The 99,876-nt window shown below is 65.0% G+C and carries 98 protein-coding genes, 1 tRNA gene and 2 pseudogenes; 56 read left to right on the top strand and 45 right to left on the bottom strand.

The window, feature by feature from the left end; all coding sequences use genetic code 11:
* Positions 1-701 (top strand): hypothetical protein (locus ACFSCT_RS16850; protein ID WP_379144722.1); only part of this gene is annotated, 701 nt, incomplete at its 5' end.
* A complete protein-coding gene (locus tag ACFSCT_RS16845) occupies positions 698-1,033 on the top strand; it encodes a ubiquitination-like system serine protease family protein (RefSeq protein WP_379144720.1) in 336 nt (111 codons plus the stop codon). The genes ACFSCT_RS16850 and ACFSCT_RS16845, both read left to right, overlap by 4 nt.
* A gap of 175 nt (positions 1,034-1,208) precedes the next feature.
* On the opposite strand, the gene ACFSCT_RS16840 is transcribed toward ACFSCT_RS16845, so the two are convergent.
* From ACFSCT_RS16840 to ACFSCT_RS16830, 3 genes are all read right to left on the bottom strand, one after another.
* Positions 1,209-1,562: a hypothetical protein gene (locus tag ACFSCT_RS16840; RefSeq protein ID WP_379144719.1), complete on the bottom strand. Its 354-nt coding sequence runs from the start codon at positions 1,560-1,562 to the stop codon at positions 1,209-1,211.
* Between the two features lie 104 nt (positions 1,563-1,666).
* Positions 1,667-1,861, bottom strand: a complete 195-nt coding sequence (locus ACFSCT_RS16835; protein WP_379144716.1) for a hypothetical protein — start codon at positions 1,859-1,861, stop codon at positions 1,667-1,669.
* Between the two features lie 26 nt (positions 1,862-1,887).
* Positions 1,888-2,730: a hypothetical protein gene (locus tag ACFSCT_RS16830; RefSeq protein WP_379144714.1), complete on the bottom strand. Its 843-nt coding sequence runs from the start codon at positions 2,728-2,730 to the stop codon at positions 1,888-1,890.
* 82 nt (positions 2,731-2,812) lie between these two features.
* Between ACFSCT_RS16830 and ACFSCT_RS16825 the strand changes: the two genes are divergently transcribed.
* The 3 genes from ACFSCT_RS16825 to istB all read left to right on the top strand — a co-directional run bounded on the left by ACFSCT_RS16825 (position 2,813) and on the right by istB (position 5,816).
* A complete protein-coding gene (locus tag ACFSCT_RS16825) occupies positions 2,813-3,070 on the top strand; it encodes a helix-turn-helix domain-containing protein (RefSeq protein ID WP_379144712.1) in 258 nt (85 codons plus the stop codon).
* Between the two features lie 450 nt (positions 3,071-3,520).
* Positions 3,521-5,101 (top strand): IS21 family transposase, encoded by a 1,581-nt coding sequence (gene istA / locus ACFSCT_RS16820; protein ID WP_379144710.1) that lies wholly within the window; start codon positions 3,521-3,523, stop codon positions 5,099-5,101.
* On the top strand, positions 5,094-5,816 hold the full coding sequence (gene istB, locus ACFSCT_RS16815) for an IS21-like element helper ATPase IstB (protein WP_379144708.1): 723 nt from the start codon (positions 5,094-5,096) through the stop codon (positions 5,814-5,816). The genes istA and istB overlap by 8 nt, the downstream gene beginning before the upstream one ends.
* Positions 5,817-6,022: 206 nt before the next feature.
* Here istB and ACFSCT_RS16810 read toward each other — a convergent pair whose 3' ends face one another.
* From ACFSCT_RS16810 to ACFSCT_RS16780, 7 genes and pseudogenes are all read right to left on the bottom strand, one after another.
* The gene (locus tag ACFSCT_RS16810) at positions 6,023-6,781 is read right to left on the bottom strand and encodes a hypothetical protein (RefSeq protein ID WP_379144707.1); all 759 of its coding nucleotides are present in this window, start codon (positions 6,779-6,781) and stop codon (positions 6,023-6,025) included.
* Between the two features lie 369 nt (positions 6,782-7,150).
* Positions 7,151-7,759, bottom strand: coding sequence for a 3'-5' exonuclease family protein (locus tag ACFSCT_RS16805; RefSeq protein ID WP_379144704.1), 609 nt, complete (start codon positions 7,757-7,759; stop codon positions 7,151-7,153).
* 104 nt (positions 7,760-7,863) lie between these two features.
* On the bottom strand, positions 7,864-8,544 hold the full coding sequence (locus tag ACFSCT_RS16800) for an aspartate/glutamate racemase family protein (protein WP_379144701.1): 681 nt from the start codon (positions 8,542-8,544) through the stop codon (positions 7,864-7,866).
* Position 8,545: 1 nt separating this feature from the next.
* Complete coding sequence (locus tag ACFSCT_RS16795) at positions 8,546-9,559, bottom strand: hypothetical protein (RefSeq protein ID WP_379144699.1); 1,014 nt, start codon at positions 9,557-9,559, stop codon at positions 8,546-8,548.
* Positions 9,556-10,884, bottom strand: a complete 1,329-nt coding sequence (locus tag ACFSCT_RS16790) for a TRAP transporter large permease (RefSeq protein ID WP_379144736.1) — start codon at positions 10,882-10,884, stop codon at positions 9,556-9,558. The genes ACFSCT_RS16795 and ACFSCT_RS16790 overlap by 4 nt, the downstream gene beginning before the upstream one ends.
* A gap of 141 nt (positions 10,885-11,025) precedes the next feature.
* Positions 11,026-11,466, bottom strand: a pseudogene (locus ACFSCT_RS16785) (TRAP transporter small permease); the annotation flags it as partial.
* Between the two features lie 142 nt (positions 11,467-11,608).
* Entirely contained in the window at positions 11,609-12,577 is a 969-nt protein-coding gene (locus ACFSCT_RS16780) for a TRAP transporter substrate-binding protein (RefSeq protein ID WP_379144697.1), read from the bottom strand.
* A gap of 263 nt (positions 12,578-12,840) precedes the next feature.
* On the opposite strand from ACFSCT_RS16780, the gene ACFSCT_RS16775 reads away from it, so the two are divergent.
* Together ACFSCT_RS16775 and ACFSCT_RS16770 are read left to right on the top strand one after the other, a co-directional pair.
* A complete protein-coding gene (locus tag ACFSCT_RS16775; RefSeq protein WP_379144695.1) occupies positions 12,841-14,481 on the top strand; it encodes an argininosuccinate lyase in 1,641 nt (546 codons plus the stop codon).
* A 115-nt stretch (positions 14,482-14,596) separates the two neighbouring features.
* Positions 14,597-15,067 (top strand): DUF1203 domain-containing protein, encoded by a 471-nt coding sequence (locus ACFSCT_RS16770; protein ID WP_379144693.1) that lies wholly within the window; start codon positions 14,597-14,599, stop codon positions 15,065-15,067.
* Positions 15,068-15,176: 109 nt separating this feature from the next.
* Here ACFSCT_RS16770 and ACFSCT_RS16765 read toward each other — a convergent pair whose 3' ends face one another.
* The 6 genes from ACFSCT_RS16765 to ACFSCT_RS16740 form a co-directional block, all read right to left on the bottom strand.
* A complete protein-coding gene (locus ACFSCT_RS16765; protein ID WP_379144691.1) occupies positions 15,177-16,139 on the bottom strand; it encodes a tripartite tricarboxylate transporter substrate binding protein in 963 nt (320 codons plus the stop codon).
* Between the two features lie 104 nt (positions 16,140-16,243).
* A complete protein-coding gene (locus ACFSCT_RS16760) occupies positions 16,244-17,164 on the bottom strand; it encodes a dihydrodipicolinate synthase family protein (RefSeq protein ID WP_379144688.1) in 921 nt (306 codons plus the stop codon).
* A gap of 83 nt (positions 17,165-17,247) precedes the next feature.
* Complete coding sequence (locus ACFSCT_RS16755; RefSeq protein ID WP_379144685.1) at positions 17,248-18,225, bottom strand: tripartite tricarboxylate transporter substrate binding protein; 978 nt, start codon at positions 18,223-18,225, stop codon at positions 17,248-17,250.
* 152 nt (positions 18,226-18,377) lie between these two features.
* Complete coding sequence (locus ACFSCT_RS16750) at positions 18,378-19,856, bottom strand: tripartite tricarboxylate transporter permease (protein WP_379144683.1); 1,479 nt, start codon at positions 19,854-19,856, stop codon at positions 18,378-18,380.
* Positions 19,856-20,341 (bottom strand): tripartite tricarboxylate transporter TctB family protein, encoded by a 486-nt coding sequence (locus tag ACFSCT_RS16745; RefSeq protein WP_379144680.1) that lies wholly within the window; start codon positions 20,339-20,341, stop codon positions 19,856-19,858. The genes ACFSCT_RS16750 and ACFSCT_RS16745 overlap by 1 nt, the downstream gene beginning before the upstream one ends.
* Positions 20,342-20,525: 184 nt before the next feature.
* Entirely contained in the window at positions 20,526-21,341 is an 816-nt protein-coding gene (locus ACFSCT_RS16740) for an IclR family transcriptional regulator (protein WP_379144677.1), read from the bottom strand.
* 190 nt (positions 21,342-21,531) lie between these two features.
* Here ACFSCT_RS16740 and ACFSCT_RS16735 point away from each other — a divergent pair, with 190 nt between their 5' ends.
* From ACFSCT_RS16735 to ACFSCT_RS16680, 12 genes are all read left to right on the top strand, one after another.
* Positions 21,532-23,262, top strand: coding sequence for a dihydroxyacetone kinase family protein (locus tag ACFSCT_RS16735; protein WP_379144675.1), 1,731 nt, complete (start codon positions 21,532-21,534; stop codon positions 23,260-23,262).
* Positions 23,263-23,652: 390 nt separating this feature from the next.
* Positions 23,653-24,936 carry an urea ABC transporter substrate-binding protein gene (gene urtA / locus ACFSCT_RS16730; protein ID WP_379144673.1) on the top strand — a complete coding sequence of 428 codons (1,284 nt, stop codon included), beginning with the start codon at positions 23,653-23,655 and terminating at the stop codon, positions 24,934-24,936.
* 63 nt (positions 24,937-24,999) lie between these two features.
* Positions 25,000-26,901 carry an urea ABC transporter permease subunit UrtB gene (urtB, locus tag ACFSCT_RS16725; protein WP_379144671.1) on the top strand — a complete coding sequence of 634 codons (1,902 nt, stop codon included), beginning with the start codon at positions 25,000-25,002 and terminating at the stop codon, positions 26,899-26,901.
* 3 nt (positions 26,902-26,904) lie between these two features.
* Positions 26,905-28,128, top strand: coding sequence for an urea ABC transporter permease subunit UrtC (gene urtC, locus ACFSCT_RS16720; RefSeq protein WP_379144669.1), 1,224 nt, complete (start codon positions 26,905-26,907; stop codon positions 28,126-28,128).
* Complete coding sequence (gene urtD, locus ACFSCT_RS16715; RefSeq protein ID WP_379144667.1) at positions 28,125-28,865, top strand: urea ABC transporter ATP-binding protein UrtD; 741 nt, start codon at positions 28,125-28,127, stop codon at positions 28,863-28,865. The genes urtC and urtD overlap by 4 nt, the downstream gene beginning before the upstream one ends.
* 1 nt (position 28,866) lies before the next feature.
* Positions 28,867-29,565, top strand: a complete 699-nt coding sequence (urtE, locus tag ACFSCT_RS16710) for an urea ABC transporter ATP-binding subunit UrtE (protein ID WP_379144665.1) — start codon at positions 28,867-28,869, stop codon at positions 29,563-29,565.
* Positions 29,566-29,653: 88 nt separating this feature from the next.
* Positions 29,654-31,522: a TRAP transporter large permease gene (locus ACFSCT_RS16705; protein WP_379144663.1), complete on the top strand. Its 1,869-nt coding sequence runs from the start codon at positions 29,654-29,656 to the stop codon at positions 31,520-31,522.
* A 14-nt stretch (positions 31,523-31,536) separates the two neighbouring features.
* On the top strand, positions 31,537-32,559 hold the full coding sequence (locus tag ACFSCT_RS16700; protein WP_379144662.1) for a TRAP transporter substrate-binding protein: 1,023 nt from the start codon (positions 31,537-31,539) through the stop codon (positions 32,557-32,559).
* A 74-nt stretch (positions 32,560-32,633) separates the two neighbouring features.
* Positions 32,634-33,803: an acetyl-CoA acetyltransferase gene (locus ACFSCT_RS16695; RefSeq protein ID WP_379144660.1), complete on the top strand. Its 1,170-nt coding sequence runs from the start codon at positions 32,634-32,636 to the stop codon at positions 33,801-33,803.
* Positions 33,800-35,407, top strand: coding sequence for an acyl-CoA synthetase (locus tag ACFSCT_RS16690; protein ID WP_379144658.1), 1,608 nt, complete (start codon positions 33,800-33,802; stop codon positions 35,405-35,407). The genes ACFSCT_RS16695 and ACFSCT_RS16690 overlap by 4 nt, the downstream gene beginning before the upstream one ends.
* 23 nt (positions 35,408-35,430) lie before the next feature.
* Entirely contained in the window at positions 35,431-36,270 is an 840-nt protein-coding gene (locus ACFSCT_RS16685) for a PCC domain-containing protein (RefSeq protein ID WP_379144657.1), read from the top strand.
* The gene (locus tag ACFSCT_RS16680) at positions 36,267-37,091 is read left to right on the top strand and encodes an SDR family NAD(P)-dependent oxidoreductase (protein ID WP_379144655.1); all 825 of its coding nucleotides are present in this window, start codon (positions 36,267-36,269) and stop codon (positions 37,089-37,091) included. The genes ACFSCT_RS16685 and ACFSCT_RS16680 overlap by 4 nt, the downstream gene beginning before the upstream one ends.
* Before the next feature lie 369 nt (positions 37,092-37,460).
* Here the strand turns inward: ACFSCT_RS16680 and ACFSCT_RS16675 are convergent, their stop codons facing one another.
* A complete protein-coding gene (locus ACFSCT_RS16675) occupies positions 37,461-38,162 on the bottom strand; it encodes a GntR family transcriptional regulator (protein ID WP_379144652.1) in 702 nt (233 codons plus the stop codon).
* A 104-nt stretch (positions 38,163-38,266) separates the two neighbouring features.
* On the opposite strand from ACFSCT_RS16675, the gene hutI reads away from it, so the two are divergent.
* The 8 genes from hutI to ACFSCT_RS16635 all read left to right on the top strand — a co-directional run bounded on the left by hutI (position 38,267) and on the right by ACFSCT_RS16635 (position 46,390).
* Positions 38,267-39,469 carry an imidazolonepropionase gene (gene hutI / locus ACFSCT_RS16670; protein ID WP_379144651.1) on the top strand — a complete coding sequence of 401 codons (1,203 nt, stop codon included), beginning with the start codon at positions 38,267-38,269 and terminating at the stop codon, positions 39,467-39,469.
* Positions 39,462-40,979 carry a histidine ammonia-lyase gene (gene hutH / locus ACFSCT_RS16665; protein WP_379144649.1) on the top strand — a complete coding sequence of 506 codons (1,518 nt, stop codon included), beginning with the start codon at positions 39,462-39,464 and terminating at the stop codon, positions 40,977-40,979. Before hutI ends, hutH begins: the two co-directional genes overlap by 8 nt.
* An 11-nt stretch (positions 40,980-40,990) precedes the next feature.
* Positions 40,991-42,697 (top strand): urocanate hydratase, encoded by a 1,707-nt coding sequence (gene hutU / locus ACFSCT_RS16660; RefSeq protein ID WP_379144647.1) that lies wholly within the window; start codon positions 40,991-40,993, stop codon positions 42,695-42,697.
* Positions 42,694-43,293: a HutD/Ves family protein gene (locus ACFSCT_RS16655; protein ID WP_379144645.1), complete on the top strand. Its 600-nt coding sequence runs from the start codon at positions 42,694-42,696 to the stop codon at positions 43,291-43,293. The genes hutU and ACFSCT_RS16655 overlap by 4 nt, the downstream gene beginning before the upstream one ends.
* Before the next feature lie 133 nt (positions 43,294-43,426).
* Positions 43,427-44,245, top strand: a complete 819-nt coding sequence (locus ACFSCT_RS16650) for a transporter substrate-binding domain-containing protein (protein ID WP_379144643.1) — start codon at positions 43,427-43,429, stop codon at positions 44,243-44,245.
* A 57-nt stretch (positions 44,246-44,302) separates the two neighbouring features.
* Positions 44,303-44,950, top strand: coding sequence for an amino acid ABC transporter permease (locus ACFSCT_RS16645; RefSeq protein WP_379144642.1), 648 nt, complete (start codon positions 44,303-44,305; stop codon positions 44,948-44,950).
* A complete protein-coding gene (locus tag ACFSCT_RS16640) occupies positions 44,950-45,612 on the top strand; it encodes an amino acid ABC transporter permease (protein WP_379144640.1) in 663 nt (220 codons plus the stop codon). Before ACFSCT_RS16645 ends, ACFSCT_RS16640 begins: the two co-directional genes overlap by 1 nt.
* A gap of 4 nt (positions 45,613-45,616) precedes the next feature.
* A complete protein-coding gene (locus tag ACFSCT_RS16635) occupies positions 45,617-46,390 on the top strand; it encodes an amino acid ABC transporter ATP-binding protein (RefSeq protein WP_379144638.1) in 774 nt (257 codons plus the stop codon).
* A gap of 48 nt (positions 46,391-46,438) precedes the next feature.
* Here ACFSCT_RS16635 and ACFSCT_RS16630 read toward each other — a convergent pair whose 3' ends face one another.
* Together ACFSCT_RS16630 and ACFSCT_RS16625 are read right to left on the bottom strand one after the other, a co-directional pair.
* Positions 46,439-47,698 (bottom strand): glycerate kinase type-2 family protein, encoded by a 1,260-nt coding sequence (locus ACFSCT_RS16630; protein WP_379144635.1) that lies wholly within the window; start codon positions 47,696-47,698, stop codon positions 46,439-46,441.
* Between the two features lie 59 nt (positions 47,699-47,757).
* Complete coding sequence (locus ACFSCT_RS16625; RefSeq protein ID WP_379144633.1) at positions 47,758-48,633, bottom strand: hypothetical protein; 876 nt, start codon at positions 48,631-48,633, stop codon at positions 47,758-47,760.
* A gap of 153 nt (positions 48,634-48,786) precedes the next feature.
* Here ACFSCT_RS16625 and ACFSCT_RS16620 point away from each other — a divergent pair.
* From ACFSCT_RS16620 to ACFSCT_RS16610, 3 genes are all read left to right on the top strand, one after another.
* A tRNA-Thr gene (locus ACFSCT_RS16620) sits at positions 48,787-48,861 on the top strand.
* Positions 48,862-49,038: 177 nt separating this feature from the next.
* Positions 49,039-49,413, top strand: a complete 375-nt coding sequence (locus tag ACFSCT_RS16615; RefSeq protein WP_379144632.1) for an NADH:ubiquinone oxidoreductase subunit NDUFA12 — start codon at positions 49,039-49,041, stop codon at positions 49,411-49,413.
* The gene (locus ACFSCT_RS16610; RefSeq protein WP_379144630.1) at positions 49,410-49,934 is read left to right on the top strand and encodes a DUF2155 domain-containing protein; all 525 of its coding nucleotides are present in this window, start codon (positions 49,410-49,412) and stop codon (positions 49,932-49,934) included. The genes ACFSCT_RS16615 and ACFSCT_RS16610 overlap by 4 nt, the downstream gene beginning before the upstream one ends.
* Here the strand turns inward: ACFSCT_RS16610 and aat are convergent.
* Genes aat through accB form a run of 3 tightly spaced genes read right to left on the bottom strand, consistent with a single transcriptional unit; the run spans position 49,898 to position 52,404 of the window.
* Positions 49,898-50,566: a leucyl/phenylalanyl-tRNA--protein transferase gene (aat, locus tag ACFSCT_RS16605; protein WP_379144629.1), complete on the bottom strand. Its 669-nt coding sequence runs from the start codon at positions 50,564-50,566 to the stop codon at positions 49,898-49,900. The genes ACFSCT_RS16610 and aat overlap by 37 nt on opposite strands.
* On the bottom strand, positions 50,542-51,888 hold the full coding sequence (gene accC, locus ACFSCT_RS16600; RefSeq protein ID WP_379144627.1) for an acetyl-CoA carboxylase biotin carboxylase subunit: 1,347 nt from the start codon (positions 51,886-51,888) through the stop codon (positions 50,542-50,544). The genes aat and accC overlap by 25 nt, the downstream gene beginning before the upstream one ends.
* 6 nt (positions 51,889-51,894) lie before the next feature.
* Complete coding sequence (accB, locus tag ACFSCT_RS16595; protein WP_379144625.1) at positions 51,895-52,404, bottom strand: acetyl-CoA carboxylase biotin carboxyl carrier protein; 510 nt, start codon at positions 52,402-52,404, stop codon at positions 51,895-51,897.
* Positions 52,405-52,586: 182 nt separating this feature from the next.
* Here accB and ACFSCT_RS16590 point away from each other — a divergent pair, with 182 nt between their 5' ends.
* A complete protein-coding gene (locus ACFSCT_RS16590) occupies positions 52,587-53,081 on the top strand; it encodes a hypothetical protein (RefSeq protein ID WP_379144623.1) in 495 nt (164 codons plus the stop codon).
* A 104-nt stretch (positions 53,082-53,185) separates the two neighbouring features.
* Here the strand turns inward: ACFSCT_RS16590 and ACFSCT_RS16585 are convergent, their stop codons facing one another.
* From ACFSCT_RS16585 to hisA, 3 genes are all read right to left on the bottom strand, one after another.
* Positions 53,186-53,503 (bottom strand): phosphoribosyl-ATP diphosphatase, encoded by a 318-nt coding sequence (locus ACFSCT_RS16585; protein WP_379144621.1) that lies wholly within the window; start codon positions 53,501-53,503, stop codon positions 53,186-53,188.
* Positions 53,500-54,261, bottom strand: coding sequence for an imidazole glycerol phosphate synthase subunit HisF (gene hisF / locus ACFSCT_RS16580; RefSeq protein WP_379144619.1), 762 nt, complete (start codon positions 54,259-54,261; stop codon positions 53,500-53,502). The genes ACFSCT_RS16585 and hisF overlap by 4 nt, the downstream gene beginning before the upstream one ends.
* A 116-nt stretch (positions 54,262-54,377) precedes the next feature.
* Positions 54,378-55,094, bottom strand: coding sequence for a 1-(5-phosphoribosyl)-5-[(5-phosphoribosylamino)methylideneamino]imidazole-4-carboxamide isomerase (gene hisA / locus ACFSCT_RS16575; protein WP_379144617.1), 717 nt, complete (start codon positions 55,092-55,094; stop codon positions 54,378-54,380).
* A gap of 170 nt (positions 55,095-55,264) precedes the next feature.
* On the opposite strand from hisA, the gene ACFSCT_RS16570 reads away from it, so the two are divergent.
* Complete coding sequence (locus ACFSCT_RS16570) at positions 55,265-55,651, top strand: DUF2147 domain-containing protein (protein ID WP_379144614.1); 387 nt, start codon at positions 55,265-55,267, stop codon at positions 55,649-55,651.
* 167 nt (positions 55,652-55,818) lie between these two features.
* The gene (locus ACFSCT_RS16565) at positions 55,819-57,177 is read left to right on the top strand and encodes a glycosyltransferase family 61 protein (protein ID WP_379144613.1); all 1,359 of its coding nucleotides are present in this window, start codon (positions 55,819-55,821) and stop codon (positions 57,175-57,177) included.
* Between the two features lie 43 nt (positions 57,178-57,220).
* On the opposite strand, the gene hisH is transcribed toward ACFSCT_RS16565, so the two are convergent.
* Both hisH and hisB read right to left on the bottom strand, forming a co-directional pair.
* Positions 57,221-57,862: an imidazole glycerol phosphate synthase subunit HisH gene (hisH, locus tag ACFSCT_RS16560; protein ID WP_379144611.1), complete on the bottom strand. Its 642-nt coding sequence runs from the start codon at positions 57,860-57,862 to the stop codon at positions 57,221-57,223.
* Entirely contained in the window at positions 57,859-58,446 is a 588-nt protein-coding gene (gene hisB, locus ACFSCT_RS16555) for an imidazoleglycerol-phosphate dehydratase HisB (protein WP_379144610.1), read from the bottom strand. Before hisB ends, hisH begins: the two co-directional genes overlap by 4 nt.
* Positions 58,447-58,683: 237 nt before the next feature.
* Here hisB and ACFSCT_RS16550 point away from each other — a divergent pair, with 237 nt between their 5' ends.
* The 4 genes from ACFSCT_RS16550 (at position 58,684) to ACFSCT_RS16535 (ending at position 62,004) form a co-directional block, all read left to right on the top strand.
* On the top strand, positions 58,684-60,348 hold the full coding sequence (locus tag ACFSCT_RS16550; protein ID WP_379144608.1) for a BCCT family transporter: 1,665 nt from the start codon (positions 58,684-58,686) through the stop codon (positions 60,346-60,348).
* A gap of 102 nt (positions 60,349-60,450) precedes the next feature.
* Positions 60,451-61,197: a hypothetical protein gene (locus ACFSCT_RS16545; protein WP_379144607.1), complete on the top strand. Its 747-nt coding sequence runs from the start codon at positions 60,451-60,453 to the stop codon at positions 61,195-61,197.
* Positions 61,198-61,199: 2 nt separating this feature from the next.
* The gene (locus ACFSCT_RS16540) at positions 61,200-61,565 is read left to right on the top strand and encodes a cell division protein ZapA (RefSeq protein WP_379144605.1); all 366 of its coding nucleotides are present in this window, start codon (positions 61,200-61,202) and stop codon (positions 61,563-61,565) included.
* A complete protein-coding gene (locus ACFSCT_RS16535; protein ID WP_379144603.1) occupies positions 61,558-62,004 on the top strand; it encodes a GFA family protein in 447 nt (148 codons plus the stop codon). The genes ACFSCT_RS16540 and ACFSCT_RS16535 overlap by 8 nt, the downstream gene beginning before the upstream one ends.
* Before the next feature lie 159 nt (positions 62,005-62,163).
* On the opposite strand, the pseudogene purF reads toward ACFSCT_RS16535, so the two are convergent.
* The 5 genes and pseudogenes from purF to ACFSCT_RS16510 form a co-directional block, all read right to left on the bottom strand.
* Positions 62,164-63,621: pseudogene (purF, locus tag ACFSCT_RS16530) on the bottom strand (amidophosphoribosyltransferase); the annotation flags it as partial.
* Positions 63,622-63,714: 93 nt separating this feature from the next.
* Positions 63,715-64,392 carry a CvpA family protein gene (locus ACFSCT_RS16525; RefSeq protein WP_379144601.1) on the bottom strand — a complete coding sequence of 226 codons (678 nt, stop codon included), beginning with the start codon at positions 64,390-64,392 and terminating at the stop codon, positions 63,715-63,717.
* Between the two features lie 43 nt (positions 64,393-64,435).
* Positions 64,436-65,800: a DNA repair protein RadA gene (radA, locus tag ACFSCT_RS16520; RefSeq protein WP_379144600.1), complete on the bottom strand. Its 1,365-nt coding sequence runs from the start codon at positions 65,798-65,800 to the stop codon at positions 64,436-64,438.
* A gap of 17 nt (positions 65,801-65,817) precedes the next feature.
* Positions 65,818-67,017, bottom strand: a complete 1,200-nt coding sequence (locus ACFSCT_RS16515; RefSeq protein ID WP_379144597.1) for a UbiH/UbiF family hydroxylase — start codon at positions 67,015-67,017, stop codon at positions 65,818-65,820.
* A complete protein-coding gene (locus tag ACFSCT_RS16510) occupies positions 67,014-67,673 on the bottom strand; it encodes a pyrimidine 5'-nucleotidase (RefSeq protein ID WP_379144595.1) in 660 nt (219 codons plus the stop codon). Before ACFSCT_RS16510 ends, ACFSCT_RS16515 begins: the two co-directional genes overlap by 4 nt.
* Positions 67,674-67,739: 66 nt before the next feature.
* On the opposite strand from ACFSCT_RS16510, the gene ACFSCT_RS16505 reads away from it, so the two are divergent.
* Positions 67,740-68,387, top strand: coding sequence for a GntR family transcriptional regulator (locus ACFSCT_RS16505; protein ID WP_379144592.1), 648 nt, complete (start codon positions 67,740-67,742; stop codon positions 68,385-68,387).
* An 86-nt stretch (positions 68,388-68,473) separates the two neighbouring features.
* Complete coding sequence (locus ACFSCT_RS16500; protein ID WP_379144589.1) at positions 68,474-69,232, top strand: SDR family NAD(P)-dependent oxidoreductase; 759 nt, start codon at positions 68,474-68,476, stop codon at positions 69,230-69,232.
* A gap of 142 nt (positions 69,233-69,374) precedes the next feature.
* On the opposite strand, the gene ACFSCT_RS16495 is transcribed toward ACFSCT_RS16500, so the two are convergent.
* Positions 69,375-70,586, bottom strand: coding sequence for an NADP-dependent isocitrate dehydrogenase (locus ACFSCT_RS16495; protein ID WP_379144587.1), 1,212 nt, complete (start codon positions 70,584-70,586; stop codon positions 69,375-69,377).
* A 314-nt stretch (positions 70,587-70,900) separates the two neighbouring features.
* On the opposite strand from ACFSCT_RS16495, the gene ACFSCT_RS16490 reads away from it, so the two are divergent.
* A complete protein-coding gene (locus ACFSCT_RS16490) occupies positions 70,901-72,070 on the top strand; it encodes a Hint domain-containing protein (RefSeq protein WP_379144586.1) in 1,170 nt (389 codons plus the stop codon).
* A gap of 152 nt (positions 72,071-72,222) precedes the next feature.
* Here the strand turns inward: ACFSCT_RS16490 and ACFSCT_RS16485 are convergent, their stop codons facing one another.
* Positions 72,223-72,882: an alpha/beta hydrolase gene (locus tag ACFSCT_RS16485; protein ID WP_379144583.1), complete on the bottom strand. Its 660-nt coding sequence runs from the start codon at positions 72,880-72,882 to the stop codon at positions 72,223-72,225.
* Positions 72,883-73,080: 198 nt separating this feature from the next.
* On the opposite strand from ACFSCT_RS16485, the gene iscR reads away from it, so the two are divergent.
* Positions 73,081-73,539 carry a Fe-S cluster assembly transcriptional regulator IscR gene (iscR, locus tag ACFSCT_RS16480; RefSeq protein ID WP_379144581.1) on the top strand — a complete coding sequence of 153 codons (459 nt, stop codon included), beginning with the start codon at positions 73,081-73,083 and terminating at the stop codon, positions 73,537-73,539.
* Positions 73,540-73,550: 11 nt separating this feature from the next.
* On the opposite strand, the gene ACFSCT_RS16475 is transcribed toward iscR, so the two are convergent.
* A complete protein-coding gene (locus ACFSCT_RS16475) occupies positions 73,551-74,612 on the bottom strand; it encodes a quinone-dependent dihydroorotate dehydrogenase (protein ID WP_379144580.1) in 1,062 nt (353 codons plus the stop codon).
* On the bottom strand, positions 74,609-74,944 hold the full coding sequence (locus ACFSCT_RS16470) for a DUF952 domain-containing protein (RefSeq protein WP_379144578.1): 336 nt from the start codon (positions 74,942-74,944) through the stop codon (positions 74,609-74,611). Before ACFSCT_RS16470 ends, ACFSCT_RS16475 begins: the two co-directional genes overlap by 4 nt.
* A gap of 171 nt (positions 74,945-75,115) precedes the next feature.
* Between ACFSCT_RS16470 and ACFSCT_RS16465 the strand changes: the two genes are divergently transcribed.
* Positions 75,116-76,717, top strand: coding sequence for a bifunctional metallophosphatase/5'-nucleotidase (locus ACFSCT_RS16465; protein WP_379144733.1), 1,602 nt, complete (start codon positions 75,116-75,118; stop codon positions 76,715-76,717).
* Positions 76,718-76,768: 51 nt separating this feature from the next.
* Here the strand turns inward: ACFSCT_RS16465 and ACFSCT_RS16460 are convergent, their stop codons facing one another.
* Entirely contained in the window at positions 76,769-77,887 is a 1,119-nt protein-coding gene (locus ACFSCT_RS16460; RefSeq protein WP_379144576.1) for a Hint domain-containing protein, read from the bottom strand.
* Positions 77,888-78,122: 235 nt separating this feature from the next.
* Here ACFSCT_RS16460 and ACFSCT_RS16455 point away from each other — a divergent pair, with 235 nt between their 5' ends.
* Positions 78,123-78,863 (top strand): YebC/PmpR family DNA-binding transcriptional regulator, encoded by a 741-nt coding sequence (locus tag ACFSCT_RS16455; RefSeq protein ID WP_379144573.1) that lies wholly within the window; start codon positions 78,123-78,125, stop codon positions 78,861-78,863.
* A gap of 25 nt (positions 78,864-78,888) precedes the next feature.
* Here the strand turns inward: ACFSCT_RS16455 and ACFSCT_RS16450 are convergent, their stop codons facing one another.
* Positions 78,889-79,770 carry a LysR family transcriptional regulator ArgP gene (locus ACFSCT_RS16450; protein ID WP_379144570.1) on the bottom strand — a complete coding sequence of 294 codons (882 nt, stop codon included), beginning with the start codon at positions 79,768-79,770 and terminating at the stop codon, positions 78,889-78,891.
* A gap of 91 nt (positions 79,771-79,861) precedes the next feature.
* On the opposite strand from ACFSCT_RS16450, the gene ACFSCT_RS16445 reads away from it, so the two are divergent.
* Entirely contained in the window at positions 79,862-80,458 is a 597-nt protein-coding gene (locus ACFSCT_RS16445) for a LysE/ArgO family amino acid transporter (RefSeq protein WP_379144568.1), read from the top strand.
* Here ACFSCT_RS16445 and aroQ read toward each other — a convergent pair.
* Positions 80,455-80,889 carry a type II 3-dehydroquinate dehydratase gene (gene aroQ / locus ACFSCT_RS16440; protein WP_379144566.1) on the bottom strand — a complete coding sequence of 145 codons (435 nt, stop codon included), beginning with the start codon at positions 80,887-80,889 and terminating at the stop codon, positions 80,455-80,457. The genes ACFSCT_RS16445 and aroQ overlap by 4 nt on opposite strands.
* A 153-nt stretch (positions 80,890-81,042) precedes the next feature.
* Here aroQ and ACFSCT_RS16435 point away from each other — a divergent pair, with 153 nt between their 5' ends.
* Together ACFSCT_RS16435 and ACFSCT_RS16430 are read left to right on the top strand one after the other, a co-directional pair.
* The gene (locus tag ACFSCT_RS16435) at positions 81,043-81,867 is read left to right on the top strand and encodes a hypothetical protein (RefSeq protein ID WP_379144563.1); all 825 of its coding nucleotides are present in this window, start codon (positions 81,043-81,045) and stop codon (positions 81,865-81,867) included.
* A 181-nt stretch (positions 81,868-82,048) separates the two neighbouring features.
* Positions 82,049-82,951, top strand: a complete 903-nt coding sequence (locus ACFSCT_RS16430; protein WP_379144732.1) for a DMT family transporter — start codon at positions 82,049-82,051, stop codon at positions 82,949-82,951.
* 8 nt (positions 82,952-82,959) lie between these two features.
* On the opposite strand, the gene choV is transcribed toward ACFSCT_RS16430, so the two are convergent.
* From choV to choX, 3 genes are all read right to left on the bottom strand, one after another.
* Positions 82,960-83,988 carry a choline ABC transporter ATP-binding protein gene (choV, locus tag ACFSCT_RS16425; RefSeq protein ID WP_379144562.1) on the bottom strand — a complete coding sequence of 343 codons (1,029 nt, stop codon included), beginning with the start codon at positions 83,986-83,988 and terminating at the stop codon, positions 82,960-82,962.
* The gene (gene choW / locus ACFSCT_RS16420; RefSeq protein WP_379144560.1) at positions 83,985-84,833 is read right to left on the bottom strand and encodes a choline ABC transporter permease subunit; all 849 of its coding nucleotides are present in this window, start codon (positions 84,831-84,833) and stop codon (positions 83,985-83,987) included. The genes choV and choW overlap by 4 nt, the downstream gene beginning before the upstream one ends.
* A gap of 82 nt (positions 84,834-84,915) precedes the next feature.
* The gene (gene choX / locus ACFSCT_RS16415) at positions 84,916-85,884 is read right to left on the bottom strand and encodes a choline ABC transporter substrate-binding protein (protein ID WP_379144559.1); all 969 of its coding nucleotides are present in this window, start codon (positions 85,882-85,884) and stop codon (positions 84,916-84,918) included.
* Positions 85,885-85,961: 77 nt separating this feature from the next.
* Between choX and betI the strand changes: the two genes are divergently transcribed.
* The 4 genes from betI to ACFSCT_RS16395 all read left to right on the top strand — a co-directional run bounded on the left by betI (position 85,962) and on the right by ACFSCT_RS16395 (position 90,726).
* Positions 85,962-86,537, top strand: coding sequence for a choline-binding transcriptional repressor BetI (betI, locus tag ACFSCT_RS16410; RefSeq protein ID WP_379144557.1), 576 nt, complete (start codon positions 85,962-85,964; stop codon positions 86,535-86,537).
* Positions 86,534-87,973 (top strand): betaine-aldehyde dehydrogenase, encoded by a 1,440-nt coding sequence (gene betB / locus ACFSCT_RS16405; RefSeq protein ID WP_379144555.1) that lies wholly within the window; start codon positions 86,534-86,536, stop codon positions 87,971-87,973. The genes betI and betB overlap by 4 nt, the downstream gene beginning before the upstream one ends.
* Positions 87,974-88,009: 36 nt before the next feature.
* Positions 88,010-89,677, top strand: coding sequence for a choline dehydrogenase (gene betA / locus ACFSCT_RS16400; RefSeq protein WP_379144553.1), 1,668 nt, complete (start codon positions 88,010-88,012; stop codon positions 89,675-89,677).
* A 65-nt stretch (positions 89,678-89,742) separates the two neighbouring features.
* Positions 89,743-90,726 carry a glycosyltransferase family 8 protein gene (locus ACFSCT_RS16395; RefSeq protein ID WP_379144551.1) on the top strand — a complete coding sequence of 328 codons (984 nt, stop codon included), beginning with the start codon at positions 89,743-89,745 and terminating at the stop codon, positions 90,724-90,726.
* Here ACFSCT_RS16395 and ACFSCT_RS16390 read toward each other — a convergent pair.
* Positions 90,705-91,256 carry a CAP domain-containing protein gene (locus ACFSCT_RS16390; protein WP_379144549.1) on the bottom strand — a complete coding sequence of 184 codons (552 nt, stop codon included), beginning with the start codon at positions 91,254-91,256 and terminating at the stop codon, positions 90,705-90,707. The genes ACFSCT_RS16395 and ACFSCT_RS16390 overlap by 22 nt on opposite strands.
* Positions 91,257-91,413: 157 nt before the next feature.
* Between ACFSCT_RS16390 and ACFSCT_RS16385 the strand changes: the two genes are divergently transcribed.
* Both ACFSCT_RS16385 and ACFSCT_RS16380 read left to right on the top strand, forming a co-directional pair.
* Positions 91,414-92,229, top strand: coding sequence for a TIGR00282 family metallophosphoesterase (locus ACFSCT_RS16385; protein WP_379144547.1), 816 nt, complete (start codon positions 91,414-91,416; stop codon positions 92,227-92,229).
* 51 nt (positions 92,230-92,280) lie between these two features.
* Positions 92,281-94,059: an SLC13 family permease gene (locus tag ACFSCT_RS16380; protein ID WP_379144545.1), complete on the top strand. Its 1,779-nt coding sequence runs from the start codon at positions 92,281-92,283 to the stop codon at positions 94,057-94,059.
* A gap of 513 nt (positions 94,060-94,572) precedes the next feature.
* Here ACFSCT_RS16380 and ACFSCT_RS16375 read toward each other — a convergent pair.
* The gene (locus ACFSCT_RS16375; RefSeq protein ID WP_379144543.1) at positions 94,573-96,231 is read right to left on the bottom strand and encodes a serine hydrolase; all 1,659 of its coding nucleotides are present in this window, start codon (positions 96,229-96,231) and stop codon (positions 94,573-94,575) included.
* A 371-nt stretch (positions 96,232-96,602) separates the two neighbouring features.
* Here ACFSCT_RS16375 and clpS point away from each other — a divergent pair, with 371 nt between their 5' ends.
* Positions 96,603-96,935, top strand: coding sequence for an ATP-dependent Clp protease adapter ClpS (clpS, locus tag ACFSCT_RS16370; RefSeq protein WP_379144730.1), 333 nt, complete (start codon positions 96,603-96,605; stop codon positions 96,933-96,935).
* Positions 96,936-96,937: 2 nt separating this feature from the next.
* Positions 96,938-97,957 (top strand): class I SAM-dependent methyltransferase, encoded by a 1,020-nt coding sequence (locus ACFSCT_RS16365; protein WP_379144541.1) that lies wholly within the window; start codon positions 96,938-96,940, stop codon positions 97,955-97,957.
* 71 nt (positions 97,958-98,028) lie between these two features.
* On the opposite strand, the gene ACFSCT_RS16360 is transcribed toward ACFSCT_RS16365, so the two are convergent.
* Positions 98,029-98,451, bottom strand: coding sequence for a hypothetical protein (locus ACFSCT_RS16360; protein WP_379144539.1), 423 nt, complete (start codon positions 98,449-98,451; stop codon positions 98,029-98,031).
* A 75-nt stretch (positions 98,452-98,526) separates the two neighbouring features.
* On the opposite strand from ACFSCT_RS16360, the gene hemF reads away from it, so the two are divergent.
* Together hemF and ACFSCT_RS16350 are read left to right on the top strand one after the other, a co-directional pair.
* Complete coding sequence (gene hemF / locus ACFSCT_RS16355; RefSeq protein WP_379144537.1) at positions 98,527-99,387, top strand: oxygen-dependent coproporphyrinogen oxidase; 861 nt, start codon at positions 98,527-98,529, stop codon at positions 99,385-99,387.
* Positions 99,388-99,487: 100 nt separating this feature from the next.
* The gene (locus tag ACFSCT_RS16350; protein WP_379144534.1) at positions 99,488-99,832 is read left to right on the top strand and encodes a hypothetical protein; all 345 of its coding nucleotides are present in this window, start codon (positions 99,488-99,490) and stop codon (positions 99,830-99,832) included.
* The last annotated feature ends 44 nt before the right edge of the window (positions 99,833-99,876 follow it).

Genomic DNA, 99,876 nt, shown 5'->3' with positions numbered 1-99,876 from the left:
ACGCCACCCAGGCTGATGCCGCGGAATGCCGGCTCAAGGTTGAAATGTTCGCTTCTGCGGTCGCCAGTCATCGCGGCGAAGGTGTCGCGACTGCCATACCGGCATCCATCACTAGCCGGGAGGCGGTGCTGTCGGCCAGCCAGGCTGATGTACTGTTTTGTTGCGTTGATACGCTTGAGGCTCGCCAGATGGCGGACTTCATCGCTCAAGCATTCCTGCTTCCACTCTTCGACATGGGTGTGGTGATCCCGCTCCGCAAAGCTGCACGAGGAATGGCGATCGCAGATCTATGCGGTCGGGTGGATTATGTTCAGCCAGGTGGTTCCACGCTGCTGGATCGTGAAGTGTATTCACCCGCCAGCTTGCGCGCGGAGTATCTACGCCGTACGGCTCCAGGCGCCCACCAGCACGAAATCGAAGCGGGATATATCAAGGGCATGATTGAAGAGGCCCCCTCAGTGATCACGCTCAATATGCGGGTCGCGACGGCAGCGATGAATGAGTTCATTGCGCGGGCTTACCCTTTCCGTCTAGACCCCAATGGGAATTATGCCCGCACGGAGTTCAGCTTGGCTGCGGGTGAAGAAGAGTTCACTGCGGAAGAAGCATTTCCTAGATCTAATCTTGGCCTCTTCGCGCGCGGCAATCTGGAACCGCTGCTTGGCCTTCCAATACTTAAGCCGCGGAGGGCGGATTTATGATGGACATTCGGAAGTGGTGGCGCGACGTTTGGGCACGGTTCGGACCTGCGCGGCGACTGATCGTGATTGAAGGGGACAGTCTGCCTCAATCCATGCCGCGTCGTGATCTCGTGCTGGCACGCGAAGACGGTGAGGACTGGTGTGTCGGCATGCGCTGCCCCTGTGGTTGCGGAGACATCATCGAACTCCTAGTCATCGCCGAGGCAAAGCCTCGCTGGGACGTTAGAGCTGATCGAGAGAACAGGCCGACATTGTCTCCTTCCGTGTGGCGCAATACTGGATGCCGGTCACACTTTTGGGTGCGGCGGGGTCGGGTTCAGTGGTGCGATTAGCCACGCAAGAGCTCGCTCCTATTCGACTGCTGGCGCGGCGAACGGCAACTGCTTCCCAAACGCGGAGCTTCGCGCGGTCGAACGACCGCTTCCGGGAACGCCGCCCCGCATCATTCGCACATGGCGAATGTCTGCAAAGGGCCGGCTTCGACGACAGAATCGCGCGAGCCGACCGCTAACTTCGTGGCAGACGTAGCCACGCCTCGGCAGCAATCTTGTGCTTTTCCACGAGAACCGCCAAATTCAGCCCCTCCAGATAGGAGCTTTCGAAAACCAGTTCAGCTCCCCCGGCGCATTGGTCTGTCGCCATTCGAGCGCAGGCAACCTGTACAAAGCGATGCCGGATCGCGCGGCCTTGGTCGATCCGTCCAATTTCAAGATAGCCGGAGAGTTCCAGTTCAAGCGCCTCGAATGCCAGTAGCCCGACACCGGGGACGCGCCGCGTGAATGTTGTTGGGGCCGCCAATTGAAGATCACAAAGCCGATTTGCGGCATCCACATCCACGCAGCCATGGAGATGGAGGTTCATCAGGGCTACGCCGAGGTCAGGGGTGAGGATATCTGTGAAGGTGTTGTGTCCTGCTTAATGGGTTGGATTCGCCGCTGCCGCGATTAGACGGCTGCACATAGATATCACAGACACAGAATCTTGTTTCTCGCGATGCCGTAATCCGCCAGCGCGTACAGCACAACATCGAGCGGCAGCACCTCCAGTTCTTGCGCTTTGCGCATGATTTCCAGCTGAATGCTCATCGGGATCCGCAGTTCCATCACGGAATCGAAATCGTCCGCAGGGTTCTCCCGCAGATAGTCCAGCCAAGTGGTCATGCTCTCCATCCTGTTGCTAATGTCGGTCATAGCTTCATGTCCGAAGGTTCGGCGGCCGCGTTCAGCTTCTCGTCGATCTGCGCGTTTGCGGCGTCGTGGTCCTGGACCACCAGATTATAGTCGATCAGCTTGAACCACATGGTAATCGTGTCGCCGTTCGCTTCATGCCGAGCGGTGAAGATTGCGCGGCATTTCCGATCACCGGCCAACTGGTCATTGAGGCGGTACTCATACCGACCTGCGTTCGGCAGACCACGATTACATGCGCTGTAAGCAGAAGGATCGTAGGGCTCAGGCAGCGGAATCGGCGCATAGTCGAGATCAAGCGCCCACATCCCTGACGGATTGGGCAAGGATGTCGGGATTTCCGAGGGTGGCCCGTATAGTCCCTCCAGCTGCGCCCGCAGTGCGGCAGCGTCCGGCCCGTCGCTGGCTGGGACGCGAACTTCGCGACGGATCGCCGTAACGATCGAGCCGGTCGCCGGTGTGGAAACGTCGATCTGGATGCTGTCATAGGGTTCGGCGCTTTGATTGCGTAGGAAGAAATCGACGCCGGGCGTTTCATAGCCGACGCGCAGTTCGGTTCGGAACGCCTTGCCATTTGGGTTCGTCACCTGAAGCGTGCCGCCCACCGGCAGCAGCTGTTCGCCCAGATGCTGCTCGGCGATACTCCGCGCCTCCTCGATCGGCATGCCGGGCTTCATGCCGAGAATCGCGAAGTCATAGGGTGCGGGCGCTACAGATGCGGCCAAGTTTAGCGTGTCGTAACCATCTGGTTGCGGCAGTGATTGGGCAAAAGAGTTGTCGACGGACACTATGGTGAAAAGTAGGGCGTGCAAACAGGCGGGCACTTGGGGCATGCGGATCATGTCTCCCTCACTATGACTATGGTAATAAAAATATGACTATAGTCATTAGATACATCGCGCAAGCTTCTCCATTAACTCTTGGATGGAGCGCAGCAATCCCGACCTCTTGAAAGCCTTCGCAACCGTCCTTCGTCGGCGACGTAGGGAGGCAGGTTTGTCGCAGGAGGAATTTGCTTTTCGATGTGATCTGTCGACGAGCTACATATCGCTGCTCGAGACTCAGAATCGGCAGCCTACGCTGACAGCGCTGCACACCATATCAACCCAGTTGGAAACCTCGGCATCGGAGCTGCTGGCCGAAGTGGAGCAACTGCTCCACTCCAGAAAGTCACGATCATAGCCCCTTGCCAACTACTCTGAGCCGGGAAGCCTGCTCCAGTTTACAGTTTGTTTTTAGATTGACGCGGCGGTATCCCGCCGATTAATTTGCTTAGCAGTTCGATAGGCTGCCTCGATTCGGCGGCCCTGTTGTTTTGCCTCTCGTCTTGACGAATCGGGGCTCATTTTTCATGCTCAATCGTTGATAGTCGGCCGCAGAAGCTTGTTTCTGGGGACTGATATCGTTTGGGCGGTTTCACCTCTGCCGTGAGCTACGGCTCGGAGGAGGTGCCCCACAAAGCAACGGAGGAAGTATGATCCAGAAACACTGAAGCCGCAGGCTTCCCTACGGCTTCGGAGATAAATCTCATGTGACAATTTGATCCTCTCCGAAGTCGGTTGCTCTGTCAAGGCAGAACATGTTTCTGCCTACGGTTGAGTTTTGCTCGAAACAAATTTCAAGGAGAGTGGGATGTTTACCCCTACGCAACGTCTTGTGCGCCTGATCGCACAGGGGCGGCTAAGTAATGCCGTCATCAGTACCCAGACCGGGTTCGCTGTGAACACGGTCAAAAACTGGCGCACCGGTATGGATGATCTAGGATTGGGCCTTCCAGAGCTAGATGGCCTTGGCGACCGCGAACTTCAGGAGATGGTGACGCCGGGAAGATTCATTCGAAAGCGCAAGTTCGAGGCACCCGATTTCGAGCGCGCCATTCGAGAGAAGACCAGACGGAAGGTCAACTATATTCTCAGCTATGAAGAATACTGCAATAGCGTTGCGCCGACCGGCGTCCCGATGTCTCGGACGACGTACTACCGTCTGAAAGGAGAGGCAGAGGCCGCAAAAGACATCGAACTGCGGTTCATTTACGCCCCCGGCGAGATGGATCAGTTTGACTATATCGGCATCAAGCTGAAAAGGTTGCCGAAGCTGGTCGGCCCGGACGGTAAACCGCAGCGGTACGAGGTAGCATGCGGCGTTTCAGCCTATAGCCGCAAGATTTATGTCGAAGCGACGCCGGATCAAACGCAATCTGAGTTCTTCGCCACCACCACACGGATGTTCCATTTCTACGGCGGCGTCCCGGTTTTGCAGACGACGGACAACTTTCCTTCGGTCATCCAGAAGCCGCGCCGAGGATCAAAGGACGAGGTTCCGACAGCGGCCTATCAGGCATTTGCGGATCACTACGAGTTCGGGATCATCGCGACGCGTGTGCGTAGGCCGAGAGACAAGGGGCTTGTCGAAGGGGCGGTTCGGATTGTCCAAGAATATATCATGGCCCGACTCAGGGATCGGATATTCTTTTCGCTGGCCGAGCTGAATGCTGCGATTGCAGCACTGCTTGCCGAATTGAACGCCCGCCCCATGAAGGATCACGGCAACCTATCGCGCAATGATCTCTTCGAAGAAGACCGGAAAGGCTTGGTCTCGCTGCCCGCCACAGACTATGAGCATGGGAAATGGCTGCTGCGTGTTCGCGCTGGCAGGGACTATCAGGTTCCCCTACTCGGATCGCGCTATTCGGTCCCGTCTCAATATGCGGGCGATCACTTCGATGCGAAGGTCACACGGACACCGGTGCATCTGCACCGACAGGGCAAGCTGGTACTCACTCATCTCAAGGCTACTTGCCCAGGGCAGATGATAGTCGATCCGGCGGATATACCGGAGAGCCATAAGGCCGCTATCGGCAATCGCCTTATCGGCGCAAAGGCGCGAGTGAAGATCATCGGTCCGCAAGCAGAGGAAATTATCGAACGGCACTACCGCAAATCGCGTCGCCCGAAACAGACGCTTGAGGCTGCCGACAGACTGCTGTTTCTTGCGAAGAGCTACGGCAACGAGCGCGTAGGTGCTGCATGCGCCAAGGCTGTATCATTTGGTATTTCCAGCGTCGTGAAGATCGAAAGCATGCTTCAGGCGGGCGTAGAGAAATTCACACCTGCTGTTCCGACCGCGCCGCCGTCGAAGCGCCCGTCCGGCAATGTCCGAGGCCGAGCATACTTTGAGGAAGAACTGCGCAAGGGAGGTCGCCCCGATGTCTGAGGCACAACTGTTTGAAATTCTGACCGAGATGCGTCTCAGTGGAGCGCGAGAAGAACTGGAACATCAACTCGCCAATACTGGCTACACTGACATGCCCTTCGTGGACCGAATGCTGCGCATGTTCCAAGCCGAGGCGGATCGTCGACAGCGAAACCGCATTGAGCGGCTGACGCAGGCTTCCCAGTTCAAATATGCCAACGCGAACCCAGAGGCTATCGATTATTCCAAGGACCGTAAGCTCGACAAAGCCCATATTCTGGATCTCGTCAAATGCGAGTGGATTTCCCGAGGTCAGAACGTGGTTATCACTGGGGCCAGCGGCACCGGAAAGACATGGCTCGCCTGTGCATTGGGAAATTCTGCTGTCAGGCACGAGAAGTCGACTCGATACGTGCGGACATCGCGCCTCGCCGAGGAGCTGAACTACGCGCGGCTGGACGGCAGCCTAACGAAATTGCGTACCAAACTTGCGCGACTGGATTTGTTGATTCTTGATGACTTCGCCTTGTTACCAATGGGACCGCAGGAGAAAGCCGATCTCTTCGAGGTGATTGAAGACCGTGACGAGCGGGCATCGACCATGCTGATATCGCAACGCCCAATTGCAGACTGGTACGAGTTCGTCGGGGAGGATCTCTTGGCTGACGCTTTCCTTGATCGGGTCAGGAACCGGACACACCGCATCCAGCTGGAGGGCAAATCCAAACGTGGCTGATCAGGCCCTGATCGCGCAGTCCCGATGAGACCGTGCGATCAAACTTGACGGGACCGGGCTGTCAGAGCTTCGGGATTATGCACCCCACGATGCCGGTCAACGCGAGGTCGATCGAGATAGAGCAGGTAAATAAGGCATTACATACTGCGAGGATAACGGTGTTTACAGAGAGCCCGGAAGCGAAGCGCGCGATGGCCGTCATGGTATCACCCGTTTCCTACGAGATTTCTGCGTTCGAGCATCGCCAGCAGATTCTTCTGGTCCTTCACCCCCAGGCGCTTCCGCGCAACGGCCATTTCCTTTCCGGCGCCGCCTGTCTGGTCACAACGGGTTATCGCTTCGTCGAAAATCGCAGGAACATTTTGGGAATCCTTGCCGTATACCCGCTCAACACAACCATAAACATCAGCACTCGCCCTGGCTGCTACAAGGTTGAGAATCTGTCTCATCTTCGCTTGCGATGTGTTGCAGGCTTTTGCAATGGCTCGCAGCGTTGCCAAGGTATAAAACTCCCCAAGGTCCGGAAGCATCCCCTTGTTCTTGATTGGTGTCGCAGTCCGAAAGGGAAGAAGCAGAATGGCGAAATCGACCCTCCCGTTTTCGCGGATCATTTCAGCTATCTTCCGAGCACGGTCCTTTCTTCCGTTCGTGGAGAGACAACCTTTGCGGATCGTCTTGTCCGTCACGACTTCGCAGATTAACTCTGCGGGTCCCTTGTTTTCCCACCGGCCGGCTATAAACAATCGCTTAATGGCCTTCTCAGCAAGACGCGACGCCAAAGAAGCCTCGAATTGTCTCACCATCCTAAGTAAGGACGTTTCCAATTTTGAGCCATCGACCTCCAAGGGCTCTGGCTTTGAAATGCAGCGAACGAGTTGCGAGTTGATACTTGCTATCCTCTGAAATGTATTTCCGAGCACTTCTGTATTGTACTCAATCTGTTGAAATTCTTGCTGAGCGTTCAAATCAGGAATCCTTTTGTGGCGTTATAACGCTCGCACCTGCAGTCCGTACGGGTGGACAAAGAACCGGCATATCCGGCCAAAATTGACCTGGATCTGAAATGGAGTCTCATCACGGAATTCTTTGCGTGCGCCAGGCAGATCGTCACGCTATGAGGGCCAATTCGGGTTGACATTTGGGGTGGAAATGTCCGACAGCCGTGACCATCAGGCAAAGGAAAATCCTATCCCATGAGTCAAAACGCTGGAATCTAACACGTTCTATCGTCTGTCAGATATTTCTGGCTTTCCGTCAGATTACTGACCCAATTTGCCTTTATTGCGCCATCGCCCTGCCTCCCCCACGCGCCAGCCGTGGACCTAGGGGAACGCTCATGCGAAATCCCGTCGGGTCAGCGCCCCCTGTCTCAGCAGATGCTGGATGACGTAAGATACCGACAGCGCGTCGTCCAATGCGTCATCCCCGCGCAATGGCGGATGATTCAGCCTATAGTATTCGGCAAGCCGGTTGCTTGGGGTTTTCTTCATGTCCTCATACGGCATGCCGGCCTTCAGCAGCAGCGTGCAGGCATTGCCGAAGCGGGTTGCCGGTATCGGCGGCGACAGGCCCTCGACGAAGCAACTGATCGCGATCAGGTTGAATTCGTCCTTGCCCCATGACCAAAGTTTTTCTTCCGCGGCGAAGCTTCTGAGGTTCTCAAGCGCATCGGCCAAGGGAACCCCGTCGCGGTCGATATCCTCCTCGGAAACACCGGTCAGGCGGGTGAAGAAAGGGTCCAGCGCGCGGCGAGCGCCATCGCGGGCCCGGGGGATCACGAAGCTGCGGTGGGTGTCCAGAATGGGAAAGTCGCCGGTCAGCCCCATCTTGACCGCTCCGATCTGGGCGACGACCGGATCCGGGTCATGGGGGCCGCACCAGAATCGGGACTGCGCGCCCTCGGCGGTCAGGAATTCGCAGTCGAAGATCAAGGTGAAGGTCAAACCGGCGGTCCTCCGTATATCTCGCGAGCCTAGGCGGTGGCCGGATGTCGGTCAAATCCGCGACGGGCGCCGCCTGCCCAAGCTTGGCGGCCCGTAAAGCGGCGTTAAGGCGCCAGCATCCGCGCCCCGTCCAGAATGCTGAACACCGGGCGGCCTATCGCGCGGCGCAGCGCATCGGCATAGGGCGGCAGGTTGCCGCATTCCAGCAAGACGGCGCCGATGTCGGGCGCCTCGGCGATCAGCTTTTGGCCGGCGGCGACGACCAGCGCCTCGATCTCGGCCGGGTCGATGCTTTGCGCCTGCTTCTCTTTGGCGGCGAGGAACAGGCCCGCGAAGGCGGCTTCACGCTCCAGCCCCGCGATCCGCACCTCGGAGGCCATCAGCCCGGCGGCGGTCAGCGCTTGCGGGCCAAGGCTGGCGGCCGAGGCGGTCAGGATGCCCAAGGGGCGGTTGCCGGTCAGCCCGCGGATCACCGGGCCAAGGCTGAGAGCCGAGAGCAGCACCGGGATCCGAACCGCCCCCGCGATCCGATCCTGCGCCGAGACGAGAAACCCGCAGGTCGAGGTGATCAGCGCCGCGCCCTCGGCCTCGAAGGTTTGCGCGGCGGTGACGAAACGGGCGACGAGGGCGGGGTCGGGCAGGCCGTCCCGCACGATTTGCGGGCTCCCGGCGCCGTCGATTACCCGCAGCCGCGCCGGCAGGTGATAGCTGGCGGGGTTGCCCGCATCGCCGAGAATGCGGGGAAAGCGCGTGTCGAGGCCAAGGATGCCGATAAACCCGCCCAACTCACGCCGGCCTATCTGGACCCGGCCTGTCTGAACCGGACCCGTCTGCGCTTTGCCCATCCACCGCCGCCGCCCTCACCATCGGTCCGTCGAAGGCGCGCAAGATCATCGGCGAGGCATATATCGGGATCTGCGCCACGGCGACGAACAGGCTGACGGTGGGATCGGGCGGAAAGACCGCCAGCACGAATGAGATATTGCGGTTCCCGAACACCAGCCCCAGCGCGCGGGCGCGCGGCCGGTCAAAGAACCGCCCGGCAAGCCAGCGCATGGCCAGATTGGCGCCAAGGTTCAGCGCCAGCGCCAGCACCGCCAGCCCGATCGCTAGATCGGGCCGGGCCAGGACCGCGCCCAGAACGCCCTCCAGTGCCGGGAACAGAAATCCCAGCATGGCAAGGGCGGCGGCGCCATCCATCGCCTTGCCCTCGGCCGCGATGCGGTTGGCGCCGATCACCGCGCGCAGGACCGCGCCGATCACCACCCCGCCGATCAGCATGGCCGCGACCTTCAGCGCCAGCCGCGTCAGGTCCAGCGGCAGATCCAGCCCCGATACCAGCAGCGCGGCCGGCATCAGGACCGGGGCCAGAAAGGTGCCGATCAGCATCCAGAACAGCGTCAGCCGCGCGTCATAGCCAAGGATCAGCGCCAGATTGGGCGCCGAGGTCAGCGGCGGCGAGGCCATGAAGGCGACGGCCATCAGGATCAGCACCGGCCCCAGCCCCAGCACCGCGCCGGCCAGATGCACGCCGGCGGCGGCGACCACCTGAAACAGCACCAGCCCCCCGGTCAGCGCCAGAATGAAGCGGCGGTTCGCCAGATCGGCAAGGATCGAGGCCAGATCAAGCCGGCACAGCGCCAGACCGATCAGCAGGCTGATCAATACCGGCAGAAGCGGTTGCAGCACCCCATGCGGCAGCGGCAGGAACGGCACGATGATCAGCCCCGCCAGAAGAACGGCGCGGGCGTGAATACCGGTCAGTTCCAGCAGGTATTTCGGATATGCAAGCGCGCTCACCGCGGGGCCTGTGCCATCGCTTTCGGCAACCATGTGGCAAGCCCGGGATAAAGGACCAGAATCCCCACCATCAGCACCATGATCAGGAACATCGGCAGCGCGGTCCGGGCGATATAGCTCATGTCGTGTCGGGTCATGCCTTGCAGCACGAACAGGTTGAACCCGACCGGCGGGGTGATCTGCGCCATCTCGACCACCACGACGATGAAGATGCCGAACCAGATCATGTCGATGCCCGCGCCCCGTACCATCGGCTCGATGATCGCCATGGTCAGGACCACGGCCGAAATGCCGTCCAGAAACATGCCGATGATGATGTAAAACACCGTCAGCGCCGCGATCAGGGCGATGGGCGACAGGTTATAGGACGCGATCAACTCGGCCAGCGTGCGCGGCACCCCGGTGAAGCCCATGGACAGGGTCAGAAAGCTTGCCCCCATCAGGATCAGCGCGATCATCGCAGAGGTGCGGGTCGCGCCCAGCAGGCTGTCGACAAAGCTGCGCCATGTCAGTGAACCCTGCAACAACGCCAGCACCAGCGCGCCCAGAACGCCGAACGCAGCCGCCTCGGTCGCGGTGGCGATGCCGGTGTACATGGAGCCGATCACAAGGATGATCAGCGCAAATACCGGCAGCAGCAGTGCCGAATTTCGCAGCGCGCCGATAAAGCCGATACGCGGCTCGGGCTTTGGCGCCTCCTGCGGGCGCAGCCATGACCAGATCGCGATATACAGCATGAACAGCGCCGCCAGAACCAGCCCCGGCAGGACCCCGGCCATGAAAAGCTGGGTGATGCTTTCCTTGACGCTGACACCATAGACGATCAGCGTCAGCGAGGGCGGGATCATCAGCCCCAGCGTGGCCGCGCCCGCCAGCGTGCCGATGATCATGAATTCGGGATAGCCGCGTTTGCGCAACTCGGGGATCGACATCTTGCCGACCGTGGTCAGCGTGGCGGCCGACGACCCGGAAACCGCGGCAAAGACCGTGCAGCCGACGACATTGGTATGCAAAAGGCCGCCCGGCAGGCGCGACAGCCACGGCGCCAGCCCCTTGAACATGTCCTCGGACAGTTTGGTGCGATACAGGATCTCGCCCATCCAGATGAACAGGGGCAGCGAGGTCAGCGTCCAGCTTGACGCGCCGGTCCAGATGGTGATCGACATCGAACTGCCCGGATTGCGCGAGGTGAAGCCGATCATCCCCATATAGGCGACGCCCATCAGTGCCAGCCCGACCCACAGGCCGGACCCCAGCAGGAAGAACATCACGAACAGAAAGACGCCGATCTTCAGCCCCGTCGCGCTGCGGTCGAAGCCGGTCATCAGGTGGATCGCCGCATAGACAAGCAGCGCGCTTCCGGCCAGCACCAACAGCCGCGCGCGCCGGCTGGCCAGCATGTCGCGGATCAGCGGCTTGCGCGGCGGGTCGACGCCCAGATCGCTGGTCAGCATGATCCGCAGCAGGTTGTCGATCATCGCGATCGCAAGCACCGTGGCGCCGACCGCCATGCTCAACTGCGGTATCCACAGCGGGGTGGCGTCCTGACCCTGCGATACGTCGCCGAAGCGATAGCTTAGGATCGGGGTGCGGATCGCGTTCCACGCGAAGAAGGTCGCGATCGCCGTGCCCACGGCATAGCACCAGATCTCGACCCCCCGGCGCCAGTTGCCGCTGCGTTCGACCAACAGCCCGACGCGGATGTGTTCGTTATGCACGAAGGTATAGGCGAGCCCAAGGAAAGACGCCGTGGCCATTGCATAGCCGGCATAGGTTGCCCCCCCGGGCAGAAGGACCCCCATCCAGCGGCTGACCATCTGCGCCACCACCAGCACAAGGATGTAAAGCAAGGCCAGCGCGGCAAGATAGCCGGTTCCGGTATAAAGCGCGTTGACCGCCCGTCGCATCACTGTCGATATCCCTGTTTCGGTGGCGTTCTTGCGGCCGGCGCGCGCCCCGGGGGGCGCGCCGGCTTTGTCATTGGCCCCGGAAGGGTCACCGGAACGAAGGGTCCGGTTTCCGTTCCGGGGATGGCGGGGCAGGGGCCGGTTACTGCGCCCGATAGGCGTCGATGATCGCCTTGCCGTCGTCCCCGGTGCTGTCCAGCCATTCGGTTGTCATCTGTTCGCCGATCTTGGCGAGGTCGGCCGAAAGCTGCTCGGAAGGTTCGGAGATGGTCATGCCGTTCTTGCCCAGTTCCTGCACGAAACCGTCGCTTAGCTCGGCGGCCTTGGCGGCGCCGCGGGTCTGGGCGGCTTCGGCGGATTTGGTCACGCAATCGCGCACTTCGGCCGGCAAGGCCTCCAGCGCGGCGGTGTTGGCGAATACGGTATTGCGCGGCAGCCACGCCTTCACGTCGTAGAAATGGGACATATCCTCCCACGCCTTTTCATCAACGCCGGTCGAGCCGGACGAGATCATCGCCGCCACCACGCCGGTCGCCAGCGCCTGCTTCAACTCGGCCGCCTCGACCTGCGTCGGGACCATCCCGGCAAGCTCGGCCACGCGGGCGGTGCTGGCGTTATAGGCGCGGAACTTGACGCCTTTCATATCCGCCACGCTGTTGATTTCCTTGCCGAAATACATGCCCTGCGGCGGCCACGGCACGGAATACAGAAGCGTCAGACCCTGATCGGCCAGCACTTTGGCCAGCACCGGCGCGGCGGCGGCGCGCAGTTTCTCGGACGCCTCGAACGAACTGGCAAGGAACGGCACGGAATCATAGGCGAACACGGCGTTCTCATTGGCGTGGGCGGACAGCAGACGCTCACCGATCTGCGCGTCGCCGGTCTGGACCGAACGCTTGATCTCATCGCCCTTGAACAGCGATCCGTTGGCGTGGACGGTGATTTCCAGCGCGCCATTCGTGCAGGTCTTGACGTCTTCGGCGAACTGCATGGCGTTCTCGGTGTGGTAGTTGCTGGCCGGATAGGCCACCGGCATGTCCCAGCTTTCGGCTTGCGCCGCCGCAGCGGCCATGACGCCGGCCGCAGCCAGAACGGCGATTTGGGGTTTCATCGGTTCTCTCTCCCTGTTGTGTTCGGCGAATAGTGTTTTCACCTCCTGTCGCGGAGGCCACAAGGTTTTTTATTATTCTTTATTCATCCGGGTTCCAGCCGCATGTTGCACCTGCCGGCAACGCCCGCCCTTTGGTCCCCGTTCCCGGGCCCCGTTCTCGGGCGACCGGTTTCGGCTGGACCGGATGCAAACCACCGCTTTAACCTTCGGCTTGCGGCTGCGCTTTGGGGGTGGTCGCGCATTTTCAGGGAGGGATTATTGATATGTATGGATGGATCAAGCCGCGAAACCGGCGCGCTTACCTGACCGCCGCGGCCATTGCCGCGGCAATTCCGCTTTTCGGCGGGGCGCTTTACGCCCAGGACGCCGCCACCGGCGAAAAAACACCGCCCCGCGACGAATTCTTCTGGCTGGGCGAGATCAACAAGGCATCGGCCGTGATCAACAGCCAGGAAGGTTTGCTTGACCCGGCACTGGCCCCCGCGATCGCCGCCGCGCTTGAAAAAGTCATCGAAGCCGGCAATCAGCCGGGCGGCAAGCGCCCCGGAACGGTCATCACCTTCGAGCCGCTGATGATCGAACAGGGCGGGACCGAGGTCACGCTGTTGCATGCCGGCCGCTCCAGCCAGGACATGCACGCCACGTTCCGCGCCGCGATGCTGCGCGAAAAGCTGCTGGATCTGGCCGATCAGTTGCATACCACCTCGACCACGCTGGTCGATCAGGCCGAAAAGAACGCCGAGGTGATCGTTCCGAACTATACCAACGGCGTGGCCGCGCAGCCGAACAGCTATGGTCACTATCTGCTCGGCTATGCCGCGGGTTTCGAACGTGATGCCCAGCGTATCCGCGAAGCCTATGCCCGCATCGACCGCTCGGCCATGGGCACGACTGTGCTGAACGGGTCAAGCTGGCCGTTGAACCGCGACCGCATGGCCGATTATCTCGGCTTTGCCGGCACGGTCGAGAACGCCTATGACGCCTCGCAGATCTCGTCGATGGATGCGCCGGTCGAGGTCGGCAGCATCGTGGCGGGCATCGCCCTGCGTGTCGGGAACTACGTCGAGGACGTGATGACCCAATACGCCCAGACCGTGCCGTGGATCCTGCTGGAGGAGGGGGGCGAGAACACCTATGTCTCAAGCGCGATGCCGCAAAAGCGCAACCCTGGCCTGCTGAACAACACCCGCAGCGACGCCTCGCGCGCGGTGATGTTGTCACTGGGTCCGATCATGCAGACCCATAACATCACGCCGGGGATGAGCGACCCGAAGGATGCCGGTGACAATGCCGAGATGGTCGATGCCGGCATCAAGGCGCTGGACCGGCTGGACCGGGTCCTTAAGGCGCTGGTCATCAACCCGGAACGCGCGCTTCAGGAACTGAACAGCGACTGGACCGCCTCGCAGGAATTGGCCGATGTGCTGATGCGCAAATACCAGATCCCGTTCCGCGAAGGTCATCATTTCGCCTCGCAGATGGTGACCTATGCCCGCCAGAACGGAATCAAGCCGCTGGACTTTCCCTATGCCGAGGCGCAGCGCATCTATGCCGAAACCGTCGCCGGCACCGCCCATGACGCGCCCCTGCCGATGTCCGAGGCCGAATTCCGCGCCACGCTCGACCCGGTCGCGATCGTGAAGAACCGCGCCACGGCGGGCGGCCCGCAACCGGCCGAGATGACCAAGATGATCGCCAGCGCACGCGAACGTCTGGCCCGGCAAGAGGTATGGATCAAGGAACGGCGCGATCATATCGACGCGTCGCTGAAAAAGCTGGACGACGATTTCGCCAAGCTGCTGCCCGCTTCGGATACGGGCGCGCCGGCAGACGCGCAGACGGGCGCGCAGACGGGGGCGCCCGCGACCGATGCCGCACCGGGCGCACCCGCACCCGCGCAGTAAATCAGGAACCCCGTTTGTCGGTCTTGCCGGGCAGGGCCGACATTCGAGGGCAAAAAACGGATAGCCCCAGCGCCCCCGGATCGCAAAATGACCGCCTGATTTCAGCAGGTCGCGGATGACGAAAATAAGGTTTCTGCCGCTTCCCGGCGAAAAGGTGGCGGCGCTGCGGGCCGGTGGCCGCGATGCCTATGATTGCCTGCCAGAACGCGCGGTTTCGGATGGCGAAGGTAATGCCTGCCGCCACTGTCTGGGTCTTATCCCCAAGGGCGCAGCGATGCTGATCCTCGCCTATTGGTCGTTCGACACGGCACAACCCTATGCCGAGACCGGTCCCATCTTTCTATGCGCCGATCCGTGCCGGCCCTGGTCGGGTACGGGTATGCCTTCGATGCTGGAAAGCTCGAGCTATCTGCTGCGGGGTTATACGGCGGATCAGCGCATTCGCTATGGCACCGGAAAAATCGTCGCCCGGGATGAAATCGCCGGCTATGCGACGGAACTGCTGTCGCGGGATGAGATCAGCTTCGTCGATGTGCGATCGGCGCGGAACAATTGCTTTCAAACCCGGATCGTCCGGGCAAGCTGATCATCCACCGTCCGCAGATGGCCGGGATGCAGAACCGTGACGATTGCACCAAGGGCCAAACAGGACGGGGGCGCGATTGGCGGTCCCCGCCCTTGATGGCAGCGCCCGGTTACTTGCCGTAACCAAGCGCGGTCATGATCCGCTTGGTGTCGGCCTCGTGCTGGTCCATCAGCGCCTTCAACTGGGTGGCATCCAGCCAGCGACGGCCGAAATTTCCCTGCTGCATACCTTCGACAAAGCGCGGCGATTCGACCGCCTTGCGCATCGCATCCTCCCATACCTTGACCATCTCGGGCGACATTCCGGCCGGGCCGCCAAGCGCGCGCCATGTGCCACCGTCCAACGGCTTGCCGACCACCGCACCGGCAAGCGGCACATCCTCGAACCCGGCGACGGGGTTGGGGCTAAGGACCGCCAGTGGGCGCACCGCGTCGGCCGCGATCATCGCGGCGGCCTCGGGCAGGGAAGCGGTCTGAAAATCGACGCCGCCCGAGGCGAGTTCGGTCAACCCGCTGGCGGCGCCCTGACCCGGGACCCAGATTAGTTTCGACACGTCGACACCATAGTCCAGCAGCATGCCCGCCACCGGAATGTCCCAGACGCTACCACAGGCACCGCTGCAATGGATCTTGTATTTCGACGGATCGGCCTTCATCGCATCCAGCGCCGATTTCAGATCGGCGAAGGGTGAATCCTTGGCCACCAGAATGGCCGCGGAATCGCCGTTGAATACCCCGATGGGCGAGAAATCAGTTCCTTTGAAATCGGCCTGTCCGGTCATCGCATAGCCGGCATAGGGAAACAGAAGCCCGACCGTGTACCCGTCCGGCGCGGCGTTCTTCAGCGAGGTAAGGCCGACGACCCCGCCGCCCTGGCCCTGGTTGATGACGGTGATCGGCTGGCCCAATTCCGTTTCCAGTTCGCGCGCCAGCAGCCGCGTGGTCGTGTCGCCGCCACCGCCGGCGCCCGCCGGGACGATGATGGTCAACGGCCGGTTGAACGGGCTTTCCGCCCATGCCGCCGGCGTCACCAGAATGGCGGCGACCGCCGCTGCAACGATTGCCCTGAACATCGCTGTTTTCCCCTCCCATGCCGTTGGTAACCCGCGACCGGTCGCCCGGTCCCGGCGCGAAAACGGCGGCGGAGCGTTGCGCGTCCGCCGCCGCATTGCCGGTCCTAGCTAGCTTTTTGCAGCGTCGAGTGCTCGGTCTCGTCGAATTTCAGCACTTCGGCCAGTTGCCCGTCGATCGCCTTCGCCTGTTCGGCGCTGGTGGCGGGCATCGGCATGCGCGGAATCCCGGTTGGCACGCCCTGTTTCGCCAGCACGTATTTCACATTGGCCGGTAGGTTGTCGGCCGCGATGGTGTTCCAGAACCGCAGCAGCGCCTGATGGATCTGTTGCGCCTTCTTGTGATCGCCCGACTGCACCGCATTCCAAAGCGTCACGCAGACGCCGGGGACGGCGGCGGGGTTGGCGGCAATGGTGCCATGTGCGCCCATCGCGAAGGATGCGTAGAGCAGCGCGTCGACGGCGGTGAACACCAGCTTGCCTTCGGGGATCGATATCATCAGATCGGCCATCAGCTTCAGGTCGCCCGCCGATTGCTTGACGCCGATGATGCCCGGCAGGCCCTCCATCAGCCGCACCAGCAGCTTGGGCGACAGATAGTTCCACGGCACCACGTTGTAGATGATGACCGGAAGACCGACCTCGCGGGTCAGACGCTCGAAATGCGCATAGGTGGCGTCGTCATCGGGCTTGAACACATAATGGACCGGGGTCACCTGCAACGCGGCGACGTCGTATTTCGACACCGCATTGGCCATTTCGATCGCCTTGCGGGTCGAGTTGGCGATGATGCCGGCGATGACCGGGATCCGGCCGTCGACCTCTTCGCAGGCGATTTCGATGGCGCGGGCCAGTTCCTCGGTTGAAAGCGTATGGCCTTCGCCGGTCGAGCCGCCCAGACAGATGCCATGGACGCCCTTGCGCAGCATGAAGCGGACATTCTCGCGCAGCGCCTGTTCGCCAAGGGTTTCGTCATCCTTGAACGGGGTGACCAGTGGCGGAATGATGCCTTTGAGTTCGTGTTTCATGTCGGATCCTTGTGGGTAGGGTGAAAGCGGGGGAGGAAGGGGCGGAACGGGCGCCGGCCGATGCCGTCGCCCGTCCTGCCGGATCAGGGGTTCAGGGCGTTGATCACCCGCTCGGTCTGGGCTTCATGCTCACGCATGAACTTGCCCAGATCGGCGGCGTTCATCCAGACCGCGCCAAAGCCGCGATCGGCCATGCCTTTCTGGAAGGCTTCGGAATCGAAGGCGGTCTTGATGGCGGTTTCCATCTGGGTGACCAAGGCGGGATCAATACCGGCGGGGCCGGCGATGCCGCGCCACGTGCCGCCGGTGACGGTCTTGCCGGTCGCCTCGGTCACGGTTTCGACGTCGGGATAGCGCTTCAGCCGTTCGGTCGAAAAGACGGCGAGATTCCTGACCATGCCGGCATCGCGCAGCGCGTCGGTTTCCGGCAGCGAGCAAAGGACGACGTCCATGCCGCCTGAGGTCAGTTCCTGCAAACCGGCGGCCGAGCCCTGCGCCGGGATCAGGTTCAGCTTGGCCACGTCCACGCCTTCCTCAAGCAGCAGCGAGACGAAGGGAATATCCCAGCTTGCGTTGCAGCCGCCGCCACAGGAAATCCGCAGGCTGGCCGGGTCGGCCTTCAGCTTCGCCACGATGTCGGCCAGCGACTTCAATTCCGAATCCGCCGCGACCGAAACGCTTGCCGGGTCCATGTTGACCAGCGCCACCGGGGTGAAGCTGTCCGAGGTGAAATCGGCCTGACCCAGCATCCGGTACTGGGCAAAAGGCGACATCTGGCCGACCGTTGTGCCGTCGGGCGCGGCGTTGACATAGGTCGTCATCCCGACGACGCCCGCACCCTGCGCCTGATTGACCACGGTGACCGGCTGGCCCGCGTTCGCCTCCAACTCACGCGCCAGAAGGCGCATGGTATAATCGCTGCCGCCGCCCGCCCCGGCGATGACGATCAGCGTCGTCGGCTTTGACGGCCATGCGGCGTCCTGCGCATCGGCCGGCGCCCCGATGGCGAGCAGGGCCAGCAGGGCCGACGCGGCAACCGGCCTGAACTTGGTCGTGAACATGGATGGCCTCTCCCGTTTTCTGAATTTGTCGCGGTAATCTATGCGATTCGTATCGCTGTTCCTCGATGCAGACCGTTATACAGTCATACAGATGTGTCAACCAAATTACGGGATATTACAAAATTATTAAACTACTAATCCGAATAGTGGAATTAAATCGCTTGCCGTCGCGTCGAGACCACACGCATACCCAGAACCAGCAGCCAGACCAGTATCGTGGCATAGCCCAGCCAAGCGCCGACCTGCCGGTCGAAAAACACCGAAAGGTCGCCCTGCGCCTTGAGCATCGTGGTCATGAAGTTCTGCTCGATCATCGGACCAAGGATCAGCCCGAGGATCGCCGGGGCAAGCGGGATGCCGTTCGCCTCCAGCAGATAGCCCAGCACCCCGAAAACCGCGATCAGCCCAACCGCGAACAAGGTGTTTTCGACCGAAAACGCGCCCAGAATGCAGAACAGCAGGATCACCGGCGACACGTAGCTGGCCGGCAGCCGCAGCACCGCGCCGAAGGCGTGGATCATCAGGATGCCCAGCGGGATCATCAGGATATTGGCGACGAAGAAGATGCCGAATATCGTATATATCGCCTCGGGGTTGTTCAGAAACAGCGTCGGGCCGGGGTTGATGCCCTTGATGAACATCACCGAAATGACGATGGCGGTGATGGCGTCGCCGGGAATGCCGAAAACGGTCGCCGGGATATAGGCGCCGCCGAGGCTGGCGTTATTGGCGGTGCTGGCGGCAGTGATACGCTCGATCGCGCCATCCTCGGTCCGCGCCCGCCCGCGCCGGGTGGCGCGGCTCGACACGGCATAGGAAATCCACGCCGCGATATCGGATCCGGCACCAGGCAGTGCGCCCACCAGCGTGCCGATCAGCCCACCGCGCAGCGCGCCCAGCTTGTGGATCGAAAGGTTGCGCAGGCTGGGCCACAGGATAGGGCCGACCTTGGGCAGGGCGGGGCGGGCGCCGACCGGAACCGAGGCGCCGCGCATCAATTCGGCGATGGCGAAAAAGCCGATCAGCACCGGGATAAGCCCAAAACCGCTCAGCAGGTTGACCGAGCCGAAGGTCAGCCGCGGAATACCGCTGACCGGATCCATGCCGACGGTGGCAAGCGACAGGCCCAGAAACAGCGACACCAGCCCCTTAGTCAGCGAGTCGCCCGACACCAGCGTGGCGCAGCTAAGCCCAAGAAGACCAAGCCAGAAATATTCGACCGAACTGAAGGTCAGCGCGATCTTGGCCAGCGAAGGCGCGGCAAGCGACAGCACCGTCGCGCTGAACAGCCCGCCGAAAGCCGAGGCGATGACGCCGGCGCCCAGTGACACCGCCGCCTTGCCGTTCAACACCAGCCCATGCGCATCATCGACATAGGCGGCCGAGGCGGGCGTGCCGGGCATGCGCAGCAGCGCCCCCGGAATGTCACCGGCGAAAATCGCCATGGCCGAGGCGGTGACGATGGCGCCGACCGCCGGCATCGGATCCATGAATATGACGAAAGGCACCAGCAACGCGCTGGCCATCAGCGCGGTCAGCCCGGGGATGGCGCCGATCACCAGCCCGTAGAAGGCCGCGATCAGGATCGTCAGCAGCAGATAGGGATCGGCCAGACCCGCAAGAATATGCATCACCATATCAGCCACCCCGAGATTGGCGCGAGCGGTCCCCAAGGCAGCGGCACGTGAAGGATCGACGCGAACAGCATCGTGGCACCCGCCGCGACGGCCAGGGCCACGGCGACGCTGCGCGGAATGCCATTGCCCGCCAGTGCGAAAAGCACGCTCAGCAGGATGGTTCCGGTCAGAAAGAACCCCAGAAAGGGCGAGATGAGCAGATAGGCGATGCAGGCCGCCGGGACGATGATGACGCTAAGCGCAAGGCTCCGCTGACCGATCCAGTCTGGCATCTGCACCCAGGGTTGGGGCGTGCGCGCCAGCAATGCCGACACCGCCATCGCCGCCCCGGACAGCGCCATGCCGACCCCCATCAGCCGCGGAAACAGGCCCGGCCCATAGGTCAGATGGCGGGGCGTCGGCAGGGAAAAGGAATAGGCCGCAAGGGCCAGACCCAGCGCGACGAATATCAGCCCCAGCAGAGCGTCATGGAGTTTCATGGCGCGCTCTCGGGCCCGGCATGGCGAGGCACACGGCAACGGGCATCGCAACCGGCATCGGGGCACGACGGGGCGGGGGTGGCGGATTCGGATGAACTGATTCGCTTCATGACGTCCTCCCGTTATTAGGAATAGGAAGGACGTGTTGTTTCGTCAAACCGAAATGCGGAATAACGGCGAAAAATTATCCGCGGCGCTTGCCGGCGTCATAGCCCAGTTCGGTCGAAATGCTGTTGGCCGTCTGGATGACCGTCGGCGCAAGCCCCGTCAGCCGGGCAAGGGGCATGCGCTGCGTCGGACCCGACACGCTGATCGAGGCGAAAACCCGCCCGCGCGAGTCGCGGATCGGCGCGCCGACACATTGAATGCCGATCTCGTTTTCCTCGCGGTCGGTGGCATAGCCAAGCTCGCGGATCTGGCGCATTGCCTCCAGCAATTCTTCGATCGTGGTGATGGTGTTGACGGTGCGCTGCTCCAGCCCTTCCTCGGCCACGATCCTGCGGATCAGATCCTCGTCCTGAAAGGCCAGAAATGCCTTGCCGACGCCGGTGCAGTGGATCGGCGCAGCCTCGATCGTGGTCAGCGTGGTGTTGCGGATATCGCCCATTTCCTCGCGTTCGATACAGGCCATCTGGCTGCCGTCAAACATATGAAGATGAACGATTTCTCCGGTTACCTGATGCAGGTTCTGGACATGATGGCGGGCGTGGCGGTTCAGGTCCAGATTGGCCAGCACGACCGATCCGTAATGGAACATGCGCAAGCCCAGCCGGTAGTCGCCGCGCCGTCCGTCCTGATCAATCATGCCGATTTCGCGCAGCGAGGCGACGATGCGATGCACGGTGGTGCGGGGCATTCCGGTGCGCGCGACGATATCGGTCAGCGACAGGCTGCCCTGCGTCCGGCTGAAGCAGTCAAGCACGCGGGCCATCTTGAAGAACGATTTCGCGCCGGCATCGCCGCCTTCGTCCTCGCGTTCGGGCGTCAGATTTCTGTTCATGGCTTGGTCCGCATTGGTTTCGGGCCATCTTCCACAAAACGGAATACAAGGCAATCCGCCAGTCACGAATTTCGCGGTTTCGGTGGCGCGAAACCAGTTCGAGATTGACGCGCCGATTCGGAAAGTAGAAATATCCGCCGCGACCGGACCAAATTAGTCCGATTATCGGAATTGCATCAGGAGGAATGCCGTGAAGAAGCTTATCAACGATCCCCGGTTCGTGGTGCGGGACCTGATCGACGGGCTGGTCGCCACCGACCCGACGATCGCGCGCCTTGATGGCCAGGCGGTGATCCTGCGCGCCGACATTCCCGAGGATCCGGCGCAACGCCCGGTCGCGCTGATTTCCGGTGGCGGCAGCGGGCACGAACCGGCGCATGCGGGCTATGTCGGCAAGGGGATGCTGACGGCGGCGGTGGCGGGCGATGTCTTCACCTCGCCCAGCGTCGACGCGGTGCTTGCGGCGGTGACCGCCAGCGCCGGGCCGGCGGGCGCGGTGCTGATCGTCAAGAACTATACCGGCGACCGGCTGAACTTCTCGCTGGCGGCCGAGATGGCCCGCGCCGGGGGTATCCCGTGCGAGGTGGTCTTTGTCGCCGATGACGCGGCGCTGCGCGATCTGGTCGAACCGGGGCGGAGGCGCGGCATCGCCGGCACGGTGCTGGTCCACAAGATCGCCGGTGCGGCCGCCGAGGCCGGTCGCGATCTGGCCTCGGTCGCGGCGGTGGCGCGGGATGCGGCGGCCGATCTCGTATCGATGGGCGTCGGGCTCGGCCCCTGCACGGTGCCGACGGCGGGCACTCCCGGGTTCGAGCTTGGCCCGGACGAGATCGAATTCGGGCTGGGCATCCACGGCGAAAAAGGGGTCGAACGGGGCGCCTTGCTGCCGGCCGGCCAGATCGTCGAGCGGATACTCGACACCCTTGCGGCCGAGCTTGGCGACCGGCTTGCCGGCCCGGTCGCGCTGATGGTGAACGGACTTGGCGGCACCCCGCCGATGGAGCTTGCGATCGTCGCGGGCCATGCGCTGGCCGGATTGCGCCGCCGGGGCGCGCAGCCCGAACTGGTTTATGTCGGCAATTTCATGACCGCGCTGGAAATGCCCGGATGCTCGCTGACGGTGCTGCCGCTTCGCGGTGAACGGGCGGCGCTGTTGCGTGCGCCGACCGGGGTGCGGATCTGGCCGGCTTCGGCCGAGGTCGGGACGGGCAGGGTGGCGGCATATAACGCCCCGCAAACCCCGCTGCCGGCGACGGAACCGGGACCGCTGACCCCGGCGCTGAAGGCGGCGGTGGTCCGCGCGGCCGATGCGCTGGTCGCGGCCGAGACCTATCTGACCGATCTGGACAGCCGCGCCGGCGACGGTGATCTGGGCGCCAGCATGTTCCGCGCCGCCGAGGCCATGCGTGCCTTGCCCGAGGGCGCCTTTAACGATCCGCAGATCCTTCTGGCCAGTCTGGCCGATGCGCTGCGCCGCGCCATCGCCGGCAGTTCGGGGCCGTTCTATGCGACCGCGCTGATGCGCGCCGCCCAGCAGCTTGCCGCCCCGCAAATCGACGACCGCCAGCCAGCCGAAGCCGGTGCGGTGGATGACGCGGTGGATGACGCGGCTTGGGATCGCGCCTTTGCCGCCGGCGTGGGCGCGGTCGGCGATATCGGCGGCGCGAAGCCCGGCGACCGGACCATGGTCGATGCGCTTGCCCCGGCGCTGGCGGCATGGAACGCGGCCCGCGACGGCGGCGCGACGGCGCGGGCGGCGCTTGTCGCGGCGGCGGATGCGGCGGAAAAGGGCGCCGAGGCCACGGCGGGCATGGTGCCGCGCCTTGGTCGCGCCAGCTATCTTGGCGCCCGCGCGGTGGGCGCACCGGATGGCGGGGCGGCGGCGGTGGCGATCTGGCTGCGGGCGCTGGCCGGGAAATAGGCCCGCGCCGGCCGGAAAACCCCCAGGGACTCCGGCAGAAACTTGGGCCGCCCGGTTCATGCAGGTCGGGCGGTTCGGCTTTTCGCGGTCAGTCGCGAACTGCCCGGCGCAAAGGCACATCCGCGCGGATCTGTGCACCGGCGCGCCAATTGTGAAATCCCGCCGCTTGCGCCGCCGCCTTTCCTTGTTCCGCCGGCGATTACGCGGTTTGCCGCAAGTGCGAAGGGTCCGAAGGCGACCCCAAGCGCGGCGGCCGCCCGGATCGCAGACGGGATCGCAGACGCGATCGCAGACCGGGGCCCCGCAGGGATGCAACAAGCTTGCCGCCCGGGCCCAAGGCCGCGTCCCGTCGGACGCTTCCGGTTCCCGCGCGGCCCGAAAGGGGATGATATGCAGGGATTCAGATCGGCACTTCTTGGCGGCGTGCTGGGTATGCTTCTGGCCGGGGGCGCGTGGGCGCAAGGTGACACCATCAAGATCGGCGTTCTGCACTCGCTGTCGGGCACGATGGCGATTTCGGAAACCACGCTGAAGGACACCGTGCTGATGATGGTCGAACAGCAGAACGCCAAGGGCGGGCTTCTGGGCAAAAAGATCGAGGCGGTGGTGGTCGATCCGGCCTCGGACTGGCCCCTGTTCGCGGAAAAGGCGCGCGAGTTGATCTCGGATCAGGGGGTGGATGCGATCTTCGGCTGCTGGACCAGCGTCAGCCGCAAGTCGGTGCTGCCGGTGGTCGAGGAATTGAACGGCCTCTTGTTCTATCCGGTGCAATACGAGGGCGAGGAATCGTCGGAAAACGTGATCTATACCGGCGCCGCGCCGAACCAGCAGGCGATCCCGGCGGTGGACTACATGCGCGACGAGCTGGGCGTGGAAAAATGGGCGCTTCTGGGCACCGATTACGTCTATCCGCGCACCACCAACACCATTCTGGAAGCCTATCTGAAGGATAACGGCGTCGCGCAGGACGATATTTTCGTCAATTACACCCCCTTCGGGCATTCGGACTGGTCGAAGATCGTGGCCGATGTGGTCGCGCTCGGGAAGGACGGCAAGAAGGTCGGCGTGGTCTCGACCATCAATGGCGACGCCAATGTCGGCTTCTACAAGGAACTGGCGGCGGCGGGCGTCAGCGCCGATGACATCCCGGTCATGGCGTTTTCGGTGGGTGAGGAGGAGCTTTCGGGTCTGGATACCACGAACCTCACCGGTCATCTGGCGGCGTGGAATTACTTTGAAAGCGCCGACACCCCCGAAAACAAGGCCTTCATCGAGGAATGGAAGAAATTCACCGGCGATCCTAAGCGGGTGACCAACGACCCGATGGAGGCCACGATGATCGGCTTCAACGCCTGGGTGAAAGCGGTCGAAAAGGCCGGGACGACCGATACCGACGCGGTGCTTGATGCCATCGTCGGGGTCGAGGTGGCGAACCTGACCGGCACCATGGCGAAAGTCCTGCCGAACCACCACCTGACCAAGCCGGTGCTGATCGGCGAGATCCGCGAGGACGGGCAGTTCGATATCGTCAGCCAGACCGAGCCGGTGGCCGGTGACGCATGGACCGATTTCCTGCCGGAATCGAAGCTGCTGGAAGCCGACTGGCCGGGAAAGAAATGCGGCATGTGGAACACCCAGACGAACAACTGCGTGCAGGTGCAGTCGAATTACTAAGCCTTCCGGGGCGCGCGGCTTTTGCGCCGTCGCCCCGGCCTGACCCTTCCCGAAAGGCTTGCCATGCGCAGACTTCTTTTCTGCCTTCTGATGTTTTGTGCCGTGCCCGCATGGGCGCAGGATCTGGAAGCGGTGCTCGACGCCAACCGGGCGCAGATCGAAAAGCCCTCGCGCCAGACGATCGGCCCGGTCATCGCGGAAATCGCCGCCAGCGGCGCAGGCGCGGTCGCGTTTCTGGAGGCATGGGGGGATCGTCGCCTCGGCGTGACCGATGATGGCCGCTTCGTGATCATCGAGGGCGACGCGGCCACGGATGCCGTCACCGGCGTCCCGCTGGCGGGTGAGGCGAAGGCGCTGAAACCCAATTCCGGCGTGCGCGGGCTGATCGCGGCGGCACTGGTGCCGGCGCAACTGGCCGATCCCGATGCCGGGCGACGGCGTGCGGCGCTGGATGCGCTGGCGCGGGACGCCACGGCCGAACATCTGCCGGCCTTGCGCGCGGCATTGGATGACCCGGACCCGCGCCTTGCCGCCCGCAAGCAGCGGCTGGAGCGTCTGCTGACCATCCGCTTCGATCCCGACCCGGCAGCGCGCGTTGCCGCCATCGAGGGCTTCGCCGGCGATAGCGGCAGCGATGTGCAGGCGGTCTTGAACCCGATCCTGACCACGACCCGATTTGCCGGTCCGGCCTTACCTGAAGGCGCGAATGTCGCCCGGCAATTGAGCATCGGGACCGATCTGCCCGAAGCCGCGGCCTATCGCCTGCTGGTCGATGCGGGTCTGGCGGCCCCCCGGCTCAGCGATGCCGAACAGAAAGCCGCGCTCTCGGCCCATCTTCAGGACGGGCAGGTCGGCAATATCCCCGTGGTCAACCTCGACAGCCCGGATGCCCGTGACCGCGCCTATCGCGCGCTGGCGGCTGCCGGCGCGGTCCGTCCCGCCGCGAGCGCCGATCAGGTCGAGGCGGCGTTGGCGGCGAACATCTTTGCCGATATTTACACCGAGCCGTCGCCCGAGGTGACGGATGCCGCCCGCGCGGCGCTGAGCGGCCTTGTCCTGCGCGAACGCGCCCTGCAGGGCGTCGATCTGGCGCTGGATGCGCTGTCCTTGGCCTCGATCTATTTCCTTGCCGCCATCGGGCTGGCGATCACCTTCGGGGTGATGGGGGTCATCAACATGGCCCATGGCGAGTTCATCATGATGGGCGCCTATACCGGCTATGTCGTGCAGGGCTTCATCGCCAACCGCACATTGTCGCTGGTGGTGGCGCTGCCCATGGCCTTCCTTGTCACCGCGCTGGCGGGGGTGGTGCTGTATCGGCTGGTCATTCGCCATCTGGCGAAACGCCCGCTTGAAACCCTGCTGGCCACCTTCGGCGTCTCCATCGCGCTGCAGCAACTGGCCAAGAACATCTTCGGCACGCAGGCCCGCCCGCTGACCGCGCCGGACTGGCTAGGCGGGTCCATCGGCTGGGGCGAGATCGTGCAGATTTCCACCATCCGCGTCGCCATCTTCGTGCTGGCGCTGTTGTTTCTGTGCCTGTTCCTGTTCATCACCAAGCGCACCCGGTTGGGGCTGAACATGCGCGCGGTCACGCAGAACCCCGGCATGGCGGCGTCGATGGGCATCAACCCGGACCGGGTGGCGATGCTGACCTTTGGCCTTGGGTCGGGCATCGCGGGCATTGCGGGCGTGGCCATCGGGCTGTTCGCGCAGGTCACCTCGGAACTGGGGCAGGGCTATATCGTGCAAAGCTTCATGACCGTGGTCGTGGGCGGGGTCGGCAATATCTGGGGCACGCTGGCCGGGGCGGCGCTGATCGGCGGGCTGCAGAAGGGGATCGAGGTGCTGAACCCGGCCAATACGCTGGCCGCGCAGACCTGGATGATCCTGTTCATCATCATCTTCATCCAGTTCCGGCCGCGCGGGATTTTCCCGACCCGTGGCCGCTTCGTCGAGGGCTGAGCCATGCTGATCCGCAAATATCCCTCGGTCCTGATCTTTCTGGCGGTGCTGGCGGTCTTCACCCTTGCCATCACGCTGATGTCGCAGGCTTACGGGACCGGGGCGGTGCCGACCTCGACCGTCAAGCTGCTGGGCAAGACCCTGTGTCTGGCGCTCGCCGCGCTGGCGATGGATCTGGTCTGGGGCTATGCCGGCATCCTGTCCCTGGGGCACATGGCGTTTTTCGCCCTCGGCGGCTACATGATCGGCATGTGGCTAATGTATGCGCGCACGGCCGAGATCGTCACCGCGACGCTCGCCAACGCGCCCATCCCCGCCACGCCCGAAGAGATCCGGCAGGGCATCGCCAGCCAGATCTTCGGCGTCGTCGGTTCCAGCGACCTGCCCCTGACATGGAGTTTCGCCGGCAGCCTGCCCATCCAGCTTCTGCTGGTTGTCGCGGTGCCGGGCATCTTCGCCTTTCTGTTCGGCTGGCTGGCCTTCCGCTCGCGGGTCAACGGGGTCTATCTGTCGATCCTGACCCAGGCGATGACGCTGGCGCTGGCTTTGTGGCTGTTCCAGAACGACAGCGGCTTTCGCGGCAATAACGGCCTGTCGGGGCTGCAGAACATCCCCGGTCTGACGGATGTGCCGCAATCCACCCTCTCGATCTGGTTCCTCTGGGCCTCGGCCGCCGCCCTTGGGCTTTGCTATCTGCTGGCAAGCTGGCTGGTCAGCGGCAAGTTCGGCAGCGTGATCCGCGCCATCCGCGATGACGAGGCCCGCGTCCGCTTCCTCGGCTATTCGGTCGAGGGCTACAAGCTGTTCGTCTTTACCGCAAGCGCGATGATCTGCGCCATCGCCGGCGCGCTGTATTACCCCCAGGCCGGGATCATCAATCCGGCGGAGCTGGCGCCGATCGCGTCCATCTACCTCGCCGTCTGGGTCGCCATCGGCGGGCGCGGGCGGCTGTATGGCGCGGTGATCGGCGCGGTGTTCGTGTCGCTGCTGTCAAGCTGGTTCACCGGCGGCAAGGCCCCCAACCTGAACCTTGGCGTCTATACCATCCACTGGGTCGACTGGTGGCAGGTGCTGCTGGGGGTGGCCTTCGTGCTGGTGACGCTGTTCGCGCCGAAGGGGCTGTCCTCGATCATCGACGCAATTGCTGGCCTGCGGGCACCAAAGCGGCACGGCGCCGATCTTGGCCCCGATCTGGGCGCCCTGCGCGAACGGGAGGCCGAGGCATGAGCGCGCTTCTGGAAGTCTCGGGCATCTCGAAAAGCTTCGACGGGTTCAGGGCGATCAACAACCTGTCCTTTTCCATCGGCGCGGCGGAATTGCGCGCCATCATCGGTCCGAACGGGGCCGGCAAGACCACCTTCATGGACATCGTGACCGGCAAGACCCGCCCGGATGAGGGGCAGGTCCGCTGGGGCGAATTCTCGCGCTCGCTGCTGCGCCTGTCCGAGGCGCAGATCGCCCGCGAAGGCATCGGGCGAAAGTTCCAGCGCCCGACCGTGTTCGAGGATCAGAGCGTCGCGGACAACCTGACCATGGCGCTGAAAGCCCCGCGCGGGCCGTTCGCGGTGCTGTTCTGGCGTCCGGGCAAAGCCTCGGACGCGCGTGTCGCGGAACTGGCCGCAGAGGTCGGGCTTGCCGGACAGCTTTTGCGCAAGGCGGGCGAGCTGTCGCACGGCCAGAAGCAATGGCTGGAAATCGGCATGCTGTTGGCGCAAGGGCCGCGCCTGCTGCTGGTCGACGAACCCGCCGCCGGCATGACGCTGGCCGAACGCGAACAGACCACCACGCTTTTGCGCCGGCTGGCGGAAACCCGCGCCGTGGTGGTGGTCGAGCATGACATGGAATTCGTCCGCCGTCTGAACTGCAAGGTGACGGTGCTGCATCAGGGTGCGGTGCTGGCCGAGGGGTCGCTGGACCACGTATCCGCCAATCCCGACGTGATCGAAGTCTATCTGGGGCGCTGAGATGATCGAGGCTGAAAACGTCACCCTGTCCTATGGCAGCAGCCGGATCCTGCACGGGGTCTCGCTGCGCGCCGAACCGGGGCGCGTGACCTGCGTGATGGGCAATAACGGGGTCGGCAAGACCTCGCTGATGAACCTGCTGGCCGGGCGGCATCCGCGCGCGGGCGGCGAATTGCGGCTGATGGGCGCGCGCCTTGGCCGGGTGACGGCGCAAGAGATGGCGCGGCGCGGGGTCGGCTATGTCCCGCAGGGCCGGGCGATCTTTCCGCTGCTGACGGTGCGCGAGAATCTGGAAACCGGCTTTGGCTGCCTTCCCGCAGCGCAGCGCCGCGTGCCGGACGATATCTATGACAGCTTTCCGGTGCTGGCCGAGATGGCCCATCGGCGCGGCGGCGATCTGTCGGGCGGCCAGCAACAGCAGCTCGCCATCGCCCGCGCGCTGGTGATCCGCCCCAGGGTGCTGTTGATGGATGAACCGACCGAGGGCATCCAGCCCAATATCATTGCCCAGATCGGCCGGGTGATCGCGGGGCTGCGCGACCGGGGCGACATGGCCATCGTGCTGGTCGAGCAGTATTTCGATTTCGCCTGGAACCTCGGCGACAGCTTCACCCTGCTGGAACGCGGATCCGTGGTCCGGCAGGGGCCGCGCGGCGCGCTTGAACGGGACGACCTGCACCGTCAGCTTGCCAGCCTTTAGGGCCACCTATCTTTTCGGCGGTCGGTCCTTGCAGATGCCATGACAGCGCGTTTATCGTGGCCCCCGGAGACAACGGGGGATATTGTGCATGTCGGCGAGCGTCGAGGAAGAGCTTGCTCTGGGCGGCATCGAAACCATGGCCGCGCCGAAGCGGGCCGAGCCCTGGATGCGCCCGGTCGAACTGCTCGCCGCGCTTTTGCTGGCCGTGATGATGCTGACGGTTCTGGCCAATGTGTTCTTCCGCTATGTGCTGACCAAGCCGTTGATCTGGGGGGACGAGGTCGCCTCGATCAGTTTCATCTGGATGGCGATGCTGGGCGCGGCGCTGGCGGTGGACCGCCACGAACACTTGCGCCTGACGCTGGTCGTGCAGAAACTTTCCCCGGCATGGCGGGAACGGGCCGAGGTTCTGGGCAACATGGTGGTGGCGCTGTTCCTGCTGATCCTGCTGCCGGTGGCCTATTCCTATGCCTATGAGGAATCTTATGTGACCTCGCCGGCGCTGGGTCTGCCGATGACGGTGCGCGCCGCGGCGCTGCCGGTCGGGATCGGGCTGATGGCGCTTTTGGCGGTGATCGCGACGGTGCGGGGACACAGCCTTAAGCTGGTGCTGGGCTGCGCGGTTCTGGTGGCGGCCGTCGCGGGGCTGCTGTGGCTGGGCAAGCCGTGGTTCGCGTCCATCGGCAACTGGAACCTGCCGATCTTTCTGGGCCTGATGGTGGGCCTTCTGTTGTGCATGGGCGTGCCCATCGCCTTTTGTTTCGGGCTTGGCACGCTGACCTATCTGACGCTGGCCACGCGGTCCCCGATCTTCGTGATGATCGGCCGGATCGACGAAGGCATGTCCTCGCTGGTGCTGCTGTCGGTGCCGGTATTCGTCCTGCTTGGCTGCATTCTGGATGCGACCGGCATGGGCCGCGCGATCGTGAACTTCCTCGGGTCGATGCTGGGCCATGTGAAGGCGGGGATGAGCTATGTGCTGCTGGGCTCGATGTTCCTCGTCTCGGGGATTTCGGGGTCCAAGGTGTCGGATATGGCGACGGTCGCGCCGGCGCTGTTTCCCGAAATGCGCCGCCGGGGCCATTCCAATGCCGAAATGACCGCGCTGCTGGCGACCGGGGCCGCGATGTCGGACACGGTGCCGCCCTCGATCGTGCTGATCGTGCTGGGATCGGCGGCGGGCGTGTCGATCGCCGGGCTGTTCACCGCCGGTTTCGTGATCGCGCTGGTCCTGCTGGTGGTGCTGGCCATTCTGGCCCGCTGGGTCGCCCGCAAAGAGGACATGACCGGCGTGCGCCGCCTGACGATGCGCGAGGTCGGCCGCGCCGGCATCGTGGCGCTTCCGGCGCTGATCCTGCCGTTCATGATCCGCGGTCTGGTCGGCGAAGGTGTCGCCACCGCGACCGAGGTGTCGGCCATCGCGGTGGTTTACGCCTTCATCATCGGCGTGGTCCTGTATGGCGGGATTCCGCTCGGAAAGATCGTGCCGATGCTGGTCGAGACCGCGGCCATGGCCGGGGCGATCCTGCTGATCCTCGGCACCGCCTCTGCGATGGCATGGGCGCTGACCCAATCGGGTTTCGCGCGCGACCTGATGACGGTGATTTCCGGGCTGCCGGGCGGCTGGGGTACGTTCATGGCGGTGTCGGTGCTGATTTTCCTGATCCTCGGCTGCGTGCTCGAGGGGTTGCCGGCGATCGTCCTGCTGGCCCCGATCATGTTCCCGATGGCCCGGCAGCTTGGCATCAACGACATCCATTATTCGATGGTCGTCGTCACCGCGATGAACATCGGGCTGATGGCGCCGCCGATCGGCATCGGCTTCTACATCGCCTGCAAGATCTCGGGCGCGTCGCCCGATGCGGTGATGGGCCGGATCTGGCCCTATCTGGCCGCGCTGCTTGTCGGTCTGGCGGTCATCGCCGCCGTGCCGTTCATTTCGACCGCATTGCTCTAAGGAGGAAAGAGCCCATGACCGTTACCCGTCGCACCATCCTTATGGGGGCCGCCGCAGGCGTGCTTGCCACGCCGTTCATCCGCCCGGGATCGGCCCGCGCGCAGGGCGCCGAATTCGCCTATAAGCTGGCCAACAACCAGCCGATGACCCACCCGACCAACGTTCGCGCCGCCGAGGCGGTGGCGAAGATCAAAGAGGAAACCGACGGCCGCGTCGATATTCAGGTATTCCCCTCGAACCAGTTGGGTGCCGATACCGATGTGCTGGGCCAGCTTCGTTCCGGCGGGGTGGAATTCTTCCTGCTGTCGCCGATCATCCTGTCGACGCTGATCCCCAACGCCTCGATCAACGGCATCGGCTTCGCCTTCCCCGATTACGACACCGTGTGGAAAGCCATGGACGGCGATCTGGGCGCCTATGAACGGGCCGAGATCGAAAAGGGCGGTCTGGTGGTGATGGAAAAGATCTGGGACAACGGTTTCCGCCAGACCACATCCTCGACCAAGCCCATCGTCACCCCCGAGGATCTGGCCGGCTTCAAGATCCGGGTGCCGGTATCGCCGCTGTGGACCTCGATGTTCACCGCCTTCGGCTCGGCCCCGACCTCGATCAACTTCGCCGAGGTCTATTCGGCGCTGCAGACCGGCGTCGTCGACGGGCAGGAAAACCCGCTTGCCATCATCCAGGTCGCCAAGATGTGGGAGGTGCAGAAATACGTCTCGATGACCAATCACATGTGGGACGGGTTCTGGATGCTGGGCAACCGCCGCGCATGGGAGGCCGTGCCCGAGGACCTGCGCGAGATCATCGCGAAGAACTTCAACGCCTCGGGCGAACAGCAGCGCGCCGATGTGATGGAGATGAACGCGAACCTGCGGGGCGAGCTGGAAAAGGCCGGGCTGGTGTTCAACGACGTCGATCCCGCGCCCTTCATCGCCAAGCTGCGCGACGCCGGTTTCTACGCCGAATGGAAAAAGACCTATGGCGATGAGGCATGGGCCATTCTGGAAAAATCCATCGGCCATACGCTGGCGTAAACACGTCACTATATGTGCAGGACGGGCGTCCCGGGCATCGGCCGGGGCGCCGCCATCACAGAAAGGGCACAATCATGACCGATCCCCGCATCGTCGGCTGGGCGCATACGAAATTCGGCAAGTCCGAGGCGCCCGACACCATGACCCTGATGGCCGAGGTGGCAAAGCCCGCGCTGGACCACGCCGGGCTTTCACCCGACCAGCTTGACGGCATCTTCGTCGGCGTGTTCAACGCCGGCTTCTCGCGTCAGGATTTTCAGGGCGCGCTGGTCGCCATGGGCACGCCCGAACTGGCCGGCGTGCCGTTCCTTCGCACCGAGAACGCCTGCGCCACCGGTTCGGCCGCGATCTATGCGGCGGCGGATTTCATCGCCTCGGGACGCGGGCGCACGGCGCTGGTGATAGGGGCGGAAAAGATGACCGCGACCCCGGTGGCCGAGGTCGGCGACATCCTTCTTGCCGCCAGCTTCGTCCCCGAAGAGGCCGGGGTCGAGGGCGGTTTCGCCGGGGTTTTCGGGCAATTGGCCAATACCTATTTTCAGCGTTACGGCGACCGCTCGGAAGAACTCGCCATGATCGCCGCCAAGAACCACGAAAACGGCACCCGCAATCCCTATGCCCATATGCAGAAGGATTTCGGCTTTGATTTCTGCAACACCCCCTCGGACAAGAACCCGCGCGTGGCGGGGCCGTTGCGGCGCACCGATTGCTCGCTGATCTCGGACGGGGCGGCGGCGCTGGTGCTGGCCGACGCGGAAACCGCCGAGGGTCTGGCGCGCGCGATCAGCTTCCGCGCCCGTTCGCAGGCGGGCGACGTGCTGGCCCTGTCGCGGCGCGATCCCATCGCCTTCGACGGCGCGCGGCGGGCGTGGGCCGGGGCGCTGGATCAGGCCGGGGTCGACATCATGGACCTTGATCTGGTCGAAACCCACGACTGTTTCACCATCGCCGAGATGATCGAATACGAGGCGATGGGGCTGGCCAAGCCCGGCGAGGGCTGGAAGGTGATCCGCGACGGCGTGACCCGGATGGACGGCGCGCTGCCGGTCAACCCCTCGGGCGGGCTGAAGTCGCGCGGCCACCCGATCGGCGCGACCGGGATCAGCCAGCACGTCATGGCCTGCATGCAACTGATGGGCGAGGCGGGCGAGATGCAGGTCCCCGATGCGCGTCTCGCGGGCGTGTTCAACATGGGCGGCGCGGCCGTCGCCAATTACTGCTCGATCCTCGAGAGGGTGAAATGACCGATCCGGTCGGGGGGCAGGCGCCGGTTTCGACCCGGGTGATGAACCTTGCCACCTTCCTGGCCCAGGCCGCGCGCCGCGACCCCGACGGGGTGGCGCTGGTCATGGGCGACCGGCAATGGACATGGGCCGAGTTCGACGCCCGCACCGACGCGCTGGCGGTGGCGCTGGTGCAGGATTACGGGCTGAACAAAGGCGACCGGGTGATGTGCCAGTCGCTCAACTGCCCCGCGATGATGCAGGCCATGTTCGCGGTCTGGCGCGCCGGGGGGGTATGGGTGCCGTGCAATTTCCGCCAGACCCCGGCCGAGGTCGTCTATCAGACCAAGGCCGCCGGCGCGCGCATCATGCTGTGCCACCACAGCTTTCCCGATCACGCCGCCGCCTGCGTGGCCGAATGCCCGGATCTGGCGCATGTGCTGTCCTTCGGCGAATCCGCTTTCGCGCCCTCGGTCGAGGCGGCAACCGCGGCCCGGATGGGCCGGCGCGCGCCCGCCGCGGTGGTCGACCGCGACGATCCCTGCTGGTTCTTCTTCACCTCGGGCACCACCGGCAAACCCAAGGCGTCGGTGCTGATGCACGGCCAGATGGCCTTCGTGGTGACCAACCATCTGGCTGACCTGATGCCCGGGCTGACCGGCGCCGACGCCTCGCTGGTGGTGGCGCCGCTGTCGCACGGGGCGGGGGTGCATCAGTTGACGCAGGTGGCGCGGGGGGTGAAAACGATCCTGATGCCGTCCGAGCGGTTCGACGTGGCGAAGGCGTGGGATCTGGTCCGCGAATGGCGGGTGTCGACCATGTTCACGGTGCCGACCATTCTGAAGCTGATGACCGAGGATCCAAGCATGGCGACGGCCGACACCTCGTCGCTGCGCTATGTGATCTATGCCGGCGCGCCGATGTACCGCGAGGATCAGAAGCACGCGCTGAACCGGCTTGGGCCGGTTCTGGTCCAGTATTTCGGTCTGGGCGAGGTGACCGGCAACATCACCGTGCTGCCGACCCATCTGCACGACCCCGAGGACCGGGAAAACGCCCGCACCGGCACCTGCGGCTTTCCGCGCACCGGGATCGAGATCCAGATACAGGATAACGACGGCAATGAGGTCGCGCCGCTTGAAACCGGCGAGATCTGCGTCATCGGCCCGGCGGTCTTTGCCGGCTATTACCAGAACCCCAAGGCCAACGCGGAATCGTTTCGCAACGGCTGGTTCCGCACCGGCGATCTGGGCCATGTCGATGATGCGGGTTTTCTGTATATCACCGGACGCCAGTCCGACATGTTCATCTCGGGCGGATCGAACATCTACCCGCGCGAGATCGAGGAAAAGATCCTGACCCATCCCGCCATCACCGAGGTCGCGGTCGTCGGCATGCCGGACAGCATCTGGGGTGAGGTCGGCTGGGCGGTCTGCGTCGCGCGCCCGGGCGCGCCTGTCACCGAAGCCGATCTGGCGGCTTATCTGGACGGCAGGCTGTCGCGCTACAAGATGCCGAAGCGGTTCCTGTTCTGGGATGCGCTGCCGAAATCGGCCTATGGCAAGATCACCAAAAAGCTGATCCGCGAAGAGCTTGACCGCCTCGACACCGTCGGGGCGCCGTGATGGCCAAGGCGAAGGTTCGGCGCATGGTCCACCCCGGACCCCGCGCGGCGGTGCGGGTGCAGGCGCTGCGGACCGCGCTGGTGCCGCTGTCGGGGGTCCTGCGCGCGGGCGAAAGCGTCATGCAGGGCGTGGCGCGGATCTTTGCGGATGCGGGCTGCCCCGGCGGAATCGTCTGGCTGGACGGCGTGACCTGCGATCCGATGCGCTATGTCCTGCCCGCCTATGCAACCGATGACCGGCATGCCGCATGGTATTCCGAAACCCACGCCCCCGACGGGCCGGCGCGGATTCTGCGGGCCACCGCCTCGGTCGGGCAACGGGACGGGGATGGCTTTCTGCATTGTCACGGCACCTGGCGGCTGGCGGACGGGTTGGTCGCGATGGGCCATCTGCTGCCCTTCGATTCGATCGTGGCGCGCGACAGCCCTGTCCGGGGTCTCGGGACCCGCGACGCGTGGTTCGAGGGCCTGCCCGACGCCGAGACGAATTTCACCCTGTTTCAGCCGCGGGGCGGTGATCCGGCCGGGGCGGGTCTGGTGGTCCGGCTTCTGCCGGGCGAGGATGTGGTGACGGCGATCCAAAGGCTTTGCGCCGCCCATGACATCGCCGATGCGCGCGTCCACGGGCTGGGCAGCATCGACCACATCGGCTTTGCCGAAGGCCATAGCATGGACTGTCTGGCCACCGAACTGCGTCTTGACGACGCGCGGATAAAGGCGGGCAGGGCGATCCTGCCCATCGAGGTGGTGGACGTCGACGGCAACATCGCCCGCGGCACGTTGACCGCCGGCGACAACCCGGTCGGCGTCACCATGGAAATCGTCATCGAACCGCTTAACGAAGAACCGAAGGAAACCTCATGACCGAAACCGCCACCAAGACGGCAATCGTCACCGGCGCCGCGCGCGGCATCGGGCTTGCCACCACCGACATATTTCTGGAACGCGGCTGGCGGGTGGTCATGGTCGATCGCGACGGCGATGAACTGGCGGCGGCCTCGGGGCAGTTGCAGAACGTCCTGCCCGTCGTCGCCGACATATCCAAGCCCGAACAGGTCGACCGGATGATCGCCGAGACGATGGCGCGCTATGGCCGCATCGACGCGCTGGTGAACAACGCCGGCGTGGCGCTGTTCAGCCGCGCCGCCAGAACCAATTTCGCCCAATGGCGCGAGGTGATGGAGACGAACCTTGACGGTGTGTTCCTGTGCACGCAGGCGGCGACCCCGGCGCTGGCGGTGCAGGGCGGGGCGATCGTGAACATCGCCTCGATCTCGGGGCTCAGGGCCTCGACCCTGCGGGTGGCCTATGGCACTTCGAAGGCGGCGGTGATCCACATGACCAAGCAATTCGCGGCCGAACTGGGCGAGCTGAAGATCCGGGTCAATTGCGTGGCCCCCGGCCCGGTCCGCACCAAGCTGGCGATGGCGGTGCACGCGCCCGAGATCATTGCGGCCTATTACGACGCGATCCCGCTGAACCGTTATGGCGAGGCGCGCGAGATCGCCGAGGCGATCGTATTCCTGTGCTCGGACAATGCCAGCTTCATCACCGGCCAGACGCTTGCCGTGGATGGCGGCTTCGACGCGGCCGGGGTGGGCCTGCCGGCGCTGCGGCGCGAGGATGCGGATCAGGCGCAGGACGCCGCCCCGACCCAGCCGCCCTTGCCGGGTGGCGGCGACTGAAGCGGCGGCTGGGTTTTTAACCCATCAGTCGGATTCACTTTTGGGGTTTTGCGCGCTTTCCTTCCCTCATCAGGGGCGGGCATGGCGTGTTGTGATCTGGCCGGTTTCGAAGCGGCCCTGTTACAGCCGCTTCTGCCTGGCAGGTCGCGCGGCGTGGCGCAGGGATAACCCAACACGCCCGACCGGAAGGTGCGGCGATCAGCGGATCCGGCGCTCTGCCGTCCGCTCAACCGGGTCGCGCCCTTCATAGAAAAAATCGAACACTTCCGAAAAAGCGCCACGCGCTGCGAATGGACGGCTTGAACCTGTCGCGCTGCCGTGCGCCCCGCATGCGCTTGGCGTGCGGGTCGGATTTCACGAATCCGCTTCCTAGAACGCGGTGCGCATCCGGTATCCCGGCGCATGGGCCACCCGCACGTCGGTGATCGGCACGTCGCCGTTCCAAGTCGTGCGGTGCAGGACCAGCAATGACGTGCCCGCATCGACGCGCAGGATGCGGGCGTCGCGGGGCGAGGCGCTTTCGGACCCCACTTCCAGCAAGCCACGACTATAGGGGAAATAGCGCACCAGCCATTCGTTCACGCTGATCCCGGTGAAATCGGCCTCGGCCAGACCCGCGGCACCACCGGGATTGACCCAGCGATCCTCGAAGGCGAAGGGCAGGTCATCGGCCAGATGCAGGGTTTGCAGGCGAACCATCCGCGCATCGCCCGCGCCCATCCGGTCCAGAACCTCGCGCGGGGGTATGGCCTCGATCCGTTCCAGCACCACATGGTGATAATCCTGACCGTTCGCCTCGACCTGCTCACGCACCACCGGGATCGACAGCGTGGCGCGGACCGCTGGGTTGATCGCCACCCGCGTGCCGGCCTTGCGCCGCCGTTCGATCAGCCCCTGATCGGCCAGCAATTGCATCGCCTTGTTCACCGTCGCACGCGAGGCGCCGAACTCGACCGCAAGCTCGGCCTCATGCGGGATCTGATCGCCGGGGCGCCAGATGCGGTCGACGATCCGCCGGTGCACGGAATCGGCGATGGCGCGGGCCTTTGGCTGGGTGCGGACTCCGGTCATTGGCGGTTCATCCTGTCGGTCCGGCGATAAGTCTAAACATATTGACTCGATAATAAGTCTAAACATAATATCAGCAACCAGAGCACGTGCCAAGGATTGGAATCATGCGGCTGCTGACGGGGGGAAAGCTGGCGACCATGGACGCGCAGGGCGCGGATTATGGGCTTGTCGGCGATGGCGCAGTGGTGATCGACGGCGACCGGATCCGGTGGGCCGGCCCGGCCAAGGACCTGCCGCGGGACTATCGGGACGCACCCGCGACCGACCTTGGCGGACGGCTGGTGACGCCGGGGCTGATCGACTGCCACACGCATCTGGTCCATGGCGGCGACCGCGCGCGCGAGTTCGAGATGCGGCTTGAAGGCGCGAGCTATGAAGAGATCGCGCGGGCAGGGGGCGGCATCCTGTCCTCGGTCACCGCGACCCGCGACGGCTCGGACACGGCTCTGCTGGAAACCGCGCTGGCGCGCGCCGATCATCTGCTGGCCGAGGGTGTGACGACGCTGGAAATCAAGTCGGGCTACGGGCTGACTGTCGAGGCCGAACTGAAAATGCTGCGCGTCGCCCGCCGGATCGCCGACGCACGCCCGGTAAGCGTGGTCACAAGCTGGCTGGCCGCCCATGCCCTGCCGCCGGAATACCGCGACAACCGCGCCGGTTACCTGCGCGAGGTGGTCATCGCCGGGCTGGACCGCGCCCATGCCGAGGGGCTGGTCGATGCGGTCGACGGCTTTTGCGAGGGCATCGCCTTTCAGCCCGACGAAATCGCGCTGGTGTTCGACCGCGCGACGGCGCTGGGTCTGCCGGTCAAGCTGCATGCCGAACAACTGTCCGATCTTGGCGGCGCCAAGCTGGTGGCGGGCTATGGCGGCTTGTCGGCCGATCATCTGGAATGGCTGGGGCAGGACGGGGTCGCGGCGATGGCGGCGGCGGGAACCGTCGCGGTGCTGCTGCCCGGCGCCTTCTATACGCTGCGCGAAACCAGATATCCGCCGGTTGAGGCCCTGCGGGACGCCGGCGTGCCGATCGCACTGGCGACGGATGCGAACCCGGGCACCTCGCCGCTGACCTCGATCCTGCTGACCATGAACATGGGCTGCACCCTGTTCCGCCTGACCCCGGCCGAGGCGCTGGCCGGCGTCACCCGCAATGCGGCCCGGGCGCTTGGTCTGGCCGACCGGGGCCGGATCGCGGCCGGTCTGCGCGCCGATCTGGCGGTCTGGGATGTCGAACACCCGGCCGAACTGTCCTATCGGATCGGCTTCAACCCCTTGTATTCACGTATCTTTGGTGGCGAACTTGTCTGACACGATTACCCTTGTCCCGGGCCATGCGACGCTGGATCAACTTGAACGGATCTGGCGCGAGGGGCTGGCCGCGCGGCTTGACGACGCGGCCCGTCCCGCAATCGCCACCAGCGCCGACCGCGTGGCCCGCGCCGCCGCCGATGCGATCCCGGTCTATGGCGTCAACACCGGCTTCGGCAAGCTTGCCAGCATCAAGGTCGCGCCCGAGGATACTGCGACCCTGCAACGCAACCTGATCCTGTCGCATTGCTGCGGGGTCGGCGACTGGCTGGACGTGCCGGCGACGCGGCTGATGATGGCGCTGAAGCTGCTGAGCCTTGGGCGCGGGGCCTCGGGCGTCCGGCCCGAGACGGTCGAGTTGATCGAGGCGATGCTGGCCAAGGGCGTGACCCCGATGGTGCCGGAACAGGGCAGCGTCGGCGCCTCGGGCGATCTGGCGCCGCTGGCGCATATGGCGGCGGCGATGATCGGCGCCGGTGCGGCCGAATATCAGGGCGAGGTGCTGCCGGCGGCCGAGGCGCTGGCCCGCGCCGGGCTGACCCCGGTGGTGCTGGGCGCGAAGGAAGGCCTCGCGCTGATCAACGGCACCCAGTTTTCCACCGCGCTGGCGCTGATCGGGCTGTTTCAGGCGCGGCGCGGCTGCGAAAGCAGCATGGTCACGGCGGCGCTTTCGACCGATGCGATCATGGGCTCGACCGCGCCCTTGCGCCCCGAGATCCACGAATTGCGCCGCCATCCCGGCCAGATCGAAGTGGCGAGGATCATGCGCGAACTGCTGGAGGGCAGCGTGATCCGCGAAAGCCACCGCGACGGCGACAGCCGGGTGCAGGACCCCTATTGCATCCGTTGCCAGCCGCAGGTGGCGGGCGCGGCGCTTGATCTTCTGGATCAGGCCGCCCGCACCCTGCAGACCGAGGCGAACGCGGTCACCGACAACCCGCTTGTGCTTGAGGACGCGATCGTCTCGGGCGGGAATTTCCATGCCGAGCCGGTGGCCTTCGCCGCCGATATCATCGCCCTCGCCATCTCGGAGATCGGGGCGATCGCGCAGCGCCGGGTGGCGCTGATGGTCGACCCCACGCTGTCCCATGACCTGCCGCCGTTCCTGACGCCGAAGCCGGGGCTGAACAGCGGCTTCATGATCGCCGAGGTGACCACCGCCGCCTTGATGAGCGAAAACAAGCATATGGCGAACCCGTGTTCGACCGATTCCACCCCGACCAGCGCCAATCAGGAAGATCACGTCAGCATGGCCGCCCATGGCGCCCGCCGCCTGACCCCGATGGCCCGGAACCTGAACGTGATCCTTGGGGTCGAGGCGATCTGTGCCGCGCAGGGGATTGATTTCCGCGCCCCGCTGGTCACCTCGCCGGCGCTTCAGCGGGTGATGGCGACGATCCGGGCCGAGGTGCCGAAGCTTGACGACGACCGTTTCATGGCCCCCGATCTGGCCCGCGCCGCCGCATTGATCGCGGATGGCACGCTGATCCGCGCCGCAGATTTGACATGACAGGTGACCCGATGACCGAAGCCACGACCGCCGGCGCAAGCGCCGATCCCCGCCACAACACCCGCGACGTCTATCCGCCGACCGGCACCGAGATCAGCGCCAAAAGCTGGCTGACCGAGGCGCCGTTGCGGATGCTGATGAACAACCTGCACCCGGATGTGGCCGAGAACCCGCATGAACTGGTCGTCTATGGCGGCATCGGCCGCGCCGCCCGCACCTGGGAGGATTTCGACCGCATCTGCGCCAGCCTGCGCGATCTGGACGAGGATCAGACGCTGCTGGTGCAATCGGGCAAGCCGGTCGGCGTGTTCCGCACCCACAAGGACGCGCCCCGGGTGCTGATCGCGAACTCGAATCTGGTGCCGCATTGGGCGACCTGGGACCATTTCAACGAATTGGACAAGAAGGGTCTGGCCATGTATGGCCAGATGACCGCCGGTTCGTGGATTTACATTGGAACTCAGGGCATTGTGCAGGGAACCTATGAAACTTTCGCCGAGGCCGGGCGCCAGCATTACGACGGCGATCTGAAAGGCCGCTGGATCCTGACCGGCGGTCTTGGCGGCATGGGCGGCGCGCAGCCCTTGGCGGCGGTGATGGCCGGGGCCTGCTGTCTGGCCGTCGAATGCGACGAGACCCGGGCCGATTTCCGCATCCGCACCCGCTATGTCGACGAAAAGACCCATTCGCTGGACGAGGCGCTGGCGATGATCGACCGCTGGACCAAGGCGGGCGAGGCGAAATCCGTGGCGCTGATCGGCAATGCCGCCGAGATCTTCCCCGAACTCGTCCGCCGGATGAAGGCGGGCGGCCCGCGCCCCGACATCGTGACCGATCAGACCAGCGCCCATGACCCGATCCACGGCTATCTGCCGGTGGGCTGGAGCGTGGCGGAATGGCGCGCGCGGCAGGAAACCGACCCGAAGGCGGTCGAGCAGGCGGCGCGGGCCAGCATGCGCGACCACGTTGCCGCCATGGTCGATTTCTGGAACGCGGGCGTGCCGACGCTGGATTACGGCAACAACATCCGCCAGGTCGCGCTGGAAGAAGGGCTGGAGAACGCCTTTGCCTTCCCCGGCTTCGTCCCGGCTTATATCCGGCCGCTGTTCTGCCGCGGCATCGGTCCGTTCCGCTGGGCGGCGCTGTCGGGCGACCCCGAGGATATCTACAAGACCGACGCCAAGATGAAGGAATTGTTCCCCGACAACGCCCATCTGCATAACTGGCTGGACATGGCGCGCGATCGCATCGCCTTTCAGGGCCTGCCGGCGCGGATCATGTGGATCGGCCTGGGCGACCGTCACCGCGCGGGCCTTGCCATCAACGAGATGGTGCGGAACGGCGAATTGAAGGCGCCGGTGGTGATCGGGCGCGACCATCTGGATTCGGGCTCGGTCGCCTCGCCCAACCGCGAGACCGAGGCGATGAAGGACGGCTCGGACGCCGTTTCCGACTGGCCGCTGCTGAACGCGCTTCTGAACACCGCCTCGGGGGCGACCTGGGTCAGCCTGCATCACGGCGGCGGCGTCGGCATGGGGTTCAGCCAGCATTCCGGCATGGTGATCTGCTGCGACGGATCGGAGGACGCCGACCGCCGGATCGAACGGGTGTTGTGGAACGACCCGGCGACCGGCGTCATGCGCCATGCCGATGCCGGCTATGACATCGCGCTGGATTGCGCGCGCGCGCATGACCTGAACCTGCCGGCCATCCTGTGAAGCTGATCCGCAGCCATCAGGCGCGATCCATGCCGTGGAAAAACGGCGGCGGCGTCACGCATGAGTTCGCCACCTTCCCCGAGGGGGCGGGACTTGCCGATTTCGGCTGGCGAATCAGCATGGCCGAGGTGGCGGCGGACGGCCCGTTCTCGGCTTTTCCGGGGATCGACCGGACGCTGGCGTTGATGGCGGGGCAGGGGATCGCATTGACCGTCGACGGCGCGGAAACCACCGTCGATGCGGGGCATCCGATGCTGTCCTTCGACGGCGGGGCCGCGAGTTTTGGCCGGCTGCTGGACGGGCCGATGCTGGACCTGAACATCATGACCCGGCGCGGTCACTGGCTGCACGCGCTGCGCCTGCTGGAAACGCGCGGCGCCCCGGTCGAGGTCACCGGTTTTGCGGTCATCTGCCGCAGCGGCCGAATCGCCGTCAGGGCCGTGGACGGCGTGTGGGAGCTTGGCCCCCGGGATTGCCTGATCGCGGGCGAGGCGCCCGACGCCCCCGACACCCTGACCGTGGACGGCACGGGCACCGCCTATGTTCTTGATCTCGAGAAAGTCGAAGGAGCCGGGACGCCCGAAAACAGACGTTGACCTTGTCCCCCGTTCCCGCTGACCCTGTCGCGGCATTTCTTCCGGCGGCTGGCCGCGACCGCCCACCGAAGCACTGAAACCCGAAATACTGAAAACTGAAGCCCTGAAAACTGGCACCAACAAGGAGAAGAGAATGAGCTTTCACACCACCCTCCGCGCCGCGCTGTTCGGCATTTCGGCGCTGGCGCTTGGCGTCACCGCCGCAAGCGCCGACCAGCTGGCCGACGTCAAGGCCGCCGGCAAGCTGGAGCTGGCGACCGACATGCATTATGCGCCCTTCGACATGCTGAACAACGGCACCTATGAGGGCGTGACCAAGGACCTGTTCGACGAGGTCGCCAAGGATCTGGGCGTTACGCCGAACTACATGGACGTGCCCTGGACCGCCGAGCTGCCCGGGCTTGAGGCCGGCAAGTTCGACATGGTCATCGCCCCGGTGACGATCACGCCCGAGCGGTTGCAGCGTTACACCTTTACCCTGCCGATCGCCGATGCGACCGTCGGTCTGGTCAAGGCCGCCTCGAACGACGCGATCCAGAAGCCCGAGGATCTGGCCGGCAAGAATGTCGGCGTCCAGCAGGGCACCGCGCAGGAAAAGCAGCTTCAGGCCTATGGCGACAAGATCGGCGGGATCGAGATCAAGGGCTATGGCACCGCCGACGAAGCCTATGCCGACCTTGCCGCCGGCCGTCTGGACGCGGTCGCGGGGTCGTCGCCGAACCTTGCCTATCTGGTCAAGAACCGTGGCGACGTCTTTGCCCCGGTCCAGCCCGCCTTTGGCGCGCCGACCTATTTCGCCTGGGTCCTGCGCAAGGACGATGCCAGCAAATCGCTGGCCGATGCGGTCAACCAGTCGATCCTGAAAATGCATGAAGACGGCCGTCTGAAGGCGATTCAGGAAAAATGGTTCGGGGCCGCCACGGATCTGCCCACCGAAGTGCCGCAGAACTGATCCCATGCGCGCGGGCCGGACAAACCGGCCCGCGCTTTTCCTTTGAACGGGCAGGCAATGTTTTCCACCGCAACATTCATGGCGGATCTGTCGACGCTGGCTTGGGCGGCGCGTTTCACGCTGCTGGTCTCGGTCCTCGGCATCGCGCTGGGGCTGGTCATCGGGGCGCTGATCTGCGCGGCGCGGCTGTCGCGGAACCGGGTTCTGCGCGGCTTCGCGGCGCTTTGGGTCAGCTTTCTGCGCGGGGTGCCGCTGCTGGTTCAGCTTTTGCTGGCCTATTACCTCTTGCCGGTGATTGGCATCGACGTGCCGGCCATGGTCGCGGCGGTGGTCACGCTGGGCATCTGCGCCAGCGCCTATATCAGCGAGATCTGGCGCGGCGCCATCGCCGCGCTGCCCCCCGGTCAGGCCGAGGCCGCCGAGGCGATCGGCATGCGCCCGCGCGACATCTGGACCCGCATCCTGCTGCCGCAGGCCATCACCATGTCGCTGCCGGCGCTGATCAATGAGCTGATCCTGCTGGTCAAGGCCAGCTCGCTGGTCTCGGTCGTCGGCATTCTGGAGGTCACGCGGATGAGCCAGGCCATCGCCGGATCGACCTTTCGCCCGCTCGAGGCCTATCTGGCGGCGGGCTGCATCTATCTTGTCATCAACCTTTGCCTTGCCACGTTCGGCAGGGTGCTGGAACGCAGGCTGGCGGTCTGATGGATCTGTCGCTTTTCGCCCAATACGGACCGCTGCTGCTGAAGGGTTTCGGCGTCACCATCTTTTGCTGGCTGGTCGGCACGATCTGCGCGATGGCGCTGGGGCTGGCGATCGCGCTGGCCGAACGCTACGGGCCGCGACCGCTGCGCTGGCTGATCCGCGCCTATATCGAGATCATCCGCGGCACGCCGTTTCTGGTGCAACTGTTCCTGCTCTACTATGGCGGCCCGCTGGTCGGATTGCGGCTGGACGCGCTGCCGGCGGGGCTGCTGGGCCTGACCATCTATGGCAGCCCCTATTTCGCCGAGATCTTCCGGTCGGGCTTCAACGCCGTTCCGGTCGGCCAGATCGAGGCCGCGCGCGCCATCGGCATGGCCGAACCCACGATCCTTGCCCGGATCATGCTGCCGGTGGCGCTGGTCTCGGCGCTGCCGGCGCTGGTCAATTTCGCCATCATCCTGACCAAGGAAACGGTGATCCTGTCGATCATCACCGTGCCCGAGATCATGTATCAGGTGAACCGGATGGGGGCCGAAACCTTCGCCTTTGTCGAGGCCACGCTTGCGCTTGCGCTGTTCTACTGGGCGCTGGTCGAGGTGATCTCGCGTCTTGGCCGGCGGCTTGAACGCCGCGTCACCCGCTTCATGATCGAAAGGGTCTGATCCCATGGACGCATCCGCCGTCGAAATCAGCAATGTCGACAAGTTCTTCGGGCCGTTTCAGGCGCTGAAAAAGGTCTCGCTGTCGATCCCGCCGGAAAAGGTGACCTGCCTGATCGGGCCATCCGGGTCGGGCAAATCCACGCTTCTGCGCTGCATCAATTTCCTTGAAGCCTATGACGCGGGCGAGATCCGCATCGACGGCGAGCTGATCGGATATGAGAGCCCGGGCGGTCGCCGGATGCCCGCGCGCCGGCTGCGCGCGATGCGCCGCCGCATCGGCATGGTGTTCCAGCAGTTCAACCTGTGGCCGCATATGACGGCGCAGGAAAACGTGGCCGAGGGGCTGATCCGGGTGCGCGGACTGCCAAGGGCCGAGGCCGCCAGCCGCGCCGCCGAGGCGCTGCGGAAGGTCGGGCTTGCCGACAAGATGGCGAACCACCCCGCGCGCCTGTCGGGCGGCCAGCAACAGCGCGTCGCCATCGCCCGCGCCATCGCGATGGAGCCGAAGCTGATGCTGTTCGACGAACCGACCAGCGCGCTTGATCCCGAACTGGTGGGCGAGGTGCTGACGGTGATGAAACGCCTTGCCGCCGAGGGCATGACCATGGTGGTGGTGACCCATGAGATGGGCTTTGCCGCCCATGTCGCCGATCAGGTCGCCTTCATGGAAAAGGGCGAGATGGTCACCCACGGCACCGCCGCCGAGATTTTCAAGGGCGCCAGCGACCCCCGCCTGCGCAGCTTTCTGGAAAGCTATAACGAGCGGAACGCGATTTAACGCCCGCGCCTCCGGCGAAGAACCGTGTCTGCGGCAAAGGATCGCGCCTCAGGCCGGGGGCTGGATCAGGATCGCCCGGAAATCATTGACATTGGTCAGGGTCGGCCCGGTCACGACCTGATCGCCAATCGCCGCAAAGAAATTATGCGCGTCGTTGCGGTCCAGCGCGCGGGCGGGGTCGGTGCCGGCGGTCCGGGCGCGGGGCAGCGTGTCGGGGGTGATGATCGCGCCCGCGACCTCGGCCGCGCCGTCGATGCCGTCGGTGTCGCAGGCGATCGCATAAATGCCCGGCGCGCCGTCCAGCGCGATGGCCATGGCCAGCATGTATTCGGCATTGGGCCCGCCCGATCCGTCGCCGCGCCGGGTCACCGTCAGCTCGCCCCCCGACATCAGGATCAGCGGTGCGTCGCCCGGCGCCATCGCGGCCTGCGCTTCCCGTGCCATGCGGGCGTGGTCGGCGGCGACGCTGCGCGCCTCGCCCTCCAGCGCGTCGCCAAGGATACGCACGGTAAAGCCGTTTTCGCGGGCCAGTGCCGCCGCACCCTCGAGCGACTGGATCGGGGCCGAGATGACCCGGTTTTCGACTTTGGAAAGGCGCGGATCCCCGGGCGGGACCACGCCGGTCTGGCCCTCCAGCGCGGCGCGGACCGAGGCGGGCGCGGCGATGTTCCAGCGCTCAAGGATCGCGCGGGCGTCGGCAGGGGTCGAGGCGTCACCCACCGTCGGACCCGAGCCGATATAGGCCGGATCGTCCCCCGGCACGTCCGAAATCAGCAGCGCCAGCATCGGCGCGGGATCGGCCAGCGCCGCCAACTGCCCGCCCTTGACCCGGCTCAGGTGTTTGCGGACCGTGTTCATCTGGTCGATGGGGGCGCCGCTGGCCAGAAGCGCCGCGTTCACCGCCCGCTTTTCGTCAAGCGTCACGCCTTTGGCCGGTGCCACCAAAAGCGCCGAGGCACCGCCCGAGATCAGCGCGATCACCAGATCGTCGGGGCCGGCGTCGGCCACCAGATCCATCAGCCGCGCCGTGCCCGCCGCCCCGGCCGCATCGGGAACCGGGTGCGCGGCCTCGACCACCTCGACATGGGTCGGGCGGCCGTGGCCGTAGCGGGTGACGATCAGCCCGTCGCAGGGGCCCCACTCGGCCTCGACCGCCTCGGCCATGCGCGCGGACGCCTTTCCCGCCCCGACCAGCAGCACGCGCCCCCGGGGCCGCGGCGGCAGATGCCCCGCGATCACCCGCATCGGATCGGCAAGCCGGACGGCGCGATCGAACAGCGCGCGCAGCAGGGTTTGCGGGTCGGTCATGTCATGCCTCATGGTCTTGGCTGGCGGAAAGGGCGGGAGTGAAGGGGCCGGGCGCGGGGTCAGGGCGCGATGAACTCGACGCCCGGGGTGGCCGCGATCTCGGCCGCGTCGGAATCGTAGATCTCGTCCACCAGATCCAGTGTGACATCGGTCCAGCCGGGCAGGTCGATCGTTTCCTCGGTGATCTCGGGGTTGGCGAAGCGGTGCAGCATCTCGGCAAAGATCGCGCGGCGGGCCTGAACGGTCTGGGGCGTCCGCCGGGTCAGCGCGAGGTCAAGCGCCACCGCGCCTTCGGGGCGCATGGCGCGCTGGATCATCAGCAGATCGCCCTCCATCGGCTCGGCCGCGGGAACGCCGCTGACCCGGCGCATCACCTCGGGCCAGACGAAGGGCGCGTCCTCGTTGCACCAGACGACGACGCGGGCGTGCGGCACCGCCTGCGTCAGCGCCCGGACCGCCGGCGCCCAACGCAGGTGGTTCAGTTCCACCCCGTTCACCATCTGCGGGATGGTGCGGTCCTTTACCCGTGCCGCTACCCGCTGAAGGAAAATGCCCGGATGGCAGATCGCGAGGTGAAATTCGATATCGGCGCTGGGAAAAAGGTTGAAAAGGCCGGTCGCCCGCATCGCCGCGCGCGGGAACATACCGCTGGTCGAGAAGGAATAACCGGGCATACCTAGAAACGTCGGGTTCGAGAAAACCACGCGACGGACGTCATCGCGGTCGACGATCGCGTCCAGCATCGCCTCTTGCAGGGTTTCCGACGCGACGCCGCCTTTCAGCGATGCGGCAGCCTCGCGCAGGACATCGCGATAGCGGCCGGGGGCCGGCACCTCGACCCCGTAACGGGCCAGCGTGTCGCGGTTCTGAAGCAGCGCCCGCAGCAATCGTTCATCATCGGTTGCCGGCGCGCCAAGGTGGAAGGCTATCTGCATTTCCGTGCTGCCCGTCCCGTATAAATCGCTGTTTCCCGCCGATCATAGGCGGATTTGGCGGGCGGAAAACCCGAATTTCGGCGCCGGCGATGGCCCCGCGGCAACGCCGGACTTGCACAGCGCCGCGGCAGCGTTTATCCGAGCCTCGGTCGGGCCGGTTTAGCTCAGCGGTAGAGCAGCGGTTTTGTAAACCGAAGGTCGGGGGTTCAATCCCCTCAACCGGCACCATTTCGCCCCGTCCCCCTTGCATGGCGATCATCCGCGTCGCGAAACCGGCCCGCGCGGGGCGCGCGCGCGCCGCGCCGGATCGCCAAACTGTCAGCCGGTGCGCGCGTCGTGACGCTGGACCTTCGGCCCCATATTTGGCATATGCTGAAGCCCGACCCGTTGCCGGAGAAACGACAGATGAATTTCCTCAAGCGCCTGCTGACCTGGTGGAACGGCCAGACCATGAACACGCAGGTCTGGACCTGGCTTTACGGCGAAAAAGTCGGCGAGGATGCGCAGGGCAACATCTTTTACCAGACCGCCGGCGGCAAGCGGCGCTGGGTGATCTATAACGGCGAATCCGAGGCGAGCCGGATCGACCCCGACTGGCACGGCTGGCTGCATTTCACCTATGACGAGCCGCCGACCAAGGCGCCGCTCAAGCATCAAACGTGGGAGCGTCCGCACATAATGAACCAGACCGGCACCACCAACGCCTATGTCCCGCCGGGCTCGATCATGAACACGGTGCCCGAAGGGCGGCGCGATTACGAAGCTTGGCAGCCGGAATGATGCGGATCGTTCGCCTTCGACCGGCGCTGGTCGTCGCCGCGGCGCTGGGACTGGCGCTGTCCGGGGCTGCCATCGCGCAAGAGGCGCCGCCGCCACCCGAAGAACTGACCTCGGACGGGCTTTCGGCCTTTGTCGAGGGGGGCGAGGGCGAATCCGACGTGATGCCGGAAAACTCGGCCCCCGCGACCGAAGCCCTGCCCGAGGTGACCCCGCAGGGTCCCGACGCGGCGGCGGGCCGGTTCGCGATGCTGCGCGGTCTGGACCGGCTGACCGGGCTGACCGAGGATTTGCCGGTGCAGGTCGGGCAGACCGTCGATTTCGGGCGGCTTGCGGTGCGGCTGGACGAATGCCGGTTTCCGGCGCAGAACCCGAACTCGGACGCTTATGCGCTGCTGTCGATCGCCGACAAGGAAAAAGGCACGCCCAGCTTTCAGGGCTGGATGATCGCATCAAGCCCGGCGCTTTCGGCGCTGGATGACCCGCGCTACGACGTCTGGGTCATTTCCTGCAAGACAAGCTGAACCGGCGGCAGCGGCCGCACCCCGAATACCGCCGGCAGGGTCAGGGCAAAGTCCAGCCGCACGCGATAGTCGGCCCTGCTGATCTCGCGCCCGCCGAGGCTGGCCAGATGGGTGGTCAGATATTGCGTGTCGAACAGCCGGAACCCGCTTTTGCGCAGGTGATGGATCAGCCACACCATCGCCACTTTCGAGGCATCGCGGCGGCGCGAGAACATGCTTTCACCGAAAAACGCGCCGCCCAGCGTGACCCCGAACAAGCCGCCGACCAGCGCGTCGCCTTCATAAAGTTCGATCGAATGGGCGTTGCCCATTTCGTGCAGGCGCCGGTACAGGCGCGACAGGGGCGCGTTGATCCAGGTCTCGTCGCGTTCAGCGCAGCCGGCGACGGTGGCGTCGAAATCATGGTTCAGGCGAACATCCCAGCCGCAATTACGCACCCGCCGGGCCAGCGAGCGGGTGATCCGCATCTGATGAAGCGGCATGATCCCGCGCCGGGGCGGATCGAACCAGAGCAGACGCGGATCCGACGCACTGGCCGCCATCGGGAAGATGCCCCGGGCATAGCCCGAGAGCAGTTGCTTGGGTGAAAGCACCCCGATGTCGCGCCTTAGGCCAGGTTTTCGCTCAGCCATTTCTCCAGCCAATGGATGGAATAATTGCCGGACTTGATGTCGGGCTCGTCAAGCAAAGCATTGAACAAGGGCACGGTGGTGTCCACACCATCGACGATCAATTCGCCCAAGGCGCGCGACAGCCGCGCCAATGCCTCGGGGCGGTCACGGCCGTGGACGATCAGCTTGCCGATCAGGCTGTCGTAATAGGGCGGGATGCGATAGCCGTCGTAAAGCGCGCTGTCGATCCGCACGCCAAGGCCGCCCGGCGCGTGATACTGGGTGATCTTGCCGGGGCAGGGCGCGAAATTCGGCAGCCGCTCGGCGTTGATCCGCACCTCGATCGCGTGACCGTTGATCTTCAGCTTGTCCTGATCAAGCTCCATCGGCTCGCCGGCGGCGACGCGGATCTGCTCGCGGACCAGATCGACGCCATAGATCGCCTCGGTCACCGGGTGTTCGACCTGAAGGCGGGTGTTCATCTCGATGAAATAGAACTCGCCGTCCTCATACAGGAACTCGATGGTGCCGGCGCCGATATAGCCGAGCTTTTTCATCGCATCGGCGCAGATTGTGCCGATGCGGCTGCGTTCTTCGGGGGTGATGGTGGGACCGGGGGCTTCCTCCAGCACTTTCTGGTGGCGGCGCTGCAAGGAACAGTCACGCTCGCCCAGATAGACCGCATTGCCCTTGCCATCGCCGAAAACCTGAATCTCGATATGGCGGGGCTTTTGCAGGTATTTCTCGATATAGACCTCATCGTTGCCGAAGGCCGCCTTGGCTTCGGAACGCGCGGTGCGGAAGGCAACTTCAAGGCCCGCCTCGTCATGGGCGACCTTCATGCCGCGGCCGCCGCCGCCCGCCGTCGCCTTGATGATCACCGGATAGCCGATCTCTTTCGCGACAGTCTTGGCGGTCGCGACGTCGGGCACCCCGCCGTCAGACCCCGGCACGACCGGAATACCCAGCGCCTTGGCGGTTTCCTTGGCGGTGATCTTGTCGCCCATGATGCGGATATGTTCGCTGGTCGGGCCGATGAAGGTGATGCCGTGATCCTCCAGCGCCTGCACGAAGCTGGCGTTTTCGGACAGGAAGCCATAGCCCGGATGGATCGCCTGCGCGCCGGTGATTTCACAGGCCGAGATAATCGCCGGCACCGACAGATAGCTTTCGGACGAGGGCGGCGGCCCGATGCAGACCGATTCATCGGCCATGCGGACATGCATCGCGTCGCTGTCGGCGGTCGAATGGACGGCGACCGAGGCGATGCCCATCTCGCGGCAGGCGCGGATGACACGAAGGGCGATCTCGCCCCGGTTGGCGATCAGGATTTTTTCAAACATCGCGGATCACTCCACGATCATCAGCGGGCTGCCGTATTCGACCGCGGTGCCATCCTCGACCAGAATACGGCGGACGGTGCCGGCGCGGGGGGCGGGGATGTGGTTCATGGTCTTCATCGCCTCGACGATCAGCAGCGTATCGCCCTCGGCGACGGTCTGGCCGATCTGGACGAAGGGCGCCGCACCGGGTTCGGCCGACAGATAGGCGGTGCCGACCATGGGCGAGGTGACGGCGCCCGGCAGGTTCGCCGGGTCGTCGCTGACCGTTCCGGCCGAGGCCGCGGCCACCGCTGCGGCAGGGGCGGCGGGCGCGGCCGCCATTGCCGCCACGGGCGCGGCCTGCATGACGACCTGCTGGCCATGTTTCGACAGGCTGACCGTCAGGCGGTCGTTTTCGCCATACTCCCGCTTTACCGACAACTCGGACAGGTCGCTGCTGTTCAGAAGATCGGCCAGCGACTTGATGAAAGCGACATCGCCTTCGTGCTGCTTGCCGGATTTATCGTCTGCGGTCATGAGGATCCTCTGCCTTGTGAAACCCGCGTCTGACGCGCGGTGGAATTGCGTGGCTTATATCAAGGAACGTCACGCAAGGGAAAGCGATTTGGGCCGTTGCCCCCCGTTTTTGACGCTCGATTTCTGTTGCCGCCGGAATAGAATATGGGGTCAAATCTTCCCAAAGCGCAAGGAGTTGTGACATGCCCCGTCGTTTCCGGCGATTTCTGACGCCCTCAATTTTCCTTGCGCTGACCGCTGCGCCCGCATTCGCCGACGCGCTGGATTATCTGGACGGGCGCTTTTTTGCCTCGGCCGGGCTGTGCGATGCGTTGGAGCGTGATGGCATGGCGGCGGTCGACAACACCGAAGGCGAGGTGCTGACCGGGGGTGATCTGGGCGCTTTCCATATCCCGCAATATCCCGGCATCTGCCGGATCGACGGCATCGTGAATCCGCAGCTTTTCGGCCGGGGCAGCGACCTGCCGACGGCGATGGTCACGGTGTCCTGCATCGACGATGTGGCGGTGCCGGACTTCGGCATTTTCGCGCTGGAATACTGGCCGCCCGAGAATGGAAACATCGCGCGGGTCACGGTCTATCCGGTTGCGGCCGGGGCGTTGGACCATCTCGTCGGCGACTATTCCGAATGCAGCGGACGCCCGGCGAAGCTGCTGGCAGAGCTTTTCAGCGAATAGGCCAGGGGAGGCCGGCCAGTTGCCGGGACCCGCGAGGCTCCGCGTCGCGTTGGCGGCATCGCCGTTGGCCGGGGCTGGGTCGCATCCCGCGCGGGCGGTGCCGTTCAGCCGCGACCGGCCTTTTCGGCGATGCCCGACCGGTCTTCGCGGCGGGTCAGTTCCGCCGCGACATCGGCCAGCGTCAGGTCGCGCGCCGCCAGCATGACCGCAAGATGATAGATCACATCGGCGGCTTCGGCGGTCAGCCGGGCGCGGTCGCCCTTTACCGCCTCGATGATCGCCTCGACCGCCTCTTCGCCGAATTTCTCGGCGCATTTTTCCGGCCCCTTGGCCAGAAGTTGCGCGGTCCAGCTGCTGTCGGGATCGGCGCCCTTGCGCGCGGCGATCGTCGCGTCGAGGCGCGAGAAAGCGTCATGGCTCATACCAGCCTCATGGGGATGCCGGCGGCGGCCATATGGGCCTTGGCCTCGCCGATGGTGAAGGTGCCGAAGTGAAAGATCGAGGCCGCAAGAACCGCGCTGGCATGGCCCTCGGTCACGCCCTCGACAAGGTGGTCCAGCGTGCCGACCCCGCCCGAGGCGATGACCGGAATATCGACCGCATCGGCGATGGCGCGGGTCAGGGGCAGGTTGAAGCCGGCCTTGGTGCCGTCGCGGTCCATCGAGGTCAGCAGGATTTCCCCGGCGCCCTTGGCCGCGACCAGCACGGCGAAGGCGACCGCGTCGATGCCCGTCGCCTTGCGGCCGCCGTGGGTGAAAATTTCCCACCGGCCGGGGGCAACGGTCTTGGCGTCGATGGCGCAGACGATGCATTGCGACCCGAAACGGTCGGCGGCCTCGGCGATCACGTCGGGGTCGGCCACGGCGGCCGAGTTGAACGACACCTTGTCGGCCCCGGCCAGCAGCAGCGCGCGCACATCGGCGTGGCTGCGTACCCCGCCGCCCACGGTCAGGGGCACAAAGCACTGTTCGGCCGTGCGGGTCACCACGTCGAACATGGTGCCGCGATTTTCATGGGTGGCGTGAATATCCAGAAAACAGATCTCGTCGGCGCCGGCGGCGTCATAGGCGCGCGCGGCCTGAACCGGATCGCCGGCATCGACCAGATCGACGAAATTGACGCCCTTGACGACCCGGCCATCGGCCACGTCGAGACAGGGGATGATGCGGGTTTTCAGCATGACGGATCCGTCTTGGTTCGGGTCGATCTAGGGGTTTTCGGCCCCGACGCCAAGGGGGACTCCAAGAGGGGGCGCCAAGGGGGGCGCCAAGGGGCGCGCCAAAGGGGGGGCGCCGTTCAGCCAAGCGCGGCAAGCGCCCGGCGCAGGTCCAGCGCGCCTTCGTAAAGCGCCCGCCCGCTGATCGCGCCGGCGATCACCCCGGTATCGCGCAGCGCCACAAGGTCGGTCATCGACGACACCCCGCCCGACGCGATCACCGGGATGGCGACGGCGCGCGCCAACGCCTCGGTCGCGCCGATATTCGGTCCGCCCATGGCGCCATCGCGGTCGATGTCGGTGTAGATGATCGCGGCAACGCCCGCGTCGGCGAAGCGGCGCGCCAGATCGGTGGCGTTCACATCGGTTTCCTCGGCCCAGCCACGGGTAGCGACGCGGCCACCCCTTGCGTCGATGCCGACCGCGATGCGGCCCGGAAAGGCGGCGGCGGCGCTGCGCACCAGATCGGGGTTCTCGACCGCGACCGTGCCCAGAATGACCCGCGCCAGACCCGCCGAAAGCCAGCTTTCGATCGTCGCCATGTCGCGGATGCCGCCGCCCAGTTGCACCGGAATGGTGACCGCCGCCAATATCGCCTCGACCGCCGCGCGATTGACCGGCTGGCCGGCGAAGGCGCCGTTCAGATCGACCAGATGCAGCCATTCCGCCCCGGCGTTCTGAAACGCCAGCGCCTGCGCGGCCGGATCCGTGCCGAAGACCGTCGCCGCGTTCATGTCGCCGCGCAGCAGCCGGACACAGGCGCCGTCCTTGAGGTCGATGGCGGGGTAAAGGATCATGGCGGGTGCCCTGCTGCTGTGATCTGCGTCGGTGTGATCTGCGTCAGGGGCCGCAGCCCCCCGGGGCGCTGATTGCCACAAGCCCGCCCGTGCGGCAACCGACCTGACGTAACACTTGCCCGAATCCGGCCGTCAAAGGACAAATGCGGCATGGTTTCTGGGAGGATTCGATGAAAAAATTTGCACTTGCCGCCGGTTTCGCGCTTTTGGGCGGCGCCGCCATGGCCGCCGACCCGATCGAAGGGATCTGGCAGACTCAGCCCGACGATGGCGCCTTTGCCTTTGTCACGATCAAACCCTGCGGGCCGAATTTCTGCGGCAATATCACCAAGACCTTCAAGGGCAAGGACGAATACGACTCGCCCAATCTGGGCAAGCCCATCGTGATCGACATGGCCCCGCAGGGCGGCGGCAGATACGAGGGCAAGGTCTGGCGGCCGTCCAACAACAAGATCTACATGGGCAAGGTTTCGGTCAACGGCAAGGCGATGAGCCTGTCGGGCTGCGTCGCCGGCGGGCTGATCTGCAAATCGCAGGACTGGGTGAAGGTAAAGTAGCCGCGCTTCGGACACGCGCCCGGCGCTGGCCCGGTTCTGGCCCGGTTGTGGCCCGGCGCTGGCCGGATGATGGCCGGGCGCCGGGCGATCGCGGGCCGGGCGGTTATTTCGCAATTGACACGCGGTGGTGAAACCGGACTACCCTGCCGGAACGGGTTTCTGGGGAAGTGCGTGGTTTGACCTCGTCAGTCGATTTGCAATGGGTCTGTCCGGGGGTGGCGCCGGAAAGCTATCTGCTTGCCAGACCGAACTGGTTCAGCAAGCCGGCGCGGGGCGGCATCGCCGACATCTGGGCGCTTGCGGCGGATCACTCACGCTTTGACAAGCCGGTCCGCAACAAGATGCGGATCATGATCGAACCCAGCTTTGACCCCGAAAACCCCCGGCGCGAGATTGCGCTGATCAACGGCGGTCTTGTCTTTGTGCCGAAACTGACGGCCCAGCCGCATTTCCTGCGCGTGGACGGCCGGGAAATGGCGATCGAATACCACAACCTTTTCCTGCCCGGGCGCCTGCGCGAGGGATATATCGCGCAAGCCGACAGGTTCGCCGAGGCGACGCGGGATGCGCCGCTGCAACTGGCCGATCCGGCGATGGTGCCGAAGGACGCGGATTATTGCGTTCAGTCGCATTACGTCCAGAATTTCTTTCATTTCCTCACCGAAACCATGCCCTATATCGGCGCAGTCAGCGCCCATGGCGGCAAGGGCCGGGTGTTCATCACCGACGTGGCGCCGTTCCCCGGCTTCGTGCGCGATTTCATCGACACCATCTTTCCCGATCTGACCGAGCGGATCGTGCTGCATTCCGGCGTCACCACGCATGAAAACGTGCTGGTGCCCGCCGATCTGACCAATCTGGCCTATGTCCACGGCGGCGTGCCGCAACCGGAACTGCCTTCGCGGCTGCAACTGCGCTCGCTTGATCTGAACAGCGTCGGCGGCCAGACGGCGATCTTCAACAACAGCCAGTGCATCTGGCTGCGCCGGCTGCGCCGGGCCGGGCTTGAGAAAATTCCCGATCGCCTGCGCGGGCGCGGGTCGCGGCGGCTGCTGATCAGCCGCAAGCGCGCCGCAAGCCGGAAACTGATCGAAGAGGATCTGCTGCTCAAGGCGCTGGCACCCTTGGGGTTCGAGGAATTCGTCGCCGAGGGGATGAGCGCGATCGAGCAGATCGCCGCCTTCAACAGCGCCGAGATCATCATCGGGCCGCATGGCGCGGGGCAGGCGAACATGATCTTCTGCAATCCCGACTGTCACGTGATCGAGCTGACCCAGCGTCAGTTCATGGCGCGCGCGCGGCACTTCATCCGGCTTGCCGATACCGCGCGCTGCACTTTTGAATCGATCATCTGTGACGAGCACGGCACCCGCTTCAAGGTGGTGGATAATGTCGGCAACGACATCATCCTGTCGGCCGATGCCCGCGACCGGCTGGTCAGCCATGTGCAGGACATTATCGCCGGGCGGTTCACGCCGTTCGCGCGCAAATATTGCACCTTGGCCGAGGCCGGTGCACCCGCCTGAGCGGGCCTGATCGGGCCTGACCCGGCCCAGGCGGCCCGTGCCGTCACGGTTTCCAGTTCAGGAAATTTCCGATGATGCGCAGCCCCAGCCCCTGCGATTTCTCGGGGTGGAACTGGGTGCCGATGATATTGTCCCGTCCGACGATGGCGGTGACGGGGCCGCCATAGTCGACATCGGCCAGCAGATGCGACGGATCGGCGAGTTGCATGTGCCAGCCGTGGACGAAATAGGCGTGATCGCCGGAACTCACCCCCGCCAGCACCGGATGGTCGCTGCGGACACGAAGATCGTTCCAGCCCATATGCGGCACCTTCAGCCCGGCGGCGTCGATCGCGACGACCTCGCCGCCGATCCAGTCGAGCCCCGGGGTCAGGCGATATTCGTGGCCCGTTGTCGCCAGCATCTGCATGCCGACGCAGATCCCCATGAACGGCACGCCCCGGTTCAGCACGGCGTGGTTCAGCGCGTCGATCATGCCGGGGACGGCGGCCAAAGCCTCGCGGCAGGCCGGAAACGCCCCGTCACCGGGCAGCACGATGCGGTCGGCGCGGGCGACCTGATCGGCATCGGCGCAGACGATGATCTCGGCCCCGGTCTTGGCCCCGGTTTCGGCGCTCATGCGCTGAAACGCTTTCGCGGCGGAATGCAGGTTGCCGCTTTCGTAATCGACCAGAACGACCTTCAAAGCGCACCCTTGGTCGAGGGCAGGGCGCCGTTCAGCCGTGGATCCGTCTCGACCGCCTCGCGCAAGGCGCGGGCCACCGCCTTGAAGGCGGCTTCGGCGATGTGGTGGCTGTTCAGCCCGTGCAGCCGGTCGACATGCAGCGTGATGCCGCCATGGGTCGACAGGGCCTGAAAGAACTCGCGGACCAGCTCGGTATCGAAACCGCCGATCTTCGCGGAGGGAAAATCGACGTTCCAGACCAGAAACGGCCGCCCCGACAGATCCAGCGCCGCGCGCAGCAACGCATCGTCCATGGCCAGCAGAAACGCGCCATAGCGCCGGATTCCGCGCTTGTCCCCCAGCGCCTCGACCAGCGCCTGACCCAGCGCGATGCCGGTATCCTCGACGGTGTGATGATCGTCGATATGCAGATCGCCGGTCGCGCGGATGGTCATGTCGATCAGCGAATGGCGCGAAAGCTGATCCAGCATGTGATCGAAAAAACCGACGCCGGTCTGGTTGTCGTAAATCCCGGTGCCGTCCAGGTCGATGGTCACCTCGATGCGGGTCTCGGCGGTGCTGCGGGTGATGGTGGCGCGGCGCATGCCCGACCCTTTCCTGACTGTTTGCAGCGGCTTTATAGGCCGGGGCGCGATTCAGGGAAAGTGCGCAATCCGCCCGAAATTCCGGCCCAAAAGGTCGCATGCGGCCCCGATTGCGTCGTATGAATGCGTCATCGGGCGTCGGATTCTGGCCTCATGGGGGAATCACGGGATAGTGAGCGCCCGGCGGAACCGCCGCCCGCCCGTTTGCAAGAAGACCCGCAACCCGAAAGGAAGCGAATGGCTGACAACACACAATCAACCGCACCATTGATCGAAGGCGGGATCGAGCCGATCCCCACGCCGGACGGTCCGACCGAGGTGATCGAGACACCCTATGAGATCGGACAGGACAATATTTCGGCGGCCCGACCGGTCGCCTATGACATTCACAACCCGGTGTTTCTGATCTCGGCAGCGACCATTCTGGTTTTCGTCGTCGCCGCCGCGTTCTTCGGCACCACGCTGGAGCCGTTCTTTACCCATCTGCGCGACTGGCTGACCGGAAACCTCGGCTGGTTCTTCCTGACCGCCGGCAATATTTTCGTGCTGCTGTGTCTGGTGCTGATCGTTACACCCTTGGGCAATGTGCGGCTTGGCGGCCCCGATGCCACGGCGGATTATTCGCTGACCGGCTGGTTCGCGATGCTGTTCGCGGCCGGCATGGGCATCGGGCTGATGTTCTATGGCGTCGGCGAGCCGATGACGCATTTCACCACCTCGCTTGCCGGTCCGACGATCGAAAACGGCGTGCGGACCGACTGGGCACCGCTTGGCGGCGCGGCGGGCGACATGCAGGGCGCGGCGCGGCTGGGCATGGCGGCTACCATTTTCCACTGGGGGCTGCACCCTTGGGCGATCTATGCGGTGGTCGCGCTGGCGCTGGCCCTGTTCAGCTATAACAAGGGTCTGCCGCTGACCATGCGCTCGGTCTTTTATCCCATTCTGGGCGAAAGGGTCTGGGGCTGGCCGGGGCATGTCATCGACGTCCTGTCGGTGTTCGCCACGCTGTTCGGCCTTGCGACCTCGCTTGGCATCGGGGCCGAGCAGGCGACGGCGGGGCTGAACTTCCTGTTCGACATTCCCGCGACGACCGCCACCAAGATCGTGCTGATCGTCTTCATCACCGCGATCGCGACCTGTTCGGTGGTGCTGGGCATGGACAAGGGCGTCAAGATCCTGTCCGAGGTCAACATGAGCCTTGCGGTGCTGCTTTTGCTGTTCGTGATCGCCGTCGGTCCGACCGCAGCGATTCTAAGCGGCTTTTTCAGCAACCTGCTGGCTTATGCGGAATACCTGCCGGCGCTTTCCAACCCCTTCGGCCGCGAGGATACGAATTTCATGTCCGGCTGGACGGCGTTTTACTGGGCGTGGTGGATCAGCTGGTCGCCCTTCGTTGGCATGTTCATCGCCCGCGTCAGCCGTGGCCGCACCGTGCGCCAGTTCCTGATCGCGGTGCTGATTGTGCCGTCGCTGATCTCGGTCCTGTGGATGACCGCCTTGGGCGGCACCGCCATCAACCAGTATATGGAGGGCTTCCGCGGCGTGGCCGATTCCGCGCTGGAGCTACAGTTGTTCCAGATGCTGGGGCAGCTTCCGCTGTATCAACTGACCAGCCTGATCGCCATCGTGCTGGTGATCGTGTTCTTCACCACCTCCTCCGACTCGGGGTCATTGGTGGTCGACACGATCTCGGCGGGCGGCAAGGTGCATGCGCCGATCCCGCAGCGGGTGTTCTGGTGCAGCTTCGAGGGGCTGGTCGCGCTGGTCCTGATGCTTGTCGGCGGCCTGACGGCGTTGCAGGCGATGGCGGTTTCGACCGGATTGCCGTTTACATTCGTCCTGCTGGGCGCGGTCTATGCGATCATCGTCGGCCTGCGCGGCGAATTGCGTCAGACCAGCTGAACCGGCGAAAAACGACGAAGGAACGAGCGGCTCTTGCCGCTCGTTCTTGTATCCAAGCGCAAAATGGTGGCAAAACAGATCAGCAACAGGACGGATGGGCAGATGAGCCAGATCAGTGCCAGTGAAAAGCGGCTAATCGCTGCGCTGGATCGCATAGATTACTCGATCGAGCGGGCGCGCGGAACTATCGGCAAGCGCGATACCACCGGCGCCGGTTCCGCCTCCAGCCGGGCGGCGGCCGATATTGATGCGGATGCGCTTGCCGAATTGCGCGACGACAACAACCGGCTGTCGGCCGAACTGGCCCGGGTGACCGAGGAACATGCCGAGGCTCTGGCCACGCTGAACCGTCGCCTGTCCGGTGCGGGCGCCGAGACCGCCCGTCTGGTCGAGGCGAATGACGCGCTGGCGGCCGCGAACCACGCCCTGACAGAAGGTGCCGACGGCGCCGAGGTTCAGGCGCTGCGGGCCGAGGTCGCGGCGCTGCAAGCCGCCCGCGATGCCGAGATGGCGCAACTGTCCGAGATCGTGACCGCGCTTGAGGATATGCTGGGAATCGAGCCGCGCAGCACCGCCCCCGGCCGGTCCAAGGCAGCGGCGGCGACCCCGGCGGCCGCGGGCACAGTGGCGGCGACTGCGGTCGCGGCCGATGCGGCCGGTCCCGACGCGCCTTATGCCGAGGATGTGGCCCCGGTCGAGAACGACCCCGGCGACGTGGTGAATTTCGCCCGCGATGACGGCAAACCCGCCGCCGATCCGGGTGCGGCGGCCAGCAGCGTCCGCAGCTTTGAAGCGGTTTATGACGAAACCGACGACGAGACCGACCCAGACGATGATGACGAGGTTTGAATATGCCCGAAGTCAATTTCACCATCGGTCACAAGGATTATGTTCTCGCCTGCCAGCCGGGCGAGGAGCGGCTGCTTGAAAAGGCGGCGACGCTTCTGAACGGCGAGGCGCAGCAGATATTGGAACAGGCCGGGCGCATGCCCGAACAGCGGCTGTTGCTGCTGGCCGGGCTGATGCTGGCCGACCGGCTGACCGCGCTTGAGGATCGCGCGGCCTCGGCGGAACGCGAATTGAACCGTCTGAAGGCCAATCCGCCACGGCAGGAAGTCCCGGTCATCCCGACCGAGATCATCGAGACGCTGGCCGAGCTTGCCGCCCGCGCCGAATCCCTCGCCGACCGCGCCGAAGAGGTTTTGCAGGATGGCTAGGCTTACCGGCGGCTGCCAATGCGGCGCCGTCCGGTTCGCGGCCGAGATCGCCGCGCCCGCCTCGATCTGCCATTGCCGCATGTGCCAGAAAGCCAGCGGCAGTATTTTCGCGCCGCTGGTCCTAGCGGAAACCGTCGAATGGACCCGTGGCACGCGGTCGCAATTCGCAAGCTCTGACATCGCCAGCCGCGGGTTCTGCAATCAATGCGGAACGCCGCTGACCTATGAAAGCGATCAGGGGGTCGAGATCATGATCGGCGCGCTGGACGACCCGAACGCGGTGGATTTCAGCGATCAGGTGATGGTCGGGGGGCGCCACAAGGGGTTTTCCGGCCTTGCCGACCTGCCTGTGCGCCAAGCCAGCATCGAGACCAGCGGCCAGAAGATCCGCAATTATCAGCACCCGGATCGGGACACGGAAAACGAACCGCCCCGCTGAGCGGCGCCTGGTTCCGGTTTGCGGCCCCGGCTTGCGGCCCCGGCTTGCGGCTGGTTACTCGGCGGCCTCGGGCGGGCGCTGCGGTGCAAGCGTGTTCTGCACCGGGCGATAGCCGGTCTGATCCTCTTGCGCCTCGGCGTCACCGCTGACCGGATCGACCTTCATGCGAAAGCCACGCTCCATCTGGTCGAAAGGCGCGACCGGATAATCGCCCGAGAAGCAGGCGTCGCAATATTGCGGGCAGGCGTTGTTGCGGCCGCCGGCCTCGCCCGCCGCGCGATACAACCCGTCAAGGCTGATGAATTTAAGGCTGTCGACACCGATCCATTCGCGCATTTCCTCGGGCGACATCTGCGCAGCCAGCAGTTTGTCGCGGTCGGGCGTGTCGACGCCGTAGAAGCACGGCCAAGCCGTCGGCGGGCTGGCGATGCGGAAATGCACCTCGGCTGCGCCGGCATCAAGGATCATGTCCTTGATCTTGCGCGAGGTCGTGCCCCTGACCACGCTGTCGTCGACCAGCACCACCCGCTTGCCCCGGATCAGCGCCCGGTTCACGTTCAGCTTCAGCCGCACACCCATGTTGCGGATCTGCTCGGTCGGTTCGATGAAGGTGCGGCCCATGTACTGGTTGCGGATGATCCCCATCGCATAGGGAATGCCGCTTTCCTGACTGTAACCGATGGCGGCGGGCGTGCCGCTGTCGGGGACCGGGCAGACCAGATCGGCGTCGACCGGCGATTCGCGGGCCAGTTCCACCCCGATCTGGCGCCGGGTCTCATAGACCGAGCGGCCGCCGATGATCGAATCGGGGCGCGAGAAATAGACATGCTCGAACACGCAGAACCGGCTGGGATGCGGCGCGAAGGGGCGCGAGCTTTCGACCTGGCCGCGGCTGATCACCACCATCTCGCCCGGTTCGATCTCGCGCACGAATTCGGCGCCGATGATGTCGAGCGCGCAGGTTTCCGAGGACAGCACATAACCCTCGCCCCCCAGATGGCCCAGGACCAGCGGCCGCACGCCCAGGGGGTCGCGCACGCCGATCAGCTTGGTGCGGGTCATGGCGATGACGGAAAACGCCCCCTCGATCCGGCGCAGCGCGTCCTTCATCCGTTCAGGGATGTTACGCTGGATCGAGCGCGCCATCAGGTGGATGATGCATTCGCTGTCGCTGCCCGACTGGAAGATCGAGCCACGCTCGATCAGCTCGCGGCGCAGTGCGGCGGCGTTGGTGATGTTGCCGTTATGCGCGATGGCGCAGCCGCCCATGGCGAATTCGCCGAAAAAGGGCTGGACGTCGCGGATCGCGGCGCCCTTGGCGCCTGCGGTGGAATAGCGGACATGCCCGATGGCCAAGGGGCCGGGCAGGGTCTCCATCAGCGACTGTTTGGTGAAATTGTCGCGCACATAGCCAAAGCGATGGGCGCTGTTGAAACCGCTGTCGGGGTGATGGGCGACGATGCCGCCGGCTTCCTGCCCGCGGTGCTGAAGCGCATGCAGTCCCAGCGCGACGAAATTCGCCGCTTCGGCAACGCCGATCACGCCATAGACACCACATTCCTCGTGCAGGCGATCGGCGTCGAAGGGATCGGCAAGAAAGGGGCGGTCAGCTTCCATCTGGCAATCCGATCCTGCGCGGTTGGCTTACGACCGCTTACATAGGGTGGCAGTTGCGGAAAGTCACGCCCCAACCACCCCAGTTTCTTCGCCTCAGTTGCTGGGCGCGGGCGCGTCGGTCGCAGGCGCATCCGTTGTGGTTCCATCTGCGGCCCCATCTGCAGCCGGTGCATCGGTGCCGGCGTCCGACGGCGTGGTGGCGGTGGGGGTGGCATCCGGGCGCGGGCAGGTGCTGACCAGCTCCTCATACCGGCGCACGATCCAGTCGGGCGCCTGATCGGGGATGTTCTTGTCCACATCGCCCTGAAGCCGCGCGAAAATCTGCGCCGAGCGGGAATTGTCGATGGACGCCACGCGCTGGGTCGCCAGAACCCGGTCATAGACGATGAAGGCCACCGCGATCAGCAGGATGCCGCGCGCGACCCCGAACAGAAACCCCAGTCCCTGATCAATGCCGCCCACCGCCGAACGCTGTACGACCGAGGAAAACAGCGGCGTCAGGATCGAGAACACCACCAGCGCCAGGGCGAAGACCGCCGCGAAACCCGCGATGGTCGCCAGTTCGCAGCTTTTATCCAGAACCGAATCCAGCCCGGGGATCTGCGCGACCAGCGGCCGGGCCTGGGTGGCGAACAGAAAGGCCAGAACGGCCGCTCCGATCCAGCCTGCGATCGACAGCGATTCGCGGACAAAGCCGCGGCTGTAGGCAAGGATCGCAGACAGGATGATGACGACAGCGACGATGCCGTCGACAAAGGTGAAACCGTCCATAACTCACGCCCTCTTCGCGCTTTTTCCGTGCGGCGCCCGATGCTTATCCAGCACCGAAGGTTTCGCCGACGAAACTTGTTAGGTCGGAAATGCGGCAAATCCGCATCCCCGCCACGCCTTCGGCCTTTTGGGCCTCGGGCGCGATTGCCTGCGAGAAACCAAGTTTCTGCGCCTCTTTCAACCTGTTTTCGGCCTGAGCCACCGGACGTAGGGCCCCGGACAGGCTGATTTCGCCAAAAATGACGCAATCTGCGGGCAGCGCGTGGTCTTCGCGCGCCGATAACAGCGCCGCGGCGATGGCAAGATCGGCGGCGGGCTCCATCACCCGCATGCCGCCCGCGACGTTCAAGAATACGTCAAGTCCCGCGAACGGGATGCCGCAGCGCGATTCCAGCACCGCAAGGATGGTGCTGACCCGGCCGCCGTCAAGCCCGACCACGGTGCGGCGCGGGCTGGCCAGCGTCGAGGGCGCGACCAGTGCCTGGATCTCGGTCAGCACCGGGCGCGTGCCCTCGATCCCGGCGAAAACCGCGCTGCCGGGGACCGGGCCGCCGCGTTCGGATAGAAACAGCGCCGAGGGGTTCGCGACCTCGGCCAGACCGCCGCCGGTCATCTCGAAGACGCCGATCTCGTCGGCGGGGCCGAAGCGGTTCTTGACGGCGCGTAGGATGCGGAACTGATGGCCGCGCTCGCCCTCGAAATAAAGCACGGTGTCGACCATGTGTTCGACCACGCGGGGGCCGGCGATCTGGCCGTCCTTGGTCACATGGCCGACGATGATCACCGCGACGCCCCGGCGCTTGGCGAAGGTCACAAGCTCATGCGCGGCGGCGCGGACCTGAGCGACGGAACCCGGTGCGGCCTCGACCGTGTCGGACCACAGCGTCTGAATGGAATCGATCACCGCCACGTCGGGGCGTTCCGCGTCCAGCGTCGTCAGGATGTCGCGCAGCGCGGTTTCCGCGCCAAGCCGCACCGGCGCATCCGCCAGCCCCAGCCGTTGCGCGCGCATCCGCACCTGCGCCGCCGCTTCCTCGCCCGAAATATAGACCGCGTTCAGCCCGGCCCGCGCGAAGGCGGCCGCACCTTGCAGAAGCAGGGTCGATTTGCCGATGCCCGGATCGCCGCCGACCAGAATCGCCGATCCCGCCACCAGCCCGCCGCCCAGCACGCGGTCAAGTTCGGCCATGCCGGAACGGGTGCGCGGCGGCGGCGGCTCATCCGTCGACAGGCCGGTCAGCGCGACGGCGCGGCCCTTGGCGGCGCCCAGACCACGCGACGGGCCGGTGCTGAGCGGCGCCTCCTCGACAATGGTGTTCCACGCCCCGCAGGCGTCACAGCGCCCCGCCCATTTCTTATGTGCGGCGCCGCAGGCGGTGCAGGTGAAGGCGGTCGATATTCTGGCCATGATCCCCCGGTTCCGCCTTATCGCGAGCCAAGCCCGGTGCGCATCATCAGCCGCCGCAGGCCGGGCAGCGCATAAATGCCTTCAAGGGCAAGCGCCCGCAGATCGCGCAACGGCCGTGACCGCACCATGCTGACGCGGTTCAGCGCGTCGATGCCGGCCAGTCGCAGCGCGGCCTCGGGGCGGCGGTGGCGATCATAGGCGTCAAGCCCGGCGGCGGCGCCGGGGCCGTGTTCGCGGGTCAGTTCCAGCAGCGCGCCAAGATCGGCAAGGCTCATGTTCAGACCCTGCGCGCCGATCGGCGGCACGACATGCGCGGCCTCGGCGATCAGGGCGGTGCGCGGCCCCGAGAACCGCGCGGCGATCTGGGCGATGATCGGCCAGACGCTCAGCTTCGTGGCCTGGGTCAGATGCCCGAGCACACCGGCGGAACGCGCGTTCAGCGCCTTGGCGAATTCGTTGCGGGGCAGGGCGGCGAGACGCTGGATTTCGGGGCCGCGATCCATCCAGACCACGGCCGACTGCGGCTGGCCGTCGCGGTCGGGAAGCGGCACCAGCGTGAAGGGGCCGCCGCTGCGATGCACCTCGGTCGAGATGTTGTCATGCGGCTTTTCATGGGTCACCGCAAAGGCAAGCGCCTTCTGGCCATAGCGGATCACGCTTGTGCCGATGTTCAGCGCCTGCCGCATGGCCGAGTTGCGGCCGTCCGCGGCGACGACCAGCCGGGGGTGCAGGACCTGCCCGTCACTCAGCGTCACGATGGCGGTCTGGTCGCGCGTGACCAGCCCCTTGGTCCCCGTGCCGGGCCGAAACGCGACATTCGGCATCTCGGCCAGCCGGGCGGTAATCTCGCGCCGCAAAAGCCAGTTTTGCAGGTTCCACGCGAACGGCTGGTCGGACAGATCGGCGGCATCGAAATCGCGGGTCACGCGCGGCGCGGGCGTGTCGCCCCCCGCATCGACGATCCGCATCACCCGCAGGGGCGTCGCATGCGGGGCCAGCCGGTCCCAAAGCCCCGCGTTCGCCAGAACCGGGATCGAGGGTTGCAGGAACGCCGTGCTGCGCAGATCGGCCCCCGCCGCGCCCTCATCGGTGACAGGGGGGGTGGGGTCGACGCAGATCACACGAAACCCCAGCGCCCCGAAACCCGCCGCGGCGATCAGCCCGGCGACGCCGCCGCCCGAGATCAAGACATCGCAATCAGCCGCATCCCCGGTCATGCCAATAACCCCCGCAGGAACGCCGTCAGGTCCCGGGTCTGGTGCCGGACATGCGGGCCGTGATCGCCCGCTATTCCGTCGGGCAGATGGCCGCCGGGGCCGACAAGAACGGTCTGCATCCCGGCCCGGTGAGGGACCTCGAGATTGCGGGGATCGTCTTCGAACATCGCGGCACGGGTGGGGTCCAACCCCTGCGCCCGCCAGACGAAATCATAGGCGCGGGCATCGGGTTTGGGATGAAACCCGGTTTCCTCGACGCCATAAAGCGTGTCGAACATGTCCAGCCCGCGATGCGCCAGAACCTGCGCCGCATAACGGATATCGGCATTGGTGTGAACGATCTTGGTGCCGGGCAGGGCGCGGATCGCCTGCGCAAGTTCGGGGTCGGGGCGCAGCACCGAAAAGTCGATGGCGTGGACATCGGCCAGATAGGCCTGCGGCTCGGTCCCGTGTTCCGCCATCATCCCGGCAAGCGTGGTGCCATAGCGCCGCCAATAGTCGCGCCGCAGCCCGTCCGCCTGATCGCGGTCGACCCCCAGCGCATTCATCACATGGGCGATCATGCGCTGCTCGATCTGATCGAACAGCCGCGCCTCGGGCGCATAAAGGGTGTTGTCCAGATCGAAGATCCAGGTCGTGACGCCGTCGAAATCCATGCTGCGGACCCTAGCCGCGCCGCAAGCCGCTTGCAATCCGGGCCGCGCCACAGCAGCATCCGGTTCATGCGCGAAGATGCCTATTCCCTGATCCTGTCGGCCATCGAGGATGGCGTTTTCCGACCCGGCGACCGGCTAGTCGAAAGCGAACTGGCCGAGCGTTTCGGGGTATCCCGCACGCCGGTGCGCGAGGCTTTGCAGCGGCTGGAAACCCAGGCCATGCTGACCCGTGACGGGCGCAGCCTGATCGTCTCGTCGCTGGACCACAACCAGATCGCCGAGCTGTATACCGTGCGCGCCGAGCTGGAGGCGCTGGCCGCCCGCCTTGCCGCCCGCCACGCCACGCCCGAGGAGATCCGGGTGCTGTTCGAACTGGTCCGGCAGGATCAGGCGGTGATCGGCGACCCGCCGCTCATGGCCCGGGCAAACCGCCGGTTTCATCACCAGATACATCTGGCAAGTCACAACAGGTTTTTGGTGCAGCAGCTTGAAATGGTGCAAAAAACCATGGCGTTGATGGTGCGGAGCACGCTTGCCGCCGAGGGCCGGGGCCAGATCGCGCTGGGTGAGCACAAGGCGATCGTCGAGGCAATCGCGGCGGGCGATTCATCGGCGGCCGAAACGGCGCTGCGCGACCATATCTCGAACGCTTTCGAGACCCGGCTGATACAGGGGGCGAATATGGGTGGGGATAAGGAACCGTCGAATCATTGATCGACGGGGCCGTTTCAGCCCTGATCGCGCGATGTGGAATTTGGCGGAATGCGGGAACCGTCATTCAACGCCTTACAGGAAAGATCATGGAACAACGGATGAACCGGACCGATCGCGAGGTTGCGCTGGTAACCGGGTCCACCTCGGGTATCGGTTCGGCGATCGCGCGGCGGCTGGTCGATGAGGGCCTGTTTGTCATCCTGCATTCAAGAGGGTCTGCCGAGAAAGGCGCCACATTCGCAGCCGAGCTTGGTCACGCAGCTTATATTCAGGCCGATCTGTCGCATGAGGCCGAAAGAGTCAGGCTTATATCCGAGGTCATCGCCCTTGCCGGCAGGCTGGACGTTCTGATCAACAATGCTGGTATCAGCGGACTGATTCCGCATGATGACCTTGCGGCGGCAAGCCCGGACATCTGGCGCGCGTTATATGAGGTCAATGTGATCGCGCCCTTTCAACTCATCGCCCTAAGCGAAACCTATTTGCGCGCATCGGCACAGAGGAATGGCCGCGCCTGCGTCATCAATATCAGTTCGCACGCCGGTGTGCGGCCAAAGGGCGGATCAATCCCCTATGCGGCGACCAAGGCCGCGCTCAATCACGTGACACGCCTTCTTGCCCGGTCGCTCGGACCCGAGATCAGGGTGAACGCGGTCGCGCCCGGTCTTGTCGACACGCCGTTGACCGCCGATTGGACCGAGGCGCAGGCGCTGTGGCGGGCGAAGTCGCCGATGAAAAGGGCGGCACGTCCTGAAGATATTGCTCAGGCGGTAATGCTGCTGCTGAACGCCGATTATATCACCGGGGAAATTCTGCTGTCGGATGGTGGTCTGAACCTTACCTAGCCGAGATACGGATGCGCGGGTGTTTGGGCAAAACCATGATCCGTCGTGCACGAAAGGTTTGTCCGGCATCGCGGCCCGGCAGGGCGCAAACAAAAAAGCCGGGGTTTCCCCCGGCCCTTTGTCCGCTCAGCGTAACCCCGGCTTACGCCAGCGCCTTGTTCAGATATTCATCGACCTTTTCCAGATAGCCCATGGTGGTCAGCCATTTCTGTTCCGGGCCGACCAGCAGCGCCAGATCCTTGGTCATATAGCCGTCCTCGACCGCCTGAACGGTCACCCGCTCCAGTGTTTCGGCAAAGCGCAGCAGTTCGGCGTTGTCGTCCAGCTTCGCGCGGTGCTTCAGGCCGCCGGTCCAGGCATAGATCGACGCGATCGAGTTGGTCGAGGTCTCCTTGCCCTTTTGATGCTCACGATAGTGGCGGGTGACGGTGCCGTGGGCGGCCTCGGATTCGACGGTTTTCCCGTCCGGCGTCATCAGCACCGAGGTCATAAGCCCCAGCGAGCCGAAACCCTGCGCGACGGTGTCCGACTGCACGTCGCCGTCATAGTTCTTGCAGGCCCAGACATAGCCGCCCGACCATTTCAGGCTCGAGGCGACCATGTCGTCGATCAGCCGGTGCTCATAGGTCAGGCCGGCGGCCTTGAATTTGTCGGCGAATTCGGCGTCGAAGATTTCCTGGAAGATGTCCTTGAAGCGGCCGTCATAGGCTTTCAGGATGGTGTTCTTGGTCGACAGATACAGCGGGAAGCCGCGCTGCAAGGAATAGTTCATGCTGGCGCGGGCGAAATCGCGGATCGAGGGGTCAAGGTTGTACATGCCCATCACCACGCCCGCGTCGGGGGCCTGGAATACCTCGCGCTCGATCACCTCGCCGTCGTCGCCGACGAATTTGAGCGTCAGGCTGCCCTTGCCGGGAAAGCGGAAGTCGGTGGCACGGTACTGATCGCCAAAGGCGTGGCGGCCGACGACGATCGGTTTGGTCCAGCCCGGCACCAGACGCGGCACGTTCTTGCAGATGATCGGCTCGCGGAAGATCACCCCGCCAAGGATGTTGCGGATGGTGCCGTTCGGGCTGCGCCACATCTGCTTCAGCCCGAATTCCTCGACCCGCGCCTCGTCCGGGGTGATGGTCGCGCATTTGACGCCGACGCCGTATTCCTTGATCGCGTTGGCGGCGTCGACGGTGATCTGGTCATCGGTGCGGTCGCGTTCCTCGATGCCCAGATCGTAATATTTCAGGTCGATGTCCAGATAGGGCAGGATCAGCTTTTTCTTGATGAAGTCCCAGATGATCCGCGTCATCTCGTCGCCGTCCAGCTCCACGACGGGGTTTGCTACCTTGATCTTGGACATACAGGGATCCCTTTGAGGCAATGATGTTGTGTTCGGCGGTGTTCTAGCTGCAATCGCAGGGGAAAGAAAGTCCGGTATGCCAAGGTATGCACCGCCTGCCGGCGGGGACGGTTCGGGGACGTTTCAACGGCGGTTCCGGACCCCGGGCGAACCCGTCACGCGCCCGCGGGATGTGCATTTCTTTGTAACGTTAATATTAAATTTCAATTATTTGAACGAAAACATAATCATTTTCTTGTCGTGATGCCACATCGCTGTTAGCGGGACCCCGACCTGCGGATTCCGCCGGGAATAATTCAGATGGAGGGTATGATATGGCTGACGCGACCTACAGAATGATTCATATCGGCAAAATGGCCGATTGGGACGTCGATGAGGATTCGGCGGGTCCGCGCTATGACGCCGAGCGGGCGTTCAGCACGGTCAGAGGTCAGACCTACGGGTCAAATACCGATCCGCTTTATGACCATGTCGTCGAGGTGACGCTTCACGATACGTCGACGAACGGGATCGTGCTGAACAACGCGCCCGGCGCGCAGGAACGCATCAGCTATACCCTGAACGGGAATAATTATTCGTATGAAATCGACAGCACCATCCGGGTGCGCAATGTCGTCCTGACCCAGCAATACCCCGACGGCTCGCTGCACACCGTGACCACGGTCGCGCGGTTGTTTCAGGATACCAGCGGCAACGTGTTCATGATGCCGCCCCCGGTCAACGGCGGCGAAAGCGGCGAGGTGGCCAGCGTCACGACCTATCCGATCGTCAGCATCCAGCTTCCGAGTTCCGCCGGCACGAACGGCAGCAATTATGTAACCGCCTTCACCGCGGTGGACTCGGTTCGATATGATCTGGCGCAATTCCTGCTTTGTTTCTGTAACGGAACGGCAATTGCGACGGAAAACGGCGAAAAGCCGGTCGAGGATATTCGGGTCGGCGATATGGTCATGACCCGCGACAATGGGCTTCATCCGGTGCGCTGGATCGGCATGCGCCGAATAGACGATGTGGAAATGCAGGCGGATGCCAAACTGCGCCCGTTCGTCATTCGCACCGGGGCGCTTGGTAAAAATATGCCGTCGTCCGATCTGTATCTGTCGCGGCAGCATCGCGTGCTGGTGCGTTCGCATATCGCCGTCAAAATGTTCGACACCGAGGAGCTGCTGGTTCCGGCGGTCGCGTTGACCGGCATTCCGGGCATCGAGGAAGTGGCGTCAGGGCCGGGCGTGACCTATTTCCACCTCATGCTGGAAAACCACGAAATCGTGTTCGCCAATGGTGCCGAGGCCGAGACGCTGTATCCCGGCCCGCAGGTGATCGAATCGCTCAGCCCCGCCGCGGCCGAGGAGATTTTCACCATCTTCCCGGCGTTGCGCGGTTCGACCGACAGCGTTCCGGCGGCGCGGCCCATGGTGTCGGGCAGCCGTGCGCGCGGGCTTGCGCGGCGTCATATCCGCAACGCCCATCCGCTGGTGAATTAGCCCGGCGTGGGCAGCCCGGGGCCAAAGCCGGTCCGGGTGGTTCCGGGCGCCCCGTGCTTTGCCGGTCGGCCGCCTGACGGGCCGGCAGTGGTCCCAATGAAAAAAGGCGCCTGTGACGGGCGCCTTTCATCGTTTCGCCGCGGATCATTCCGTCAGCGGGTGTTTTCCGTCAGCCGCCGCCGCACGTAAGCCTGAACCGTGTCGATCATCGGTTTCATATGCGCCTCATCATCGCGGAAGAAATGATCGGCGCCCTCGACTTCCTCGTGCGAAATGGTGATGCCCTTCTGCTCGCGCAGCTTGGCGACCAGATTGGCGGTGTCTTTCGGCGGCGCCACGCGGTCGGCGGTGCCGTTGATGATCAGCCCGGACGAGGGGCAGGGGGCGAGAAAGCTGAAATCATAGACATTGGCCTGCGGGGCGACGCTGATGAAGCCGGTGATCTCGGGCCGGCGCATCAGCAGTTGCATCCCGATCCAGGCGCCAAAGCTGAAACCCGCGACCCAACAATGCTTCGAATTGGGGTTCATCGCCTGCAGATAATCCAGCGCCGAGGCGGCATCGGACAATTCGCCGATGCCCTGATCATATTCGCCCTGCGACCGGCCGACGCCGCGAAAGTTGAAACGCATCACCGTGAAGCCGATGCGGTGAAAGGCGTAATGCAGGTTATAGACGACGCGATTGTTCATCGTGCCGCCATATTGCGGATGGGGATGCAGGATGATCGCAATGGGCGCATCCGAGATGGGCTGCGGGTGATAGCGCCCCTCGAGACGACCATCGGGACCGGGGAAAATCAGTTCGGGCATATGCAAAACTCGCGGAATGACGGCCATTCTTGACGGGAAGGACCGCAGGATTTAGTCATCAGCCAAGGTGGGCACGCGCATCGCAGATCGCAAGCACCGATCGCAAGCGCCGTGGCCAAAGCGACCCGACCGGGGGTGGTTAGCCGATGCCGGACCCTGCCGTCAAGAAACAGCGGCCAGCGGCCCAAGGGGGAATAGATGAAGCTGTCGACCAAAGGGCGCTATGCGACGGTGGCGCTGGTCGATCTGGCCACCGCCGGCGGGGCCGAGCCGACCTCTCTGGCCGATATTTCGCGGCGTCAGGACATCTCGCTTCCGTATCTGGAGCAGCTTTTCGTGCGCCTGCGCCGGGCCGGTCTGGTGGAATCGGTGCGCGGTCCGGGCGGCGGCTATCGTCTGACCCGCGCGCCCGAGACGATCCGCCTGGCCGAGGTTCTGGCGGCGGTCGATGAAACCGTCAGCGCGCTGCATGTGGGGGCCGGCGCCTCGGGCGGGTCGTCGGGGTCGCTGGCGCAATCGCTGTCGAACCGGCTGTGGCAAAGCCTGTCGGCGCATGTCTATGTGTTCCTGCACAACACCACGCTTGCCGATGTGTCCAAGAACGCGCTGTTGCCCTGTCCGGCCGTGCCCTCGCTATTGTCGGTGGTCGACGAATAGGACCGCGCGGATCAGCCGTCCCAGTCCGCCGCGCCGCTGCCCACCGCCTCGGCCAATGTCGGGATTTTCGCCTCGGCCAGTTTCCGGTCAAGCCCGCGCGCGATTTCCGTGGCCAGCGAAAACCCCTCCCAGATCAGCGCCGAATAGATCTGCACCGCCGCGGCACCGGCCCTGATCTTTTGCCAGGCGTCATCGGTCGAGGCGATCCCGCCCACGCCGATCAGCGGCATGCGTCCCCCGACCAGCCGGTAAAGCCGGGCCAGCACCCGGGTCGAGCGGTCCAGCAGCGGCCGCCCCGACAGCCCGCCCGCTTCGCCGCGCTGCGGATCACGCAGGCCGTCGCGCGACAGGGTGGTGTTTGTGGCGATGATCCCGTCAAGCCCCGCGCCCATGACCACGGCGGCCAGATCGGCAAGTTCCGCGTCGGTGAGGTCGGGGGCGATCTTGACGAACAGCGGCACCCGCCGGGGCAGCGCGTCACGCGCGGCGATCACACCCGCCAGCAGACGGTCCAGCGCCGCCGCCCCCTGAAGATCGCGCAGTTTTTCGGTGTTGGGCGATGAGACGTTGACGGTCAGGAAATCGGCCGAGGCGCCGGCGATCCGCACCACCTCGGCGAAATCGGCGGCTCGGTCGGCGCTGTCCTTGTTGGCGCCGATATTCAGGCCGACCGGCACGCCTTTGGGCCGCGCCGCAAGGCGGTCGGCGATGGCGCCCGCGCCCTGATTGTTGAAGCCGAAGCGGTTGATGATGGCGCGGTCCGGCGTCAGCCGGAACAGCCGTGGCCGGGGATTGCCGGGTTGCGGCCGGGGCGTGGCGGCGCCGACCTCCAGAAAACCAAAGCCCGCGCGCATCAGCGGTGCCACGGCGCGGGCATTCTTGTCGTAACCGGCGGCGAGCCCGACCGGGTTCGGCAGGTCCATTCCCGCCAGCCGCGAGCCCAGCCGGTCGCTGGTGAAGGGGCCGGGCAAGGGGACCAGACGGGCCTGCAAGGCACGGATCGACAGATCATGCGCCCGTTCGGGGTCCATCCGGTGCAGCGCCGCCAGCCCCATCCGTTCCCACATCGTCATGCCAGTGCTCCGAAATCGTGAACGCCGTCGCGCAGGGGCAGGGGGCGCGACCAGATCACCTCGGACATGCGCAAGGGGCGGTAGAGATGCGGGAAAAGCGCACCGCCGCGTGAGACCTCCCACCGCAGGTCGGGGCCGAGCCGGTCGGCGTCGACCGCGACCAGCCACAACCCTTCCGCGCCGGCGAAATGCTTGGCGGCGGTATCCTGCGCCTGCCCGGCGGTCGAAAAGTGAATGAACCCGTCGGCCAGATCCACCGGCGCGCCCGAGGTCAGGCCGTCGGCCTGCATCTGCGCCCATTCATCGCGCCGGAAAATCTTGTAGATCAGCATGTGCACCCCTTTCCATCGGCCCCTGATAGGACCAAGTCGCGCCGCCATCAACTTGCCGTCATGGGTTTGACCCCGGCGCCCTTTGTCCGCATGATCCCGCCGACAACCCCACCAACCCCGATGGCGGAGAATTCCATGACTCGTTTCACGCAACGTTTCCCGACGCGTTCCATGACCCGTTTGCTGATGACCTCGGCCGCAGCATTGACCCTGACCGCCGGTGTCGCGCGGGCCGAATACACGCTGCATGTCCTGCATATCAACGATTTTCACAGCCGGATGGAACCGATCAACGCTTTCGACAGCACCTGCGATGCGGAAACCGAAGCCAAGGGCGAATGTTTCGGCGGCGTCGCCCGGCTTGCCACCAAGATCAACGAGTTGCGCAAGGAGCTTGAGGACAAGGGCGAGAATGTCATCGTGCTGGACGCGGGGGACCAGTATCAGGGCAGCCTGTTCTATACGACCTACAAGGGCAAGGATACGGTCGAGTTCATGAACGACATCGGTTTCGACGCGATGACGGTCGGCAACCATGAATTCGATGACGGCCCCGAGGGGCTCAAGGTCCTGCTGGACGGGGCGAAGTTTCCGGTGGTTTCGGGAAATCTCGACCTGTCGCAGTCGAATGTCCTGAAAGACAAGGTGAAAGATACCCTGACGCTGGACGTGGGCGGTGAAAAGATCGGCATCGTCTCGGCCTTGGCGATGGATACGCCGGAAACGGCCTCACCCGGCCCGAACGTGATCTTTCAGGACGACATGGAAAGTCTCAAGGGCGACGTGCAGGCGCTGACCGACGCGGGCGTGAACAAGATCATCGCCCTGACCCACACCGGTTATGTGCGCGACCAGCAGTTCGCCGCCGAGGTGCCCGGGCTGGATGCGGTGGTCGGGGGGCATTCGCATACGCTTCTGGGCGATATGGAGGGCGCGGCCGGTCCCTATCCGACGATGGTCAAGGGGGCCGACGGGGTCGATGTGCCGGTGGCGACGGCCTATTCCTATTCCAAATATCTGGGCCATCTTATCCTGACGTTCGACGACTCGGGCAAGCTGATCAAGACCGAGGGCGCGCCGATCCTGCTGGACAGTTCGGTCACGCCTGACCCGAAGATCGCCGCCCGGGTCAAGGAAATGGCCGCCCCCATCGAAGAGCTGAAGCAAAAGCAGGTGGCCGAGATCGCCGCCCCCATCGACGGCGCCCGCGAAAACTGCCGGCAAAAGGAATGCGAGATGGGCAATGCCGTGGCCGACGCCATGCTGGCGCGGGTCAAGGATCAGGGCATGACCATCGCCATCGAGAACGGCGGCGGTTTGCGCGCCTCGATCGACCAGGGGCCGGTGACCATGGGCGAGGTGCTGAGCGTGCTGCCGTTCCAGAACACCCTGTCCACCTTCGAGGCGACCGGCGCCACCATCGTCAAGGCGCTGGAAAACGGTGCCAGCCAGTATGAGGAGCAGGCCGGCCGTTTCGCGCAGGTCGCCGGGCTGAAATATACCGTCGACCCCGCCGCCCCCGTCGACAGCCGGATCAGCGACGTGATGGTGCGTGAAGGTGACGGCTGGGTGCCCATCGACCGGGCCAAGACCTATGGCGTGGTGACCAACAACTATGTCCGCAATGGCGGCGACGGGTTCAAGGTTTTCGAGACCGAGGGCAAGAACGCCTATGACTTCGGTCCCGATCTGGCCGATGTGCTGGCGGATTACCTCGCCAAGGCCGGCCCGAACTGGAAGCCGGTCATCGACGGCCGCATCACGGTGAAATAAGCCGCGCCAATCCGGCCCGCCGCGCCGAACGCCGGGCGTCCGCCGATCCGGTCAGGACACCAGCGCCTTGCGGTTTCGCGCATGGCGCGCGGCAAGCTGGCGGGCCTGCGCACCCTTTGCAAAGGGGCGCGCGCCGGATGGCAGCCCGGTCCCGCCGATCCCGAGTTCGGGGAACAGCGCCAGTATCTCGCGGCGCTGGGAAACGGTCAGGGCGTTCAGCGCCCCGGGGCCGGTGAAAAGCGATTCCGTCCAGCAGCCGTCCGACAGGACCAGTTCGTGCCGGTCGAAAAGCATATGCATATAGGTGACGCCGCGCGCGTCCCGCAAAACGGTGATGCCGGGCAAGCCGACCAGATGCTTGGCCGCCACCAGCACCTCATCCGTGCCGAACATCCGCGCCGCGATGGTCGAACGCAGCCAGACCCGATGCTGGGGCGAAACGGTCAGGTCCCGCGCCGGCAACGGCCCGTCCGCAGCCCGACCCAGCGCGCCCTTGCGGATCAGGATCGGATACAGGTTCGGCTGCAGGTCCAGATCATGGCCCGACAGCGACCGCCCGCCGATCCAGCGCAGCGGCCGGGGACCGTTGTCGCGGGTCAGCACCAGATCACCCGGCAAAAGCGTCTCGATCGGGCGATCACCGCCCGGCGTGGCGATCAGCGTGCCGGTCGCGAAACACGGCACCGCGGCCGGAGGGTTATAGTTCTGCGATGCCGGGGGATTGGTGTTCTCGGTCACCTTCATATAGGTGCGCGCCGGATCGAACGGCGGCGCATCACCGACCGGAAACACCAGCACGACATGCTTCTGGCCCATCGCCTGCACGCTGCCCGTATCGCTTTCCGTGAACGGCATCGACATGTAATAGCGATAGCTCTGGCCGTCGATCTCGGTCTCCATGATCGCGCCGTTCTGATAGCCGATGACGGTTCCCGCGGGCCAGGTCTCGGACCAGCCGTCGCCCGACCAGGTCACCGCATCCGTCAGCACCTGATCATAGTCAAAGCCGGCATAGCGTGCCCGGTCAAAGCCGGCATCGTCGTCGGTAATGCGCAGGCTGGTGACCGTGTCGGTCGCGAAACTCATCTCCTCATATTGGATGAAGGGCGTATTCGTTCCGGAAACGACATAAAACGCATCCTTCAGAATGACGGCCGTTACCTCAGACATTTCCGCCTGCCCCTTTGACTGTCGCTTAATTCATTATTCTTGGTTAACGATTGCACGTTAAAGTTGAATAAATCGTTAACGCAAGAAGAAAGTGTGGCGTTACCAGCATAACAATCCAGAATTGTGCCGGTCGCGTGTGGACTTGATCCCGGCACGCCGCCCGCCTAAAGACGGGCGCAGAATTTTCCGGCCCGGCGGTCACGCCCGTGGCCGCTTTGACGAAGGATCACGCGCTATGGCAGGCCATTCCAAATGGGCGAACATCCAGCACCGCAAGGGGCGGCAGGATGCGATACGCTCGAAGCTGTTTTCCAAGCTGGCCAAGGAAATCACCGTCGCCGCCAAGATGGGCGACCCGGACCCCGACAAAAACCCGCGGCTGCGGCTTGCCGTGAAGGAAGCGAAAAGCCAGTCGGTGCCAAAGGACGTCATCGACCGCGCGATCAAGAAATCCATGGGCGGGGACGCCGAAAACTATGACGAGATCCGGTATGAGGGTTATGGCCCCAACGGCATCGCCATCATGGTCGAGGCGATGACCGACAACCGCAACCGGACGGCCTCGAACGTGCGGTCCTATTTCACCAAATACGGCGGCGATCTGGGGCAGACCGGCTCGGTCGCGTTCATGTTCGACCGCGTGGGCGAGATCAAATATCCGCTGGCGGCGGGCGACGCCGATACCGTCATGCTGGCGGCGATCGAGGCCGGCGCGGATGACGTGGAATCCGATGAGGAAGGCCATTGGATCTATTGCGCCGACACCGCCCTGAACGAGGTTTCGACCGCGCTCGAAGCCAGCCTTGGCGAATCCGAGACCGCCAAGCTGATCTGGAAACCGCAGGCGCCGACCGAAATCGACCTTGATACCGCGCAGAAGCTGATGAAGCTGATCGAGGCGCTGGAGGACGACGACGACGTTCAGAACGTGACCGGCAATTTCGACCTGTCCGAGGAAGTCGCGGCACAGCTTTAACCCGCCGCCGGGGTGTCGGAACCGGTCAGGGCCGCAGGATCTCTGTGGCCCGTTTTCTTATCCGCCGGGTCAGCGGCACCAGCGCCGTCGCCATCGCCCGGCTGACCTGCCAGTAAAGCGCCACATACATCGGCCGGTCGGGGACCAGCGGTATCAGCGCGCCGCTCGCCCGCGCGGCATCCGACATCATGTCGGGGATCATGCCCCAGCCCAGACCCAGTTCGACGATCCGGGCAAAGGCCTCGGACGAGGGCACCATATGGCCGGTCAGGTGCAGCCGCGTGCCCGCCACCGCCTCGGCCCAACGCGCCTGCAGCCCATCCTTGCTGTTGAAGGTGACGCAGGGCGCGGCGGCAAAGGCATCCGCGGCGGCACCGGCATCCGTAGCGGCGCCAAAATACCTTGCCCTGAACGCAGGTGTGGCCAGCGCCTGATAGCGCATCGCACCCAGATCGAAACTGTCGCAGCCGGGCACCGGCGCCGGTTGCGAGGTGATGGCGGCAGAGACCTGTCCGCGCCGCAGCCATTCGGCAGCATGGTCCTGATCGTCGACGACGAGATCGTAAAGCACCGGCAGCGCCGGCAGGACCGCCGGGAACCAGGTCGCCAGACTGTCGGCGTTGACCGCGATGCGCAGGCTTGCCGGGCCGTCGGCCGGCCGCATGTCGTCGTCAAGCCGCTGTTCCAGCAACCGCACCTGATCGAAATGCTGGACCAGCCGCAGACCGGCCTCGGTCCCCGTGGCGGGCGTCCCGCGCCGGACCAGAACCGCGCCCAGCCGTTCCTCCAATGCCTTGATGCGTTGCGAGACGGCCGAGGGCGTGATGCCAAGCGCCGCCGCCGCGGCATCGAAAGTGCCGCGCCGGATGACATGGGCCAATGCGGCCAGCGCGGCATAGTCGTGCATTAGAAATACTTAAATCGCATCATATTTTTTAATTTGATTGAACTGGCGCCGTCACGCAAGAACCTTCTGCACATCAGAAACGGAGCCGCGGGTGAATTCCTATCTGGCCGGTCTGGGCACCGGATTGTCGCTGATACTGGTCATCGGGGCGCAGAACGCCTTTGTCCTGAAACAGGGCCTGCTGCGGCAGCATGTGTTCTGGGTCTGCCTGTTCTGCGCGCTCTCGGATGCGGTGCTGATCTCTCTGGGGGTGGGGGGTGCGGGTATTATCGCCGCGCAGGCGCCGGTCGCCATGCAGGTGATGCGCTGGGGCGGCGCGGCATTTCTGATCTGGTATGGCGCGCGGGCGTTTCGCGCCGCATGGCGGGGGGATACGGCGTTGCGCGCCGGGCGCGGCGGCGGGGCCACGCTGGCCGCGACCATCGGCACCGTGGCGGCGCTGACCTGGCTGAACCCCCATGTCTGGCTTGATACGGTGGTTCTGCTGGGCGCGGTATCGGCCAGCCACGAAGGCGCGCCGTTTGCCGCCGGTGCGATCACCGCGTCGTTTCTGTTCTTCTTCGCGCTTGGCTATGGCGCGCGGCTGCTGGCCCCGGTCTTTCGCCGCCCCCGCGCGTGGCAGGTGCTGGACGCCGCGATCGGCGTGATCATGTGGTCGATCGCGCTTGGCCTGATCCTGACCGGCTAAGCCAGCATCGAGGCCAGCCGGCGCAGCGCCAGCAGATAGCCATCGGTGCCGCAACCCGCGATCACGCCATCGGCGCGGGCGCTGACAAAGGAGTGGTGGCGAAACGCCTCGCGCTTGTGGATGTTCGAGATATGAACCTCGATCACCGGCCCGTCAAAGGCGTTCAGCGCGTCCAGAATGGCGACCGACGTATGGCTGTAGGCGGCGGGGTTGATCACGATCCCCGCCGCATCCTGCCGCGCGGCCTGTATCATATCGACCAGCGCGCCTTCATGGTTCGACTGCTGAAACCGCAGGCTCAGCCCAAGTTCCGCCGCGAGGGTTTCGCACCGCGCCTGAACATCCGCCAGCGTCTCGGCACCATAGATTTCCGGCTGGCGCTGGCCCAGCAGGTTCAGGTTCGGACCGTTCAGGATCTGGATCAGGGGCATGGGCGGGGCCTTGTCGGTGATTGCGCGCGCGGATGCTAACCCGGCCGGGTGCGGAAAAGCCAGCGCGAAACCAAAGCCCTGCAATCGCCCCGATATTCATTGACTGTTAATTCTTCCCGCCTAGGCTGGATGCGTGAGTGCTTGGCGGGGTACATGGGCATGCCGTTTCTGCGCGACGTTCTGCGGCCGTTTGTCTGGCTTTTCGTCCTGTCGGGCGCCTTGGCGCTGGCGGGTTGCGGTGCCCCGGTCTCCACGACCGCCTCGGTCGATTCCGCTGCCGCGCCGGCCGCCGCGGCGAATTCGGTTGAGCGCGTCGCCATGGAATCCTCCCTTGGGACGCAATGGGGCGAGGGGGTGGAATCGCGCGCCCGCACGGTCGACCTGCGCCGCCAGAGTAACGAGCCGCTGGCCGTCAGCACGCTGCGCTATGCCGCGACGGCTTACCGGGGCGAACCTGTCCGCGAGATTCCGATCGCGAACGGACGGGTCGGGCTGCGGGTGTTAAGGGCCAACGGTACCCCTTGGCCGATCACGCGCGCGGCCGGGATCGACCACCTGCAGGGCCGGGTCGGGGAAAGCTATATCCTTGAATATCGGAACTATTCGACCTCGAACACCTATGAGATCGTGACCACCGTCGACGGGCTTGACGTGCTGAACGGCCGTCCGGGCAGTTTCCGGAACCGGGGCCATGTCCTGCGTCCCGGGCAGTCCGTCCGGATTGCCGGTTTCCGCAAAAGCCAGGCCGAGATCGCGGTTTTCCGGTTCTCGAACCCGGCCGATTCCTATGCTGCCAACAGCGCGGCGGGGTCGAGGGCGAATGTCGGTGTCATCGGCACGGCGGTTTTCGCGCTGATCGACCGCGCGGCTGCTTTGCCGCCGGGGCCGCGGCCCTGCATGGAACGCCCCTGCGCTTTTCCCGATGCACCGCGCGGCGACCAGCCGGGCTATGCCCCGCCGCCGGCCTATGCCGACTGATCGCCATCGGTTCGGCCTCCCTGCCGGCAGGGGCGCCCTTGCCGGCAATCGGGGGTCGCGGTGAAGGCGAGATCCGACCGCGCCTGACCGGCCCCGCAATCCGCGGCGTCGGCCCTTGCGCCCGCCCGGGCCTTGGGTTTTCTATGGCGGCATGAGCCAATCCGTCAGCCCCGCCGCCGCTATGACCGAAACCGCAAGGTCGAATGTCAGCGGCATCCTTTGGATGCTGCTTGCCGGTCTGGTCTTCGTCGGCATGAACGCCATCGTGCGGCATCTGGGCACCGCGCTGCCGGCGCCGCAATCCGCGTTTCTGCGGTTTCTGTTCGGGCTGATCTTCCTCTGCCCGGCGCTGGTCCCGATCCTGCGCACCGGCTTTTCTATGCCGATCTGGAAGCTGTTCGGCCTGCGCGGTGCGCTTCATGCCATCGGGGTGATGCTGTGGTTTTACGCCATGGCGCGCCTGCCCCTGGCCGAGGTGACGGCGCTTGGCTATCTGAACCCGATCGTGGTGACGGTGGGGGCGGCGCTGTTTCTGGGCGAGCGTCTGGCGATGCGCCGCATCATCGCCATTCTGGTGGCGCTGGTCGGGGCGGTGATCGTGCTGCGGCCGGGCTTTCGCGAGCTGGGAAACGGCCAGATCGCCCAGCTTTGCGCGGCGGTCAGTTTCGGGCTGTCCTATCTTGTCGCGAAACGGTTGTCGGCGCTGGTCTCGCCGGTGGCGGTGGTGGCGATGATGTCCCTGACCGTGACCATCGCGCTTTTGCCGTTCGCCGTCGCGGTCTGGGTGCCGCCGACGCTGGTGCAAACCGCGTGGCTGGCGCTGACCGCGGCCTTCGCGACGGCCGGGCATTACGCGATGACGCGGGCCTTTGCCGCCGCGCCGCTGACCGTGACCCAGCCGGTCACCTTTCTGCAACTGGTCTGGGCCACGCTTCTTGGCACGTTCGCATTCGGCGACCCGCTTGACCCCTTTATCCTGCTGGGCGGCGCGATCATCATCGCCGCGATCAGCTATATGACCTGGCGCGAGGCGCGGGTCCGGCGGCGCGTCATCACGCCCTTGCCGAACCAGACCAAGCTGTAACGCCGGCCTCAGGCCGCCTGTTGCGGATCGAGCAGGCTGGCCAATACGCTGGCCCGCGTCACTCGGCCGCCGCCCATCACCGGCAAGGCCTCGGCCGCGGCCAGACGGGTCATCACCTCGCGCACGGTCATGTCGCGGGGCAGCGGCTCGCCCGCGGCCTCGCCGGGTTCGACCACATCGGCGACCGTCAGCACGCCGAGCGGATTCATATGGGTCACGAAATCCGCCACATAGTCATTGACCGGATTGGCGATGATCTGCCGCGCGGTGCCGCATTGGACGATACGGCCGCCCTCCATCAGCGCGATGCGGTTCCCGAGCTTGAAGGCCTCGTCCAGATCGTGACTGACGAAGATGATCGTGCGGCGGGTGCGGGCCTGAAGGTCCAGCAGCTCATCCTGAAGGCGGGTGCGGATCAGCGGGTCCAGCGCGCTGAACGGCTCGTCCATCAAAAGGATCGGGGCATCGGTCGCGAAGGCGCGGGCCAGCCCGACGCGCTGCTGCATCCCGCCCGACAATTCGCCCACCCGGCGGTCGGCCCAGTCGGACAGGCCGACGGTTTCCAACTGCTGCTCGACCTGCGCATCGCGCTCGGCCGGACCACGCCCGGCAAGCTCCAGCCCAAGGCCGACGTTTTCGCGGACCGTGCGCCACGGCAACAGCCCGAACTGCTGAAAGACCATCGAGACGGTCGACAGCCGCAGCGATCGCAATTCCGACTTGCCGGCATGGGTGACCGAGCGCATGTTTTCGCCGTCCCAGACCCGGACCTCGCCCCGCACCACCGGGTTCAGCCCGTTCACCGCCCGCAGCAGCGTCGATTTGCCCGAGCCGGACAGGCCCATCAGCACCAGTATCTCGCCCTCGGCGACCTTCAGCGAACAGTTGTGGACGCCCAGCACCTGCCCGGTGCGGGCCTTGATCTCGGCGCGCTCCAGCCCTGCGTCCATCAGGGGCAGCGCCTCTTGCGGTTTCTTGCCGAAGACGATGTTGACGGCGTCGAACTCGACGGCGGTCCGTGATGTCTGATCGTTCATTTGCGACGCTCCACCCGCAGCATCCGGTCAAGCATGATCGCGACGACGACGATCACCACCCCCGATTCAAAACCCATAGCGGTGTTCACGCTGTTCAGGGCGCGGACAACCTTGACCCCCAACCCGTCGGCGCCGACCATCGCCGCGATGACCACCATCGACAGCGACAGCATGATGGTCTGGTTCAACCCGGCCATGATCTGCGGCAATGCGCTTGGCAGCTCGACCTTCCACAGCAATTGCCGTCCGGTGGCGCCGAATGCGGTCGCGGCCTCGACCAGCGCCGGCGGTGTGGTGCTGATCCCCAGATGGGTCAGCCGGATCGGGGCCGGCAGCACGAAAATCACCGTCGCCACAAGGCCGGGCACCATGCCGATGCCGAAAAACACGATGGCCGGGATCAGATAGACGAAGGTCGGCAGCGTCTGCATGAGATCAAGGACCGGCCGCATCCACGCATAAAGCCGGGGCCGATGGGCGGCCGCGATGCCGACCGGGACGCCGACCCCCATGCAGACCACGCAGGCCGCAAGGATCAGGGTCAGCGACTGCATGGTTTCCTGCCAGTAATCCTGATTGAGGATGAACAGAAACCCAAGCACCACCCCGACGCAGGTGATCCAGTTGCGCCGCAGGATCCACGTAAGCGCCACGAAAACGGCGATGATGACAAAGGGGTTCGGTGTCTCGAGACACCACAGAATGCCGCCGATCAGGGCGTTCAGCCCGTCCGAGATCGCCTGAAACAGACCCGAGGCATTGGCCTTGAGCCAGTCGAAGGTGATCTTGGCCGTGCGGCCCACGGGTATTTTGGTGTTGGTGATCAGATCGGTCAGCCAATCCATCAGCGGTCCTTTCGCCGAAGACATACAGGGGCAGCGGTCGGGTGGGGGTGTTCGGTCCCGCGCCCCGACCGCCGCCGAAGGATCAGTCGGCCAGGCTTGCCGTCAGCGCCTGTGCGGCATCGCCACCGTCAACGGTGGTCACGCCGGCCAGCCACGGGGTCGCGGCATCCGGGTTGGCCTTCAGCCATTCCTTGGCGGCCTCGGCCGGATCCATGCCGTCATCCAGTATCTTACCCATGATGGTGTTTTCCATGGGCAGGGTGAATTCCAGATTTTCAAGGAACTTCCCGACATTGGGGCATTCCTTGACATAGCCCTGACGCACGTTGGTATCGACCCGTGCGCCGCCGAAATCGGGTCCGAAAACGTCATCGCCGCCCGCCAGATAGGTCATCTGATAAGCCTCGTTCATCGGATGCGGCGCCCAGCCCAGAAACACGATCGGCTTGTTCGCCGCATCGGCACGCGCGACCTGTGCCAGCATGCCCTGTTCGCTCGATTCGACGATCTCGAAGGTGCCCAGCCCGAACTTGTCGCCCGCAACCATGTCCAGCAGCAGGCGGTTGCCGTCATTGCCGGGCTCGATCCCGTAGATCTTGCCGTCAAGCTGGTCCTTGTAATCCTTGATCTTGCCGAAATCATCCAGCCCAAGATCGGCCCCGGCCTTGTTCGTGGCCAGCGTGTATTTCGCCCCGGTCAGGTTGGTGCGCACCACATCCACCGTTCCGGCATCGCGATAGGGGGCAAGGTCGTTTTCCTGCGTGGGCATCCAGTTGCCCAGAAACACGTCGATGTCATTCGTCGACATGGCCGTATAGGTCACCGGAAGCGACAGCACCTTGGTATCGGTTTTGTACCCCAGTGCCTGCAGCACCGTCGAGGCGACCGCCGTGGTCGCGGTGATGTCGGTCCAGCCCACATCGGCGAAACGCACCGTCTGGCAGGACGCGGGTTCCTCTGCCGCCGCGGCGGGCAGGGCCATGGCCGACAAAAGCGTCGTTACGGCCAGCGTCTTGGCCAGCGTTTGGGCCAGTTTTCCGGTGATCATCATCTCGCTCCCTGTTTGTTGATTGACGAGTCAATTAAAAATCCGTTAGCAATGCAAAGCAACCGTTTTATGGATCACCTATGCCAAAACTTGGGGCAGAGCCTATCCGAAGGGCCGCGCTGGTCAAAGCGGCAATCGCCACCATCGGGCAGGCGGGGTCGCTGGATGTCACGGTTGCGCAGATTGCGCGCAAGGCGGGCATGTCCTCGGCGCTTGCGCATCATTATTTCGGATCGAAGGACCAGATATTTCTGGCCGCGATGCGCCAGATACTTGCTGATTACGCCGGTTCGGTACGGGCGCGGCTGGCGCAGGTCCAAGCGCCGGCCGAACGACTGGATGCGATCATCACCGGCTCATTCGCGCCAGACAATTTTCATGACGAGGTGATTTCCGCCTGGCTTAATTTCTACGCCATGGCGCAGGTCAGCCCGGACGCGGCCCGGCTTTTGCGGGTTTATCGGCGCCGTCTGCGCTCGAACCTGTTGTCGGCGCTGCGGCCGCTGACCGGCGACCGGGCCGAGGGCATCGCCGCGACCACGGGCGCATTGATCGACGGCGTCTATCTGCGGGCGGCGCTTTCGGACCTTCCGGCGGATCCTGACCGGGCGGCCGGCTCGGTACGCCGCTATCTTGACGGGATCTTGAAAAAATGACTGAACAACCCACGGCAAGCAACTGGATTGACGGAAAATTCGTCGAAGGTGACGGCGCAGAGCTGCCCGTTATCTACCCCTATGACGGCCGGGTCATCGCGCGGCTGAAAGAGGCGACGCCCGATCAGGCCGCCGCCGCCGTCGCCGCGGCCGCCCGCGCCCAGCCCGACTGGGCCGACACCCGCCCGGTCGAGCGTGCGCGCATTCTTTCGGATGCCGCCCGGCTGATCCGCGAGAACGCCGAGGAGCTGGCGCGGCTCGAGACGCTGGACACCGGCAAGCCCATTCAGGAAACCCGCGTGGCGGACTGGCCGTCGGGCGCCGACGCGCTGGAATATTTCGCCGGCCTCGCCCCCAGCGTGACGGGCGAACATATCCCGCTGGGCCGGGACTGGGCCTATACCCGGCGCGAGCCTCTGGGTGTTTGCGCAGGCATCGGCGCGTGGAATTACCCCAGCCAGATCGCCTGCTGGAAAGCCGCCCCGGCGCTGGCCTTTGGCAATGCGATGGTGTTCAAGCCGTCGGAAATCACCCCGCTCGGTGCGCTGAAACTGGCCGAGATCCTGGCGCGCGCCGGGCTGCCGCCGGGCCTGTTCAATGTCGTTCAGGGGCGCGCGGCGGTCGGTGCGGCGCTGATCAACGATCCCCGCGTGGCCAAGGTCTCGCTGACCGGATCGGTGGCCACGGGCTTGCGCGTCTATGCCGAGGCCGCCGCCGGCATGCGCCATGTCACGATGGAGTTGGGCGGCAAATCCCCGCTGATCGTTTTCGACGACGCCAATCTGGATGATGCGGTGGGCGCGGCGATGCTGGCCAATTTCTATTCGTCGGGGCAGGTCTGTTCCAACGGCACGCGGGTTTTCGTCCAAGAGGGTCTGCGGCCGGCGTTTCTGGAGGCGCTTGCCGCCCGCGCCGCCGCCATCCGCATCGGCGACCCGATGGACGAGACGACCCAGCTTGGCCCGATCGTCAGCGCCGCGCAGCTTGCCAATGTGCGCGGCTTCATCGCCCGCGCCGAGGGGCAGGGCATACGCAAGGTCTGCGGCGGCGAGGGCGAGGGGCCTTTCGTGCCGCCCACCGTCTTTGCCGATGCGACCGACAGCATGGAGATCGCCTCGGAGGAAATCTTCGGCCCGGTGATGGCGGTGCTGAGCTTCCGGACCGAGGATGAGGTTATCGCCCGGGCCAATGCCTCGCCCTACGGGCTTGCGGCGGGGGTTTTCACGGCGGATCTGGCGCGCGGACACCGGGTCGTCGCGCGGCTTGAAGCCGGCATCACATGGATCAACGCCTATAACCTGACCCCGGTCGAGATGCCCTTTGGCGGCGTCAAGCTGTCGGGTGTCGGGCGCGAAAACGGCCATGCGGCGGTCGAGCATTACACGCAGATAAAATCCGTCTACGTCGGTATGGGGCCCGTGGATGCGCCGTTCTGATCCCGGGAAAATCACCTCGGCCACCCCGGTGCGGGCATGAGCGCGGTTGCCGATTACGTCGTGGTCGGGGCTGGTTCGGCGGGCTGCGCGCTGGCTTACCGTCTGGTCATGGCCGGGCATCGCGTCGATCTGATCGAATTCGGCGGCACCGATTACGGCCCCTTCATCCAGATGCCCGCGGCGCTCAGCTATCCGATGAATATGTCCCGCTATGACTGGGGATTCTCCAGCGAGCCCGAGCCGGGTTTGGGCGGGCGGCGGCTGGCCACGCCGCGCGGCAAGGTGCTGGGCGGCTCATCCTCGATCAACGGCATGGTCTTTGTCAGGGGTCACGCGAAAGACTTTGATTTCTGGAGGGATTCCGGCGCCACCGGCTGGGGCTACGGCGACGTTCTACCCTATTTCAAGCGGATGGAGACCTGGCACGGCGGATCGGGCGACGCCGATGACGGCGGCTATCGCGGCCATGACGGGCCGATGCATGTCACCCGCGGTCCACGCCAGAACCCGCTGTTCGATGCCTTCATCACCGCCGGCCAGCAGGCCGGCTATCCGGTCACCGCCGATTACAACGGCGCCCGTCAGGAAGGTTTCGGCGCGATGGAGGCGACGATCTGGAAAGGCCGCCGCTGGTCCACCGCGAACGCCTATCTGCGCCCGGCGTTAAAGACGGGTAAACTGCGTCTTATCAAAGGATTGGCGCATAAAGTTATCATTTCGGACAAACGCGCGACCGGGGTCGAGATACGCACATCGGGCGGCGTGAAAACCATTGCCGCCGGGATCGAGGTGATCCTGTCGGCTAGCTCGATCAACACCCCGAAACTGCTGATGCTGTCCGGTATCGGTCCGGCGGCGCATTTGGCGGAAATGGGCATTCCGGTGATCGCGGATCGTCCCGGCGTGGGTGAGAACCTTCAGGACCACCTTGAGATTTATATGCAATATCAGGCTATTCAGCCTGTAACCTTATACAAGCACTGGAACCTCTGGGGCAAAGGCACGATCGGCGCGCGCTGGCTGTTCACCGGAACCGGGCTTGGCGCCTCGAACCAGTTTGAAAGCTGCGGCTTCATCCGCTCGCGCCCCGGGGTGGATTACCCCGATATCCAGTACCATTTCCTGCCGCTTGCGGTGCGCTATGATGGCCGCGCCTCGGCGCTGGGGCACGGGTTTCAGGCCCATGTCGGTCCGATGCGGTCGAAATCGCGCGGGAACATCAGGCTGAACAGCCCGGACCCTGCGGCCGCGCCAGCGATCCGGTTCAACTATATGTCCCATGACGAGGATTGGCAGGATTTTCGCGCCTGCGTGCGGCTGACCCGCGAAATTTTCGGTCAACCCGCCTTCGCCCCGTTTCGCGGCGCCGAGATCCAGCCCGGCGCGGATGCCCAAAGCGACCCGCAGATCGACGCATTCATCCGCGAACATGCCGAATCGGCCTATCATCCCTGCGGAAGCGCGCGGATGGGGGCGGTTTCGGATCCGATGGCCGTGGTCGATCCCGAATTGCGGGTGATCGGCGTGCGCGGATTGCGCGTCGCCGACAGCTCGATCTTTCCCCGGATCACCAATGGCAATCTGAACGCCCCGTCGATCATGACCGGTGAAAAGGCGGCGGATCACCTGCTGGGGCGCGGCATGCTGGCCGCCGAGAATCTTGCGCCACAGATGCCCGCGAACTGGCAAAACGCGCAACGCTAGCATCGCCGCTTGTCTGACCGCGGCAGGGATGCCAGAACGGCCTGCGAATCAGTGATGAGGCGCGGATGGCCGACCTGACGTTCAACCCCGGCTTCAGGCAGCGGTCCGATTGCGCCGTGATCGTGGCCTGCGACGCGAATTATCTGCCCTATGCCTCGGTTCTCGCGCGGCAACTCGCGCCGCTGGCGGGGGCCGGTTTCGACATTCTGATCGGCGGGCCGGACCCGGAAACCTTGCCCGGCGGTCTGATCGCGGCCGGAATAGGGCATGTCGCCGCGCGCGATCCGGTGTTGGAGGCGCGGCTGCCGCTGGATGCGCGGCGGTCGGTCGCCACCTATATGGACGTGTTTCTGGCGCGGGCCCTGCGGGGGATCTATCGCCGGATCCTGGTGCTCGACGCCGATATTCTGCACGACCGTGGCGATCCGGCGGGGTTGTTCGCCGCCGGGATGCACGGTCATGCGGTCGCGGCGGTGCGCGATCATCAGCAGTGGCGCCGGCCGAACCGGCGGAGCGGGGATCAGAAAAAGCTGGGCTGGGCGGCCGCGCCCTATTTCAATGCCGGGGTGGTGATGTTCGACCTTGCGGCATGGGCCGAGGCCGACATGCCGGCCCGCTGCGCCGAATTCGCTGCGACCAGACTGGCCGGGGTCGGACGGGATCAGGCGTTGCTGAACGGGGTTCTGCATGGCGATTGGGCCGAGATGAGCCCGATGTGGAACTGGCAATACACCTGGGCCTCGTCCTATCTGACCCAGATGGCCGATCCCTGCCTGATCCATTTCATCGGGCCGAAAAAGCCTTGGCGGCCGGACGCGCGCGGGGTGGTGCCGATGCGCTGGCGGATGGCCTATGACGGGCTTCATCACATGTTTCCGGACGCCGGCGGCATCGCCCCCGATCTGGACGTGCGCGCCTTTCCACCGGCGGGCGAAATCCGGCGCGCGCTGTGGCGTCAGTTCCGCGCCGCCGGGCCTATGGCCGCCTATCTTGCGCGTTTCCCCGATATCTATACGATCCTGCCCGGTCAGCCGCAGCCGGCGGCATAGATCCCCACCCACCAGACCCGGCCGTCCGCCCCATGGACAAAGCCGAAACCGGCCTGTCGGGCGCGGCGATCCATCATGTTGCGCCGATGCCCGTCCGAGGCCTGCCACGCTGCGACGGCGCGCCGCGCGTCATAAAGCCCCGCCGCCAGATTCTCGGCGGTGAAACAGGCGTTGAAACCCGCAGCCCGGACCCGTTTCATCGGGGTCAGGCCACGCGGCCCGCGATGCTCCAACCGGCCTATTTCGGCGATTGCGCAGGCGTGGCGGAGGGCGACGCGGCTTAGCCGCGGATCCTCGACCAGTGGCGCGAGTCCGGCGGCGCGTCGCGAAGCGTTGGTCCGCGCCAGCGCCTCGCGGGTCATTTGGGCAAGCTGGGCCGGTTCGCAGGTCGCGGGCGGCATGGGCGTGCCCTTTGGCACAAGGACGACCGACCGCGACAGTGCGGGCCCTTGGGCAATCGCCACATTCGTCAGGGCAAAAATGGTCACGGCCAGCCCAAGGGCCAGCGACATAATGCGCCGGAAAGACATTCGGATGGTTCCAAAAACAGAAGATCGTCGTGCTACCTATAGTTGTAATCTGCGACAGTATTGCAACGATATTCTTGTTAAAATTGTATCCATCCGGTCGGGACACGCCCGTTTCCCGCCGCTTGCTTTGCCACCGGGCAGGTCCTAATTAGCGGGGATGAGAATTTTATTCCTTGGCGACGTCATGGGCCGCGCCGGCCGGAACGCCATCATCACCCGTCTGCCCGAACTGAAACGCGATCTGCGGGTCGATTTTGCCGTGGTGAACGGCGAAAACGCCTCGGGCGGGATGGGGCTGACGGCGGATCATGCCCGGCTGATCCTGGGCGCGGGGGCCGATTGCATCACCCTTGGCGATCACGCTTTCGACCAGAAGGACATGATTTCCTTCATAGAACGCGAACCACGGATCATCCGGCCGCTCAATTTCGCGAAAGAGGCGCCGGGCCGCGGCGCGCGCGTGTATGAGGCGACGCAGGGCCGCAAGATTCTGATCACGCAGGTGCTGGGTCAGGTGTTCATGAAACGCCCCTTCGACGATCCGTTCTCGGCGGTGGATGCGGTGCTGCGCGCCCATCCCCCGGGCGGGCTGGTGCAGGCGTCCCTTGTCGATGTCCACGCCGAGGCGACCAGCGAAAAGATGGCGCTTGGCCATTACTGCGACGGGCGCGCCAGTGTCGTGGTCGGGACCCACACCCATGTGCCCACCGCCGACACCCATATTCTGGCGGGCGGCACGGCCTATCAGTCCGACGCCGGGATGTGCGGCGATTACGACAGCGTCATCGGCATGGAAAAGGCCGAACCGATGCGGCGCTTCCTGACCGGGATGGCGCGCGAGCGGTTCACCCCGGCGAATGGCGAGGTGACGCTTTCGGGCATATTGGTCGTGACCGACGATCGCAGCGGGCTGGCGAAATCGGTCCAGCCCATTCGTCTCGGGGGGCGGCTTTCGCAGGCGGGCGCGGCTTGAAACCGCGCCGCCGATCAGTGAAAACCAACCGAACGGACGAGGAGAATCAGCTTGATTGGCATTGAACTGACCGGCATTGCCCTGCCGTTGGTCACGCTGGGCATCATCGCCGGCATGCTCGTCCTGTTCGTGCGGGAAACCTATCCGCCCGAGGCGGTGGCGATCATGGGCGCGGTGGTCATGCTGCTTCTGGGGATCCTGCCGGTCGACAACGTCGCCTCGGTTCTGTCGAACAGCGCGCCCTGGACGATCGCCTGCATGTTCATCATCGTAGGCGCCCTTGTGCGCACCGGGGCGCTGGACAATATCGGCCATATCGCCGCGCGCCACGCCAAGACGCGGCCGCATGCGACGCTGGTGATGCTGGGGCTGCTGGTGGTGGGGCTGTCGGCCTTCATGAACAACACGCCGCTGGTTGTGGTGATGATCCCGGTGTTCATGCGGATCGCCCGCGAGATGGAGCTTGCGCCGTCCAAGCTTTTGATGCCGCTGTCTTATATGTCGATCCTTGGCGGCACGATGACGATGATCGGCACCTCGACCAACCTGTTGGTCGACGGTGTGGCCGCCGCCGCCGGCATGCCGCATTTCGGCATATTCGAGATCACCCCGATCGGTCTCTGCATGGCCGTGGCGGGGCTTTTGTATCTGGGCTTCGTCGCGCCCCGGCTGCTGCCGAACCGCGATTCCATGTCCAATCTGGTCAGCAACAAGTCGCGGATGAAGTTCTTTACCGAGGTCGCGGTCCCCGAGGAATCCTCGCTGATCGGCAAGCCGCTGGACGAGATCGACATATTCAGCCGCGATTCCGCCCGGGTGATCGACGTGCTGCGCGGCGATGCCTCGCTGCGCCGCGATCTGGCCGCCGTGCGGCTGGAACCGGGGGACCGCGTGGTGCTGCGCACGCCCATGTCCGAGGTGCTTGGCCTTCAGGGCAACAAGGACGTGCGCATGGTCGACAAGCTGAGCTCGGTCCAGACCGAAACGGTCGAGGTGCTGATCACGCCCGGCTGCCACATGATCGGGCGCTCGCTGGGATCGATGCGTCTGCGGCGCCGCTATGGCGTCTATGTGCTGGCGGCGCATCGCAAGAACCAGAACATCGGGCGCCAGCTGGACGATCTGGTGGTCCGGGTCGGCGACACGCTGCTGCTGGAAGGGGCGGCGGCGGATATTCAGCGCCTTGCCCGCGATATGGAAATGGTCGACGTGGCCCAGCCCAGCGAACGCGCCTATCGCCGCCGCCACGCCCCGATCGTCATGGCGGTGCTGCTGGCTGTGGTCGTGCTTTCGTCCTTTGACGTGGCGCCGATCCTGTATCTGGCGTTCATCGGCGTCGGCGTGGTTCTGGCCACCCGCTGCATTGACGCCGATGAGGCGCTGAGCTTTGTCGACGGCCAGCTTCTGGCGCTGATCTTCGGCATGCTCGCGGTGGGGGCGGGGCTGGAATATTCGGGCGCCATGCAGCTTGTGGTGCGCGGTGTCGGCCCGTTGCTGGCCCAGATGCCAAGCTGGGCCATCGTGCTGGCGGTCTATGTGCTCGCCTCGGCGCTGACCGAGATCGTGACCAATAACGCCGTGGCAGTGATCATCACGCCGCTTGCGATCTCGCTGGCGGGGCATCTGGATGTCGACGCGCGGCCTTTGGTCATCGCGGTCATGATGGGAGCCAGCGCCTGTTTCTCGACCCCGATCGGCTATCAGACCAATACTCTGGTTTACGGCCCGGGCGGCTATCGTTTCTCGGATTTCATCCGGGTGGGGCTGCCGATGAATATCCTGATGGCGGTGGTGGCGGCGGTGTTCATCCCGCTGCTTTATCCGTTGTAGGAAAGCCGGGCAGGGGCTGCTGCGGCGGGCCTTCCGGCGATGGCAACGTTCCTCGTGCGGCGGTCCCACGTCCTACGTCCTTACGGGGACGTGCGGCCAGCACGCGGATGACCGGTGGCGACACGCGTCCGAACACCCACCATCCCCGCGGTCGACGTCCACGCGGTCGACGCGCCCCGAGAGGTTTGGCCTTTCGCGCGATTGTTGGTCCTTCTGTTGGCAAAAAGGGCATGTGGACGGACGCCCGAGCCCGGATCAGGGCCGGGGCGATGGCCGACGGATCTGGGTAGGGTACGATAAAGGCCCGGCTTGGTTAGCTCGCGAAACAACGGTGGCCCGGTTCGATGCGATCGTTGTCCGGCGTTAAGCGCGCCCGTAACGGAGCCTTTGCCCGTAACCGAGCCTTCAGCCCGTTGCCAAGCCTCTGCCCGAAGTGAAAACGCCGCCCGATGGGCGGCGTCTTGCGGTGGGTGGCCCCGGGCCGTCTGGTGGCCGCGCGGCTTATGGCACCGGTCAGGGGCGCAGCAGCGTGCAGTTCAACTGACGGGCCTCTAGACGCTGGCAGGCCAGTTCGGCGCTGGCCTGGGACAGGCCGGTAAAGCGCGGCTCGAAGCCGCGATTGGTGTTGGCGACGCCCGAACGCGCCACGCCAAGCGTATCGCTTTCCGAAAGGGCGGTTTTCATCAGCAACTGCTCGGCCTCGGCCTGAGAGCGATAGCGGCCGATGCTGATCCCCCAATTGCCGCGATCATTGCTGTTGCGCCGGACGGTCTCCACGGCCTCGGGCGGTTCGGAACGGTCACCCTCTTCCTCGAGCGAGGCGAGAATCACCGTCTCGGAGCGCCCCTCGGGCGCCGGCGAGGCCGCGAGTGCGAGCGATTCGGGCTGCGGCGCGGCGGTCTGGATGAACACCGGACCCGTACCGGCCGTGCTCGCCGCGGCGATATTGACCGGCGCGCTAGTGGCTGCCTGCTGCGGGGCGGCGTCGGCGCGGTCGCGATTGGGCGCGGCGACCGGGCGATCCGACCGTGCAATCCCGGCGGTTGACGGCGCTGCATCGCCCTCGGCCTCCGGGGGATCCTCTTCTGCGACGGCTTCTGCAACGGCGGGCGCGACGGCGGCAACCTGCGTCGGGGCCGGGCTGCTTCCGGGACGCGCGACCGGGCGGGCGCTTTGGGCCAGACCGGCACTACCCGGCCCGTCGGGTGCTGCGGCGGGGGCAGGGGCGGCGGCCACTTTCTCCGGCGCGGCGGGCGCGGGTTGGCCCTGATCGGCGCGGCGTTCCGGGCGGGCGGCGGTCTTGGGCGCAATGGTGGTATGGGTCGGCGCCGACAGCGAGGCGAGCGTCGCGACCGGGGTGGCGGGCGGCGGCGGAAGTTCGGCGCGGGCTACCTGGATGGTGCGGCGTACCTTGGGCTGTTCGGCAATCTTGGGCGGCTGCGGTCGTATTTCACGCACCTTAGCGGGGGCTTTGCCAAAGCCCGCGTCCAAAAGCTGTGCCATGATTTCGTTGCGATGCGCGGTGGATTTGCCACCCAGCACGGTCGCGATGATGCGCTTGTTTCCGCGCTGCGCCGAAGCGGTCAGGTTGAACCCCGCCGCGCGCGTATAGCCGGTCTTGATCCCGTCCGCGCCTTCGTAAGCGTCAAGGAAGCGGGCATTGGTGCTGCGCACCTGCGCGACCCCCGCATCGGCGGAACGGCGCGAGAAGATCGAGTAATATTGCGGGAAATCATAGAACAGATGCCGGCCGAGGATCGACAGGTCGCGGGCCGAGGAATAATGCCCTTCGCGGGTCAGCCCGTTGGCGTTCATGAAATGCGTGTTGCGCATGCCAAGCGCGCGAGCCGTGGCGTTCATCCGCTGGGCGAAAGCGGCCTCGGACCCGCCCAGCCCCTCACCGATCAGCGTCGCGGCGTCATTGGCGGATTTCACCGCCGCCGCGCGGATCAGGTAACGCAGCTCGATCTTCTGGCCCGGGCGCAGGCCCAGTTTCGAGGGCGGCTCGTTCGCGGCGCGCTGGGTCACGGTAAAGCGCGAATCAAGCCGGACGCGACCGCGTTCGATGTCCTGAAACGCGATATACAGCGTCATCATCTTGGTCAGCGACGCCGGGTGCAGCCGCGCATCCGCATTCGACGAATAGATTTCCCGTCCCGTGCGTGCATCCATGACAAAGGCGGCAAAGGGTGCCGCGGCCGCTGCCACTGGAAGCAGTACGACGATAGCAAGGGACACGAGCCCCGCGCGAATGCGATCTAATGCTTTTTTCACTGTCCCGATCTCTTGCCTCTTGGCGCAGTCTTTATCGCTGGCCTTTGTTAATTCTTCGATAATAACACGCATGGAAACCTGTGGGAACCCGACATTTTCCGCAATTTTTCGGCGCCGCGGCGGATGATCCGGTCGTCCGGCGAAGAAATCCTGCCGATTGTCTTGGGTGCGGGCTTTCTTCGGACGAGAATCGCCTTATATTCCGGCTGTCCCTCCGTGCTTTATGCCTTCCGCTCCTGGAGCAAGATTTGTTTTTTCGCGCCGACACCATGACCGTCACCATGTCGCAGACCCCGCCCGTCACCGGCGACGATGCCGATACGGCGGTCAAGACCAAACCGAAAACGCAACGGCCGCCGCTGTACAAGGTATTGCTTTTGAACGACGATTTCACTCCGATGGAGTTTGTCGTCCATATTCTGGAACGCCTGTTCAGCATGACCCATGCGCAGGCGATCGAGATCATGCTGACGGTCCACAAGAAGGGCGTGGCCGTCGTCGGCGTATTTTCGCACGAGGTGGCCGAAACCAAGGTGGCGCAGGTGATGGAGCTTGCACGGCGCCAGCAGCATCCGCTGCAATGCACCATGGAAAAGGAATAAGGGTGGCCGGTTCGCGCCTTGGGCTGGCGCTGGAACAGGCCGCGGGCGACGAAAGATGGGGGCTGTACGGGCCGCGGGGCGACGCGGATCTGTCCGCCTTCGACCCTGCGCGGACCGAGGTGATACAAGGGTTTTTTCCCGATTATCGCGCGCTTGCCAATGCCGGATTCGACGTGCGGACCGAACCGCAGACGCCGCATGACGCGGCCATCGTGTTTCTGCCGCGCGCGCGGGCCGAGGCGCGGGCGCGCGTGGCCGAGGCCGCCGGCCGTCTGCGTCCGGGCGCGGCGCTGTGGATCGACGGACAAAAGACGGACGGCGTTGATGCGATGTTGCGCGACCTGCGCGGTTTCGTCGCAGTCGATCAGATGGATTCGCGCGCCCATGGCCGGATTTTCCGGGTGATCGTCCCCGACGGCGCGTGGCTTCCCGCGGATTGGGCGGCGGCGCCGATCGCGGCGGCACCGGGTTTCACGACCATGCCGGGGATGTTTTCCGCCGACGCGCCCGATCCGGCGTCAGAGCTGCTGGCCGCCCATCTGCCCGCGAAACTGCCCAGCCGGATCGTGGATCTGGGCGCGGGCTGGGGCTGGCTTGCGGCGCAGGCGCTGCGCCATCCCGGCGTCACCGCGCTGCATCTGGTCGAGGCCGATCACGCCGCGCTTGAATGCGCGCGCAGGAACATCACCGACCCCCGCGCGGTGTTCCATTGGGCGGATGCGCGGGATTTTCACCTGCCCGAGCCGGTCAACGGCGTCATCATGAACCCGCCGTTCCATGACGGACGCGCCGCCGATCCGGGCCTCGGCCGCGCCTTCATCCAGACCGCCGCGCGGCTTCTGACCGGGGCGGGGACGCTGTGGATGGTCGCGAACCGGCAGCTTCCCTATGAGCAGGTGCTGCGCGAATGCTTTCGCGATTCCGCCGAAATCGCCGGGGACGGGCGGTTCAAGGTCCTGACCGCGACCGGGGCCATGTCGCGCAGACCCGCCCCCAAAGGCAAACCGCCGCGGCGACGCTGACCCGGCCCAAACTGACCCAACCGCTGACCCAACCGGCGCTGACCTGCCCGCGCGTTTGACCCGGCGAGAATCTACTGCGCCGGCTTCTCTTCGGGATAGGCGGCGCGGCAGGCGCGTACGCCCGCCTCGGCCTGCCGGGTCAGGACGGCGCGGCGTTCCCGCAGCCCGTCGCGTTTGCGCATCTCGGCGGCCGGGTCGATCGGCACGCGGTAACGCTCGGTATCGCTGACGGTCCGCATGCAGGGCACAAAGATCACGTCCCGTTCGCCGTTTCTGCCCCGCACCACGCGCGCGCAATCATCCCATTCGCGCGACAGCACCTCGCGTTCTTCCCAGGCATAGCCGCGGGCCAGATTGCCCTCGACCTCGGCCAGCAGGTTGGTCACCGTGCGCAGTTCGCGCGTCTGGCGGCTGATGCATTGTTCCTGAGGCGTGCCGCAGGCGGCGAGAAGTCCGAGTGCGGCAAGTGCGGCAATTGGTGCGTTGCGGGCCATGATGGGGACCTTTATCTGATGCCGGGAAACTCTAGCGCGCGGTCGACGTCGCGTGCAAATCACGAAAGGAACCGGATGGAAATGCTTGATACCGAAAGGCGCGAGGCGGCGAATTGGTTCCGGACCCTGCGCGATCGCATCGTCGCGGCTTTCGAGGAACTCGAGGACAGCTTCGGCGGCGACGGGACCGCCGGCCGGTTCGAGGTCAGCCCCACCACCCGTCCCGACGGCGGCGGCGGCATCATGTCGGTGATGCGCGGCGGCCGGGTGTTCGAGAAGATCGGCGTCAACTGGTCCGAGGTCCATGGCACGCTGAACCCGCGCGCCCGCACGGCGATGGCGGCGCGCGGTGTGCCCGGCATCGACGGCGATCCGCGGTTCTGGGCCAGCGGGATCAGCCTTGTCGCGCATATGCAGAACCCGCATGCGCCGGCGGTTCACATGAACACCCGCATGTTCTGGACCCCGGGCGCATGGTGGTTCGGCGGTGGCGCGGATCTGAACCCCTGCATCGAATACCCCGAAGATACCGCCCATTTCCACGATACGCTGCGGGCCGCCTGCGAACCTTACGGCGCCGATTACTATCAACGGTTCCGCGACTGGGCGGACGAGTATTTCTTTATCCCGCATCGCGGCCGCGCGCGCGGTGTCGGCGGGATCTTCTTCGACGACCACAACACCGGCGACTGGGCGGCGGATTTCGCCTTTACCAAGGCCGTGGGCGAGGCTTTCCTGCCGGCTTTCCTGCCGCTCGCGCGGGCGCGCATGGCCCAGCCGTTCGATGCTGATGACCGCGAGGCGCAACTGGTCCACCGCGGCCTTTATGCCGAGTATAACCTTGTCTACGATCGCGGCACGAAATTCGGGCTCGAGACCGGTCACGACGCGACGGCCGTGCTGATGAGCCTGCCGCCGGTCGCCAAATGGCCCTGAGCGCCGGCCGCGGAAGCTGGAAAGGCCGATCACAAAGACTTGAATGCCGATGGTTTTCTGTCACCATGTCCTTTCAGGAATGTGGAACGGAGCTTGAGTAATGGGTCATTCTGGTCGCAAATTGCTTGTCCTTGCCCTCGTCGCGCTGGCGGGGTGCGGTGTCAGCGAGGACAAGTTCGAATCGAGTCGCGAAGTCCTTGCCGGAAGCCCGGCGGCGCGAAATGCGTTCATCAGCAATTGCGTCGAGCGGATGAAAAGCAAACCCGCGCAGCAGCGCGCCCAGCTTGCCGCGATCATCAACACCTCGGTCCGGAACATGCCCGGCAGCTATTGCCAGCGCGTGACGCGCGGCATCGTCAACGGCCGGATCACCCGCGAGGATCTGAACAAGTCGATGGGCGGAAATGTGACGCCTTCGGTCATCCGGGTGTTGCAGGGACGGTAAACCCACCGCGCCACGGCGACCGATAGGCAAAGGCAGGCGGCATG

Origin of the sequence: Paracoccus pacificus, from assembly GCF_042680785.1 — a bacterium.
In the GTDB taxonomy this organism is placed as follows: domain Bacteria; phylum Pseudomonadota; class Alphaproteobacteria; order Rhodobacterales; family Rhodobacteraceae; genus Paracoccus; species Paracoccus pacificus.
This window is presented reverse-complemented; position numbering and strand designations above follow the sequence as displayed.

Excerpts from the sequence above, each read along its gene's own strand:
- ACFSCT_RS16845 (WP_379144720.1), top strand. The coding sequence starts at position 698 with ATGATGGACATTCGGAAGTGGTGGCGCGACGTTTGGGCACGGTTCGGA.
- ACFSCT_RS16840 (WP_379144719.1), bottom strand. The coding sequence starts at position 1,562 with ATGAACCTCCATCTCCATGGCTGCGTGGATGTGGATGCCGCAAATCGG.
- ACFSCT_RS16835 (WP_379144716.1), bottom strand. The coding sequence starts at position 1,861 with ATGACCACTTGGCTGGACTATCTGCGGGAGAACCCTGCGGACGATTTC.
- ACFSCT_RS16830 (WP_379144714.1), bottom strand. The coding sequence starts at position 2,730 with ATGATCCGCATGCCCCAAGTGCCCGCCTGTTTGCACGCCCTACTTTTC.
- ACFSCT_RS16825 (WP_379144712.1), top strand. The coding sequence starts at position 2,813 with ATGGAGCGCAGCAATCCCGACCTCTTGAAAGCCTTCGCAACCGTCCTT.
- istA (WP_379144710.1), top strand. The coding sequence starts at position 3,521 with ATGTTTACCCCTACGCAACGTCTTGTGCGCCTGATCGCACAGGGGCGG.
- istB (WP_379144708.1), top strand. The coding sequence starts at position 5,094 with ATGTCTGAGGCACAACTGTTTGAAATTCTGACCGAGATGCGTCTCAGT.
- ACFSCT_RS16790 (WP_379144736.1), bottom strand. The coding sequence starts at position 10,884 with ATGACCGGCTTCGACCGCAGCGCGACGGGGCTGAAGATCGGCGTCTTT.
- ACFSCT_RS16780 (WP_379144697.1), bottom strand. The coding sequence starts at position 12,577 with ATGAAACCCCAAATCGCCGTTCTGGCTGCGGCCGGCGTCATGGCCGCT.
- ACFSCT_RS16775 (WP_379144695.1), top strand. The coding sequence starts at position 12,841 with ATGTATGGATGGATCAAGCCGCGAAACCGGCGCGCTTACCTGACCGCC.
- ACFSCT_RS16770 (WP_379144693.1), top strand. The coding sequence starts at position 14,597 with ATGACGAAAATAAGGTTTCTGCCGCTTCCCGGCGAAAAGGTGGCGGCG.
- ACFSCT_RS16765 (WP_379144691.1), bottom strand. The coding sequence starts at position 16,139 with ATGTTCAGGGCAATCGTTGCAGCGGCGGTCGCCGCCATTCTGGTGACG.
- ACFSCT_RS16760 (WP_379144688.1), bottom strand. The coding sequence starts at position 17,164 with ATGAAACACGAACTCAAAGGCATCATTCCGCCACTGGTCACCCCGTTC.
- ACFSCT_RS16755 (WP_379144685.1), bottom strand. The coding sequence starts at position 18,225 with ATGTTCACGACCAAGTTCAGGCCGGTTGCCGCGTCGGCCCTGCTGGCC.
- ACFSCT_RS16750 (WP_379144683.1), bottom strand. The coding sequence starts at position 19,856 with ATGCATATTCTTGCGGGTCTGGCCGATCCCTATCTGCTGCTGACGATC.
- ACFSCT_RS16745 (WP_379144680.1), bottom strand. The coding sequence starts at position 20,341 with ATGAAACTCCATGACGCTCTGCTGGGGCTGATATTCGTCGCGCTGGGT.
- ACFSCT_RS16740 (WP_379144677.1), bottom strand. The coding sequence starts at position 21,341 with ATGAACAGAAATCTGACGCCCGAACGCGAGGACGAAGGCGGCGATGCC.
- urtA (WP_379144673.1), top strand. The coding sequence starts at position 23,653 with ATGCAGGGATTCAGATCGGCACTTCTTGGCGGCGTGCTGGGTATGCTT.
- urtB (WP_379144671.1), top strand. The coding sequence starts at position 25,000 with ATGCGCAGACTTCTTTTCTGCCTTCTGATGTTTTGTGCCGTGCCCGCA.
- urtC (WP_379144669.1), top strand. The coding sequence starts at position 26,905 with ATGCTGATCCGCAAATATCCCTCGGTCCTGATCTTTCTGGCGGTGCTG.
- urtD (WP_379144667.1), top strand. The coding sequence starts at position 28,125 with ATGAGCGCGCTTCTGGAAGTCTCGGGCATCTCGAAAAGCTTCGACGGG.
- urtE (WP_379144665.1), top strand. The coding sequence starts at position 28,867 with ATGATCGAGGCTGAAAACGTCACCCTGTCCTATGGCAGCAGCCGGATC.
- ACFSCT_RS16705 (WP_379144663.1), top strand. The coding sequence starts at position 29,654 with ATGTCGGCGAGCGTCGAGGAAGAGCTTGCTCTGGGCGGCATCGAAACC.
- ACFSCT_RS16700 (WP_379144662.1), top strand. The coding sequence starts at position 31,537 with ATGACCGTTACCCGTCGCACCATCCTTATGGGGGCCGCCGCAGGCGTG.
- ACFSCT_RS16695 (WP_379144660.1), top strand. The coding sequence starts at position 32,634 with ATGACCGATCCCCGCATCGTCGGCTGGGCGCATACGAAATTCGGCAAG.
- ACFSCT_RS16690 (WP_379144658.1), top strand. The coding sequence starts at position 33,800 with ATGACCGATCCGGTCGGGGGGCAGGCGCCGGTTTCGACCCGGGTGATG.
- ACFSCT_RS16685 (WP_379144657.1), top strand. The coding sequence starts at position 35,431 with ATGGTCCACCCCGGACCCCGCGCGGCGGTGCGGGTGCAGGCGCTGCGG.
- ACFSCT_RS16680 (WP_379144655.1), top strand. The coding sequence starts at position 36,267 with ATGACCGAAACCGCCACCAAGACGGCAATCGTCACCGGCGCCGCGCGC.
- ACFSCT_RS16675 (WP_379144652.1), bottom strand. The coding sequence starts at position 38,162 with ATGACCGGAGTCCGCACCCAGCCAAAGGCCCGCGCCATCGCCGATTCC.
- hutI (WP_379144651.1), top strand. The coding sequence starts at position 38,267 with ATGCGGCTGCTGACGGGGGGAAAGCTGGCGACCATGGACGCGCAGGGC.
- hutU (WP_379144647.1), top strand. The coding sequence starts at position 40,991 with ATGACCGAAGCCACGACCGCCGGCGCAAGCGCCGATCCCCGCCACAAC.
- ACFSCT_RS16650 (WP_379144643.1), top strand. The coding sequence starts at position 43,427 with ATGAGCTTTCACACCACCCTCCGCGCCGCGCTGTTCGGCATTTCGGCG.
- ACFSCT_RS16645 (WP_379144642.1), top strand. The coding sequence starts at position 44,303 with ATGTTTTCCACCGCAACATTCATGGCGGATCTGTCGACGCTGGCTTGG.
- ACFSCT_RS16640 (WP_379144640.1), top strand. The coding sequence starts at position 44,950 with ATGGATCTGTCGCTTTTCGCCCAATACGGACCGCTGCTGCTGAAGGGT.
- ACFSCT_RS16635 (WP_379144638.1), top strand. The coding sequence starts at position 45,617 with ATGGACGCATCCGCCGTCGAAATCAGCAATGTCGACAAGTTCTTCGGG.
- ACFSCT_RS16630 (WP_379144635.1), bottom strand. The coding sequence starts at position 47,698 with ATGACCGACCCGCAAACCCTGCTGCGCGCGCTGTTCGATCGCGCCGTC.
- ACFSCT_RS16625 (WP_379144633.1), bottom strand. The coding sequence starts at position 48,633 with ATGCAGATAGCCTTCCACCTTGGCGCGCCGGCAACCGATGATGAACGA.
- ACFSCT_RS16615 (WP_379144632.1), top strand. The coding sequence starts at position 49,039 with ATGAATTTCCTCAAGCGCCTGCTGACCTGGTGGAACGGCCAGACCATG.
- ACFSCT_RS16610 (WP_379144630.1), top strand. The coding sequence starts at position 49,410 with ATGATGCGGATCGTTCGCCTTCGACCGGCGCTGGTCGTCGCCGCGGCG.
- aat (WP_379144629.1), bottom strand. The coding sequence starts at position 50,566 with ATGGCTGAGCGAAAACCTGGCCTAAGGCGCGACATCGGGGTGCTTTCA.
- accC (WP_379144627.1), bottom strand. The coding sequence starts at position 51,888 with ATGTTTGAAAAAATCCTGATCGCCAACCGGGGCGAGATCGCCCTTCGT.
- accB (WP_379144625.1), bottom strand. The coding sequence starts at position 52,404 with ATGACCGCAGACGATAAATCCGGCAAGCAGCACGAAGGCGATGTCGCT.
- ACFSCT_RS16590 (WP_379144623.1), top strand. The coding sequence starts at position 52,587 with ATGCCCCGTCGTTTCCGGCGATTTCTGACGCCCTCAATTTTCCTTGCG.
- ACFSCT_RS16585 (WP_379144621.1), bottom strand. The coding sequence starts at position 53,503 with ATGAGCCATGACGCTTTCTCGCGCCTCGACGCGACGATCGCCGCGCGC.
- hisF (WP_379144619.1), bottom strand. The coding sequence starts at position 54,261 with ATGCTGAAAACCCGCATCATCCCCTGTCTCGACGTGGCCGATGGCCGG.
- hisA (WP_379144617.1), bottom strand. The coding sequence starts at position 55,094 with ATGATCCTTTACCCCGCCATCGACCTCAAGGACGGCGCCTGTGTCCGG.
- ACFSCT_RS16570 (WP_379144614.1), top strand. The coding sequence starts at position 55,265 with ATGAAAAAATTTGCACTTGCCGCCGGTTTCGCGCTTTTGGGCGGCGCC.
- hisB (WP_379144610.1), bottom strand. The coding sequence starts at position 58,446 with ATGCGCCGCGCCACCATCACCCGCAGCACCGCCGAGACCCGCATCGAG.
- ACFSCT_RS16550 (WP_379144608.1), top strand. The coding sequence starts at position 58,684 with ATGGCTGACAACACACAATCAACCGCACCATTGATCGAAGGCGGGATC.
- ACFSCT_RS16545 (WP_379144607.1), top strand. The coding sequence starts at position 60,451 with ATGAGCCAGATCAGTGCCAGTGAAAAGCGGCTAATCGCTGCGCTGGAT.
- ACFSCT_RS16540 (WP_379144605.1), top strand. The coding sequence starts at position 61,200 with ATGCCCGAAGTCAATTTCACCATCGGTCACAAGGATTATGTTCTCGCC.
- ACFSCT_RS16535 (WP_379144603.1), top strand. The coding sequence starts at position 61,558 with ATGGCTAGGCTTACCGGCGGCTGCCAATGCGGCGCCGTCCGGTTCGCG.
- ACFSCT_RS16525 (WP_379144601.1), bottom strand. The coding sequence starts at position 64,392 with ATGGACGGTTTCACCTTTGTCGACGGCATCGTCGCTGTCGTCATCATC.
- radA (WP_379144600.1), bottom strand. The coding sequence starts at position 65,800 with ATGGCCAGAATATCGACCGCCTTCACCTGCACCGCCTGCGGCGCCGCA.
- ACFSCT_RS16515 (WP_379144597.1), bottom strand. The coding sequence starts at position 67,017 with ATGACCGGGGATGCGGCTGATTGCGATGTCTTGATCTCGGGCGGCGGC.
- ACFSCT_RS16510 (WP_379144595.1), bottom strand. The coding sequence starts at position 67,673 with ATGGATTTCGACGGCGTCACGACCTGGATCTTCGATCTGGACAACACC.
- ACFSCT_RS16505 (WP_379144592.1), top strand. The coding sequence starts at position 67,740 with ATGCGCGAAGATGCCTATTCCCTGATCCTGTCGGCCATCGAGGATGGC.
- ACFSCT_RS16500 (WP_379144589.1), top strand. The coding sequence starts at position 68,474 with ATGGAACAACGGATGAACCGGACCGATCGCGAGGTTGCGCTGGTAACC.
- ACFSCT_RS16495 (WP_379144587.1), bottom strand. The coding sequence starts at position 70,586 with ATGTCCAAGATCAAGGTAGCAAACCCCGTCGTGGAGCTGGACGGCGAC.
- ACFSCT_RS16490 (WP_379144586.1), top strand. The coding sequence starts at position 70,901 with ATGGCTGACGCGACCTACAGAATGATTCATATCGGCAAAATGGCCGAT.
- ACFSCT_RS16485 (WP_379144583.1), bottom strand. The coding sequence starts at position 72,882 with ATGCCCGAACTGATTTTCCCCGGTCCCGATGGTCGTCTCGAGGGGCGC.
- iscR (WP_379144581.1), top strand. The coding sequence starts at position 73,081 with ATGAAGCTGTCGACCAAAGGGCGCTATGCGACGGTGGCGCTGGTCGAT.
- ACFSCT_RS16475 (WP_379144580.1), bottom strand. The coding sequence starts at position 74,612 with ATGACGATGTGGGAACGGATGGGGCTGGCGGCGCTGCACCGGATGGAC.
- ACFSCT_RS16470 (WP_379144578.1), bottom strand. The coding sequence starts at position 74,944 with ATGCTGATCTACAAGATTTTCCGGCGCGATGAATGGGCGCAGATGCAG.
- ACFSCT_RS16465 (WP_379144733.1), top strand. The coding sequence starts at position 75,116 with ATGACCCGTTTGCTGATGACCTCGGCCGCAGCATTGACCCTGACCGCC.
- ACFSCT_RS16460 (WP_379144576.1), bottom strand. The coding sequence starts at position 77,887 with ATGTCTGAGGTAACGGCCGTCATTCTGAAGGATGCGTTTTATGTCGTT.
- ACFSCT_RS16455 (WP_379144573.1), top strand. The coding sequence starts at position 78,123 with ATGGCAGGCCATTCCAAATGGGCGAACATCCAGCACCGCAAGGGGCGG.
- ACFSCT_RS16450 (WP_379144570.1), bottom strand. The coding sequence starts at position 79,770 with ATGCACGACTATGCCGCGCTGGCCGCATTGGCCCATGTCATCCGGCGC.
- aroQ (WP_379144566.1), bottom strand. The coding sequence starts at position 80,889 with ATGCCCCTGATCCAGATCCTGAACGGTCCGAACCTGAACCTGCTGGGC.
- ACFSCT_RS16435 (WP_379144563.1), top strand. The coding sequence starts at position 81,043 with ATGGGCATGCCGTTTCTGCGCGACGTTCTGCGGCCGTTTGTCTGGCTT.
- ACFSCT_RS16430 (WP_379144732.1), top strand. The coding sequence starts at position 82,049 with ATGACCGAAACCGCAAGGTCGAATGTCAGCGGCATCCTTTGGATGCTG.
- choV (WP_379144562.1), bottom strand. The coding sequence starts at position 83,988 with ATGAACGATCAGACATCACGGACCGCCGTCGAGTTCGACGCCGTCAAC.
- choW (WP_379144560.1), bottom strand. The coding sequence starts at position 84,833 with ATGGATTGGCTGACCGATCTGATCACCAACACCAAAATACCCGTGGGC.
- choX (WP_379144559.1), bottom strand. The coding sequence starts at position 85,884 with ATGATGATCACCGGAAAACTGGCCCAAACGCTGGCCAAGACGCTGGCC.
- betI (WP_379144557.1), top strand. The coding sequence starts at position 85,962 with ATGCCAAAACTTGGGGCAGAGCCTATCCGAAGGGCCGCGCTGGTCAAA.
- betB (WP_379144555.1), top strand. The coding sequence starts at position 86,534 with ATGACTGAACAACCCACGGCAAGCAACTGGATTGACGGAAAATTCGTC.
- betA (WP_379144553.1), top strand. The coding sequence starts at position 88,010 with ATGAGCGCGGTTGCCGATTACGTCGTGGTCGGGGCTGGTTCGGCGGGC.
- ACFSCT_RS16395 (WP_379144551.1), top strand. The coding sequence starts at position 89,743 with ATGGCCGACCTGACGTTCAACCCCGGCTTCAGGCAGCGGTCCGATTGC.
- ACFSCT_RS16390 (WP_379144549.1), bottom strand. The coding sequence starts at position 91,256 with ATGTCTTTCCGGCGCATTATGTCGCTGGCCCTTGGGCTGGCCGTGACC.
- ACFSCT_RS16385 (WP_379144547.1), top strand. The coding sequence starts at position 91,414 with ATGAGAATTTTATTCCTTGGCGACGTCATGGGCCGCGCCGGCCGGAAC.
- ACFSCT_RS16375 (WP_379144543.1), bottom strand. The coding sequence starts at position 96,231 with ATGGATGCACGCACGGGACGGGAAATCTATTCGTCGAATGCGGATGCG.
- clpS (WP_379144730.1), top strand. The coding sequence starts at position 96,603 with ATGACCGTCACCATGTCGCAGACCCCGCCCGTCACCGGCGACGATGCC.
- ACFSCT_RS16360 (WP_379144539.1), bottom strand. The coding sequence starts at position 98,451 with ATGGCCCGCAACGCACCAATTGCCGCACTTGCCGCACTCGGACTTCTC.
- hemF (WP_379144537.1), top strand. The coding sequence starts at position 98,527 with ATGGAAATGCTTGATACCGAAAGGCGCGAGGCGGCGAATTGGTTCCGG.
- ACFSCT_RS16350 (WP_379144534.1), top strand. The coding sequence starts at position 99,488 with ATGGGTCATTCTGGTCGCAAATTGCTTGTCCTTGCCCTCGTCGCGCTG.